This window comes from Stenotrophomonas africana (assembly GCF_013004645.1).
GTDB classification, from domain to species: Bacteria; Pseudomonadota; Gammaproteobacteria; order Xanthomonadales; family Xanthomonadaceae; genus Stenotrophomonas; species Stenotrophomonas africana.
Map to the genome: position 1 here is coordinate 1 of NZ_JABEME010000012.1, position 112,763 is coordinate 112,763.

96 protein-coding genes and 1 pseudogene are annotated in these 112,763 nt (G+C 67.0%); 40 read left to right on the forward strand and 57 right to left on the reverse strand.

Going from position 1 to position 112,763, the window contains the following annotated elements; all coding sequences use genetic code 11:
- Window positions 1–399 precede the first annotated feature (399 nt).
- The 5 genes from HLA98_RS17645 to HLA98_RS17665 all read right to left on the reverse strand — a co-directional run bounded on the left by HLA98_RS17645 (window position 400) and on the right by HLA98_RS17665 (window position 5,228).
- Complete coding sequence (locus tag HLA98_RS17645) at window positions 400–2,004, reverse strand: OpgD/OpgG family glucan biosynthesis protein (protein ID WP_057499507.1); 1,605 nt, start codon at window positions 2,002–2,004, stop codon at window positions 400–402.
- Between the two features lie 105 nt (window positions 2,005–2,109).
- A complete protein-coding gene (gene mutM, locus HLA98_RS17650) occupies window positions 2,110–2,922 on the reverse strand; it encodes a bifunctional DNA-formamidopyrimidine glycosylase/DNA-(apurinic or apyrimidinic site) lyase (RefSeq protein WP_057499508.1) in 813 nt (270 codons plus the stop codon).
- 54 nt (window positions 2,923–2,976) lie between these two features.
- The gene (locus HLA98_RS17655) at window positions 2,977–3,627 is read right to left on the reverse strand and encodes a hypothetical protein (protein ID WP_049444564.1); all 651 of its coding nucleotides are present in this window, start codon (window positions 3,625–3,627) and stop codon (window positions 2,977–2,979) included.
- Window positions 3,628–3,696: 69 nt separating this feature from the next.
- On the reverse strand, window positions 3,697–4,029 hold the full coding sequence (locus HLA98_RS17660) for an EF-hand domain-containing protein (RefSeq protein ID WP_057499509.1): 333 nt from the start codon (window positions 4,027–4,029) through the stop codon (window positions 3,697–3,699).
- Window positions 4,026–5,228 (reverse strand): DesA family fatty acid desaturase, encoded by a 1,203-nt coding sequence (locus HLA98_RS17665; protein WP_049431845.1) that lies wholly within the window; start codon window positions 5,226–5,228, stop codon window positions 4,026–4,028. Before HLA98_RS17665 ends, HLA98_RS17660 begins: the two co-directional genes overlap by 4 nt.
- A gap of 151 nt (window positions 5,229–5,379) precedes the next feature.
- Between HLA98_RS17665 and HLA98_RS17670 the strand changes: the two genes are divergently transcribed.
- Window positions 5,380–6,201, forward strand: a complete 822-nt coding sequence (locus HLA98_RS17670; RefSeq protein WP_057499510.1) for an ABC transporter ATP-binding protein — start codon at window positions 5,380–5,382, stop codon at window positions 6,199–6,201.
- 128 nt (window positions 6,202–6,329) lie between these two features.
- Here the strand turns inward: HLA98_RS17670 and HLA98_RS17675 are convergent, their stop codons facing one another.
- Both HLA98_RS17675 and HLA98_RS17680 read right to left on the reverse strand, forming a co-directional pair.
- Window positions 6,330–7,532 carry a DUF4785 domain-containing protein gene (locus HLA98_RS17675; protein WP_057499511.1) on the reverse strand — a complete coding sequence of 401 codons (1,203 nt, stop codon included), beginning with the start codon at window positions 7,530–7,532 and terminating at the stop codon, window positions 6,330–6,332.
- An 11-nt stretch (window positions 7,533–7,543) separates the two neighbouring features.
- Window positions 7,544–8,422 carry a hypothetical protein gene (locus HLA98_RS17680; protein WP_057499512.1) on the reverse strand — a complete coding sequence of 293 codons (879 nt, stop codon included), beginning with the start codon at window positions 8,420–8,422 and terminating at the stop codon, window positions 7,544–7,546.
- A 262-nt stretch (window positions 8,423–8,684) separates the two neighbouring features.
- On the opposite strand from HLA98_RS17680, the gene HLA98_RS17685 reads away from it, so the two are divergent.
- Window positions 8,685–9,524: an acid phosphatase gene (locus HLA98_RS17685; protein WP_129550605.1), complete on the forward strand. Its 840-nt coding sequence runs from the start codon at window positions 8,685–8,687 to the stop codon at window positions 9,522–9,524.
- Window positions 9,525–9,655: 131 nt separating this feature from the next.
- Here the strand turns inward: HLA98_RS17685 and HLA98_RS17690 are convergent, their stop codons facing one another.
- Window positions 9,656–11,926, reverse strand: a complete 2,271-nt coding sequence (locus HLA98_RS17690) for a TonB-dependent receptor (protein WP_049444578.1) — start codon at window positions 11,924–11,926, stop codon at window positions 9,656–9,658.
- Window positions 11,927–12,084: 158 nt separating this feature from the next.
- On the opposite strand from HLA98_RS17690, the gene HLA98_RS17695 reads away from it, so the two are divergent.
- Together HLA98_RS17695 and HLA98_RS17700 are read left to right on the forward strand one after the other, a co-directional pair.
- Window positions 12,085–13,107 (forward strand): TIGR00266 family protein, encoded by a 1,023-nt coding sequence (locus HLA98_RS17695; protein ID WP_057501597.1) that lies wholly within the window; start codon window positions 12,085–12,087, stop codon window positions 13,105–13,107.
- Between the two features lie 288 nt (window positions 13,108–13,395).
- Entirely contained in the window at window positions 13,396–14,388 is a 993-nt protein-coding gene (locus HLA98_RS17700) for a patatin-like phospholipase family protein (RefSeq protein WP_019337382.1), read from the forward strand.
- A 39-nt stretch (window positions 14,389–14,427) separates the two neighbouring features.
- Here the strand turns inward: HLA98_RS17700 and HLA98_RS17705 are convergent, their stop codons facing one another.
- Together HLA98_RS17705 and HLA98_RS17710 are read right to left on the reverse strand one after the other, a co-directional pair.
- Window positions 14,428–16,428 (reverse strand): hypothetical protein, encoded by a 2,001-nt coding sequence (locus tag HLA98_RS17705; protein ID WP_057501596.1) that lies wholly within the window; start codon window positions 16,426–16,428, stop codon window positions 14,428–14,430.
- Between the two features lie 88 nt (window positions 16,429–16,516).
- The gene (locus HLA98_RS17710) at window positions 16,517–16,999 is read right to left on the reverse strand and encodes an Lrp/AsnC family transcriptional regulator (protein ID WP_004153377.1); all 483 of its coding nucleotides are present in this window, start codon (window positions 16,997–16,999) and stop codon (window positions 16,517–16,519) included.
- Between the two features lie 125 nt (window positions 17,000–17,124).
- Here HLA98_RS17710 and phhA point away from each other — a divergent pair, with 125 nt between their 5' ends.
- Window positions 17,125–18,018, forward strand: coding sequence for a phenylalanine 4-monooxygenase (gene phhA, locus HLA98_RS17715; RefSeq protein WP_057501595.1), 894 nt, complete (start codon window positions 17,125–17,127; stop codon window positions 18,016–18,018).
- Between the two features lie 108 nt (window positions 18,019–18,126).
- Here phhA and HLA98_RS17720 read toward each other — a convergent pair whose 3' ends face one another.
- Complete coding sequence (locus HLA98_RS17720; RefSeq protein ID WP_057501594.1) at window positions 18,127–19,182, reverse strand: LacI family DNA-binding transcriptional regulator; 1,056 nt, start codon at window positions 19,180–19,182, stop codon at window positions 18,127–18,129.
- 238 nt (window positions 19,183–19,420) lie between these two features.
- Between HLA98_RS17720 and HLA98_RS17725 the strand changes: the two genes are divergently transcribed.
- The 4 genes from HLA98_RS17725 to HLA98_RS17740 all read left to right on the forward strand — a co-directional run bounded on the left by HLA98_RS17725 (window position 19,421) and on the right by HLA98_RS17740 (window position 22,411).
- A complete protein-coding gene (locus HLA98_RS17725; RefSeq protein WP_057501593.1) occupies window positions 19,421–20,011 on the forward strand; it encodes a cysteine dioxygenase family protein in 591 nt (196 codons plus the stop codon).
- 116 nt (window positions 20,012–20,127) lie between these two features.
- On the forward strand, window positions 20,128–20,766 hold the full coding sequence (gene eda, locus HLA98_RS17730) for a bifunctional 4-hydroxy-2-oxoglutarate aldolase/2-dehydro-3-deoxy-phosphogluconate aldolase (protein WP_057501592.1): 639 nt from the start codon (window positions 20,128–20,130) through the stop codon (window positions 20,764–20,766).
- A 96-nt stretch (window positions 20,767–20,862) separates the two neighbouring features.
- A complete protein-coding gene (gene adhP / locus HLA98_RS17735; RefSeq protein ID WP_057501591.1) occupies window positions 20,863–21,891 on the forward strand; it encodes an alcohol dehydrogenase AdhP in 1,029 nt (342 codons plus the stop codon).
- 127 nt (window positions 21,892–22,018) lie between these two features.
- Entirely contained in the window at window positions 22,019–22,411 is a 393-nt protein-coding gene (locus HLA98_RS17740; protein WP_049445714.1) for a hypothetical protein, read from the forward strand.
- A 75-nt stretch (window positions 22,412–22,486) separates the two neighbouring features.
- Here HLA98_RS17740 and ligD read toward each other — a convergent pair.
- From ligD to HLA98_RS17755, 3 genes and pseudogenes are all read right to left on the reverse strand, one after another.
- Window positions 22,487–24,972 (reverse strand): annotated as a pseudogene (ligD, locus tag HLA98_RS17745) (DNA ligase D).
- A gap of 3 nt (window positions 24,973–24,975) precedes the next feature.
- Window positions 24,976–25,896 carry a non-homologous end joining protein Ku gene (ku, locus tag HLA98_RS17750; RefSeq protein WP_057501590.1) on the reverse strand — a complete coding sequence of 307 codons (921 nt, stop codon included), beginning with the start codon at window positions 25,894–25,896 and terminating at the stop codon, window positions 24,976–24,978.
- 139 nt (window positions 25,897–26,035) lie between these two features.
- The gene (locus tag HLA98_RS17755) at window positions 26,036–26,302 is read right to left on the reverse strand and encodes a hypothetical protein (RefSeq protein WP_185805993.1); all 267 of its coding nucleotides are present in this window, start codon (window positions 26,300–26,302) and stop codon (window positions 26,036–26,038) included.
- Window positions 26,303–26,580: 278 nt separating this feature from the next.
- On the opposite strand from HLA98_RS17755, the gene HLA98_RS17760 reads away from it, so the two are divergent.
- The gene (locus HLA98_RS17760) at window positions 26,581–26,919 is read left to right on the forward strand and encodes a hypothetical protein (RefSeq protein WP_005411772.1); all 339 of its coding nucleotides are present in this window, start codon (window positions 26,581–26,583) and stop codon (window positions 26,917–26,919) included.
- A gap of 35 nt (window positions 26,920–26,954) precedes the next feature.
- On the opposite strand, the gene HLA98_RS17765 is transcribed toward HLA98_RS17760, so the two are convergent.
- Complete coding sequence (locus HLA98_RS17765; protein ID WP_057501589.1) at window positions 26,955–29,048, reverse strand: TonB-dependent receptor family protein; 2,094 nt, start codon at window positions 29,046–29,048, stop codon at window positions 26,955–26,957.
- A 171-nt stretch (window positions 29,049–29,219) separates the two neighbouring features.
- Here HLA98_RS17765 and HLA98_RS17770 point away from each other — a divergent pair, with 171 nt between their 5' ends.
- From HLA98_RS17770 to HLA98_RS17780, 3 genes are all read left to right on the forward strand, one after another.
- Entirely contained in the window at window positions 29,220–30,422 is a 1,203-nt protein-coding gene (locus tag HLA98_RS17770; protein ID WP_057501588.1) for an amino acid aminotransferase, read from the forward strand.
- Between the two features lie 321 nt (window positions 30,423–30,743).
- On the forward strand, window positions 30,744–31,760 hold the full coding sequence (locus HLA98_RS17775) for a class 1 fructose-bisphosphatase (RefSeq protein WP_057501587.1): 1,017 nt from the start codon (window positions 30,744–30,746) through the stop codon (window positions 31,758–31,760).
- 108 nt (window positions 31,761–31,868) lie between these two features.
- Window positions 31,869–32,579, forward strand: coding sequence for a 2OG-Fe(II) oxygenase (locus HLA98_RS17780; RefSeq protein ID WP_057501586.1), 711 nt, complete (start codon window positions 31,869–31,871; stop codon window positions 32,577–32,579).
- An 84-nt stretch (window positions 32,580–32,663) separates the two neighbouring features.
- Here the strand turns inward: HLA98_RS17780 and HLA98_RS17785 are convergent, their stop codons facing one another.
- Together HLA98_RS17785 and HLA98_RS17790 are read right to left on the reverse strand one after the other, a co-directional pair.
- Complete coding sequence (locus HLA98_RS17785) at window positions 32,664–32,846, reverse strand: hypothetical protein (protein WP_232015486.1); 183 nt, start codon at window positions 32,844–32,846, stop codon at window positions 32,664–32,666.
- 352 nt (window positions 32,847–33,198) lie between these two features.
- The gene (locus HLA98_RS17790) at window positions 33,199–33,792 is read right to left on the reverse strand and encodes a hypothetical protein (protein WP_057501599.1); all 594 of its coding nucleotides are present in this window, start codon (window positions 33,790–33,792) and stop codon (window positions 33,199–33,201) included.
- 318 nt (window positions 33,793–34,110) lie between these two features.
- Between HLA98_RS17790 and HLA98_RS17795 the strand changes: the two genes are divergently transcribed.
- A complete protein-coding gene (locus HLA98_RS17795) occupies window positions 34,111–34,416 on the forward strand; it encodes a hypothetical protein (RefSeq protein WP_129550606.1) in 306 nt (101 codons plus the stop codon).
- 148 nt (window positions 34,417–34,564) lie between these two features.
- Here HLA98_RS17795 and HLA98_RS17800 read toward each other — a convergent pair whose 3' ends face one another.
- The 15 genes from HLA98_RS17800 to dnaA all read right to left on the reverse strand — a co-directional run bounded on the left by HLA98_RS17800 (window position 34,565) and on the right by dnaA (window position 51,476).
- Window positions 34,565–35,656, reverse strand: coding sequence for a PA0069 family radical SAM protein (locus HLA98_RS17800; protein WP_057501585.1), 1,092 nt, complete (start codon window positions 35,654–35,656; stop codon window positions 34,565–34,567).
- Window positions 35,657–35,798: 142 nt separating this feature from the next.
- Window positions 35,799–36,542, reverse strand: coding sequence for a pyridoxine 5'-phosphate synthase (locus HLA98_RS17805; RefSeq protein ID WP_057501584.1), 744 nt, complete (start codon window positions 36,540–36,542; stop codon window positions 35,799–35,801).
- Window positions 36,543–36,551: 9 nt separating this feature from the next.
- A complete protein-coding gene (locus HLA98_RS17810; protein WP_049447425.1) occupies window positions 36,552–36,821 on the reverse strand; it encodes a hypothetical protein in 270 nt (89 codons plus the stop codon).
- Between the two features lie 40 nt (window positions 36,822–36,861).
- The gene (gene cls, locus HLA98_RS17815; RefSeq protein WP_057501598.1) at window positions 36,862–38,322 is read right to left on the reverse strand and encodes a cardiolipin synthase; all 1,461 of its coding nucleotides are present in this window, start codon (window positions 38,320–38,322) and stop codon (window positions 36,862–36,864) included.
- A 102-nt stretch (window positions 38,323–38,424) separates the two neighbouring features.
- The gene (locus tag HLA98_RS17820; RefSeq protein WP_005411740.1) at window positions 38,425–38,838 is read right to left on the reverse strand and encodes an ExbD/TolR family protein; all 414 of its coding nucleotides are present in this window, start codon (window positions 38,836–38,838) and stop codon (window positions 38,425–38,427) included.
- Window positions 38,839–38,841: 3 nt separating this feature from the next.
- Window positions 38,842–39,267, reverse strand: a complete 426-nt coding sequence (locus HLA98_RS17825; protein ID WP_005411739.1) for an ExbD/TolR family protein — start codon at window positions 39,265–39,267, stop codon at window positions 38,842–38,844.
- Window positions 39,268–39,329: 62 nt separating this feature from the next.
- Window positions 39,330–40,091: a TonB-system energizer ExbB gene (gene exbB, locus HLA98_RS17830; RefSeq protein ID WP_005411738.1), complete on the reverse strand. Its 762-nt coding sequence runs from the start codon at window positions 40,089–40,091 to the stop codon at window positions 39,330–39,332.
- Window positions 40,092–40,185: 94 nt separating this feature from the next.
- A complete protein-coding gene (locus HLA98_RS17835; protein WP_049429181.1) occupies window positions 40,186–40,854 on the reverse strand; it encodes an energy transducer TonB in 669 nt (222 codons plus the stop codon).
- Between the two features lie 143 nt (window positions 40,855–40,997).
- Window positions 40,998–42,185, reverse strand: coding sequence for a tetratricopeptide repeat protein (locus HLA98_RS17840; protein WP_049447424.1), 1,188 nt, complete (start codon window positions 42,183–42,185; stop codon window positions 40,998–41,000).
- 132 nt (window positions 42,186–42,317) lie between these two features.
- Entirely contained in the window at window positions 42,318–43,124 is an 807-nt protein-coding gene (locus HLA98_RS17845) for a M48 family metallopeptidase (protein WP_006479406.1), read from the reverse strand.
- Window positions 43,125–43,195: 71 nt separating this feature from the next.
- Entirely contained in the window at window positions 43,196–44,041 is an 846-nt protein-coding gene (locus HLA98_RS17850) for a CPBP family intramembrane glutamic endopeptidase (protein WP_049447423.1), read from the reverse strand.
- Between the two features lie 67 nt (window positions 44,042–44,108).
- On the reverse strand, window positions 44,109–46,568 hold the full coding sequence (gyrB, locus tag HLA98_RS17855) for a DNA topoisomerase (ATP-hydrolyzing) subunit B (RefSeq protein WP_057501582.1): 2,460 nt from the start codon (window positions 46,566–46,568) through the stop codon (window positions 44,109–44,111).
- A 112-nt stretch (window positions 46,569–46,680) separates the two neighbouring features.
- Window positions 46,681–47,775, reverse strand: coding sequence for a DNA replication/repair protein RecF (gene recF / locus HLA98_RS17860; RefSeq protein ID WP_057501581.1), 1,095 nt, complete (start codon window positions 47,773–47,775; stop codon window positions 46,681–46,683).
- Window positions 47,776–48,768: 993 nt separating this feature from the next.
- Complete coding sequence (gene dnaN, locus HLA98_RS17865) at window positions 48,769–49,869, reverse strand: DNA polymerase III subunit beta (protein ID WP_005411731.1); 1,101 nt, start codon at window positions 49,867–49,869, stop codon at window positions 48,769–48,771.
- A 275-nt stretch (window positions 49,870–50,144) separates the two neighbouring features.
- Window positions 50,145–51,476 (reverse strand): chromosomal replication initiator protein DnaA, encoded by a 1,332-nt coding sequence (dnaA, locus tag HLA98_RS17870; RefSeq protein WP_057501580.1) that lies wholly within the window; start codon window positions 51,474–51,476, stop codon window positions 50,145–50,147.
- Window positions 51,477–51,731: 255 nt separating this feature from the next.
- Here dnaA and rpmH point away from each other — a divergent pair, with 255 nt between their 5' ends.
- The 6 genes from rpmH to HLA98_RS17900 all read left to right on the forward strand — a co-directional run bounded on the left by rpmH (window position 51,732) and on the right by HLA98_RS17900 (window position 59,498).
- Window positions 51,732–51,872 (forward strand): 50S ribosomal protein L34, encoded by a 141-nt coding sequence (gene rpmH, locus HLA98_RS17875; protein ID WP_005411729.1) that lies wholly within the window; start codon window positions 51,732–51,734, stop codon window positions 51,870–51,872.
- A 5-nt stretch (window positions 51,873–51,877) separates the two neighbouring features.
- Window positions 51,878–52,372: a ribonuclease P protein component gene (rnpA, locus tag HLA98_RS17880; protein WP_005411728.1), complete on the forward strand. Its 495-nt coding sequence runs from the start codon at window positions 51,878–51,880 to the stop codon at window positions 52,370–52,372.
- A complete protein-coding gene (gene yidC / locus HLA98_RS17885) occupies window positions 52,372–54,087 on the forward strand; it encodes a membrane protein insertase YidC (RefSeq protein WP_049447419.1) in 1,716 nt (571 codons plus the stop codon). The genes rnpA and yidC overlap by 1 nt, the downstream gene beginning before the upstream one ends.
- 132 nt (window positions 54,088–54,219) lie before the next feature.
- A complete protein-coding gene (locus HLA98_RS17890) occupies window positions 54,220–56,892 on the forward strand; it encodes a polysaccharide deacetylase family protein (RefSeq protein ID WP_057501579.1) in 2,673 nt (890 codons plus the stop codon).
- A gap of 3 nt (window positions 56,893–56,895) precedes the next feature.
- Window positions 56,896–58,245, forward strand: a complete 1,350-nt coding sequence (gene mnmE, locus HLA98_RS17895; protein WP_129550607.1) for a tRNA uridine-5-carboxymethylaminomethyl(34) synthesis GTPase MnmE — start codon at window positions 56,896–56,898, stop codon at window positions 58,243–58,245.
- A 137-nt stretch (window positions 58,246–58,382) separates the two neighbouring features.
- Complete coding sequence (locus HLA98_RS17900; RefSeq protein ID WP_057501601.1) at window positions 58,383–59,498, forward strand: glycerophosphodiester phosphodiesterase; 1,116 nt, start codon at window positions 58,383–58,385, stop codon at window positions 59,496–59,498.
- Between the two features lie 109 nt (window positions 59,499–59,607).
- On the opposite strand, the gene HLA98_RS17905 is transcribed toward HLA98_RS17900, so the two are convergent.
- Together HLA98_RS17905 and HLA98_RS17910 are read right to left on the reverse strand one after the other, a co-directional pair.
- Window positions 59,608–60,378 carry a rhomboid family intramembrane serine protease gene (locus HLA98_RS17905; RefSeq protein ID WP_049447415.1) on the reverse strand — a complete coding sequence of 257 codons (771 nt, stop codon included), beginning with the start codon at window positions 60,376–60,378 and terminating at the stop codon, window positions 59,608–59,610.
- A gap of 93 nt (window positions 60,379–60,471) precedes the next feature.
- Complete coding sequence (locus tag HLA98_RS17910) at window positions 60,472–61,434, reverse strand: TerC family protein (protein WP_057501602.1); 963 nt, start codon at window positions 61,432–61,434, stop codon at window positions 60,472–60,474.
- Between the two features lie 349 nt (window positions 61,435–61,783).
- Between HLA98_RS17910 and HLA98_RS17915 the strand changes: the two genes are divergently transcribed.
- Window positions 61,784–62,953 carry a class I SAM-dependent rRNA methyltransferase gene (locus HLA98_RS17915; protein ID WP_057501603.1) on the forward strand — a complete coding sequence of 390 codons (1,170 nt, stop codon included), beginning with the start codon at window positions 61,784–61,786 and terminating at the stop codon, window positions 62,951–62,953.
- A 165-nt stretch (window positions 62,954–63,118) separates the two neighbouring features.
- Here HLA98_RS17915 and HLA98_RS17920 read toward each other — a convergent pair whose 3' ends face one another.
- Together HLA98_RS17920 and HLA98_RS17925 are read right to left on the reverse strand one after the other, a co-directional pair.
- The gene (locus HLA98_RS17920) at window positions 63,119–63,997 is read right to left on the reverse strand and encodes a hypothetical protein (protein ID WP_057501604.1); all 879 of its coding nucleotides are present in this window, start codon (window positions 63,995–63,997) and stop codon (window positions 63,119–63,121) included.
- Window positions 63,994–64,785, reverse strand: a complete 792-nt coding sequence (locus HLA98_RS17925; protein WP_057501605.1) for a protein klaA — start codon at window positions 64,783–64,785, stop codon at window positions 63,994–63,996. Before HLA98_RS17925 ends, HLA98_RS17920 begins: the two co-directional genes overlap by 4 nt.
- A gap of 155 nt (window positions 64,786–64,940) precedes the next feature.
- Here HLA98_RS17925 and HLA98_RS17930 point away from each other — a divergent pair, with 155 nt between their 5' ends.
- Entirely contained in the window at window positions 64,941–66,182 is a 1,242-nt protein-coding gene (locus tag HLA98_RS17930) for a dipeptidase (RefSeq protein WP_057501606.1), read from the forward strand.
- A gap of 93 nt (window positions 66,183–66,275) precedes the next feature.
- Here the strand turns inward: HLA98_RS17930 and HLA98_RS17935 are convergent, their stop codons facing one another.
- The gene (locus HLA98_RS17935) at window positions 66,276–67,703 is read right to left on the reverse strand and encodes an amino acid permease (RefSeq protein ID WP_049447410.1); all 1,428 of its coding nucleotides are present in this window, start codon (window positions 67,701–67,703) and stop codon (window positions 66,276–66,278) included.
- A 175-nt stretch (window positions 67,704–67,878) separates the two neighbouring features.
- Window positions 67,879–68,874 carry an aldo/keto reductase gene (locus HLA98_RS17940; protein ID WP_057501607.1) on the reverse strand — a complete coding sequence of 332 codons (996 nt, stop codon included), beginning with the start codon at window positions 68,872–68,874 and terminating at the stop codon, window positions 67,879–67,881.
- A gap of 121 nt (window positions 68,875–68,995) precedes the next feature.
- Between HLA98_RS17940 and HLA98_RS17945 the strand changes: the two genes are divergently transcribed.
- Window positions 68,996–69,898: a LysR family transcriptional regulator gene (locus tag HLA98_RS17945; RefSeq protein WP_057501608.1), complete on the forward strand. Its 903-nt coding sequence runs from the start codon at window positions 68,996–68,998 to the stop codon at window positions 69,896–69,898.
- Between the two features lie 23 nt (window positions 69,899–69,921).
- On the opposite strand, the gene HLA98_RS17950 is transcribed toward HLA98_RS17945, so the two are convergent.
- Genes HLA98_RS17950 through HLA98_RS17960 form a run of 3 tightly spaced genes read right to left on the reverse strand, consistent with a single transcriptional unit; the run spans window position 69,922 to window position 71,968 of the window.
- Window positions 69,922–70,356, reverse strand: a complete 435-nt coding sequence (locus HLA98_RS17950; protein WP_057501609.1) for a hypothetical protein — start codon at window positions 70,354–70,356, stop codon at window positions 69,922–69,924.
- Complete coding sequence (leuE, locus tag HLA98_RS17955; RefSeq protein ID WP_010487461.1) at window positions 70,353–70,982, reverse strand: leucine efflux protein LeuE; 630 nt, start codon at window positions 70,980–70,982, stop codon at window positions 70,353–70,355. Before leuE ends, HLA98_RS17950 begins: the two co-directional genes overlap by 4 nt.
- Before the next feature lie 14 nt (window positions 70,983–70,996).
- Window positions 70,997–71,968, reverse strand: coding sequence for a LysR family transcriptional regulator (locus tag HLA98_RS17960; RefSeq protein WP_057501610.1), 972 nt, complete (start codon window positions 71,966–71,968; stop codon window positions 70,997–70,999).
- A 91-nt stretch (window positions 71,969–72,059) separates the two neighbouring features.
- Here HLA98_RS17960 and HLA98_RS17965 point away from each other — a divergent pair, with 91 nt between their 5' ends.
- Window positions 72,060–73,067, forward strand: coding sequence for a zinc-binding alcohol dehydrogenase family protein (locus HLA98_RS17965; protein ID WP_129550608.1), 1,008 nt, complete (start codon window positions 72,060–72,062; stop codon window positions 73,065–73,067).
- A 161-nt stretch (window positions 73,068–73,228) separates the two neighbouring features.
- Here the strand turns inward: HLA98_RS17965 and HLA98_RS17970 are convergent, their stop codons facing one another.
- Window positions 73,229–73,834 carry a glutathione S-transferase family protein gene (locus HLA98_RS17970; RefSeq protein ID WP_049447404.1) on the reverse strand — a complete coding sequence of 202 codons (606 nt, stop codon included), beginning with the start codon at window positions 73,832–73,834 and terminating at the stop codon, window positions 73,229–73,231.
- A 45-nt stretch (window positions 73,835–73,879) separates the two neighbouring features.
- Here HLA98_RS17970 and HLA98_RS17975 point away from each other — a divergent pair, with 45 nt between their 5' ends.
- The 3 genes from HLA98_RS17975 (at window position 73,880) to HLA98_RS17985 (ending at window position 76,547) form a co-directional block, all read left to right on the forward strand.
- Window positions 73,880–75,436 (forward strand): DNA recombination protein RmuC, encoded by a 1,557-nt coding sequence (locus HLA98_RS17975; protein ID WP_088480465.1) that lies wholly within the window; start codon window positions 73,880–73,882, stop codon window positions 75,434–75,436.
- A gap of 71 nt (window positions 75,437–75,507) precedes the next feature.
- Window positions 75,508–75,906, forward strand: coding sequence for a hypothetical protein (locus HLA98_RS17980; protein ID WP_129550609.1), 399 nt, complete (start codon window positions 75,508–75,510; stop codon window positions 75,904–75,906).
- A 95-nt stretch (window positions 75,907–76,001) separates the two neighbouring features.
- Window positions 76,002–76,547: a glutathione peroxidase gene (locus HLA98_RS17985; protein WP_049447401.1), complete on the forward strand. Its 546-nt coding sequence runs from the start codon at window positions 76,002–76,004 to the stop codon at window positions 76,545–76,547.
- An 84-nt stretch (window positions 76,548–76,631) separates the two neighbouring features.
- Here HLA98_RS17985 and HLA98_RS17990 read toward each other — a convergent pair whose 3' ends face one another.
- The 6 genes from HLA98_RS17990 to HLA98_RS18015 are packed head-to-tail and all read right to left on the reverse strand — an operon-like array spanning window position 76,632 to window position 80,728.
- On the reverse strand, window positions 76,632–77,645 hold the full coding sequence (locus HLA98_RS17990; protein WP_129550610.1) for an MlaA family lipoprotein: 1,014 nt from the start codon (window positions 77,643–77,645) through the stop codon (window positions 76,632–76,634).
- A gap of 1 nt (window position 77,646) precedes the next feature.
- Complete coding sequence (locus HLA98_RS17995) at window positions 77,647–77,958, reverse strand: STAS domain-containing protein (protein WP_049447399.1); 312 nt, start codon at window positions 77,956–77,958, stop codon at window positions 77,647–77,649.
- Window positions 77,948–78,610 (reverse strand): MlaC/ttg2D family ABC transporter substrate-binding protein, encoded by a 663-nt coding sequence (locus tag HLA98_RS18000; RefSeq protein WP_088028135.1) that lies wholly within the window; start codon window positions 78,608–78,610, stop codon window positions 77,948–77,950. Before HLA98_RS18000 ends, HLA98_RS17995 begins: the two co-directional genes overlap by 11 nt.
- Window positions 78,607–79,131: an outer membrane lipid asymmetry maintenance protein MlaD gene (mlaD, locus tag HLA98_RS18005; RefSeq protein ID WP_010487482.1), complete on the reverse strand. Its 525-nt coding sequence runs from the start codon at window positions 79,129–79,131 to the stop codon at window positions 78,607–78,609. The genes HLA98_RS18000 and mlaD overlap by 4 nt, the downstream gene beginning before the upstream one ends.
- Before the next feature lie 59 nt (window positions 79,132–79,190).
- Complete coding sequence (locus HLA98_RS18010) at window positions 79,191–79,940, reverse strand: MlaE family lipid ABC transporter permease subunit (RefSeq protein ID WP_005414955.1); 750 nt, start codon at window positions 79,938–79,940, stop codon at window positions 79,191–79,193.
- Window positions 79,940–80,728: an ABC transporter ATP-binding protein gene (locus HLA98_RS18015; RefSeq protein ID WP_057500772.1), complete on the reverse strand. Its 789-nt coding sequence runs from the start codon at window positions 80,726–80,728 to the stop codon at window positions 79,940–79,942. The genes HLA98_RS18010 and HLA98_RS18015 overlap by 1 nt, the downstream gene beginning before the upstream one ends.
- 189 nt (window positions 80,729–80,917) lie before the next feature.
- On the opposite strand from HLA98_RS18015, the gene recC reads away from it, so the two are divergent.
- From recC to recD, 3 genes are read left to right on the forward strand one after another with little or no spacing between them, the layout of a single operon-like run.
- On the forward strand, window positions 80,918–84,265 hold the full coding sequence (recC, locus tag HLA98_RS18020; protein ID WP_057500765.1) for an exodeoxyribonuclease V subunit gamma: 3,348 nt from the start codon (window positions 80,918–80,920) through the stop codon (window positions 84,263–84,265).
- Window positions 84,262–87,942 (forward strand): exodeoxyribonuclease V subunit beta, encoded by a 3,681-nt coding sequence (recB, locus tag HLA98_RS18025; RefSeq protein ID WP_057500766.1) that lies wholly within the window; start codon window positions 84,262–84,264, stop codon window positions 87,940–87,942. Before recC ends, recB begins: the two co-directional genes overlap by 4 nt.
- Window positions 87,939–89,819 carry an exodeoxyribonuclease V subunit alpha gene (gene recD, locus HLA98_RS18030; RefSeq protein ID WP_057500767.1) on the forward strand — a complete coding sequence of 627 codons (1,881 nt, stop codon included), beginning with the start codon at window positions 87,939–87,941 and terminating at the stop codon, window positions 89,817–89,819. Before recB ends, recD begins: the two co-directional genes overlap by 4 nt.
- 469 nt (window positions 89,820–90,288) lie before the next feature.
- Here the strand turns inward: recD and HLA98_RS18035 are convergent, their stop codons facing one another.
- From HLA98_RS18035 to HLA98_RS18060, 6 genes are all read right to left on the reverse strand, one after another.
- Complete coding sequence (locus HLA98_RS18035; protein WP_057500768.1) at window positions 90,289–90,687, reverse strand: hypothetical protein; 399 nt, start codon at window positions 90,685–90,687, stop codon at window positions 90,289–90,291.
- A gap of 61 nt (window positions 90,688–90,748) precedes the next feature.
- Complete coding sequence (locus HLA98_RS18040) at window positions 90,749–92,788, reverse strand: FUSC family protein (RefSeq protein WP_057500769.1); 2,040 nt, start codon at window positions 92,786–92,788, stop codon at window positions 90,749–90,751.
- A 3-nt stretch (window positions 92,789–92,791) separates the two neighbouring features.
- A complete protein-coding gene (locus HLA98_RS18045; RefSeq protein ID WP_057500770.1) occupies window positions 92,792–94,252 on the reverse strand; it encodes an efflux transporter outer membrane subunit in 1,461 nt (486 codons plus the stop codon).
- Window positions 94,249–95,166: an efflux RND transporter periplasmic adaptor subunit gene (locus HLA98_RS18050; protein ID WP_057500771.1), complete on the reverse strand. Its 918-nt coding sequence runs from the start codon at window positions 95,164–95,166 to the stop codon at window positions 94,249–94,251. Before HLA98_RS18050 ends, HLA98_RS18045 begins: the two co-directional genes overlap by 4 nt.
- The gene (locus tag HLA98_RS18055; RefSeq protein ID WP_010487502.1) at window positions 95,163–95,372 is read right to left on the reverse strand and encodes a DUF1656 domain-containing protein; all 210 of its coding nucleotides are present in this window, start codon (window positions 95,370–95,372) and stop codon (window positions 95,163–95,165) included. Before HLA98_RS18055 ends, HLA98_RS18050 begins: the two co-directional genes overlap by 4 nt.
- 108 nt (window positions 95,373–95,480) lie before the next feature.
- A complete protein-coding gene (locus HLA98_RS18060) occupies window positions 95,481–95,936 on the reverse strand; it encodes a MarR family winged helix-turn-helix transcriptional regulator (RefSeq protein WP_012481667.1) in 456 nt (151 codons plus the stop codon).
- A 614-nt stretch (window positions 95,937–96,550) separates the two neighbouring features.
- Here HLA98_RS18060 and folE point away from each other — a divergent pair.
- The 4 genes from folE to HLA98_RS18080 all read left to right on the forward strand — a co-directional run bounded on the left by folE (window position 96,551) and on the right by HLA98_RS18080 (window position 102,829).
- Window positions 96,551–97,162, forward strand: a complete 612-nt coding sequence (gene folE, locus HLA98_RS18065) for a GTP cyclohydrolase I FolE (protein WP_004141296.1) — start codon at window positions 96,551–96,553, stop codon at window positions 97,160–97,162.
- A gap of 112 nt (window positions 97,163–97,274) precedes the next feature.
- Complete coding sequence (locus tag HLA98_RS18070; protein ID WP_049447085.1) at window positions 97,275–98,744, forward strand: DUF3375 domain-containing protein; 1,470 nt, start codon at window positions 97,275–97,277, stop codon at window positions 98,742–98,744.
- Window positions 98,731–99,432, forward strand: a complete 702-nt coding sequence (locus tag HLA98_RS18075; protein WP_005421303.1) for a DUF4194 domain-containing protein — start codon at window positions 98,731–98,733, stop codon at window positions 99,430–99,432. Before HLA98_RS18070 ends, HLA98_RS18075 begins: the two co-directional genes overlap by 14 nt.
- A gap of 16 nt (window positions 99,433–99,448) precedes the next feature.
- Entirely contained in the window at window positions 99,449–102,829 is a 3,381-nt protein-coding gene (locus HLA98_RS18080) for an ATP-binding protein (protein ID WP_049447083.1), read from the forward strand.
- Window positions 102,830–102,935: 106 nt separating this feature from the next.
- Here the strand turns inward: HLA98_RS18080 and HLA98_RS18085 are convergent, their stop codons facing one another.
- Window positions 102,936–103,715 (reverse strand): sulfite exporter TauE/SafE family protein, encoded by a 780-nt coding sequence (locus HLA98_RS18085; protein ID WP_057499386.1) that lies wholly within the window; start codon window positions 103,713–103,715, stop codon window positions 102,936–102,938.
- A 101-nt stretch (window positions 103,716–103,816) separates the two neighbouring features.
- On the opposite strand from HLA98_RS18085, the gene HLA98_RS18090 reads away from it, so the two are divergent.
- Window positions 103,817–104,209 carry a YchJ family protein gene (locus tag HLA98_RS18090; RefSeq protein ID WP_057499378.1) on the forward strand — a complete coding sequence of 131 codons (393 nt, stop codon included), beginning with the start codon at window positions 103,817–103,819 and terminating at the stop codon, window positions 104,207–104,209.
- Window positions 104,210–104,212: 3 nt separating this feature from the next.
- Here the strand turns inward: HLA98_RS18090 and HLA98_RS18095 are convergent, their stop codons facing one another.
- Window positions 104,213–105,493, reverse strand: a complete 1,281-nt coding sequence (locus HLA98_RS18095) for a GGDEF domain-containing protein (RefSeq protein WP_057499379.1) — start codon at window positions 105,491–105,493, stop codon at window positions 104,213–104,215.
- A gap of 150 nt (window positions 105,494–105,643) precedes the next feature.
- Between HLA98_RS18095 and egtB the strand changes: the two genes are divergently transcribed.
- The 5 genes from egtB (at window position 105,644) to HLA98_RS18120 (ending at window position 110,970) form a co-directional block, all read left to right on the forward strand.
- The gene (gene egtB, locus HLA98_RS18100) at window positions 105,644–106,915 is read left to right on the forward strand and encodes an ergothioneine biosynthesis protein EgtB (protein WP_057499380.1); all 1,272 of its coding nucleotides are present in this window, start codon (window positions 105,644–105,646) and stop codon (window positions 106,913–106,915) included.
- On the forward strand, window positions 106,912–107,886 hold the full coding sequence (gene egtD, locus HLA98_RS18105) for an L-histidine N(alpha)-methyltransferase (protein ID WP_057499381.1): 975 nt from the start codon (window positions 106,912–106,914) through the stop codon (window positions 107,884–107,886). The genes egtB and egtD overlap by 4 nt, the downstream gene beginning before the upstream one ends.
- 84 nt (window positions 107,887–107,970) lie before the next feature.
- Complete coding sequence (locus HLA98_RS18110; RefSeq protein WP_057499382.1) at window positions 107,971–109,239, forward strand: lytic murein transglycosylase; 1,269 nt, start codon at window positions 107,971–107,973, stop codon at window positions 109,237–109,239.
- Window positions 109,240–109,279: 40 nt separating this feature from the next.
- Window positions 109,280–110,146, forward strand: coding sequence for a D-hexose-6-phosphate mutarotase (locus HLA98_RS18115; RefSeq protein WP_057499383.1), 867 nt, complete (start codon window positions 109,280–109,282; stop codon window positions 110,144–110,146).
- 50 nt (window positions 110,147–110,196) lie between these two features.
- Window positions 110,197–110,970, forward strand: coding sequence for a DUF2628 domain-containing protein (locus tag HLA98_RS18120; protein ID WP_057499384.1), 774 nt, complete (start codon window positions 110,197–110,199; stop codon window positions 110,968–110,970).
- A gap of 6 nt (window positions 110,971–110,976) precedes the next feature.
- Here HLA98_RS18120 and HLA98_RS18125 read toward each other — a convergent pair whose 3' ends face one another.
- Window positions 110,977–112,164, reverse strand: a complete 1,188-nt coding sequence (locus HLA98_RS18125) for a benzoate/H(+) symporter BenE family transporter (RefSeq protein WP_057499385.1) — start codon at window positions 112,162–112,164, stop codon at window positions 110,977–110,979.
- Window positions 112,165–112,763: the final 599 nt, after the last annotated feature.

Consider the following 112,763-nt stretch of genomic DNA (forward strand, 5'->3'; position numbering starts at 1 on the left):
TAAACCCGTCCCTGGGGGCTCGATGGCGCCATCCATGGCGCCAACGGTCCTGCCCACCCACACCGCCCCACCTCTGACAGTTTCACGCGGCTGTTGGTGGGTGCCGACCGTTGGTCGGCACATCTGTCAGATATCGAAATTCATCTGGGGTCAGAGCCCGTAGCGCAGCAACGGGATCCGACCCCGTGCTCCGACAGATCGCGGAGATCTGTCGAAGGCGGGGTGGGTCCGGTTGAGGGGGCGTGAGCGCCATGGATGGCGCGACCGAGGCTACATGGACGTATTTACGCCGTCCCCCTCAACCGGACCCACCCCGCCATCCCACGGAATGCCCGCTTTTGGCGTTGACGTTGACGTCAGCAGGTGCAGGGCTGCAAGCCCTGCAAACCCGCCCCCCTCTTAGTACAGCGTGCGCTCCGGCGCACCCGCCGGCGGCGGGGTGTACTGGTACAGCCAGGTCTCGGTGAGGGTCTTGCCACCACTGCGCAGGAACAGGCGGATGTCGATCTGCTCGGTACTGCCTTCCGGCGGCACCAGGTCGAACATCGCGCGGTAGCCGTTGATCTCGCGCAGCGGACGCGCCGACACGATCTCGACCCGGCCGCGGCTGGCTTCCACCACCGCCTCGACCTCGCCCTTGTCGATCAGCCTGGCCAGTTCGCCGCCTTCGAAGTCCACCGCGAAGCGCCAGCTGAAGTACTCGCGCTTCTTGCCGACCACGCCGCCCAGGCCGGTGCGGCTGGCCACGCAGTGCGCCAGCGGCGGACGTGCCGGCGGCTCGGCACCCCAGTACAGACGGTAGCCGACCAGCAGCTCCTGGCCCTGTTGCGGCTTTTCCTTCGGGTTCCAGAACGCCACGATGTTGTCGAAGGTCTCGTCCACGGTGGGAATCTCCACCAGCTGCACCGAACCCTCGCCCCACTCGCCCTTCGGCTCCACCCACAGGCACGGGCGCTTCTCGTAGAACACGCCGTCGTCCTGGTAGTGGTCGAAGTTGCGGTCGCGCTGCAGCAGGCCGAAACCACGCGGGTTGCGGTCCACGAACATGTTGAAACGCAGGTTGCGCGGGTTCAGCAGCGGCCGCCAGATCCACTCGCCGGCACCGGTCCACAGCGACAGGCCGTCGGTATCGTGGATCTCCGGGCGCCAGTCCCAGGCCATGCGGCGATCGTTCTCGCCCACCTGGTACATGCTGGTGCAGGGCGCGATGCCCAACCGCTCAATCGCCTTGCGCGGGTACAGCGCGCTGTCGATGTCCATCAGCAGCACGTCGCCATTGGTGATCGCGAAGCGATAGGCGCCGGCCACGCTGGGCGAATCCAGCAGGCCATAGACCACGATCGTCTCTGAATCGGCCGACGGCTGTTCCAGGTAATAGGCGATGAAGTCGGGGAATTCCTCCGGCTTGCCCATGCCGGTGTCGATCGCCAGGCCACGCGCGGACTGGCCGTACTGGCCTTCCTTGCCGACCGCGCGGAAGTAGCTGGCGCCGAGGAAGGCGGCGAAGTCGCGGTCGGTGTCCTTGCGGGTGTTCAGGCGGAAACCGGCGAAGCCGAGGTCGGCCGGCAGCTCGCCGTCCTTGATGCCGCTCTTGCCGTAGTTGAAGGCTGCGCCGTCATAAGCCAGCTCCTGCGCCTTGCCGTCGACCACGTCGAACATGCGTACCGGCGAATGAAAGTACAGGCCGAGGTGGAAGAACTTGGCCTGGAACTTGCCGGGCTGATCGGCCCACAGCGCATGGTCCTGGCGGTAGCCGATCGACTGGTATTGGTCCCAGTCCAGGCCTTCAAGGCGGCCCGGCAGCACCCGCTTGTGGCTCTTGTAGGGCGCCTGTGCCAGTGCCCGCGCCTGGCCCTTCAGGGTGGCGAAATCGAACGGCTGCGGCTGGCCGAGGCGGCGCAGGCCCATCTGGCCGCTCTTGCTGGCCGCGCACGCGGGCAGGGACGGCAGGCCGAATGCAGCTAGGGCGAGGGAGGCATTGCGGATGAAGTCGCGTCGTTGCATGCAGGCGCGTCAGGCACAGTGGGAAGGTCGGCCATCATAGGCAGACAAACGTTAACGGGCAGCGGAGACGCGCCCTGCCCGTTCAGCTGCCGCTGGCTGCGTGCCTCAGCGCTGGCAGTGGCTGCACCAGACGCTGGCGCGCTGGCCGATGGTGGCGTGCTTCAGCGCGCGGCCACAGTTCGGGCAGGGCAGCCCGTCACGGCCGTACACCAGCAGTTCCTGCTCGAAGTAGCCCGGCGCGCCGTCAGGGCTGATGAAATCGCGCAGCGTGGTGCCGCCACGGGTGATGGCGTAGCCCAGGATCTCCTTCACTGCATCGGCCAGACGCTGGTAGCGTTCGCGTGAGATCTTTCCTGCCTCGCGCAGCGGGCTGATGCCGGCCTTGAAGAGGCTCTCGGCCGCGTAGATGTTGCCCACGCCCACCACCACCGCCTGGTCCATCAGGAAGGTCTTCACCGGCGCACTACGGCCACGGCTGCGCGCGAACAGGTAGTCGCCGTCGAACGCGTCGTCCAGCGGTTCCGGGCCCAGCCCCTGCAGCAGCGGGTGGACTTCGCCGGTCGGCTGCCAGAGCAGGCTGCCGAAGCGGCGCGGGTCGTTGAAGCGCAGCAGACGGCCGTTGTCCAGGCTGATGTCGACGTGGTCGTGCGCGCGCAGCGGGGTATCACCGGGCAGCACGCGCAGGCTGCCGGACATGCCCAGGTGCAGCACTGCGCTGCCAATGGCGGTATCCAGCAACAGGTACTTGGCGCGACGACGGATGTCCTCGATGCGCTGCCCCGGCAGCAGCTCGGCCACTTCCGGCGGAATCGGCCAGCGCAGGTCGGCGCGGCGCAGGATCACGCCATGCACGCGGCGGCCCTGCAGGTGCGGCGCCAGTCCGCGGCGGGTGGTTTCGACTTCGGGTAGTTCGGGCATGGGGTGATTCTACGCGGGGCCATGCAAAGCCGCTGGGCATGGCCTCGCACCGCCCTATGAATCCAGACCCGCCGCTTCCACCAGGAACGCGCCGTCGACCAGTGCGCCGCGTCCGCCCAGGCGCCAGAACGCCAGATAAGGCGCGAAATCGACGGCTGCCGGGGACAACGGCTGGGCGATATACCAGCCCAGGTACAGGTCCGAAGCGATGTGGTACAGCGCCTCGTCCAGTGCGGCCATCTGAGGGGTATCCAGCGTGCGGGCCTCGCGCACCACATCGCAGACGACGTCGTGCAGATAGGCGCTGGGCCCCGATTCGCGCCATGCGGCCTGCAGCTGCTCTGCGGGCGCTGCCACCACCGGCACGTCGCGCAGTGTGGCCTGCAGCGCGGACTCACCCGCCATACCTGCCACCCTCGCCAGTTCGTCCAGCCAGGTGCGCGCGGCGGCCGCCACTGCCTGCACGTCGCCAGCGATGGCCGGCTGCAGGTACAGATGCCCGTCCCAGCGCCCTGCGCCAAGCACGTCCAGCGCGCGCGACCGCAGCGCATCGGCATGCGGGAAGCCTGCGAATACCGCCGCCAGCGTATCCGGGTCGGTCACGCCCTGCAGCAGGCCGGAGAAATACCAGTCCTCGCGCTCGCTGCGGCCAGCGCAGAATTCAAGCCATTCGGCGAACAGTTCCTCGTCGATCCGGTCATCCATGGGGGAACTCCTTGGGGAACATAGGCCCGCGATGATCGCCCGGCAGCGGGTACGCAGGCCAGCATGCGCTCAGCGCGGAGGCGCCGCCAGTTCGCGCACGTCCAGGAAACCATCACCGTTGGCATCCTGCTTATGAAAGCGCTGCACGATCACCTGCCGCTGCTGCTCGCGACTGATCGCCCTGCCCTTGCCGCCGGGCAGCTCGTCGGCGCTCAGCACGCCGTCACCGTTGCGGTCCATGTGGTCGAAGGCATACAGCATCCACTGCACGTACTCGGATTCACTCACCCGGCCGTCGCCATCACTGTCCATCCGCTGCAGGTAGCTGGTGGTATCGGTGACCTGGGCCAGCGCCACACCCGGCAGCAGCACCACCAGCAGAAACCCGTACCCTGGCCTCACGCGCCCACCAGGCTGTAGCCCTTCAGCCGTGCGGCGTAGGCCTGCAACGCCGCGATACCGCTTTCCTCGGCCTCGCGGCACCAGGCCTGCAGCTGGTGCAGGCGCTCGGCCGCATCGTGGCCACGCGCTTCCAGCAGCGCTGCCAGCCGCGCGCGGTACTCGACCAGGGTGCGGATGCGCGGGCGCTGTGCCACCCATGCGCTGAGCTGGGCACGGCTGTCCGGCTTCAGCCAGCGGCCATCGTTGACCAGGCCACGGCGCAGCCTGCGCGGCAGCAGGCGGCGCAACTTGGCGCCGGCCTGCGCGGCTTCCTCGCGCAGGGCTGGCATGAACACATTGCGCTGGTAGTCGGTCATCGCCTGGAAGCGGTGCGACAGCAGCGCCTTCAGGGTTTCGGCATCGGGCACGGCAATGTTCGGACGCACGTCCATGGCCGGTGCCACCCGCAGCACCTTGGCCAGCCGCAGCGCCTGCAGCAGGCGGATCGCACTCCAGCCGATATCCAATTCCCAGCGCCGCATCGCAAAGCGCGCCGAACTGGGGAAGGCATGGTGGTTGTTGTGCAGCTCCTCACCACCGATCCAGAACCCCCACGGCGTGAGATTGGTGGAGGTATCGGCGGACTCATAGTTGCGGTAGCCCCACCAGTGGCCCAGGCCATTGACCACACCGGCCGCCCAGAACGGGATCCATGCCATCTGGATCGCCCACAGGGCCACGCCAGGCAGGCCAAACAACACGGTATTGATCGCGAACAGCAGCACCGGCCCCAGCGTGGCATGCGGGGTATACAGGCGGCGCTCGATCGCATCATCCGGGGTGCCGCGCCCGTACTGCTCGATGTCCGCGCGCTGGCCGCGGGCTTCGCGGTACAGCTCCACGCCGTGCCAGAACACCGTACCGATGCCGCGGGTGACCGGACTGTGCGGATCGTCCTCGGTCTCCACCTTGGCGTGGTGCTTGCGGTGGATGGCCACCCACTCGCGGGTGATCATCGAGGTGGTCAGCCAGAGCCAGAAACGGAACACGTGGGCCAGCGCCGGGTGGAAATCGACCCCGCGATGGGCCTGGCTCCGGTGCAGGTACAGGGTCACCGAGAAGATGGTGATCTGGGTGAAGACCAGCAGCACCGCCAGCATGGCCCACCAGCCCAGGCCGAGCACACCACCGGTCAACAGGGACATCAGGGCATCAGGCATGACGGCTCTCCGGATCGACGCGGCGGTGGCAGACATGATGGGCGCTTGCGTTGCAAACTGCATCCCTGCGGCGGTGATTGCCACCGCCTTCCGTGGCACCGTTCACAGTTGGGGACCTGAGTTGTCGAGCCTTGATCCACGCGCCAGCACCATGACCGCCGCCCCGCCCTTGGCGGAGCTGCCCCCGTTGATCGAACTGGACCGCGCCACGGTGGTGCGCGGCCAGGTGAAGGTGCTGCACGGGCTCAGCCTGCGCATTGCGCAGGGCCAGCACACCGCCCTGCTCGGCCCCAACGGCTGCGGCAAGTCGACCTTCATCAAACTGATCACCCGCGAGCTGTACCCGCTGGCCCAGGGCGACGGCTCCGTAGCGGTGAAGGTGCTGGGCCAGAACCGCTGGCAGGTGGACCGGCTGCGCTCGCAGCTGGGCATCGTCACCGGCGACCTCAGCAGCAACCTGGCCGACATGCCGGGGCTGACCGTGGAACAGGCGGTGCTGTCCGGCTTCTTTGCCAGCTACGTGGTGCCGGCCTTCCGCGAGGTGACCGGCGACATGCGTGCACGCGTCGGCGAAACGCTGGCGATGACCGGCGCCCTGTCCCTGCGCGAGCGTGCCTACGCCGAGCTGTCGGCCGGCGAGACCCGCCGCGTGCTGATCGCCCGCGCGCTGGTCAACCGGCCGCAGGCACTGCTGCTGGACGAACCCTCCACCGGGCTCGACCTGGTCGCCCGCGAACAACTGGTGGCGACCATGCGGGTGCTGGCCCAGCAGGGCATCACCCTGGTGCTGGTGACCCACCACATCGAAGAGATCATTCCCGAGATCGAGCGGGTGGTGCTGCTGCGCGACGGCCGCGTACTGGCCGATGGCACCCGCGCCGAACTGCTGCGCAACGAACCGCTGTCGGCGGTGTTCGGCGGCGCGATCACGGTGGTCGAGCAGGAGGGCCGGCTGACCGCGTACGCGGGGTAATCGAGATGCCATTGTAGAGCCGAGCCCACGCTCGGCTGCTCGTGATCACGGCAAACGGCAGCCGAGCATGGGCTCGGCTCTACAGGATCCAATGCAGCGGGCCGGAACCCGTCCCGCTGCACGCAACCTCAGAACCGCAACGCCTGCGCGCGTGACTCGATCGGTGCCATCCGGCTCTGGTCCTGCAGCTGCAGGTCGCGCAACTCATACGGCGCACCGAAACCGGCTGGCAACGCAGCCTGGTCGAACGGCAGGACCAGCTGGCCCGCGCCAGGACCGGCGAACCACGCGGCCGCATGTGCCTGCGCGACCGGCTTCAGCTGGCCATCGCGGCCGGTGGCATACAACGTGCCACGCGCCTCGTAACGACCGGCGGCGGCCACCTGCAGCGGCAGCGCCACCTGGCGGCTGGCCGGATCCGGTGCCGCCTGGCCGCTGAAGCGCGCGGTCGGCCGTGCCACCGCGAAGGCCACCTTGCCATCACGCAGCACGCCATCGGCCTGGGCGAACACCTGCAGTTCCCACAACCCCTGCGCAGTGCCGACATCGGCCGGAATCCGCACCTGCGCACGCAGGGCACCATCGGTGGTGCGCAGCAGGCGCTGCGGCCAGCTGCGTCCGTCCGGTGCAACCAGCAGGGCTTCGCCGCCCAGGCCGCTACGCCGCGATGCCAGCTGCGCGGTGGTGGCGCCATCTTCCAGCAGGCGTGCCTGCAGCTGCACGTTGCCACCGGCCAGCACCTGTGCCTGGTTGGCCTGCACTTCCAGCCGCAGCGGGCTATTCGGCTCGAGCACCTGCACCACGTAGCGGCCCTGTGCCTGTGCGCTCTGCAGCGTGTACGCACCGACTGCACTGGTCGCGCCGGTGCGCAGCATGCTGCTGCCATCCTTCACCGGCATGCCGGCCTCCTGCAGCGCGCGTGCATCGACACTGCGCGCCACGCTGCTGCGGCCGGCCGGGTCACGCACCTGCAGCGAGTTGGCCGGCACCGCACGCGCGCCTTCGGCCGGGCTCAGCTGGATCACCGCGTCGGCAGCGGTCAGTGGCAGGTCCAGGCCGCGTTGCAGCTGCGTGCCATCGACCTGCTGCCAGTAGCTGCGGCTGACCGAGGCATACGGCGTGGCCGCCTGCAGCGGTTGCGTCGGGTCCAGCGCCCAGGCAAACGACAGCGGCGCGTGCTCGCTTTCATCGGCGGGCAGTGGCGCGGCCACCAGGGTGGCAGGCACCTGATCGCCTGCGCGGGCGGCCTGCAGCGGCTGCGCGGCCTGCGCGGCGGAAAGGGACAGCACTGCCAGCACGGCACTGGCCAGCAGGGTGGAATGGATCGTCATGGTCGTCTCCCTCACTGGCTCAGGTCGTTGCGCAGGATCGTGCCGAGGCCGAAGCACTCGCGGCGGCTCTGGTTGTGGCTGAGCGGCTCTGCTCCCTGGGTGCGCTGCTTGTCGGTGAACCAGGTGGTGCCGGCGGCCTTCTGGCTGCTGCACTCCAGGAAACCATCGGAGCAGGACGACAGCCAGTTCTGGGTGAACTCCAGGCCGACATTGGCCGCATAGCCACCGCAGTAGCTGTTGCTGTCCCACACCGCCGATTCCACATCGCTGCCGACCACGGCACGGAACGGTTTGGGCAGCGCAGGACGACCGGCGGTGCCGTACAGGTTCTGCGCGTTGTAGGTAGCCATGCTCGCCACCTGCTGCTGGCGCACCGCATCGTTCTTGTAGCCCAGCAGCCAACCCAGCGAGGTTTCAAAGGTATTGCCGTTGAGCACCGCATCGGCCAACGGCGTGCCGGCCGAGGACGGTGCCAGCGCGTTGACCTTGCGCACCGTACGGATGATCTTCGGATAGCGGCTGTCGTAGGTCGGGTTGGACAGGATCCAGCGCATCACGTTGCCGCCGTTGGAGTGGGTGATCACCACCAGCTGGGTGATGCCGCGGCTGTCGATGAAGCTCGTCAGCTGGTTGGCCAGGCAGCCGGCCGCTTCCGGTTTCCACATGTACTGGGTGAAGTCGCAGTTGATGACCACGTAGTTGCTGCTGTTCGGCAGGCCCTGGCGCACGGTGTCGATGATCGCCGGCTGCCAGTAGTCCTGGGTGGCATTGGTCTGCGCGCCGGTGCCGTGCACGAAGGCCACGCCGACCACCTCGGCGGCCTGCGCCGGGGCGGTTGCCAGCCCGAGGAGCAGGGCCAGGACGGTACTTCCTGTTGCGGTGCTGCGCATCGCTTCTCTCCCTCTGTCTTCGGATCCCCCCGACCCGGCTGGAACTGGACGGCCCTGGCGCTTGCCGTTGTGCCGATGCTCGCGGGGCAGCGGCGTGAAAGTCCGTGCGCTGCGCCCGGATTCAGGAGACTGACGTCAAACGATGACGCTTTTCATATCGCGACAATGACCATGCCGGGTCTGGCCGTATGACCGGTGGCCACTGCGTTGTCGTATTCGGGCTGCGATCATGGCGCGTTGTTTTCTCTTCCGGAGCCCGTCCATGTCGCTGATTTCCCACCCTGCCCGCCCGCTGCTCGGCCTTGCCGTCGTCGCGGCCCTGGCGGGTTGTGCCGCCACTGCCGCCAAGCCGACTGCCGTCGAAGCCAACATCACCACCAAGGCGGTGGGCTATCTGGACAAGAACGCGGTACCGGCCAGTCTCGAGCTGGTGCCGGCACCTCCGGTGGCCGGTTCGGCCGCCCTCGCACTGGACGAGCAGGTCAGCCGTGAAGCCCGGGCGCTGCGTGGCAGCCCGCGCTTCGCCCAGGCCGGTGTGGATGCGGAACTCGGCTTTCCCGAAGGCGCCAACCACTTCTCCTGCGCCGCTGACATCGACGTCGATGCAGTGAAGACCCCGGCGCTGTACCGACTGCTGGAGCGCAGCCGGATCGACGCCAGCGCCGCCACCAAGGCCGCCAAGAACCACTACCAGCGCCCCCGCCCGTTCATGGTCAATGGTGAACCGACCTGCTCGCCGAAGGACGAGCAAGGCCTGCGCGAGAATGGTTCCTACCCCTCCGGCCACACCTCGATCGGCTGGGCCTGGGCCCTGATCCTGTCGGAGATCGCACCGGATCGCGCCGATGCCATCCAGGCCCGCGGCCGCAACTACGGCGAGAGCCGCCTGGTGTGCAACGTGCACTGGCAGAGCGACATCCTCGAGGGCCGCTTCATGGGTGCCGCCGCCGTGGCCCGCCTGCACGACAACGCCGCGTTCAACAAGGACCTGCTGGCCGCACGCAAGGAGATCGCTGCCGCGCGCAAGGCCGGCCTGCACTCCAGCCGCGACTGCACCACCGAGAACGCGGTACTGAAGGTGCGCCCGCAGAGCGCGCTGTAAGCCATGCCTCTGTAGAGCCGAGCCATGCTCGGCTCATGGCAGTCGAGCATGGCTCGACTCTACAGAAAGCAGGAAACAAAAGGGCCGGCATTACGCCGGCCCTTCTTCATTGCATTACCGCAGCCACCGCATCAGAACTTCGCAGTGAACTCCACGCCCCAGGTGCGCGGCTCGTTGAGGAAGCCGGTCAGGTTGTTGAAGTCGATCGCGCCGACCACGCGGGTCTGGTTGGTCAGGTTGCGGCCGAACACGGCCACGTCGTACTGGCCGTAATCCCAGTTGTAGCCCAGGCGCAGGCCGCCTTCCAGCGAACTACGGCCGCGGAATTCCGGCGACTCGTAGATGAAGAAGTTCACCGCGCTGCGGTAGGCCCAGTCGGTGTAGGCATACAGCTCGCTGCCATCGCTGAGCGGGAAGCCGACGCGCAGGGTCGCGTTGTGGATCCACTTCGGCGCCTGCGGCAGCGGGTTGCCGTTCACCAGCGCATAAGTCTGGCCGTTGATCACCGTGGTCGGGTCGGTGATGGTGCAGCCGCCGCCACAGATCGCCACCGCCAGGTTCTTGTCCTTGATCTCGGTGTCGTTGTAGCTGCTGCCGAAGGTCAGCAGGACGTTGTCGGCCAGGTAGGCCTCCAGGTCCAGTTCCACGCCCTGGCCAATGGTCTTGTCGGCGTTGAGCAGGGTGGCGGTGTTGTTGCTGCCACCCACCGCGATCAGCTGCTGGCCGTCGACGTTGTAGCGGAACACGCTCAGGCCCAGGCGTGCGCGACGTTCGAACAGGTCGGCCTTGATGCCGGCTTCGTACGAGATCACCTTCTCCGAATCGGCCTGCGACAGCCCCGGCGCGAAGGCCAGGCGGCCCTGGATCGACGGCGCGCGGAAGCCCTTGGCCACGCGGGCGTAAGCGTTGATGTCGTCGGTCAGCTTGTACACGCCGCTCAGGTCCCAGCTGACGTCGTTGACGTCGGTGTTGGCCAGGTATGGGCCACTGACCGGGGTGCCGAACGGAACGGCCTGCAGCACGCTGGCGCTGAAGTCCTTCTTGTCCTGGGTGTAGCGCACGCCGGCGCGCAGCTTGAAGCGGTCGGTGACATCGAAGTCACCCGAAGCGAACACCGCCCACGCCTTGTTGCGCTGGTTCTGCACCACGTGGCCGGTCTGCGGATTGCCCGGGGTCAGCGAGTCGTAGTTGAAGTTGTTGATGGTCACGTCTTCATCGAAGTAGAAGACGCCGGCCTGCCAATCGAAGCGGCCCCACTCGTTGGACTCGATGCGCACTTCCTGCGTCCACTGGCGGTGATGCGGCAGGCCGTCAGCCGACTCCGACGAGAACGGAATCAGGCCCGGGCCGTAGTTGCCGGCACCCAGGAAGGCCGCACCGTAGCCACCGTCGATATCGCCACGGTTGAGCGATTCGGCGGTTTCGTAGCCGGTGATCGAGTGCAGCGTCACCGAGCCGAGGTTCCACTGCAGGCGCGCGCTGCCGCCCCAGGTCTCCAGGTCGGAGAAGTTGACGCCATCGTTGGCCACCTTGTCGCGATCGAAGTTCTCGACCAGCGAATTGCCGCCCTTCTGGATGATGTTGGCACGGAACAGGCGGGCGGTACCGTTGAGCTTGCGCTTGTGCAGGTTGAACAGCGCTTCGAAGTCGTCGCCTTCGTACAGGAACTGCACGCGGCCGGCGGCTTCGTCATAGCCTTCGAAACCGCTGTTGGGGGCACCGACGCGGGTGTTGTCGACCCAGTCGTCGCGGCGCTGGTAGATGGCCGAGACACGTGCCGACCAGCGGTCGGTGAGCGGACCGCCGTAAGCGCCCTGTACATTCCAGCTGTTGTAGCTGCCGTAGCCGACGCGGATGTAGCCATCGGCATCCTGCGACGGACGCGCCGAATCGAACTTGACCACGCCGGCGGGGGTGTTGCGGCCGAACAGCGTGCCCTGCGGGCCACGCAGCACTTCCACGTTGGCCAGGTCGAACAGCGGGAAGCCCTTCAGCAGCGGGCTTTCCTGCACCACGTCGTCATACACCAGCGACACGGGCTGCGACGCATTGAGGTCGAAGTCGGTGTTGCCCAGGCCGCGGATGTAGAAGCGCGGGAAGGCACGGCCGTAGGACGACTCGATGTTGAGGCTGGGCACGCGTGCGGCCAGGAAGCGGATGTCATCGCCGGCCGAGCCGAGCACATCCAGCTTCTCGCCCTGGATCGCGCTCAACGCGACCGGTACGTCCTTGGCGTTCTCGACGCGGCGCTGCGCGGTCACCTGCAGGGCATCGAGGGCAACCGGGTCCTTGGCAGCGGGGGTTTCCTGGGCGGCTGCTACCAGCGGCAGCAGGGCGGAAAGAGCGGCAACGAGAGGGCGCGCGACCGGAAGGCGGCCACGGGAAGTACGGGTCGGGGACATGGCGGTAGGCTGTGTTTGGAGGGGTGGTAAAACGGCGCTACCAGATAATTGTTGCAATACAGCACCTGCCCCGCAAATGCCCGCCGTTCATGGCCACGTCGCCCCGGAGCCGGGTCGCTCGCTAGACTGGTGTTTTCCAGCCTCGCGAAGCCGCCGCAATGACCCAGTGGTACTTCCATGCCTCCGCCCAGGCCGAACGCGTCGGCCCGCTCGATGACGAAGCCGCGCGCCGCTATGCGCAGGCCAACCCGCGCGCGCTGGCCTGGTGCCAGGGCATGAGCGGGTGGACGCCGATCGCCGAGGTGGCCGAGCTGCAGGCGCCGGCCCCGGGCATGCCCAATATCCCGCCGCCGGTCCCGGTCTCCGCCGCCGCCAACGGCCGCGCCGACGACATCGAATTCCGCATCGTCGGCCATGAAATGCAGTTCGTGGAGATCGAGCTCGACCCCGGCGAGAGCGCCATTGCCGAGGCCGGCGCATTGATGTTCAAGGACGCCACCGTGCAGATGGACACGGTGTTCGGCGCCGCCAACGGCGACCAGGGCGGCGGCTTCATGGGCAAGGTGATGGCCGCCGGCAAGCGCGTGCTGACCGGCGAGAGCCTGTTCGCCACCGTCTATACCCAGAGCGGCCACGGCAAGGGCAAGGTCGCCTTCGCCGCGCCCTACCCCGGCACCGTACTGGCAATGAAGCTGGACCAGCACGGCGGCCGCCTGGTCTGCCAGAAGGACAGTTTCCTGGCCGGCGCGCGCGGCGTGCAGATCGGCGTGCAGTTCCAGCGCAAGATCATGACCGGCCTGTTCGGCGGCGAGGGCTTCATCATGCAGAAGCTGGAGGGCGACGGCTGGGTGTTCATCCACGCCGGCGGCTGCGTGGTCGAGCGCGAACTGGCCGTGGGTGAGCGGCTGGACGTGGATACCGGCTGCGTGGTGGCCTATCACCCGACCGTGGACATGGACGTGCGCCGGGTCACCGGCATCAAGAGCATGCTGTTCGGCGGCGAGGGCGTGTTCCTGGCCACGCTGACCGGTCCGGGCAAGGTCTGGCTGCAGTCGCTGCCGTTCTCGCGCCTGGCCGGCCGCATGTGGATGGCCGCACCGCAGGGCGGTGGCCAGAACCGTGGCGAGGGTTCGGTGCTGGGCGGCCTGGGCCGGATGCTGGACGGCGACAACCGGTTCTGACCCACTCATTTGGTAGGTGCCGACCTTGGTCGGCACCTACCATGGTCGTTTTCTGCTGAATAGGGAGGTTCTCGGCGGCCGCCTGGACCTGCCTTGGGTGGGTGCCAACCTTGGTTGGCACATTCCTTCAGAGCGCGACCAGGCATTTGTGCGGACCGAGGTCCGCACCCACCAGAAGCGATTCACGTTTTTTTGCTGAATAGGGGGCTGCCCCCACCCTGCCCGCCCCGCCACGGCTTCGGTATGCTGGCGCCCTTTCCTGAATCCGGCGCCGCGAGCGCACTGCCGATGAGCCTGTTCCGCCCCCGCATGCTGCTGTCCGTCGCCCTGATCGGCCTGCTGGCCGGCTGCGGTGGCGATCCGGTCCGCCCCACGCCGCCGCCTGCGCCGACCGTGGTGCCGCAGGCCAAGCCGGTGAAGATCGGCATCGCCCTCGGTGGTGGCGCAGCCAAGGGCTTCGCCCACATCGGCGTGATCAAGATGCTGGAGGCGAACGGCTTCGAGCCGGCCGTGGTGTCCGGCACCAGCGCCGGCAGCGTGGTTGGTGCGCTGTATGCCAGTGGCATGGACGCGTTCCAGATGCAGAGCAAGGCGGTCGCGCTGGACGAAGCCAGCATCCGCGACGTGCGCCTGTTCTCCGGTGGCCTGGTGCAGGGCCAGAAGCTGCAGGACTACGTCAACGAGCAGGTTGCCAACCGCCCTGCCGAGCGCCTGAAGAAGCCGTTCGCCGCCGTCGCCACCCAGCTGGAAACCGGCGAGCGTGCGATCTTCGTGCGCGGCAACGTCGGCCAGGCGGTGCGCGCGTCGAGCAGCATCCCCGGCGTGTTCGAACCGGTGAAGATCGGCGGCCGCAACTACATCGACGGCGGCGTGGTCAGCCCGGTGCCGGTCGATGCCGCACGCCAGCTCGGCGCCGACTTCGTGATCGCCGTGGACATCTCCAGCAAGGCCAGCGGCAAGGCGCCGACCGACATGCTGGGCATCGTCAACCAGTCCATCTCGATCATGGGCCAGCGCCTGGGCGAACAGGAACTGGCACGCGCCGACATCGTCATCCGCCCGAAGGTGCTGGACATCGGTGCCGCCGACTTCAGCCAGCGGGGCACCGCGATCCTGGAAGGCGAAAAGGCCGCCATGGCGGCGATGCCGCAGATCCGCGCCAAGATCCAGCAGCTGCAGCGTGCGCGCGCCGCCGCAGCGGCACCGGCCCCGGTGGCCGCGCCGAAGTGCGAGGAAGCCTCGCGCCTGGGCAAGCTGATGGGCCGCAAGGACAAGTGCTGACCTGAGCCAGCGTGGCGCTGCCAGACAGCGACGCGCGTTCTAGCGCGCAGGCCGGTAACCGCTGGCCTGCTGCCGTTCGCGCCTGCGCCTCTGGCGCGCCTGCTCCTGCAGTGTCGCCGTGTGCTGCAGCTGTTCCATGCCATCGGCCGGCACATGCAGCTGGCGTCGCGCACGGGTGAGTGCCAGATAGACTGCACGCACCGGGTTGTGCCAGATGCGCCCGCCCTGCCCCGCACTGAAGCAACCGGGTGACAGCGAGACCACGTCGAACTGCAGGTTCTTCGCGTGCTCGGCCAGGCACAGCGCCACACGCCCTTCTGCGGGCGTGTCCTGATCGTCGAGCGCCTGCAGCAGTGACTGCACCCGATCGGCAGACGCGAACAGTTCGACCAGCACGCCCTGCCCGTCGTCGGCCTGCGTGGCGAGGAAGCGCTCCCACGCCGGGTCCGATGCGCTGTCGTGGCGCCGGCGCCACGCATCCAGCGGCCGCTGCAGCACGCTGCGCAGCGCGCGCAGCGATGCCGGATGCAGGTAGGGCCGCAGCCCGAGCGCCTGCAGCTGTGCCGCATCCAAAGCCAGATCGGCGACGTTGCCATGGATGCGCAGGCCCTCGCTCGGCACCTGCGCCCAGTCGCGGTAATGCAGCACACCGGTGGCGCGGTCGGCGGCACCGACGAACGGCGCGCTGTCCTGGCCCAGCCCATCCAGCGCCAGGGTCTGATTGACCAGGCCCTCGACCTGGTTGCCCTGGCGCACCGACTGGTGCATTTCCAGCACCTTCGACGCGGTCCAGCGCGGCACCGTACCCGTCAGGCACTGGTGCGGATCACCCAGGCTGACCACGCCAGGCGCATGGCCGGCCAGCAACTGCTTCCACGACGGGCTCAGGTCATGCGCCTCGTCCACCAGCAGCATGCCCATGTCCTGTGGCGGGGTGACGCCGCGCAGTGCCAACCACTTGCCGATGTGCGCCGGGCTCAGGCTCAGCAGCGTGCCCCGCTGCAGTTCGGCGTCGAACATGCAGCGCCAGACGTGCTCGGCGGCCGCCATGTACGGCGACACGTCGAGCATCGCGGCGGGCACCGAGCGGTCGAAATGCTGGAACGCCATGCCCGGTGCCGACGACGCGCACCAACGGTTGATGGCCTCGAACGCGGTCAGCAGCACCTGCTCCGGGCTGCGTCCACCGATGCCCTGCAGGCCGATGCGGCCGGCAATCTCGCGCGGCGTACGGGTGCTGCGCCGATAGCTGGCAACGAAGCCACCGGTCTGGCCGCTGCGCGCGGCGTGCTGCGCCACGCGGTTGGCGAACTCGATCTGGGTCAGCAGGCGCACCGCAGTGCTGGCCGGCACGCGGGCGCGGAAGGCTTCCACCTGCCCACGCGAGGGCGCCACGTAGGTGTAGCGGCCGGGCCGCGCCTCCATCAGCGCCAGCACCAGGTGGCCCTTGCCGGTGCCGGCATAACCATCGAGGTCGATCAGTTCATCGGGGTTGGCGGCGATGGCGCGCAGCACGCGGGCCTGCTCGGACGTGTACAGGCCATGGTGCTCGACCGACCGCGCATCCGCGGCGGCGACGTCATCCTGCGGGGCCTCGTCATCGTCACTGGAAAAAGTGGCGGGAAACCGGATCTCATGTTCGACCAGGGTTTCCTGGCAGGCCTGCTGCAGGGCCAGGCCCGGGTATTCCCGTGGCGACTGCGCGATGACGTCCTGCAGGATCTCCGCCGGCGCCAGCAGTACGCCGTGGGCGGCCAATGCGCTCAGCCAGGCATCCAGTTCCGGCTGGCCACCGCCACCGGGCCCGGCCAGCTGTGCAGCCGCGCCTTCGTTGCCGGCAAACAACGCGCAGGCATCATGCAGCAGGCGCTCGATCTCGGCCGCTGGGTGCAGGCGCGTCCGGCACAGCTGCGCGGCCATCAGCCCGGCCTGCTCCAAGGCCGTCTGCGGTGGCGTGCCATGGGCGATGTAGCGCGCCAGCGACTTGCGCTGCAGCGGCAGGAAAGTGGTTGTGGGCAGCGGGTGCTGGAGTTCGGGCATGCGTGGAACCGGAAAAGGAACGCTGCGGCGCGCGCAGGGCGGTGATGCTCGGCTACCCGCCCGGTGCCGTCAAATCGTGGCAGCGCGCTTATTCCAGCTGCGACAGCGGCAATGCCTGGAAGCCCTTCACCGTGCGCAGCACGAAGCTGGAATTGGCATCGGCCACGCCGCCGGCATTGAGCAGCCGGTCCAGCAGGAAGTGCGAGAAATGCTCCAGGTCACGCACGTAGACGTGCAGCAGGTAGTCCATGTCGCCGGTCAGTGCATGGCAGGCCACCACTTCATCCCAGCCCTGCACGCTGTCCACGAAGTGCCCGATCGCGGCCTGGTCGTGCTTTTCCAGCTGCACGCGCACGAAGGCCTGCAGGCCCAGGCGCAGCTGGCGCGGCTCCAGCCGCGCGCCATAGCCGACGATCACGCCCTCGCTTTCCAGCCGCTGCAGGCGCCGCAGGCAGGCCGAGGGCGAAAGGTTCACCCGTGTCGCCAGCTCGGCGTTGGTGGCGCGCCCATCCCGCTGGATTTCAGCCAGCAGGCGTATATCCGTGCGATCGAACTGGACTTCTCCGGCCATTGTTGCCCCGCAACATGGTGAGTACGCAAGGATATTGCGCCAACAAGGCCAATCGACGCAACTTTTGCAACCCTGTTGCGCGCGCCCTGCCCTAGCATCGTGGGTATCCCGTCAAGGAGTGCCCCATGGACCCCGCCCAGCCCCGCCGCGTCGAACACCAGCAGACCGACAAGGGCTACGTGCCGGTGTATACCACCGCGCTCGTCGAGCAGCCGTGGGACACCTACAGCGCCGACGACCACGCCACCTGGAGCACCCTGTACCAGCGCCAGCGCGAGCTGCTGGTCGGCCGCGCCTGCCAGGAATTCCTGGATGCACAGGACGAGATGGGCATGAGCGCGCACATGATTCCGCGCTTCGACCAGCTCAACGAAGTACTGGGCGCGGCCACCGGCTGGACCCTGGTCGGCGTCGAAGGCCTGCTGCCGGAACTGGATTTCTTCGACCATCTGGCCAATCGCCGATTCCCCGTGACCTGGTGGATCCGTCGCCCGGACCAGATTGATTACATCGCCGAACCGGACCTGTTCCACGATCTGTTCGGCCACGTGCCGCTGCTGATGAACCCGGTGTTCGCCGACTACATGGAGGCGTACGGCCGTGGCGGCGTCAAGGCCCACGCGATCGGCCCGGATGCACTGCAGAACCTGACCCGCCTGTACTGGTACACGGTGGAATTCGGCCTGATCGATACGCCCGAGGGCCTGCGCATCTACGGCGCCGGCATCGTTTCTTCGAAGGGTGAGTCGCTGTACTCGCTGGAATCGGCCGCGCCCAACCGCATCGGTTTCGACCTGCAGCGGATCATGCGCACGAAGTACCGCATCGACACCTTCCAGAAGACCTACTTCGTCATCGACAGCTTCGAACAGCTGATGCAGGCGACGTCGCCGGACTTCACCCCGATCTACGCGGCACTGGCCAGCCAGGCGCATCTGCCGGCCGGTGAAGTGCAGGGCGATGACCGCGTGTTCCAGAAGGGCACCGGTGAAGGCTGGGCCGACGGCGGCGACGTGTAAGCGCACGGCGCACACCGCTTCGCACTGAAAACGGCGCACCTGGATGCGCCGTTTTCATTGATGCCTGGTGCCTGCACCGTCACGGCGGTGCAGGCGAGGGCAGGGCAGTCAGGCGTCCACGGCCCGGCAGGAACCGCGCACCATCAATTGCGGGTGCACGCTGGTTGCGGTCGGTGCATCCGGCACGTCGGCCTGCACCAGCATCGATGCGGCCACGCGGCCGATATCGGACACATGGCGACGCACCGAGGTCAGCGGCGGCCACAGCCGCGACGCCAGCGGGCTGTCGTCGTAGCTGACGATCGACAACTGCTGTGGCACCGCAATGCCGGCACGCAACGCCACCTGGTACACGCCGGCAGCCATTTCATCGTTGCCGGCAAAGATCGCACTGGGGCGCTGTCCGCCCATCAGCAGACGCTCTGCGGCATGCACGCCGGACTCGAAGGTATCGCTCGCTTCCAGCACACGCTCACCCGGCAGGGTCAGGCCCACCTGGGCCAACCGGTCGAGGAAGCCATGGGTACGCTCGCGTGCGGTGCGGCGATTGCCCGGTCCGGCAATCACCGCGATGTCGCGGTGGCCGAGCGAGAGCAGGTAGCCCGCTGCCGCGGCTGCACCGTCGCGATCGTGGGTGACCACCGCCTGTGCCGCGTCATCCGACACATGCGCGTTGATGCGGACATAGCGGCATTCGATGCCGTCGAGCATCTCCGTCAATACAGCCGACTCGGAGGCTCGCGGGCCCAGGATCACGCCGTGCAGCTTCTGCTGCTGCACGAAGCGCCGCACGCCGTGCGCGCAGTCCGGAGACTGGCTGTCGCAGGGATGCACGACCAGCTCATAGCCGGTGCCGCGCAGCGCTTCCAGCGCGCCGTGCTGCAGGTCGACGATGCATTGGGCGCCCGGGTCGTCATACACCAGGCCGATCAGGAAGGAGCGGCGGAACGCGAGGCCGCGCGCCAGGGGGTCGGGCACGTAACCGACCTCGCGCATCAACGCCTCGACCTTGTCGCGGGTGTCTTTGCGCACCAGCGGCGAGTTGTTGATGATTCTTGAAACCGTTTTCTTGGAAACTCCCGACAGTCGTGCGATGTCGTTGATCGTGGCAGCCTTGCCCTTCGATGCCGGCAACGCGGCATCGCTAATATTTCGCACTGACATGTATAGAACCAGGTAAGTCGGAGAATTCTAGCCTTGCGCCCGTCGGGCGCGAAGTTGCGGAATGTCGCAGCTGGAGCGGCACACGTCGTGTTCGACACGTTTTGCCGCGTGAGGTTCCATTGTGATCGGTCTGCTCCATTTGCATCTGAACCGTTTTTCACGCGCGCTTGCTCTGAATACGGGTGCGACGCGCGCGAACGCCAACATTCCCTTAACCATGCTCCGCTACATTCGGGGCATGGACCTGCAGACTTCTCCGTTTCCGCCATTCCGTGGCCGCGACCGGTTGATCGCCGCGGTCGACGCGGCGATGACCTCCGGTGACCCCGAGCGCATCACCGCCGACCTGCAGCTGGCGCTGCAGGAAGCCATCGCGGACAGCCGCATCGAATTGCCCGAATGTGTGCATCGGCCGGTCAGTGATCATTACGCGCGCCGCCCGCTGTACCACAGCCGCGAACACGGCTACAGCGTGATCGCCATGAGCTGGGGCCCAGGTCAGGGCACGCCGCTGCACGACCACGATGCCATGTGGTGTGTGGAAGGAGTGTGGTCGGGCGAGCTGGAGATCACCCGTTACGAGCTGCTGGAGCGCACAGGAGAACGCTGCCGCTTCCGCCGCCACGCCGCGCTGCGCGGAGGCTGCGGCAGTGCCGGAAGCCTGATCCCGCCGCACGAGTACCACACCCTGCGCAACGCCAGCGATGACGCACTGGCGATCTCGGTGCACGTGTACGAGGCGCAGATGGAGCGCTCGGCCGTGTTCGATCCGCTCGGTGGTGACTGGTACCAGCGTCGCATCCAGGCGTTGCAGGCCGACCCGGCCTGAACCGGGGGCAGGGCGGGGCGCCGCCAGCACCTTGGTGAGCCACGTGGCATCATGCGCCGCTGCGCTGCCGGACCCGGCGGCGATCCGCGATGCCCTGTCGGGCAAGGAGCAAGACCATGTCCAGCGCTGATCCGCGCCTGCGCGCGCTGTTGAAGCTGGCACCGGTGATTCCGGTGTACACCCCCGAAGATGTGAATGAAGCGGTCGAAGTAGCCCAGGCGCTGTTCCGCGGCGGCTTGCCGGTGATCGAAGTGACGCTGCGCACGCCGCAGGCACTGGATGCCATCAAGGCCATGGTCGAGGCCGTGCCCGATGCGGTGATCGGCGCCGGCACCGTGCTCAACGCCGCACAGATGCAGGCGGCAAAGCAGGCCGGTGCGCGTTTTGCCGTTTCCCCCGGTGCCACGCCGGCGCTGTATGCCGCCGCGCGAGATGCCGACCTGCCGTACCTGCCCGGTGCCGCCACTGCCTCGGACCTGATCCTGGGCCTGGAGCACGGCCACGACACCTTCAAGTTCTTCCCGGCGGTACAGGCCGGAGGTGCTGCATTGCTGGCGGCCTGGCACGGTCCGTTCGCCGATGTGCGCTTCTGCCCGACCGGCGGCATCAGCGCGCAGACTGCGCCGCAGTTCCTGCACCTGCCCAACGTGCTGTGCGTGGGCGGGTCGTGGCTGACCACTCCGGCGCTGCTGCAGACGCGTGATTGGGACGCCATCGAGCGCCTCGCCCGCGAGGCATCGGTACTGGCCAGCTGAACCGGCTGCACGAATCTTCAAAGGTTTGATCGTGATCAAAGCGCCGGCCTCGCGCCGGCGTCATTCTGTGGGCAAGCGCACTACGGAGATCCGAACATGAATTCGACCATGAAGGCCGCTGTCGTGCGTGAGTTCGGCAAGCCACTGGTGATCGAGGAAGTCTCTGTACCACGCCCGGGGGCGGGCGAGGTGCTGGTCAAGATCGAGGCCTGTGGCGTCTGCCACACCGACCTGCACGCCGCCGAGGGCGACTGGCCGGTGAAACCGAACCCGCCATTCATCCCCGGTCACGAGGGCGTGGGGCACATCGTGGCCGTGGGAGGCGGGGTAGGGCACGTCAAGGAAGGCGACAGGGTCGGCATCCCCTGGTTGTACTCGGCGTGTGGCCATTGCGAACACTGCCTGGGTGGCTGGGAAACGCTGTGCGAGACACAGCGCAACACCGGTTACTCAGTCAACGGCGGCTTCGCCGAGTACGCACTGGCCGATGCCAACTATGTCGGCCTGCTTCCGAAGGAAGTGGGCTTCGTCGAGATCGCGCCGGTGCTGTGCGCCGGCGTGACCGTCTACAAGGGCCTGAAGGTGACCGACACCAAGCCCGGGGACTGGGTGGCGGTTTCCGGCATCGGTGGCCTGGGCCACATGGCCGTGCAGTACGCCCGCGCGATGGGCCTGAACGTGGCTGCGGTGGATGTGGACGACAACAAGCTGGCATTGGCCCGGCAGCTCGGCGCGCAGATCACCGTCAACGCGCGCACCACCGACCCCGCCGCCTTCCTGAAGAAGGAGATCGGCGGTGCGCACGGCGCCCTGGTCACGGCGGTGTCGCCGAAGGCGTTCGAGCAGGCACTGGGCATGGTGCGTCGAGGCGGTACGGTCTCGCTGAACGGCCTGCCGCCCGGCAACTTCCCGCTGGACATCTTCGGCATGGTGCTCAACGGCATCACCGTGCGCGGCTCGATCGTCGGCACCCGGCTGGACCTGCAGGAGTCGTTGCAGTTCGCCGCCGAAGGCAAGGTCGCGGCCACGGTCAGCACCGACTGCCTGGAAAACATCAACGACGTGTTCGCGCGCATGCACGCGGGCACCATTGAGGGCCGCGTGGTACTCGACTTCGCCGCCTGACCGCCTGTGCATGGCCGTCGTCGCTCCGTCCCCCTCTCCCACGGACGCGGCGGCCATGCCGATCCATCGGTAGTGCCGGCCGCTGGCCGGCAACCCGGGCACTCCGTGGCAGCCGTACAATGCGCGCATGCCTGGCCTGCTCAAGACCCTGTTCCTGTCCCTCGTTGCCCTGATCGGCGGCGTGCTGTCACTCGCGCTGGTCAGCAGCGTCGCCAGCTGGCTGCCGCCGTTGCTGGGCATGACGCCGAACAACAACAGCATGCAGCTGGGCTGGGATCTCGCCTTCAGCGTGCTCGGTGGCATCGCGGGCATTTCCTTCGCCACCTATTACGCGCCGTGCTGGCCGCGTTCACACGGCTTCTCGATCTGGTCGCTGATCGCGCTGGGCTGTGGCTACGCGATGTGGACGGCGGGTGCGGACTTCCCGTTCTGGTTCGTCATTTCGCTGCTGGCATCGCTGCCGTTGCAACTGCTGGTCGGTTGGTGGTTCGGACGCCGCCCCTCGCGCGACGCAGGGTAACGCCGCCCCTGTAGAGCCGAGGCCATGCTCGGCTTTCATGCACACCGACGCAGGCAGCCGAGCATCGGCTCGGCTCTACAGATCCATGCGCGGCAGCGTCTGCTTCAACTGCGCGATGCCCTGCCATGGGTCACTCTTCAGCCGCTGCGCCCTCGCCAGCGCCTTGGCCATGGGAAAGGCGTCGGCAGCACTGATACGCGCCAGTTCCTCCCAGCGCAGCGGCACCGCTACGCCGGCGCCATCGCGCGCGCGCAGCGACCACGAGCACACGCTGGTGGCCCCTCGGGTGTTGCGCAACCAGTCGATGAAGATCACGCCACTGCGCTTGGCCTTGCTCATCGTCGCCACGTAGCGATCAGGCTTCTCCAGCGCCATTGCCTGCGCGAACGCCTCGCAGAACGCCTTCGCCTCGTCCCAGCCAGCCTTGGGCTTCAGCGGCACCACCACGTGGACGCCTTTGCCGCCGGACAAGCGCACGAAGCTCTTCAGGCCCACCTGCTGCAGGCGGTCACGCACATCGCGTGCACCGGCTTTCACCTGTGCCCAGCTGACGCCTTCGCCGGGGTCGAGATCGAACACCAGACGATCCGGGTGCTCGGGGTCGGCCACGGTCGCGCCCCAGGGATGCAGTTCCAGGGTATTCATCTGCACCAGTTGCAGCAGGCCCCGCGCATCGTCGATGTAGACGTACTCCTCGCGGCCGCTCTTCTGCTGCAGGGGCACCGCATGTACCGCATCGCCCAGGCCGGGACCATGGTGCTTCTGGAAGAAGCAGGCCTTGCCCACGCCGTCCGGGCAGCGCAGCAGTGACAGCGGTCGTCCAGCAATCTCGGGCAGGATCCAGCGTGCCATCTTCCGGTAGTAGTCCGCCACGTCTCCCTTGCTGAGCTTCTGTTTTGGAAACACCACCCGCTCCGGATGCGTGATCTGGACCTCGCCTCCGGTTTCGGCATCTGCGGTGCTCATTCCCAGGTCCTCCTTCTGCTTGTCGCCGCGCAGCCGTTTGAAACTGGCCTGGCGCAGCAGGCCTTCCTTTCCCCAGCCACGGAACGCCACTTCCGCCACCGTCACCGGCTTCACCCAGCGCACGCTGGCAGCGCGAAACGGCACATGCGCCGGCAGCTGCAGCACGGGCGTCTTCACTGCCAGTGGCTGCAGTGCCTTGAGCAGCGCGCGCAGGTTCTCGTCGTCGAAGCCGGTGCCAACGCGGCCCACATAGCGCAATCCGCCCTTGTCCGGCGTCGCCAGCAGCAGCGAGCCGAACCCCACCCGGGAACCCTTCGGCATCGTGTAGCCGACAATCACGAACTCGTCGGTGTCTTCGTGCTTCACCTTCACCCAGCTGCGCGCGCGGGTATTTACATATGGCGCATCCACCTGCTTGCTGACGATGCCTTCAAAGCCGGCCTTGCCACTGGCGTCGAACACCTGCGGGCCATGGTCGATCACGTGCTCGCTGAAGGCCAGGGTGCCGGGCGCTGGCCCGATGAGATCCTTCAGCAATGCCTTGCGCTCCACCAGCGGTGCACGACTGATGTCCACGCCGGCCACACCGGGAAGATCGAACACGATGTAGCGCAGCGGTTGTTTCGAACTGCCGTCGATCACCCGCTGCAGCGCTGCGAAGTCACTGCGTCCATCCGGGTCCAGCACCACCAGCTCGCCATCCAGGCGCGCGTCTCGCACCGGGAGCGCCTGCACGGCCTGTACCACCTCGGGAAAATCATCGGTCCAGTCCAGACCGTTGCGGGAGCGGAGTTTCACCTCGCCATCGTACAGATCGGCCAGCAGACGATAGCCATCCCACTTGATCTCATGCAGCCAGCCCTCTCCATCCGGCGCGCTTTCGCGATGATCGGTCAACTGCGGTGTGAATCCGCGGGGATAGGCCTTGTCACGTGCGTTGTGCAGTTGCAGTGCGCGTGCACGCCAGCGCGCATCGGCCTTACGTGTGGTCGTGCGTGCGACGGGTGCTGCACGCGCCGCCTTCTCTGCGGAACGCTTCTTCGCCACAGGTGCTCGTTTCGGCACCGGTGCCGTCAGCAGGTCATCCGCCTCGGCGTCGCGCGCTTCACCGTCGTCGCGCTTGATCAGCAGCCACTGCACCTGGCGTCCTTTCATCGCGGTGCGCACCAGCTTCCATCCACCGGCCAGGCGTTGTCCGTGCAGTACGAAGTCGATCTTGCCCGCCGCCAGTGCCTGCAGTGGATCGCCTTCACAGGCCCAGGTGCCGTGATCGAAGACTTCCACGTGGCCCGCACCATAGTGGCCTTCAGGAATGTCTCCTTCGAAGCCGGCATAGGACAACGGGTGATCTTCCACTTCCACAGCCAGCCGCTTCTCGCCGACGCGAAGCGAAGGACTTTCGGCACTGCCCAGCTCTTCAGCACGCCGTCCATCTCAAGGCGGAAGTCATAGTGGCGCGAACTGGCGTGGTGCAGCTGGATGACGAAGGTCGGCCGCCGCTTCGGGTCACCGGGGGCACGCGTGTCGTCGGGCTCCGGTGTCTGCCCGGCGCCGCCGCCCAGGCGCCGCTTGCGCCGGTACTGGTGCAGCGACATGGTTCAACCTGCCTTGCGCCGGGGTGCGGTCTTCTTTGCAGCCTTCTTCGCTGTCTTCTTTGCGGCCTTCTTCACCGGCGACTTGGCGGCTGCTTTGCGCGCTGCCGCCTTCTTCGCCGGCGTGCGCTTGTTCGCATCCAGGCTCTTCTGCAGCAGCGCCATGAAGTCGACCACATTGGTACTGGCGTCCTCGCGCGGTGCCGGCTCATCGTCCACCCGCGTGGTGCCGCCCTTGGACTTGATGCGCTTGTTCAACACCTGCTGCAGGCGCTCGCGGAATTCATCGTGGTACTGCGACGGATCCCAGTCGCCGGCCATCGACTCGATCAACTGTTCGGCCATCGCCGTTTCCCTGCTGGTGATGCGGTAGTCGGACAGCTTGCCGGTGGGCAGCTTGTAGTCCTCCGGATCCACCAGTTCCTGCGGATAGCGCAGGATCATCAGCACCAGCGCGTCCTCATGCGGCATCACCGCGCACAGGTATTCGCGCGTGCGCACCACCACCCGCGCGATGCCCACCTTGCCGGTGCTGCGCAGCGTTTCGCGCAGCAACACGTAGCCCTTTTCGGCCTTCTTGCCGGGTACCAGCAGGTAGGGCTTCTCGTAGTAGCGCGGGTCGATCTGCGCCGCATCCACGAACGATTCCACTTCCACCGCTTCGTGGCTCTCCGGTGCGGCCGAGCGGATGTCGCCTTCCTCCAGCACGACATAGCTGCCCTTGTCGTACTCGTAGGCTTTGACGATGTCCTTCCAGGGCACTTCCTCGCCGGTGTCGGCGTTGACCCGTTCGAAACGGATCGGCTTGCGGTCGCGGGAATCGAGCATGCGGAACTGCAGATCGACCTTGCGTTCGCCGGACATCAGCGACACCGGCACGTTGAGCAGGCCAAACGACAACGTACCGGTCCAGATCGGGCGAGCCATGGACGCACCTTTGATGAGGCAGGGTGCCAAGCGTGGGCCGGAGGGCGTAAACCAGCCGTGTCCGTGCCGTGCACATCAGGTGGCGCCGTCGCGTTGATGTAGAGCCGAGCCCACGCTCGGCTGCTTCACCTGCCCATCGTTACTGCAGCAACGGCCTCACTGCCGCCGCCGGAATATGGTCCAGCGCGCGCCAGGCGTCCTCCACCACCGGCCGTGCCTGCGACCAGCCCAACCGTGACTGTCCGCGCATCTGTTCCCAGTGCTCGGCCAGTTCCTCGCAGGTATCGGCGGCATCACCGCGTGGCCAATCCGCGGCATGGGTCGTCAGCGCGAAGGCATACACCGGACACAGATCACGCCAGTTGCGGTGGCTCTGGCCACGCCTCTCCTCATAGTCGCTGAGCATGTACTGCAGGTAATCCTACGCCACCGCCTGCGGGTCTTCCGGGCGGCGCGTGCGTCGCTGCGCGGTGCGCTGGCCGAGCGGATCGAGCAGGGCGTTGAACACGGACGGTGCGGGTCGTTCAAGACGGGGCATGGCCGGCTCCTGCAGCGGGGGCGGGTGGGCAGGAATACGCGCGGTGCCGTTACCGGGGGGTGAGCGAGATGTTCATGACGCCAGGTTCGCGGTGGCTTTACCTGCGGAGCGGTGTAGTGGAATCCCCCAAGGGCAGGTACCAGACCATGAGCCGAGAGACCTCGCGAGACCCGCTGCGGGAAAACCACCCGCCCATTCCCGGCGAGCAGCGCGGCAAGCGCGATGCCGACAACGCCGACTACCGCGGCACCGGTGCACCGTTCTTCGATGCCGAGCACGACCACCTGCCGGTGAAGCATGAGGCTGAACAGGCGGCGCAGGACCGCAAGGATGGCGGTGACCGCCATCGCGGTGGCCAGGAGAGCCCGCTCAAGCGCCGCGAGCGCAAGCAGCGCGCCAGCGACAACCAGGACGAGGCGCTGGAGGAGACCTTCCCGGCCAGCGACCCGACCTCGCCGTTCGTGCCAGCCAAGGCCCCCGACTGACCGGTCGTGCCGGGCCGCCGGCCGGCACGACCCCTTCAGCGCCACGACCATTGCAGGCCGACGTTGGCTCGCCGTCCCGGGCCCGGTTCGTAGAAGCGGCCATTGCCGTCATTGACGATCACCGAGCCGATGTAGGCCTGGTCCAGCACGTTGTCCAGCCGGGCGAAGGCGCGCAGCTCGCCACCCGGCAGGGTCCAGCGACGGCCGGCTTCCAGGTTCAGCAACGCATAGCCCGGCGCGCGCTCGGTGGCCAGGTCGTTGACCACGGTATCGCTGCTGGCAGAAGCCTCCAGCGCCCACTGCCAGTCGGCGGGGCTCCACTGCAGCCGGGCGAAGGCCTGCTGGCGCGGCACACCGGGCAGGCGGCTGCCCGCAGCAACCACGCTGTTCGAGGTCACGTACGGCGAGCGCACCTGCGCCTGCAGCCAGGTCCACGCCAGCTGCAGTTCCAGTTGCTCGGCCAGCGGCTGTCGATACTGCAGTTCCAGACCCTGACGACGGGTTCGGCCGATGTTGCGATAGGTGCTGCGCCCACCAATATTGCTGGCAACGGCCAGCTCATCGTCGGTATCTGCACGGAACAGGCTGATATCGAGCTGGGTGCCATCCTGTGCGTGCCACCTGCTGCCAATCTCCAGGCTGCGGCTGCGCGCCGCCGCCAGATCCAGCGCCAATCCGGCCTGGCCGTCGGCGCGATAACCCAGTTCGTTGAAGGTTGGGGTTTCGAAGCCACGTCCCACCGCCGCGTGCAGCCGCCACTGCGGGCTCGCCTCGAAGCTGATCCCGGCCACCGGCGTGGTCGCCTGGTAACGGCGATGGCCACTGTCATCCGGGTTGCGGGTGGTGATGTAGCGATCGTCCGAGTCGAAGCGCACGGTGCTGTGGCGCAGGCCGGCCAGCAACGACCAGCGCGGGCTCCATTGCCACCAGGCCTGGGCGAACTGGTCCACGTTCTGCACGACGTCGATCTGGTCACGCCGCAGGCGCCCGCGCACGCCCAAGACACTGCCGATGAAGTTCTCGTAGCCGGTGCGGTGCTGGCGCTGGCGGTCGGCGCTGAGCCCGGCCACCAGATCCAGCGGTCGACCCGTCAGATCACCGTGCCAGCCCCAGCGCGCGTCCAGCCCGCCGTAGCCGCCCTCCAGATCGATCACGCCGCCGGCATGCAGCGGGCTGTTGGTCTGGGGTGCCGGCGGAATCGGCAGGTACTGGTGCACCGCGCGCTGGCCGGCATAACCCATCAACTGCCAGCGCTGCGCTCCGGTCTCCCGCGTCCAGCGTAGGCCTGCCTGCTGCTGGCGCACCGATTTTCGCGTGTTGTACTGGTGCGCCACCGCCGTGGCCTGGCGCGGATCCGCCGCCACCTGGGTACGGGTCAGGCCCAGCGGATCCTGGGCATCGGGGGCGTCAAGCGCATTGAGCAGCAGCTCCAGCCGCCCACCGCCCAGCTCGCCACCGATGCGTGCGTTGAGCGATTCACGGCGCGCGCGGCTGTGGTCGCGCCAGCCGTCGGTGCGGAAATGACCAGCGGCGATGTTGTGGTCCAGCCCGTGGCCGGCACCCTTCAGCTGCGCGCCGACACTGAGTGTGTTGTCAGCCCCGGCGTTGAGGCGCAGCCGCCACGGGTCGCCGGCCTGGCCCTGCGCGCTCCAGACCTGCAGCACGCCGCCGGAGGAATTGCCATACAGCGCCGAGAACGGCCCGCGCAGTATCTCGATGCGCTCGGCGCCCAACAGGCTGGCATGCGACAGCTGGCCCTGGCCATCGGGCATGGTCGCGGGGACGCCGTCGATCAGCACCCGCACCCCGCGCACGCCAAAGGTCGAGCGCGCGCCGAAGCCACGGATCGACAGCTGCGTGTCCTGGGCAAAGTTCTGCCGGTCGCGTGCCAGCAGTCCGGGGACCCCAGCCATGGCCTCAGACAGCTGCGCGCCGGTGCCCGCGCGGCTGGCATCGATCCAGACCGTGTCCTGGCTGGCCGGCAGCGCGAACGGATCGATGCCCGGCACCCGGGCGGCCTGCACCTGCACTGCAGGCAGGGCGGTGGGCGCAGGCTCGGCCACCGCCGCCCAGGGCGACAGCAGCAGGGCGGACAGCGGCAGGCAATGGCGTCGTGCGGCGGGATTCATGATTCAGGTTGATGGATCGGGCGGCAACGCACGCCATGGTACGGGGCCGCAGATGACGATGGCGGCGGCCAGCCCCTGCAGGCTTTGTTACGATGGGCTGTTTCCGGCTGAAACGCCGCAGACCGCGTAGCGCACTTCCTCCCCCTTTCCGTCTACCGAACGAGTACCGCCGTGTCCTTCTTTGCAAACGTGGAACTGGTCCCAGGCGACCCGATCCTGGGCCTGACCGAGGCGTACAACGCCGACAGCCGCCCGACCAAGGTCAACCTGGGTGTGGGCATCTACTACGACGAGAGCGGCCGCATTCCGCTGCTGCGCGCCGTCAAGCAGATCGAGCAGCAGCTCGCCGCTGAAGCCAAACCGCGCGGCTACCTGCCGATCGATGGCCTGCCGGCGTACACGCAGGCCACGCGTGAACTGGTGTTCGGCAAGGACTCGCCGCTGCTGGCCGCCGGCCGCGTCACCACCGCACAGACCGTCGGTGGCAGCGGTGCGCTGCGCGTCGGCGCCGACGTGCTGAAGAAGCTGCTGCCGCACGCCACCGTTGCGCTGAGCAACCCGAGCTGGGAAAACCACCGCGCCGTGTTCAGCGCGGCCGGCTTCGAGGTGCTGGATTACACCTACTTCGATCCGACCACCCACGGCGTCAACTTCGACGGCCTGCTGGCCGACCTGGGCAAGCTGGAAGCCGGCACCGTGGTGCTGCTGCATGCCTGCTGTCACAACCCCACCGGTGCCGACCTCACGGTCACCCAGTGGAAGCAGGTGGCACAGCTGCTGAAGGACCGCCAGCTGTTCCCCTTCATCGACATGGCCTACCAGGGCTTCGACAAGGGCATCGAGCAGGACGGCGCCGCCGTGCGCATCATCGCCGAAGCCGGCATCGACAGCTTCATCGTCGCCAACTCGTACTCCAAGTCGTTCTCGCTGTATGGCGAGCGCGTGGGTGCGCTGTCGATGGTGGCGCCGACCGCCGCTGACGCCAAGGCCGTGCAGTCGCAGGTCAAGCGCGTGATCCGCACCATCTATTCCAGCCCGTCCACCCACGGTGCTGCGCTGGTGGCCGGCGTGCTGACCAACCCGGAACTGCGTGCGATGTGGGAGCAGGAGCTGACCGAGATGCGCGAGCGCATCCATGCCCTGCGCCAGGGCCTGGTCGAGAAGCTGGCCGCTGCAGGTGCACCGCAGTTCGGCTTCATCAACGAGCAGGCCGGCATGTTCTCCTACTCCGGCCTGAGCCGTGAGCAGGTCGAGCGCCTGCGCGACGAGTTCGGCATCTACGCCGTCGGCACCGGCCGCATCTGCGTGGCCGCGCTGAACCAGAACAACCTGGAATACGTCGCCAAGGCCGTGGCCACCGTCGCCAAGGGCTGAAGCAACGCTCCAGTAGCTTGAAGACAAAGGCGCCGAAAGGCGCCTTTGTTTTTTGCTTTTGTTCTTGCCATCCCACCGCGCTCGCGGCGAACCCTGAAGCGCGCGGGAGGGGGAGGCGATGCAGGACCGTTGGCGCCATCGAGCTTACATGGACGTACTTGCAGCGTGTCCTGCATCGCCTCCCCCTCCCGTGAGCCTCGACAAAAGGAAGGCGCCACGAGCGCAACGCATCTGGAAACGATTACGCCTTCCCGCGCTCACGCACGGCCCCGCCAGACGGGCGACAATAGGCGTTTTCCCGCTGCCGAGACCTGCCCGCTCATGTCCCGTACTTCGTTGACCCGCTTCCTGATCCAGGAACAGCACGCCGGCCGCATCAACGCCGACCTGCGCCAGCTGATCGCGGTCGTCGCCCGCGCCTGCACCAGCATCTCCATCGCCGTCAGCAAGGGCGCCCTTGGTGGCGTGCTGGGCGATGCCGGTACCGGCAACGTGCAGGGCGAAGCGCAGAAAAAGCTGGACGTGATCAGCAACGAGATCCTGCTTGAAGCCAACGCGTGGGGTGGCCACCTTGCCGCCTGCGCCTCGGAAGAAATGGACCACAGCCAGCCGGTGCCGGACATCTACCCGCGCGGTGATTTCCTGCTGTTGTTCGATCCCCTTGATGGCAGCTCCAACATCGACGTGAACGTCTCCGTCGGCACCATCTTCTCGGTGCTGCGCTGCCCGACCAACGTGGAACTGCCGGGCGATGACGCGTTCCTGCAGCCGGGCAGCAAGCAGATCGCCGCCGGCTACTGCATCTACGGGCCCAGCACCCAGCTGGTGCTGACCGTCGGCCACGGTACCCACGCTTTCACCCTGGACCGCGAGAAGGGCGAGTTCGTGCTGACCACCGAGAACATGCAGATCCCGGCGGCCACCCAGGAATTCGCCATCAACATGTCCAACCAGCGCCACTGGGAAGCACCGATGCAGGCCTACGTGGGCGATCTGCTGGCAGGCAAGGAAGGCGCGCGTGGCAAGAACTTCAACATGCGCTGGATCGCCAGCATGGTGGCCGACGTGCATCGCATCCTGACCCGCGGCGGCATCTTCATCTACCCGTGGGACAAGAAGGATCCGACCAAGGCCGGCAAGCTGCGCCTGATGTACGAGGCCAACCCGATGGGCCTGCTGGTCGAACAGGCCGGCGGCGCTGCCTGGACCGGCCGCGAGCGCATCCTCGACATCCAGCCCGACCAGCTGCACCAGCGCGTACCGGTGTTCCTCGGCTCGCGCGAGGAAGTGGCCGAAGCCGTGCGCTACCACCACGCACACGACGACGCACAGGGCTGACGGCCTATCGCCTGACAGCGGTCATGGCAGAACGATGACATGACCGTGGGGTGACACCGAGGGCGGCAAACGGCACCATCAAGCCGTTGCCGCCTAAGGAATGCACGCATGCACGAGCAGGGCCCGGTCGATTTCATTGAAGTCATCCACAACGCCGTCCCCAGCGAGGTCTGCGCGGCCATCGTTGAACGCCTGCGCGCCACGCGTGGCCTGCAGCCCGGTGCCGTGGGCAGTGGCGTGTTCCCGGAACTCAAGCACAGCAAGGATCTGCGCATCAGTGGCCTGGACGGCTGGCAGGATGTCGACCAGCAGCTGCAGATCGCGGTGTTCAACGGCCTGCTGACTTATCTACGCCGTTATCCACAGGCGTTGATTGCACCACTGATGTTGCAGATCCAGGACAGCAACGGCCAACCGCGACGCCTGTCTGCCGAGGACTTCCCCGACATGCCGCAGCAGCAGCTGGCCGACCTGGCCCGCACCTGCCTGCGGCCGGGTGCGATCAACCTGCAGTGGTATGCGGCCGGCGAGGGCGGCTACCCGTACTGGCACTGCGAGCTGTACCCGAAGGACCCGCAGGCCGAGACCCTGCACCGGCACGTGCTGTGGACGCTGTACCTCAACGACGGATTCGAAGAGGGCGAAACCGAGTTCCTGTTCCAGGGGCGGAAGATCGCGCCGCGCACCGGCAGTCTGTTGATTGCGCCGACGGCGTTTACCCATACCCATCGCGGTAACAGGCCGCAGGGGGGGGACAAGTTCATCGCGACGAGTTGGATCCTGTTCCAGAGCGCGCAGAAGTTGTTTGGGGGCGGGTGACGTCGGATCGGCAGGCCGATATCGCTTGCCTGGTAGAGTCGAGCTTGCTCGACTGAACCTGGAGCGAGGTGGAGCAACTCGACGCTACCGCGGGCGACGGCGATAGAGAATCCCGCCGGCCACAGCGCCGAACACCGCCACACCGAAGCCAATGAGCTCTTCTTCTCCAAGCGCGTCGCCCGACATCAGCTTGCCGCCCGTCAGCAGCAGAACGTTCAACGGAAGCATCCACAGGACCGCGATGCCCAGCCAGTAGATGATCTTCATGTCATGTGCTCACGGGTCCGGATACATCGACTTGAACCAGTAGGCGGATCTGTTCCGCATCCATGAGCTGAATTCTCCCGTCTCCAGTTTCCGCAGCTGGCGCATGTCTATTCCATAGCGCTGGAACAGCGAAATCAACTCTCTCATACCTTCGTCATCCACAGCCGACGGATCAACAGAGACGTTTGATCGTCCTGAGGAACCCTTCGACGGACACCACGCCCGGAATCTGGTTCAACCTGGAGAAGAACGCATCCTCGTCCAGTCGTGAGTAGAACCTCAGGGAGTAAATTTCTATTTTCAGCATTGCCAGTCGTCGCAGAAGTGATTGCATGCAGGCAGTTCCACCCAGCTATCGGGTGGGACCAAAGGATCCCCAGAGATCGTCGTTTCCTCCTTGCCAGGCACTGAGCTTCTCGACAGGGATTTCCTTCAGTTGACAGGTGAACTGGAGATAGAAGGAACGGTCTTCTTTTCGATAGCTGTTCCACCCAACAGCCGTCACTTTGACTTCGATCTGACTATCGCCCTTGTGCGGCTGATGCAGTTCGACGTCCGCTGAATCGGACAGCCAGTAGTCTCCCTTGTGCGCGAAGCCCGCGCCGCCACTTGTCAAGCGCGCATGCACCACCTGCGGCATCCCTTCCGACGAGGGCGCGTATCGCTTCAAGCTGCCTGTGATCTTGATGTACTGCTGGGAATCGATCACGCCTGGCGACTCCGAGAGGAGGCGCAGCAGAAGGAGGGTGTCCGTGCCGTTGCGCACCCTCTGACCTGTATTCGCCACCCACAGTCGCTGTTCGAACTCGTCCAGGCCAGCCGGCATGTTGGTGACGATCGCGGCCTGCGGAACGACGATGCATTCGTGCAGGGCGCGAGCCTCCACCTGTGCGCTCGCAAGGTAGAGAAGGAGACCACTGGCGTGGAAGCAGTGCGTGCGTTTCATCATGTACAGCACGTTCGTGCGGATTCAGTTGCGCGAACGTCTGGAGGGGTGTGCCTGTTCGAAGGGGGATGCCTCCGGATCATGCACTCCCGTCCATGCATCAAGCTGCTCCAGAGACAATGGCTGGGCTCTCAGATGCTCTGACACCGTGGTCGGTGCCTCGCACTCTCCCGGCCATTGCAGTGGGCTTGCAGAGCGAAACGTTGCATCGACCTGGACCTCGATGCCGGAGTCTCCTGCGGAAACCACGGTAATCTGCCCTGCGACCGGCACTGCGTAGCAGCCCGTCTTTCCGGCAAACGCGCTGGACCCTCTGCTATGGAACATCCGTACTCGATCATTTGGGACAGAGAACCGGTCGCCTGCTTTCGCATCAGCGGGGAGCTGGATCGTGAGCTTGCTGAAGGTGGAACGGTCGGTCCTCCACGACGAGCGGAATCGTCTCAGCCCGATCACTCGGCTGTCCCCGGCAACGATCTGGTGACAAGCGAAGAGCCGCTGGCGCGGCTCGACCGTAAGGCAGGCGGGGTCGCGCATGGCAGCGTCTTCAACCACAAACGCACGGGCAGCCTCTGCATCGGTACCACAGAAAAGCAGAAACGCACCACAGCTGGAGGCATGTGAGCGCTTCATGTGCGAACCGATTCGTCGTCAAGCGAACGGCATCGCACTGTAACGGATCCTGGGTCATCCATCTGCCTCCCTCCCTGGCTTGCAGGCCATCCGGCCAAGCGCAGATTGTTGCCGGTAAGCCGGGCAGCGGTCCAGCGTTCTAGAACAGACTTCCCTGCGGCGAATCCTTCTTCGGCGGCAGCGGCTTCAGGAACCGGCTGCAATCCAGCTTCGGCCAATGGCTGTTCTGCGCATTGAACCCGAGACGCTTTCGCGCCAGCTTGAAGCGGTTGTTCAACAGATCGGCATACACGCCCTGGCCACGCATGCGGGTGCCGAACTGGCTGTCGTAGTCCTTGCCGCCGCGCAACTGCTGGATGGTGCTCATCACGTGCGCAGCGCGTTCGGGATGATGCGTATCCAGCCAGTCGCGGAACAGTGGCGCCACTTCCAGTGGCAGGCGCAGCAGCACGTAGCCGGCGGTGCTCGCACCTGCATCGTGCGCGGCCTCCAGCACGGCTTCCAGTTCGCTGTCGTTGATCCACGGGATCACCGGCGCCACCATCACGCCGACCGGAATGCCGGCGTCATGGAGGCGCTTCATCGCGCGCAGCCGTGCATGCGGCGCCGACGCGCGCGGCTCAAGCTTCGCGGAAAGATGCGGGTCCAGCGAGGTCACCGAGAAATGCACGCTGACCAGGTTCTCCGCCGCCAGCGGTGCGAGCAGATCGATGTCACGCTCGACCAGTGCGTTCTTGGTGATCAGCGAGAACGGATGCCTGGTTTCCAGCATCACTTCGATCAGCTGGCGGGTGAGCTTGAACTTGCGTTCGATCGGCTGGTACGCATCGGTGTTGATGCCCAGTGCGATCGGCTGCGGTACGTAGCCCGGCTTCGACAGTTCCTTGCGCAGCAACTGTGGTGCATTGGTCTTGGCGAACAGTTTGGTTTCGAAGTCCAGGCCTGGCGACAGGTTCAGATAGGCGTGCGAGGGGCGCGCGAAGCAGTACGAGCAGCCGTGCTCGCAGCCACGATAGGGATTCACCGATTGACTGAAGCCGACGTCCGGCGAGTTGTTGCGGGTGATGATGCTGCGCGCGGTTTCGGCGCGCACTTCGGTGCGCAGGCGCGGGGCAAGGAACTCATCGCTCTCGTCGACCGCCCAGCCGTCGTCCACCGCCTCGCTGACGGTGCTTTCAAAGCGCCCGGCAAGGTGGGACGTGGAACCTCGGCCCTTGATCGCAATACCCATTGCGGCAGGGTACGCCGTGGCTGTCTCAATGGCTGCGACGGCCGTCTGAAGGGTTCAGGGCGGTGCTGAGCCGAGCATGGGCTCGTCTCTACGGTTGATGCAGAGACCTTGTAGAGCCGAGCCGACGCTCGGCTGCAATGCATCAAAGCAACGCCAGATACCCGCGCACCGTGGCATCCAGTCCGTCATACAGCGCCTCGCCGATCAGCGCGTGGCCGATCGACACCTCCAGCACCTCCGGCACGTGGGCCAGGAAGTCACGCAGGTTGTCCTGCGACAGGTCATGGCCGGCGTTGACCCCCAGTCCCACTGCCTGCGCACGGCGCGCGGCGGTGGCGAACAGCGCCAGCATCGCGTCGGCATCGCCGGCCGCGTGGGCTTCCGCATAGGGGCCGGTATACAGCTCGATGCGATCGGCGCCGACTTCGGCCGCCTGCTCCAGCAGTGGGTTGCCCGCGTCGACAAACAGGCTGACGCGGCAGCCCAGTGCTTTCAGTTCCGCAACCAGCGGGCGCAGTCGCTCGGCATCGCGCTCGAAGTCAAAACCGTGATCGGACGTGATCTGCCCATCGCCATCCGGCACCAGGGTGGCCTGCGCCGGGCGGATCTGTTCGCACAGCGGCAGCAGGCCCGGGTAGCCCTCGCGCGGTGGCGCGAACGGGTTGCCTTCGATGTTGAACTCGACACCCCGCACGCGGGTCAGCATGGACAGCGCCAGCACGTCCTCGGCGGTGATATGGCGGCGGTCCGGCCGCGGGTGCACGGTGATGCCATGCGCACCGGCATCCAGGCAGGCCTGGGCGGCACGCACCACGTCCGGTTCGGCACCGCCGCGCGAATTGCGCAGGACGGCGATCTTGTTGACGTTGACGCTGAGCTGGGTCATGGAACGGAACTACTTGGAAAGAGGGGACGGATCGTGATCGTTGGCGTCTTCGTTGCGGCGGGCCTGGGCCTGCTCGCGCAGGCGGCGCAGCTCCTCGGCATCGACCAGGGTGGCGGGGTCGCGCTGAAGGTCGCCGAAGCGGGCCACATAGCGGCCGCGCACCCAGGCCAGCAGGAAGGCGAGGGCGGCCAGCAGGCACAGGCTCATCAGCCCCGCGCTGGGCGTCTTCAGTGCGAAGGCAAAGCAGCCCAGCGCCAGCAGCAGGTACAACCAGTACATAGTCGGGCTCCCCGGGTGATCGCCGCAGTGTAGCGCTGCGTCAGAGCAGCGGCGAGGCCAGCCGGGCGAAGGCCTCGGGCAGGCGGTGCAGCCACAACGAGCGGCCGGCCTGGTCGTGCACCCGCGTGGAACGGTCGAATTCGCCCTGCAGCAGTTCGGCCAGCGCGGCGACGCGGTCACGGTCGCTGATCATCATCGACAGCTCGAAGTTCAGCCGGAAGCTGCGGTGGTCGAAGTTGGCGCTGCCGACGATGCAGACATCGTCATCGGCGATGAAGGCCTTGGTATGCAGCATGCGCGGGCCGTACTCGTAGATCTTCACCCCCGCGTGCAGCAGCTCGTCGAAATAGGAGCGTGCGGCCTGGGTGACGAACCAGGAGTCGCTCATCTTCGGCACCAGCAGGCGCACGTCCAGGCCGCCCAGCGCGGCCGAAGTCAGGGCCATCCGCGCCGCTTCGCCGGGCACGAAGTAGGGCGTCACCAGCCACACGCGCTCGTGTGCTTCCTGGATGGCTGCCACGTGCAGGCGGTGGATGGTTTCCCAGCCCGAGTCCGGGCCGGATACCAGCACCTGGGCGTTGATCGGGCCGTCGCCGCGCAGCGGCATGTCGGCTGGCCACAGGCGGGCGATGTCCATGCGCGAGGGATCCTGCCCGCTGGCGTAGAGCCAGTCCTCGGCAAATACCAGCTGCAGGCTGCGCACTACATGGCCGCGGATGCGCATGTGCAGGTCGCGGTAGGCGTCCGACTTGCGGCTTTCGTCCTCGTCGTCGGTGATGTTGATGCCACCGGTAAACGCCAGCCGGCCATCGACGATCACCAGCTTGCGGTGGGTGCGCAGGTTCAACCAGGGGCGCTTGAAGGGCTTCAGCAGCTGCCGTGGGTGGAACCAGATCGCTTCACCACCGGCGTCGAGCAGCGGCTGCAGGAAGCGGCGGGGCAGGGCGGAAGAGCCCACGGCATCGAGCAGCAGGCGCACCTGCACGCCGGCCTGTGCGCGCTCGACCAGGGCGTCACGCAGGGCGGTGCCGGCATGGTCCGGGTTGAAGATGTAGTACTCCAGATGCACGTGGTCGCGTGCCTGCGCGACGGCCTCAAGCAGCGCCGCGTAGGTCGCCGCGCCGTCCACCAGCCAGGTCACTTCGGTGGCGCTGCTCGGCGCAAGCCCTGTCGTGGCCTGGGCGATCTTGGCCAGCTCGGTGCAGTCGGCATCGGGCGGGCAGACGTCGCTGTAGTGCTCCATGCCCGACCGCGCGCGGCCACGGCGCAGGCGCTGCCGCTTCACCTTCTGCGGGCCCAGCAGGTAGTAGATGAAGAGACCCAGGTAGGGCAGCAACGCCAGTGACAGGATCCAGCTCAGCGTGGCCACCGGTTCGCGCTTCTGCAGCATGATCCAGCCTGCCAGCGCGAACAGGTACAGCAGGTAGGCCACCGCCAAGATCGTGCCGAGATGGGCGATGCCGTCAAGCCAGTGGCGCAGGGAGTCGAAGAGGGCGAGCATCCGCCGATCATAGCGGCCCCGGCCATCCGGCATGAAAAAAAACGCCCCTGTTTCCAGGGGCGTCTGCAGTCGCGTCATGACTGTTGTGTTGCGGTGTAACGATTACTGCTGCACAAAACCGATCTTCTTCATCTGAGCATTCTTCGCGGCGGCCAGAACCTTGGCCATCACGTCGTACTCGGAATCCGGGCTGGCGTCGATGCGCAGTTCCGGCTGGTTGGTCGGGTCACGCTGGACCTCCTGCTCCATCCGCTGCTGCAGCTCGCTGGTATTGATCGGGCTGTTGTTCCACGAGACCTGGTTGCTGGCGTCGATCTTCAGTTCGATCGGCGGCGGCGGTTCGACCAGCTGCGGCGGTGGATTGAGCACGCGCTGCGGCAGGTCCACGGCGATCGGGTACGTCATGATCGGCGCGGTCACGATGAAGATGATCAGCAGAACCAGCATCACGTCCACGAGGGGCGTGACGTTGATGTCTGCCATGGGGCCCTTGCCACCACCACTACTGAATGCCATGGCTTATTGCCCCTTTTCTTTGGTCGCGACGAAGCCGACGTCCAGCATGCCCTGCTCCTGCGCGACCTTGGTCAGGTCGTTGATGACGCGCATCTTGGTGGTGCGGTCACCACGCAGGTTCAGCGGCGGCTGCGGGGTCTGCTGGGCGGCGGTCGCCAAGCGCGACTCGAGAGTCTGCTTGTTGATTTCTTCGTCGTTCCAGTAGATCGAGCCGTCTTCCTTGACTGCCAGGGTGATCGGTCCGGAACGCTTTTCAGCGTCTTCCGGCTTCTGGATCAGGTTGGCTTCCGGCAGATCCACCTTGACCTTGTGGGACATCAGGGGCGCCGTGATGATGAAGATGATCAGCAGCACCAGCATCACGTCCACGAGGGGCGTAACGTTGATGTCGGCCATGGGGCCGCCGCTGTTACCACTACTGAAAGCCATAACGGGCTCCGTCTAGATCTTGGTGACTACTTACGTTCGTCGCAGGGTGACGCGCGCCGCAATTAGCGGACGCGCGAGCCGGTGGCGAAGAAGTCGTGCAGGTCGTGCGCGAAGGTATCGAACTTGCTGATGGTCGCGCTGTTGATCTTGCTGAAGAAGTTGAAGGCGAACACGGCCGGGATCGCGACGAACAGACCGATCGCGGTCATGATCAGCGCTTCACCCACCGGGCCGGCAACGGCGTCGATCGAAGCGGAGCCGGTGGCACCGATCTTGATCAGCGCGCCGTAGATGCCCCACACGGTACCCAGCAGACCGACGAACGGAGCGGTTGCACCGACGGTGGCCAGCAGGGTCATGCCCGACTGCAGCTTGTTGCTTTCGCGGGTGACGGCCTGACGCAGAGCGCGGTCGACGAACTCCGAACGGCTCAGGTTCTCACCCACGCCGCCGGTGGCGCCGCCTTCAGCGCGCTGGTGGTGGGCAGCAGCCTGGGCAGCGTCCAGGGCGATCTTGGAGAACGGCTCGGAAGCCGGCTGTTCTTCCATCGCACGGATGGCGTCCTGCGCGTTCGGGGTATCCCAGAACAGGCTGACGACGCGATCAGCGGCGCTCTTCAGGCGGGTGGCACGGAAGATGTTGATGACGGTCCAGTACCAGGACATGGCCGACATGGCGATCAGGGTCAGCAGCACGACCCAGGAAACCGCGAAATCACCCGGCTTGGTGGTCATTTCGTGGATCAGGTGCTCGAAGCCCATCTGCGACAGGGCGTTGGACGGATTGCCCCCGGCAGCAGCGGCGATGAAAATTTCCTGCAGCATGACGCTTACCTTTGTTGTGTGTGGTGATAAAGGGTGTAGCTAAGCTAAACAATCGAACCGGGAGCGGGGGTGGCCAGGCGGCCACCCGGACGCATCAGTTCAGCGCAAAGTTGACCGGGACGCGAACGCGACCTGCCGCCTTCTTACCGCCAGATTCAGCGGCGTTGAAGCGCCACTTGCGAGCCGCTTCCATCGCAGCACGGTCCAGGTCGCGGTTACGGCTGGACTTTTCCACCGTGACATTGGTGACGTTGCCGCTGGCATCGACATCAATGATCAGGATCACTTCGCCCTGGATACCAGCGCGGAAGGCTGCCGGCGGGTAGCGCGGCGGATTCATGGCCTTCGACGAGATGTCCACGCTGGCCTCGATCGAGGTCGCAGGTGCCGGCGGCGCGGGCGGCGATGGCGGGGTGACGATATCGCTCGGGCGCGGTTCCGGCACGTCCACGACCGGCGCCTGCGGCGGCGGGGGGACCGGCGACGGCTTCGGCGGCGACAGATTCTTCACCGGCGGCGGCGGAGTATCTGTCGGCGGCGGCGGCGGCGGCGGCGGGGGCGGCGGCGGCGGTGCGTCGACGATGGTCACCATGACGTTACGCTCCTTCTCAGCCACGGCCTTGGGGGCCACAGCGGGGATCAGGAGCATCATGAAGGCGGCCAGATGCAGGGCGATTACAAACGCGATGCCGACGATGCGAGGCCAGCTCAGCCCCTTGTCATCGGGTTGTTCGTACCGGTGAACGACTAGTTGTTCCGTCATGCGCCAAGAGCTCAATAGTGGGGCCGGGATGCCGGGGGCGGAATCCCTGATCAGCGGTGCATGACACCGCAGGAACCTCCAAGCTTATACCAATCCTGAGCGCCTGCGCATCAACTGGGCAGGCATTCAGGCGTTATTCCTACTTACTTCAGGTTGATGATTTTTTTGGCATCAGCCTGGTTCTTCACACCCTTCGCCAGCGCCTGCTGGGCGGCCTGCTTGGCCTCCGGGATGCGACCTTCGGCATGCAGGACGCGTGCCAGGTTCAGGTAGGTCTCACCGTCCTTGGACAGCGGGGCAGCCTTCTGCCACGCATCGATCGCCTGCGGCACCTGGTCGGAGTAGTAGTAGGACTGGGCCAGCGCCAGGTAGACCTGGTAGTCCGGCTTCAGGATGCCCTTCTGCAACCCTTCGTTGATGACCGCGATGACGTCCTTTTCCTTGTGTTCGGTGTTGGCATAGATCGAGTACAGCTGCTTGTACTCGCGCTCTTCGGTGAGCTGGCCGCTGCTGCGCAGCTTGTCCATCACCGCAGCCGCCTTGTCCATCTGGTCGGCCTGCATGTACATGCTGGCCAGGTTCAGCTGGGCCTTCTTGTCATTGGGGTTCTTGGCAGCCAGGGCCTCGGCTTCCTTGACCGCTTCACCGGACTGGCCGGCTTCGGACAGGGCCGCCATCAGCAGCTGGTTCCAGTTGTCCTTCGGTTCGGTCGAGCCAGCGATGGCCTGCTTCAGCACCGGGATCGCTTCCTGGTAGCGCTCCAGCTGGTACAGCGCCTGGCCCTTGGCGATCAGCTCTTCCGGCTTGGTCGACTTGCTCTCGGCGAAGTACTTGTCGAGAGTGGCCAGGCCTTCGGCGGTCTTGTCTTCCTGCAGTTCCAGCTGGCCCAGCATCAGCATCGACTGGAAGTGGCCGTTGTTGTCCAGGCCGTTGAACTGCAGGACCTGCTTCAGGTAGGCGATCGCCGCTGCGGTGTCGTCGGTCTGGTAGGCGGCCTGCGAGGCCAGCTGTGCGGCCAGCGACTTGTCGTACTCGTTCGCGGCGCTGTCAGCCAGGATTGCGTCGGCCTGCGTGCGGGTCTCCGGGAACTTTTCCTTGTTGTAGCTGTCGATCATTTTCTGCAGCTTGCTGCCCAGCTTGGCCGAAGCCTTGACCGTCGGCTCCTGGCGGGTCGCGTTCGGGTACAGCACCTCGGCCTTGGCCTGCTTGCCGCCGCGGTTGCCGCGCTCGGAGGAGCGCGAGGACTGCGCGAAGGCATCGGTGACCACGGCGCCGGTCAGGGCGGTCGCGACGAGGACGGAAAGCACAGCTTTGTGGTTACGGAAAATCATCGTTCACCTCGATCGAACCGCCGGTTAGCGGCAAAGTCGGACTGTCAGAAAAATCTGAGCCGCCAAACGTATCAGAAACAGATGGCGTGAGAAATCGTTTTATGTGCTGCAATACAGCATAAAACTGCGCACTCATCCGCACTTTGGCCGCAGTCCGGCCGCCTGCGCCTGCTGATAGACCGGCGTCAGAGCCGGTGCATCGCGCCGCAGTTCCTGGATCCGGTTGGCCGGGTCAGGGTGCGTGGAGAGCCATTGTGGGCTGCGACCGCCACTGGCGGCCATCATGTTCTGCCACAGATCGACCGCCTGGGCCGGGTTGAAGCCGGCCTGCGCCATCAGTCGCTGGCCGATCACATCGGCCTCGCTCTCCTGGGTGCGCGAGCCGGGCAGCAGGAAGGCGGTCTGCGCGCCCATCCCGCCAAGCTGGTTCACGGTGCTGGCGGCACCCTCGCCGTAGGCGGCCCCGGCGAGCGCGCCGAGCACGGCCAGGCCGGTCTGCGCGCCCATCTGCCGGGTGATGCGCTCTTCGTGGTGGCGAGCGATGACATGGCCGATTTCGTGGCCGATTACGGCAGCCAGCTGGTCCTGGTTCTTGGCGACGGTGAAGATGCCGGTGTTCACGCCCACCTTGCCGCCGGGGAGGGCGAAGGCATTGGGCTCCTTGTCGACGAACACCGCGGTCTCCCACCGTACGCCACGGTACTGGGCAGGCAGCTGCGCGACCAGCGCGTTGACCACACATTGCACGTAGCCGTTCTGGCGGCCGTCGGTGCTGATCTTTTCCTTCTGCTTGGTTTCGGCGAACGCCTGTGCACCCAGCTGGTCCAGCTGCGCCTGTGATACGCCGCCCACCATCTGCCGGCGCCCGGTCGGCGACGTCGTGGTCGCGCAGGCGCTGACCAGGGTGGTGATGACAAGGGCCAGCAGCAGTTGTTTCATGGAAGCTCCCCCGTGTTCATAGGCGCAGTGTGTAGCGTAGCGGCTTAATCTTTCGTCAAGCGGACACGGCGTTACGTTGACCCCAGGAACACCATCGCGGCAAGCGCGACAGCATTGTTCAGCGCATGCGCGGTGATCGCCGCCCACAGCGTACCGGTGCGCTGGTAGAGCCAGCAGAACGCGGCGCCCATGCCGCCATAGACCAGCCACAACTGGGCCATCCCCAGCAGCGAATTCTTGCTCAGGCCGGGCACTTCATGCACCAGCGCGAAGGCCAGGCTGCTGAGGATGATGCCCAGCCAGGGGCGGCCCGCCTGCCACAGGCGCCCGAACAACACGCGGCGGAACAGCAGCTCCTCGTAAGCCGGGGCGAGCACCACGGCAAACAGCACCAGGAACAGCGGGAAACGCGCGATCGCGTTCTGCATCAGTTCCACGTTGGTCGGCACCGGCTCGATGCCGAACTGCCTGGCCAGGAACGCGATGCCGTTGCTGCCGAGCACGATCAGCGTGGCCACCAGCAGTGTCCAGCCCCAGGTCGAGGGCCGCCGCAGTGCCTGGCGGGAGGCGAGGCGTTCGTCCGCATTGGCGGGACGGCGCCAGAAGTACAACAGCAGTGCGGCGCCTCCGGTGGCAATCAACGCCATCAGGATCTGCGCCAGCGCACCCGGCTGGCCAACCGCCGCGCCGATTGCATCAGGCGACAGCACGCCGCCATTGGCCTCCGCGTTGGCACGACTGACCATGATCGCGCGGTAGAACCCCCACAAAAGCCCGGTGATCATGCTCAGGCCGAACAGGGTGACGGCGGCAATGCCCAGGTCAATGAAGAAGCCCGCCAACGGGGAACCGGCACGCGGCGCGACCGAAGCCGGCGGAATCGGGGGCGGGGCGGAAACCGGGGCGGATGCGGACATCAGGTACCTGCGTTCAAGGGTCGAAGGCCGGCGCGCCTCCCCGCGCACCGGCCGTGTCCCGATTGTGTCAGATATCCAGGTTTGCGACCTTCAGCGCGTTGTCTTCGATGAAGTCGCGACGCGGTTCGACGACATCGCCCATCAGGGTGCTGAAGATCTGGTCGGCAGCGACAGCGTCTTCGATGCGTACCTGCAGCAGTCGACGGGTTTCCGGATTCACCGTGGTGTCCCACAGCTGCTCCGGGTTCATTTCACCCAGGCCCTTGAATCGCTGGATCTGGCGGCCGCGCTTGGCCTCCTCGAGCAGCCAGTTCTGCGCCTTGGCGAAGCTGTCGACTTCGATCGACTTGGCGCCGCGGGAAATGGTCGCGCCCTCGCGCACCAGACCGTGCAGCAGCTTCGACGCCTGGTGGATCGCGCGCAGTTCGCCGCTTTCGAAGGCCGACATCGGCAGCACCTGGATGTGCTGTTCGCCCATGTGGCGACGGGTCACCAGCACGGCGGCCGGGCGCTCATCGTTCGGTTCCTGCAGTTCCAGGCTGAAGCGCGGGCTGCCCAGGCTGCCCTGGTTGAGGCGCTTGGCCAAGGCTTCCAGGCCTTCGCCTTCGCCGGCATTGCGCAGGCTGTCCAGATCCATCGGCACGAAATCGACCAGCGCTTCGAGCAGGTTGCGGTCGTAGCGATGCGCGTTGCGCTCGATCGAATCCAGCGCGGCGGCGTAGGTCAGCAGCAGCTTTTCCAGGGCCAGGCCTTCAATGCCCGGCTCGCCGGTGGCCGGTACCAGCGCAGCGTTTTCCACTGCGCTGCTGGCCAGGTAGCTGTCCAGTGCCGGGTCGTCCTTCAGGTACAGCTCCTGCTTGCCCTGCTTGATCTTGTACAGCGGCGGCAGGCCGATGTAGACGTAACCCCGCTCGATCAGCTCCGGCATCTGACGATAGAAGAACGTCAGCAGCAGGGTGCGGATGTGGGCGCCGTCGACGTCGGCGTCGGTCATGATGATGATCTTGTGGTAACGCAGCTTGTCCGGGTTGTACTCGTCACGGCCGATGCCGGTGCCCAGCGCGGTGATCAGCGTACCGACCTGGTCGGAGGACAGCATGCGGTCGAAACGTGCGCGTTCCACGTTGAGAATCTTGCCGCGCAGCGGCAGCACGGCCTGGTTCTTGCGATTGCGGCCCTGCTTGGCCGAGCCACCTGCCGAGTCACCCTCGACGATGAACAGTTCGGACAGCGCCGGATCCTTTTCCTGGCAGTCGGCCAGCTTGCCCGGCAGGCCGGCGATATCCAGCGCGCCCTTGCGGCGGGTCAGGTCGCGGGCCTTGCGCGCCGCTTCACGTGCACGCGCGGCGTCAACGATCTTGCCGGCGATCGCCTTGGCTTCGTTCGGGTTCTCCTGCAGGAACTCTTCCAGGCGCGCACCGAAGGCGTTTTCCACCGCCGGGCGCACGTCGGAGCTGACCAGCTTTTCCTTGGTCTGGCTGGAGAAGCTCGGGTCCGGCACCTTCACCGACAGCACCGCGATCATGCCTTCGCGCATGTCATCGCCGGTCAGGTTGATCTTGGCCTGCTTGGCGATGCCGTTCTGCTCGATGTAGTTGTTGAGCACACGGGTCAGGGCACCGCGGAAACCGGCCAGGTGGGTACCACCGTCCTTCTGCGGAATGTTGTTGGTGAAGCAGTACATCGTCTCCTGGTAGGAGTCGGTCCACTGCAGCGCTACATCCACAACGATGCCGTTGTGCTCGCCGGTGACCGAGATGACGTTCGGGTGCAGCGGGGTCTTCAGCTGGGCCAGATGCTCCACGAAGCTGCGGATGCCGCCTTCGTAGTGGAAATCGTCGCGGCGGCCTTCGCCGCGCTCATCGGCCAGCACGATCTTGACGCCGGAATTGAGGAAGGACAGTTCGCGCAGGCGGCGGGCGAGGATGTCGTAGTGGAATTCCACGTTGTCGTGGAAGGCGACGGTCGACGGCCAGAAGCGCACGGTGGTACCGCGCTTGGTGGTGGTTTCCAGCTTGGCCAGCGCGGTCACTGCGGCGCCGTTGCTGAATTCCTGCTGGTAGTGGAAGCCGTTCTGGAACACGTCCACCAGCAGCTTCTGCGACAGCGCATTGACCACGCTGACGCCTACGCCGTGCAGGCCGCCGGAAACCTTGTAGCTGTTGTCGTCGAACTTGCCGCCTGCGTGCAGGACGGTCATCACCACTTCGGCGGCGGATACTTCGCGACCGAGCTTGGCACTCATCTGCTCGTGCTTGCCGGTCGGGATGCCACGGCCATTGTCGGACACCGAGACCGAGCCATCGGCGTGGATCGTCACGGCTACGTGGTCGGCGTGGCCGGCCAGCGCTTCGTCGATCGAGTTGTCGACGACCTCGAACACCATGTGGTGCAGACCGGTGCCGTCATGCACGTCGCCGATGTACATGCCGGGACGCTTGCGGACAGCCTCCAGGCCTTCCAGGGCGGTAATGCTGTTGGCGTCGTAATTGCCGTTGTTTGCCGGGGTGTTCTGTTCGTCGCTCATTGCGCTTGCCGTAGGCTCCGCAGGTCGGCCACCGCGTGGAGCGATGTGCCGAGAATGAAAGGGTTCCAACCCGAATTATACCAGCCGGGGTCTAAAGGCCCTGATGTGCCCACTATGGCACAGCCGCGATCTGTGCATGTTCCACGTGGAACCGGGCGATGTGGGTCAGGTCCTGCAGCGCCGCCGGAGTTTCAGTGGCAGTGATGAAGATCTGTGCCGGCCCACTGAGCAGGCGCTCCAGTACCCGCGCCTGGTGGGTGCGATCCAGCTCCGAGGCCAGATCGTCCAGAGCGATCACCGGCCATTCGCCTCGCTGTTCGGCATAGTCTTCGGCCTGTGCCAGCAGGCAAGCCAATGCCGTCAGCTTGGCCTGACCGCGGGACAGCGCATCACGCCCCGGAATGCTATGGAAATCCACACTCCAGTCCGCCCGGTGTGGGCCGACCGAGGTGTATCCGGCCTGGCGGTCACGTTCCCGGGCCAAAAGCAGGGCATCGGCCAAGGGAAGCTCATGCCGCCGCCAACCGGGGCTCAGTTCCAGTCCCTGGATGCCGAGTTGCGGAGCCAGGCTGGCGGCCAACGCCACCGTGCGCTGCTGCAGACGCTCCAGATAATGCTGGCGGCGGCTGGTCAACGGCTCTCCGGCCTCGGCCAACTCATGGTCCCAGGTATCGAGCATCCGCGACGGCCCGCCCTGCTTGAGCAGGGCATTGCGCTGCTTCAGCGCACGGGAGTAGCGGCGCCACAGCGATAGAAAATCCGGTTCCACGTGGAACAAGCCCCAATCGAGGAAGCGGCGGCGGGGTTCTCCGCCCCCGCTGACCAGTGCGTGGCTCCCGGGCTCGAACGTCACCACCGCCAGCGCTGCGCAGAGATTACCCAGCTGCGCGACATCTTCGCCATCCAATCGCCCCTTCCAGTCCTGCCCGCTGTGGCGCAGCCCGGCCTTTCGGCGGTGGGGCGGGTGATCGGCACGCTGTTCGTCCCATTCCACGAAGATTTCCAGCGCTTCCTGACCCTGGCGCACCAGACCGTCGCGCACCCGGCCACGGAAGCTGCGCCCGTAGGCCATCAGGTGCAGGGCTTCGAGCACGCTGGTCTTTCCGGCACCGTTGTCGCCGGTCAGCAGGTTCAATCCCGGCTGGGGCGACAGGTCCACCGCACTGAAGCGACGCAGTTGGTGCAAGGCGAGGCGGCGGATAAGCATGGGGCGCGAAAGACCATCCGCACGAGGCGGTAGTGGGGCAGGGAATCCATCAGCTTACTGCATCGGTCAAGCCAGCCGTGCCGCGCCAGACATCGCCACTGTGCTGAAGCCTCCGCCTGGCAGCCCTACGCGTGTTCCACGTGGTGGCGCTCCCTCACCTGTGCTCGCCTGGGTCTGGATATGCCCCGGAATCCTTGAATTCTGAGCGGCGGCGCAGGGTAGAGGCCCTCAGATTTCAGCGATTTCAGCCTCATTCCGCGAGCGTCGCCAGGTGCCCCGACGGTGGATTGCGCGAACACCGCGCAGATTTCTTGAAATCTACGATGCGATGCCGTGGAGGGTTCCACAGATTTCAAAGAATTCAGCCCATTCGTTTCACGCTGTCCACAGCGGGTCTGTATGACTTATACACAAGGTATGGGCAAACTGTGGATAAAAAAGCCCTTTTGCCCGACCTGCGAAACTATCCACAGGTTCCCCCCCAGCCTGAGGGGCCTCTATACAGGGGGTTTCAGCTGCATAAATCTCTTAAAAATCAATTGGATAATGCATTTTTCCACGAAATCTGGGCCTACCATCACCACCATGCTTTAGATTTATACCCAGATTTAGAAGCTAGGCCAGCCCTGATCCGGCCCCAACCAGGCCTGTGGACAGTGACGTCTGCAGATGAAGCAACCACTGCGATAGCGGATGCGATCCGCTTCATCCATCCGACCAGATCGGGTCACCTGCGATCAGGCTGAAGACCCGGAACTGCGTACTTGATCGAAGTTGGCTGGGCAGCGCCCAAGTCAGCAACCTGGATTCCTACCGCGCAGGGCCGATTGCATCGAAGAGGCAACCAAGAACAATCGCCAAGCAGCAATCTCGAGCAAGGCATTCGCCCAGACCTGGAGATTCCGCGATCCCCGATGCTCCACGTGGAACGTGCAAAAAAAACGCCCGGGAAAATCCCGGGCGTCCTTCGGTTCCACGTGGAACAGGCTGCAGTCAGAGACGCAGCGGCATCACCACGTGGCGCGACTTCTCGCTGCTGGATTCACGCACCAGCGCCGAGGAGTTGGAGTCGCGCAGCTGGATGATCACTTCCTCGTCGCGCAGGGCGGAGAGGGCATCCAGCAGGTAGTTCACGTTGAAGCCAATGGCCAGATCGCTGACCGTGGTGTCGGCTTCGATCTCTTCCTGGGCTTCTTCCTGCTCCGGGTTGTGCGCGCTGATCTTCAGGTTGCCCGGCGAGACTTCCACGCGGATACCGCGGTACTTCTCGTTGGACAGGATCGCAGCACGCTGCAGCGAGGCACGCAGTGCTTCACGATCAACCTTCACTTCGCGGTCGGCACCGATCGGGATCACCGCTTCGTAATCCGGGAAACGGCCGTCGATCAGCTTCGAGGTAAAGGTGACATCGTCGCGCTTGACGCGGACATGGCTGCGGCCGACTTCCAGCTCGATCTCGCGATCACCGCTTTCCAGCAGGCGCTGCAGTTCGGTCACGCCCTTGCGCGGCACGATGATCTGGCGCTTGGAACCGCTGGGCTTGGCCAGGTCGGTTTCACAAAGAGCCAGGCGGTGGCCGTCGGTGGCAACGGTACGCAGTGCATCACCGCGCAGGTCGAACAGCAGACCGTTGAGGTAGTAGCGCACGTCCTGCTGGGCCATTGCGAACGCGGTGCGCTCGATCAGCTCCTTCAGGGTCGCTTCGCCGATGGCCACGCGCTCGGTGGCTTCCACTTCGTCAACCGAAGGGAAATCATTGGAGGGCAGGGTGGCCAGGGTGAAACGGCTGCGACCGGCCTGCACGGTGATCTTGTCACCTGTCTGCGAGACGGTGATCCGGCTGCCATCGGGCAGGGCGCGGATGATCTCGAACAGCTTGCGGGCGGGAATGGTGGTTTCGCCGTCCTGGGCATCTTCAACCGCGATCCGCGACACCATCTCCACTTCCAGGTCGGTACCGGTCAGCGACAGCTGGCCGTTCTGCACCTGGACCAGGAAATTGGCCAGAACCGGAAGGGTCTGGCGGCGTTCGACCACGTTGACGACCTGTGCCAACGGCTTGAGAAAGGCTTCGCGCTGCAGTGTGAAACGCATGTGGTTCCGTGCCCCTATGCTTTAAAAAATGTGGAATAAATCAAAAGCTTGGTGGTGCTGGTAGAGACAGAATCGCTGGAAAACAACGCTAAGTCTTTGTAAATAAAAGGATTTCAGACCTCGAAACCCTCTGTATTACCGACCCCCAGAGGGTGGGGAAAGCTGTGGATAAATCCGACGCGATTTCAGACGCCTTTTTTATCCACAACGTGTCCCGCGCTTGCTACCGGATTCTGCACCGTTTTGTGCGATGACGCCTCATCGGCATCCGTGCATCATTCGCTCAGCTTCCGGATCAGCTTGTCCCAGTCCTCGCGGAGCTTGCCGTCGGTTTCCATCAGGGTCCGGATCTGGCGGCAGGCATGCAGCACCGTGGTGTGATCGCGACCGGCAAAGGCGTCGCCGATCTCGGGCAGGCTGTGCTCGGTCAGTTCCTTGGTCAGCGCCATGGCGACCTGGCGGGGGCGGGCCAGCGAGCGGGTCCGACGCTTCGACAGCAGATCCTTGATCTGCAGGCCGTAGTAGTCGGCAACCGTTTTCTGGATGTTGGGAATGCTGATCGCCTGCTGCTGGGCGCGCAGCAGGTCGCGCAGGGTTTCCTGGGCGAATTCGGTGGTGATCGCGCGGCCGGTGAAGTTGGCGCGGGCGGTCAGGGTATTGAGCGCACCCTCGAGGTCGCGCACGTTGGAGCGCATCTTCTTGGCGATCAGGAACGCAACATCATCGGGAATCTCCGCACCACGTTCGCGTGCCTTGGCCAGCACGATCGCGGCGCGGGTCTCGAAGTCCGGCGGTTCGATCGCGACCGACAGGCCCCAGGCAAGACGCGACTTCAGGCGCGCTTCCAGACCTTCGACTTCGCGCGGATAGCGGTCGCAGGTCAGGATGATCTGCTGCTTGCCATCGAACAACGCGTTGAAGGTGTGGAAGAACTCTTCCTGCGTGCGGTCCTTGCCGGCGAAGAACTGGATGTCATCGATCAGCAGCGCGTCCACCTGCTGGAACTGGCGCTTGAACTGATCCATGGTCTTTTCCTGCAGGGCCCGGATCATCGCGCTGAAGAACTGTTCCGAACGCAGGTACAGCACCTTCGCGCCCGGATTGGCCTGGCGCATCGCGTTGCCGGCGGCGAACATCAGGTGGGTCTTGCCCAGGCCGGTGCCTCCGTACAGCAGCAGCGGGTTGTGCGCGCGGTCGCCCGGCTTCTGCGCTGCCTGGAAGGCGGCGGCCAGGCCCAGCTGGTTGCTGCGGCCTTCGACGAAGTTGGCGAACGTGTAGTGGTTGTCCAGGTTGCCGGCGAAGGGCACCTGCGGTTCGCTGGACACCTGCGCCGACGGCGTGGAAACCGGCGCGATCTGCGCCTCCACAGGACGCGGGCGCGAGCCGATTTCAAGAAAAACGTCGCTGAAACCGGCGAAATGAGCAAGCAGTTCGCGGATCCGGGCCAGGTACAGCTCGCGGACCTGGTCGACGATGAAGGCATTCGGTGCATACAGCACCAGGCTGTCCACGCGCAGATCGGCCTGCAGCGGCTTCAACCAGGTATGAACGTCTTCCGGCGGGAACTCCGCTTCGAGGCGCTCGAGACTACGGGACCAAGCATCCATCAGCAATAATCGTCCGGTGGCCGGGGCATGGACGCGACAAGGCGCCCAAACACAGGCCGGAAAGGGGGGAAATGGATGGCTCAGACTACCACCGAGCGCCCGCCTTCGGAATGCTTGTCCCCTACTTATTCACAAAAACATCCACAGCTATTGCACAGCCCAGTGAATTCGCGTAGCTGACAGGGGTTGACTTGGGGCAGGGTACCTCTCTAGAATTTCCGGTTCTTTCCGTCCCATTCATACGAGAGGCCCCCAATGGCCACGAAGCGCACCTACCAGCCCAGCAACCTCAAGCGTAAGCGCGACCACGGCTTCCGTGCCCGTATGAAGACCGCTGACGGCCGCAAGATCCTGTCGCGTCGCCGCGCCAAGGGCCGCAAAGTCCTGAGCGCCTGATTGCCATGCCGCACCCTGCGGCAGACGCAATCCCTTCGACAGTGAATACTGCAGACCCGCGCAAGCGATTCCCTCGCTCTGCGCGGGTTCGCACGCGTGCCGAATACTCAACGGTCTTCAACGGCGCCCGCCGTGTGTCCGATCCGCTGATGACCCTGCACTGGCTGCCGGCTGACCGGCCGGCCAGGCTGGGTCTGGCGGTTTCCCGCAAGGTTGATCCGAACGCCGTTGGGCGTAACCGGATCAAGCGCGTCCTGCGCGACATCCTGCGTCAGACACGTACCGACATCCAGCCAGGCGACTTTGTCGTCGTGGCTCGTAGTGCTGCGCGTTCCGCCAGCAACGACGAGATCCGCCAGGCCTTCCTGCGCCTGCTGCGTCGCCTGCGTGCATTGCCCACGCCGGGCGTGGACGGCACAATGCCGCCGCCTGATGGCATCGCAACTCCTTCTTTGACCGAGCCGGCATCGCGTCCCGGCCCCGCCGAGCCTGTCCGCTGATGAACCAGACCCGCGTATTCCTCATTTTTGCCTGGCTGATGGTGGCCGTGCTGCTGTGGATGGAGTGGAGCCGTGAAAAGGCTGCTCCGACCCCGGCACCGACGACCACGTCGGCCCCGGCCGCCGCACAGAGCGTTCCGGGCGCAACCCCGGGCGCCATCCCCAGCGCCCAGGTTCCGGGTGCCCCCGGCCAGGCCGCCGTGCAGGCCCAGGCCAGTGCCACCCCGGCCAGCCAGCGCGTGACCGTCACCACCGACGTGCTGCGCCTGGTGCTCGATGGCGGCCGTGTGCTCGACGCCGAGCTGCTGCAGTTCCCGCAGACCAAGGACGAAGGCAGCCCGCCGGTCCGCCTGCTGACCGAAGACCCCGCGCACCCGTACAGCGCGATCAGTGGCTGGGCCAGCGAAGACAAGAACACCCCGGTCCCCGGCGCTGACGGCTTCAAGCTGGTCGGTGACACCAGGGACTTCGTGCTGGCCAAGGGCCAGAACGAACTGCAGATCCCGTTCGTGTGGACCGCCGACAACGGCGTGACCATCAAGCGCACCCTGACCGTCTCACGCAACGAGTACGCCGTGCGCTTCAAGGACGAAGTCAGCAACGCCGGCGCTGCGCCGTGGAACGGTTACGTCTACCGCACCCTGGACCGCACCCCGACCATCCTGTCGCGGAGCATGACCAACCCGGATTCCTTCAGCTTCAACGGTGCCACCTGGTACGACAACGACAAGAAGTACCAGCGTCGTGCGTTCAAGGACTACCTGGAAGACGGCACGCTGAACCAGAACATCACCGGCGGCTGGCTGGCGATGCTGCAGCACCACTTCTTCACCGCCTGGATCCCGCAGAAGGACCAGACCGCACACTATGTGCTGTCGCAGGTGGCCGGTCGTGACCTGATCGAAGCGCGTGGCCCTGCCTTCACCGTGGCCCCGGGCCAGTCCACCAGCACCGAAGCCCGCCTGTGGGTCGGCCCGAAGCTGGTCAACCTGATCGCCAAGGAAGACGTACCGGGCCTGGACCGCGTGGTCGACTACAGCCGCTTCTCGATGATGGCGGTGATCGGCCAGGGCCTGTTCTGGGTGCTGAACCAGGTGCACAAGCTGGTCGGCAACTGGGGCTGGGCGATCGTCGGCCTGGTGGTGCTGCTGAAGCTGGTGCTGTACCCGCTGTCGGCGACCCAGTACAAGAGCGGCGCCAAGATGCGTCGCTTCCAGCCGCGCATCGCGCAGCTGAAGGAACGCTATGGCGATGACCGCCAGAAGTTCCAAACCGCGATGATGGAGCTGTACAAGAAGGAAAAGATCAATCCGATGGGCGGCTGCCTGCCGATCCTCATCCAGATGCCGATCTTCTTCGCCCTGTACTGGGTGCTGGTGGAATCGGTCGAACTGCGCCAGGCGCCCTGGTTCGGCTGGATCCAGGACCTGACCGCACGCGACCCGTACTTCATCCTGCCGGTGATCAACGTGGCGGTGATGTGGTTCACCCAGAAGCTGACCCCGGCACCGGGCATGGACCCGATGCAGCAGAAAATGATGCAGTTCATGCCGCTGGTGTTCGGCGTCATGATGGCCTTCATGCCGTCCGGCCTGGTCCTGTACTGGGTGGTCAACGGTGGCCTGGGCCTGCTGCAGCAGTGGTGGATGACCAAGCGCCATGGCGGCGAGCCGGTCCCGGCCACCACCGCGCCGGCCCCGGTCAAAAAGAAATAATCCCGACTGGTAGAGTCGACTGTCAGTCGACTCTACCGCCCCGATCGACGCGAGAAGCCCGCCGCAAGGCGGGCTTTTCGCATGCGGCGTTAGAATCGCCGGCACACCGTTCCTCCCACCTTCGAGTCCACCATGCCGCGTGCGTCGTCGTTCCGCCTGTTCCTGCCCTCGCTGTTGTTGACGCTGGTTGTTGCCGGCTGCGGCGACAAGGATGCGAAGGCGCCGGCGACCACGGTCACCCAGCCGAGTGCGCAGGCCGCGGCCGCCGCCGATCCCGCCGCCGCGCCGTTGCTGGCGGCGCTGCAGAAGCAGCTCGACGGCTACCGCCGGATCATCGTGCTGCTGGCCGACGAGGAACAGCAGTCGGCCGCCGACCGCGGCACCTCCACGCGTGTGGGCCAGCAGCTGTTCCACGATGGTCTGGAACAGCGCACGGCCATTGCCACACAGTTCGACGCGCTGCTGCGCGGCTCCAGTCCGCAGCGCTTCGCCACCCTCGGCACCGTGCTGGACTACATCGAGTCGGCGCCGGAACTGTTCGACGCTGACCGCCTGGCCTTCCGCGAAGTGCTGCGTGATCTGCATGAGCGCATTGGCACGGATTCGTCGCTGTCGGCGGTGAAGCTGCACCAGCGCGTCGGCGGGGATCTGGAGGCGCTCGACGAGATCGAGCGCAACTACAACCAGGAGCTGACCCGCATCTTCAGCCGCTTCGAGCGCACCCGTGCCATCGAGCTGAAGCGTGAGAAATGGGACGACTACATCGCCCACCTGCACAAGGACTACAGCCGCGAAGCGATCCTGCGCGACTATGGCGTGATCGAGCCGTACCCGATGTCGATGAAGGACAGCGACCGCGAGATCTTCGGCCGCGACCTGCCGGCAAAGACCGTGGTGCTGACCTTCGACGATGGCCCGCACAAGGCCTACACCGATGAAGTGGTGGCCATCCTCAAGCGCTATGACGTGCCGGGCGTGTTCTTCGAATTGGGCCGCAACCTGGGCAAGGTCGAGGCCGACGGCAAGGTCAGCCTTGGCCCGATGGCGAAGATCAGCCGCAACCTGATGGAAGAGGGCTATGCGGTCGGCAACCACAGCCTGACCCACGCCCAGCTGTCGCGCACCACAGGGGATGCGCTGCGCCAACAGGTACTCGACACCGACACGCTGCTGAAGGACGTCGACAGCAAGCGCGCGCCGCTGTTCCGCTTCCCGTATGGGGCGCGCAACGCCGAAGGCCTGCAGCTGCTCAACGAAGCCGGGCTGAAGTCGATCATGTGGAACATCGACTCGATGGACTGGGCCGACCCGGTGCCGGAGTCGATCGTGCAGCGCGTGCTCGACCAGGTGAACAAGGAACAGCGCGGCATCATCCTGTTCCACGACATCCACGACCGTGCGGTGAAGGCGCTGCCGCACATCCTCGACCGGCTGATCGCCGATGGCTACCAGTTCGCCGGCTGGAATGGCCGCGAGTTCACCGTTGCCCGCGCGCGCAAGGGCGAGGCCAGTGCCGCCACCGTGACCACCGGCTACGAGAAGTCCTGGGCGATCGTGGTCGGCATCGACACCTACGCCAAATGGCCGAAGCTGGAGTACGCCAGCCACGATGCGCAGGCGGTGGCCGATACCCTGACCGGGCAGTTCGGCTTCCCGTCCTCGCAGGTGATCGTGCTGAAGAACGAGCAGGCCACCCGCAACAACATCCTGGCCGCTTTCCACGACCGCCTGGCCGACGACCGCACCGGCAAGAACGATCGCGTGTTCGTGTTCTTCGCCGGCCACGGCGCGACCCGCCAGCTCGCCTCCGGGCGCGACCTCGGCTACATCATCCCGGTCGATTCGGATCCGAAGGAATTCGCCACCGACGCGATCGCGATGACCGACATCCAGAACATCGCCGAAAGCATGCAGGCCAAGCATGTGATGTTCGTGATGGATGCCTGCTACAGCGGCCTCGGCCTGACCCGTGGCGGCCCGTCGTCGTCGTCGTTCCTGCGCGAGAACGCGCGTCGCAGCGCGCGGCAGATGCTGACCGCCGGCGGTGCCGACCAGCAGGTGGCCGATGCCGGCCCGAACGGCCATTCGGTGTTTACCTGGGTGTTGCTGCAGGCGTTGGCCGGCAAGGGCGACCTCAACGGCGATGGCCTGATCACCGGTACCGAGCTGGCCGCCTACGTGGCGCCGGCGGTATCGGCGGTCTCGCACCAGACCCCGGCCTTCGGCAGCCTGCCCGGTTCCCAGGGGGGCGAGTTCGTGTTCCAGGTGCCGGACAGCCAGGAATTCCTCAACGCTGATACGCGCCAGCTGACTGCCGATGCGATCGCGCTGAACAGCAAGGTGGATGCCGCCAGTGAAGCCAAGGGTGCCCAGGCGCCGGTAACCGTGGCCGATCTGCAGGGCGGCAAGGCCAAGCTGGTGGTGCCCACCGCCGGCCCGGCGTCCGACCGCCAGCGCGCACAGCAGGCCAACGACCGCGGCCTGCAGCTGTACCGCGAGAAGCAGTACGACGAGGCGGCCGCGCAGTTCACCGAGGCGCTGAAGCTGCGCCCGGACTTCGCCCAGGCCGCCAACAACCTCGGTTTCGTCTATTACCGTCAGCAGCGCTACGCCGAAGCGGCACGCTGGCTGGAGAACACGCTGAAGATCGACCCGTCGCGTGCGGTGGCCTATCTCAATCTGGGCGATGCCTACTTCAACGCCGGCGACAAGGCCAAGGCGAAGCAGGCCTACACGACTTACCTGGCGTTGCAGCCGCAGGGCAGTGGTGCCGCGCAGGCACGCGCGCAGCTGGAGAAACTCTAAACCATGAACGACGCGATCCGCACCGACACCATCGTGGCCATCGCCAGCGCACCGGGCGCTGGCGGTGTCGGCCTGCTGCGCCTGTCCGGTCCGCGCGCAGCGGCCATCGCCAACGCGTTGGGTGCGCCTGCACTGCGCCCGCGCCACGCGCACTACGCGCGCCTGCGCGACGCCGATGGCGAAGTCATCGACGATGGCATCGTGCTGTGGTTCCCGGCACCGAACAGCTTCACCGGCGAAGAGGTGGTGGAACTGCAGGGCCATGGCAGCCCCGTGCTGCTGCAGCAACTGGTTGCGCGCTGCATCGCGCTCGGTGCGCGCCAGGCGCGGCCGGGTGAGTTCAGTGAACGGGCATTCCTCAACAGCAAGCTCGACCTGGCCCAGGCCGAGGCCATCGCCGACCTGATCGCCGCGGGCGACAACCGCGCCGCGCGCGCGGCGCGTCGCTCGCTGGATGGCGTGTTCTCGCGCCGCATCGACGCCGTGGTCGAGCAGCTGGTTCTGCTGCGCATCCACGTGGAAGCGGCCATCGACTTCGCCGACGAACCGCTGGATACCCTCGGTGGCGCGCAGGTGCGGCGTGGTCTGGAACAGGCGCGCAGCGACCTTGGCCTGCTCCGCCGCGACGCCGAACGCGGTCGTCGCCTGCGCGATGGCCTGCATGCGGTGCTGATCGGCCCGCCGAACGCCGGCAAGAGCTCACTGCTCAATGCATTGGCCGGTAGTGAACGCGCCATCGTCACCGACATCGCCGGCACCACCCGCGACACTTTGCGCGAGACCATCCGCCTGGATGGCCTGGAGCTGACCCTGGTCGACACCGCTGGCCTTCGCGACGGCGGTGACGCCATCGAACGCGAAGGCATGCGCCGCGCCCACGTGGAAATCGAGCGCACCGACCTGGCGCTGATCGTGCTGGACGCGCGCGATCCGGCGGCTGGTGAAGCGGCGCTGGGAGAGGCCGTGGCGGCGGTGCCGCACAAGGTCTACATCCACAACAAGTCGGACCTGCTGGATGCGTTGCCGGTGCTGGACGATCCGGATCGCGTGTTCGTCTCGGCAGCCACCGGTGCTGGCCTGGAAGACCTGCATGCGCGCCTGCGTTCGATTGCCTCGGCCGGGGCAGGGGAGCAGGTGGATGGCGAGTTCTCCGCGCGTACGCGCCATGTGGATGCGATCGAGCGTGCGCAGGAACACGCGCAGCGTGCCGATGGCGAGCTTGTACACGAGCACCTGGAACTGGCCGCCGAGGAACTGCGGCTGGCGCATGAGGCGCTGGGCGAGATCACCGGGCAGATGAGCGCCGATGACCTGCTGGGAAGGATCTTCTCCAGTTTCTGCATCGGGAAGTAACTGTAGAGCCGAGCCCATGCTCGGCTGTTCTACCCGTCAGCCGAGCATGGGCTCGGCTCTACAGGTGCAGGCTTCCCCCACCTGTCACATTGCCGCCGCATACTGACGCCCATCACATACCGCTTGGGGAAGTCGCAGTGAAGTCGTGGGGTTGTGCGTTGCTGTTGTCGCTGGCCGTGGCACCATCGGTGGCCATGAGTGCCGAATCTTCCACCCCGGCCGGCCACAAGGTGTCGGTCTATGGCCACCGCGGCGCAAGCGCGCTGCTGCCCGAGCACACCCTGGCGGCCTATGCGCAGGCCATTGCCGATGGCGCTGACTACATCGAACCGGACCTGGTGATGACCAGGGACGGGGTGATGGTGGCCCGCCACGAGAACGAGATCGGGGGCACTACCGATGTCGCCTCGCATCCCGAATTCGCCAGCCGCCGCACCAGCAAGGTCATCGATGGGCAGAAGGTCGACGGCTGGTTCACCGAAGACTTCACCCTGGCCGAGCTGAAGACCCTGTACGCGCGCGAGCGCCTGCCGGAACTGCGCGGCACCGCCTATGACGGCCAGTTCCGCATCGCCAGCCTGGACGAGATCCTCGCATTCCTTGTCCAGCAGGCCGGGCGTGCCAACCGCGGCATCGGCCTGGTGCCGGAGATCAAGCATCCGACCTACTTCCAGTCGATCGGCCTGCCGATGGAAGACAAGCTCCTGACCGCGCTGCGTGGCAACGCGTATACCAACGTCGGCCCGGTCACCATCCAGTCGTTCGAGACCGCGAACCTGCGCTACCTGCGCGGCAAGATCCCGCGCGGCAGCAACATCCGCCTGCTGCAGCTGCTGTGGAAGGGCGACACCCAGCCGGCCGACATCGCCAAGGCCGGTGGCACGCTGACCTACGCGCAGATGATGACCCCGGCCGGACTGAAGGACATCGCCAGCTACGCCGACAGCATCGGCCCGGAACTGCGCTCGATCATTCCGCTGGATGCCAAGGGCGCGCTGAGCACTCCGACCACGCTGGTACAGGACGCACATGCAGTGGGCCTGATGGTGATTCCGTACACCTTCCGTCCGGAGAACCACTTCCAGGCCAGCAACCTGCGCAAGGGTGCCGACAGTGCGCGCAATGCCGAGGGATCGATCGCCGAAATGCGTGCCTATCTGGCTACTGGCATCGATGCCTTCTTCACCGATGACCCGGCGCTGGGCCGGCAGGCGGTGGATGGCATGAGCGCGGCGGGGAATGCGGCGAACTGACGGGCTCTGGTAGGTGCCAACCTTGGTTGGCACACAACAACCGTGCCGACCAAGGTCGGCCACTACCGGCTCATGAGGTTGCCGGCCAGCGGCCGGCACTACCGTCATTTCAACTGCGCGGCTCGCCCGGCCGGCGGAACGGGATCACCACGTAGTCCTGGCCTTCGCGCGGCTGCCACAGCACCGGCACGCGCTGCGGTGACGGCGGCTCCAGCTCATCGTCGGCCAGCGGTTCGATGTCTTCTTCCTCGTCTTCCCAGCTGTAGCGCGGGCGCGGCGGCAGCGGGTCGGCATTGCGGAACAGCAGCGCGGCGATGATGCCGGCGAAGGCGCCGCCCATGTGCGACTGCCAGGACACGCCGTCGGCGTGCGGCAGGATGGTCATCAGCATGCCGCCGTAGAACAGCATGCCGATCAGGCCGGTGGCGATCGCCGCGCGATCGCGGCGCAGCAGGCCCAGGCTGGCCAGCAGGAACATCAGGCCGTGGGTTACGCCGCTGGCGCCCAGGTGCACGCTACCCGGATTGCCCAGCATCCACGCGCCGATGCCCGAGCCCAGCCACAGCAGGGGCAGGGCGCGCACGGTGGCTTTCGGGTAGACGCTGCCGGCAAGGGTGCCAAGGATCAGGATGGCGATGCTGTTGGCGGCAATGTGCTCGACCGAGGCATGCAGCATCGGGCCGCCGATCAGGCCAAGCAGGCCCTTGGCTTCCAGCGGTGCGACCGCCCACGGCCGCCAGTCGAAGGTCCCTTGCAGGGCGAACACGGCCACCAGCACCAGCACGGCGGCCAGGCTGACATTGAACGCCCGCAGGATGCGCGAGCGGTCATTGCGGGGGGCCGGCACGTCGCCAGCGGGCAGGGGCGCGTTGTTGTTCATACCTCAGCAATGGCGGTGGTTGGTGCGAAACCAAGGCCACCGCTGCGGGAGAGTGGGTGCGGCCGGCGGGACAATCCCGCCGGCCGGCCGTGATCAGGCGTGGCCGGAGCCTTCCTTCGGCGGGTACTTCAGGCTCAGGACCACGGTGGCGGCGATGATCACCGCAACCACGCCCAGCGACACCGGGGTCGGGATCTTGAACAGGTCGATGATCATCATCTTGATGCCGATGAAGCCCAGCACCAGCGCCAGCCCGTACGGCAACAGGTGGAAGCGGTCGGCCATGCCGGCCAGCAGGAAGAACATCGCACGCAGGCCCAGCACCGCGAACACGTTGGAGGTGAGCACGATGAACGGGTCGGTGGTGATCGCGAAGATCGCCGGGATGCTGTCCACCGCGAAGATCACGTCGGTGACCGCGATCAGGATCAGCACCGCGAACAGCGGGGTGAACCAGCGCACGCCATCGCGCTTCACGCTCAGTGCATTGCCGGCGTAATCCGGCAGCAGGCGCAGGTGCTTGCGCATCCAGCGCAGCGCCGGGTTGGCCTCCAGGTCCGGCTCCTGGCCAGCGGCGAACCACATCTTCCAGCCGGTGAACAGCAGGAAGGCACCGAACACATAGAGCAGCCAATGGAACTGGGTGATCAGCACGCTGCCGGCGAAGATCATGATCGTACGCAGCACGATCGCGCCCAGGATGCCGATGATCAGCACCTTCTGGCGCTGTTCCTCCGGTACCGCGAAGTAGCTCATGATCATCAGGAAGACAAAGATGTTGTCGACCGCCAGCGCCTTTTCGACCAGGTAGCCGGTCAGGAACTCGAGGCCGACCTTGTTGGCCACCACCTGGCCGGCGGTCTCATTCAGGTAGTACCAGAGGCCCGCATTGAACAGCAGGGCCAGCGCGACCCAGCCGATGGACCACCACAGGGCCTCCTTGAAGGTGACCTTGTGCGGTCCACCATGGCGCATCAACACGAGGTCGACCAGCAGGGCGATGACCACCACCGCTGCGAAGCCGCCCCACAACCACACGTTACCGATCGTCTGCATTGGGAATGTCCGTTGGAAAGATGAATGCCAGGCCGGACGGCGAGGATCTGCAACGGAGGATCGGGAGGGGGATCCAGGGACAGAGCTTCGCCAGTACGGCGAAGGTCTCGCTCGCAGTTCCAGTCGGCTGGAACTGCCGTTGCACCGGAGCCTGCGGGCTCGAAATGACGGCGACAACGTCTGGGAGCTACTCCCCTTCTGGCGCCGATTCTGCCGTCTGGCCGGGCCGCCGTCAAATGCCGGAGGGTTGGCGCCGGATCTCTGGTAGTTGCCAACCTTGGTTGGCATACCCGCCGGGGTCAGAGCCGCTGCGGGGATCTGACCGCGATGCCCGGTTTACAATAGGTGGATGAATACCCCCCTTCCGATTGTCCGCCTCAAGAATGCGTGGCGCTCCAGCCACCCGTGGATCTTCCAGAAACTGGTCGAGAAGCCGACCGTCCGGCCCAAGCCCGGCTCCATCGTCGACGTGGTCGGCATTGATGGCGAGTTCATTGGCCGCGGGTTCTACAACGGGCATTCGCGCATTGCCGTGCGCATCCTCGAAACCGATCAGAACGTGCCGGTGGATGCCGGCTGGTTCTCGCGCAAGATCGCCCAGGCGGTGTCGCTGCGCCGTGAGGTGCTCAAGCTCGACGCGGTGTCCGACGCCTGGCGCGTGGTACACAGCGAAGGCGACGGCCTGTCCGGCCTGGTGGTGGATCGCTACGGCGACCTGGTGGTGGTCGAGTTCTTCGCCGCCGGCATGTTCCGCCACCGCGAGTGGATCTACGACGCGCTGCGCGAGCAGTTCCCGGGTTGCCGCTTCCACAGCTTCGCCGACGAACACGTGCAGAAGCAGGAAAGCTTCGATTTCCACGGCAACACCACCACCGAAGCGTCGGTGATCACCGAGTACGGCATCAAGTTCCGCGCCGACCCGGCCGGTGCGCACAAGACCGGTTTCTTCGCCGACCAGCGCGAGAACCGCGAGTGGCTGAGCCAGCAGGTGGAAGGCAAGAGCGTGCTGGACCTGTGCTGCAACACCGGCGGTTTCGCTGTGTACGCAGCAGCGCGCGGCGCATCGGACGTGGTCGGCATCGACATCGATGAGGACGTCATCCAGATCGCCAAGGGCAATTCGCGCCTGAACAACGTGCGCCCGAAGTTCGTCCAGTCCGACATCTTCCCGTGGCTGCGCGACGCCGCCAACCGCGGCGAGCAGTACGACGTGGTGATCCTGGACCCGGCGAAGATGACCCGCGACCGCGACCAGATCATCACCGCGCTGAAGAAGTACCTGGACATGAACAAGCTGGCGCTGGGCGTAGTCAAGCCGGGCGGCCTGTTCGCCACCTTCTCGTGCACCGGCCTGGTGGCCGAGGACCAGTTCCTCGACATGCTGCGCCGCGCGGCCTACTTCTCCGGCCGCACGATCCAGATCCTGAAGGTCGCTGGTGCGGGTCCGGACCATCCGTTCATGGCCCACGTGCAGGAATCGCGTTACCTGAAGGCCGTGTTCTGCCGCGTGGTGGACTGATTCCAACCTGTAGAGTCGAGCCATGCTCGACTCGCGCGGTCCTTGATCAGATCAGTCGAGCATGGCTCGACTCTACAAATCAATGGGCCCCGGGCCTGCAGCGCCAGGGAATGGTCCATGCGCAAGGCCATTGTCCTGCCCGGTTGAGCACCGGCGGCGCGCACCTCAGGAGTGCGCGCCCGCCTGTGCTGGCGGCACCTGCAGCCGCTGCAGCAGGCCGTTGATCACCCGGGCCCGGCCGCGCACGTGGTAGCCCAGCGTGGTCAGGCCGATGCCAGCGATGACCAGCAGCAGCAGCGACCAGGCGATCACCGTGCCGATGAAGTGCAGCGCGCCCATGCGCAGCCAATGGTCATGCAGCCACGCTTGGCTGCGCACCGAATAGGGAACCTTGGCTTTGGCTTCAAAACGCGCACGGATGACGTCGGGCACCGCGATACCGATGTCCTCGCCACGGGCGACGGCCTGGCCGACGTCGTTCAAGGGGATGCTGGGCCTTCCCAGCGAGCGCTGCGCCTGCAGGTAGCCCTGCCATTGCGGGCTGAGCGTCGCGAAACCCGGGCTGTCGATGAGCTTGCCGAGCTGGCTGCTGTCGAGCTTCCTGCCATCGCCTGCGTCAGCCCGGCTGAAGTCGGGACTGACGATTCCGCTGCCGAACAGCAGGCCGACCAGCACCGGACCACCAATCACGAACGAGAAGGTGAAGTGGCGCACGCCGCGGTTGAGCAGCACCCTGCGCAGGCCGAATCCCATCCAGAACAGCAACCCGCCAAAGAGGATCAGGTTGGCCAGCAGCAGCAGGGCAGATGTGCCGGGATCAGTGCCGTAGCCGGCCGGCACGTGTGCCGAGGGTGGACTGCCGGTCAGCCCCTGCAGGAAGATCATGGACAGCAGCGCCGTGGCCGGCAGCACCGCCAGACACGCCAGACCCAGGGTGCGTGCGAACGAACCCCGGCGATACAGCGCGCGCAGTCCGGGAACCGCTTCGACCCGCGGCTGCAGTTCCGCCGGTACCTTCAGTGGGTCGGGCCGGGACGTGATCATGCCGGTTCTCCGGAAGTGCGCAGCAGCTGCTGCAGGGCCTGTTTCAACTGGTCCTGTGCCTGCGAGGCGCGGGAGACCATCTGCGGGCTGGCGTTGTCGCTGTTGTGCAGGGCGAGGACGGTCTGGCGCCAGATCGGCAGCAGGATCTGCACCGTCTCGCTGTAGCGGTCCAGCAGTTCGATGGCGTGGTTGCGTGCCAGCTGCACCTGGATGCGGCTCATCGAATGGCTGGCCAGCAGCGCGGTCAGGTTGGCGATGCGGCGCTGCAGGCGCTCCACAGGGCGATCCAGCACCATCGGGTCATCGCTGGCAGCACTTCCCGGGGGCAGTTCCTGCAGGAACTGCACGCCCGCATCGATGTAGATCTGCAAGTGTGCGCCCTGCACGTCATGCAGCTCCAGCTGAGCGTTCAACCGATCAACGCTGCTGCGTACCGCAACCGCCTGGCGCTCGATCTCGGCCAGCACGTCACCGTTTCCCCCCAGCGCGATGCGTCGACGCAGGCGCTGCTCGATGTCGGCACCAGTGAACCGGTCCCACCAGCCAGCGCGTTCCAGCAGTGCATTGGGGTCATGCTCGGAGAGGCGGCTGACCAGTTCAGCCAGCGCCTTGGCCAACGCGTTGGCGCTGCCGTCCTGCCAGGCCGGTTCCGCGTTGGCGCTGGCCAGTTCGGCCGGGCCATAGCGACCGATGTCGATGCGCCCGGCGAACAGGACCGGCAGCACATCGCGCTTGAGCTGTTCGACGCTCGGCGCGCCGGGAAGCGGTGGAGGAACAGGGGGCGGCATCGGGATTCCGTCTCAGGGGGCGACGCAGCGCGGGGCTGCCAAGGCTGTTAGCGGCTGCCGCCGAGTGTAATGGAGCACGCGCGCTGTCGTCCGGCACTACCCCCGGTCACCCTCACGGCGCTATGGTCGGCGTCTCCCATCATCGGTGGATGCCCATGCCCTCGTTGCGCCGCTTGTCCGTCGTGCTCGCCTTGGTGCTGTGCGCGCCGCTGTCCGCCCACGCCATCGAGTTCAGTGCGCAGGAACTTGCCCGCGCCAAGGTCCTGCAGCAGCGCTTGGTCACTCTGGACAGCCATCTGGATACACCGGCCAATTTTGGCCGCACCGGTTTCGACATCGAACAGCGCCACGACCGCAACGCGCTTTCGCAGGTGGACTACCCGCGCATGGTCGAAGGTGCGCTGGACGGCGGTTTCTGGGCGATCTACACCGACCAGGGCGACCGCACCGCCGCCGCCCATCTGGCCGAGCGCGACCATGGCCTGCAGCGGCTGCTGGAAATCCGCGAGATGCTGGCGGCCAATCCCGAGCGTTTCGCGCTGGCATTGACCGCCGATGACGCGGCGCGGATCAAGGCCGCCGGCAAGCGCGTGGTCTACATCAGCATGGAAAACGCCAGCCCGCTGGTGGAAGACCCCAGCCTGCTCTCGTTCTACCACCGTGCCGGCCTGCGCCTGCTCAGTACCGTGCACTTCGCCAACAACGAGTTCGCCGATTCGGCCACCGACCCCAAGGGGGCGGAGTGGAAAGGCCTGAGCCCGGTCGGCAAAGACCTGGTGCGGCAGGCGGTGAAGCTGGGCATCGTGATCGACCAGTCGCATGCCTCGGACGCGGTGTTCGATGACCTGCTGGCGATGATGCCGGTGCCGTTCGTGCTGTCGCACAGCTCGGCCAAGGCCGTGTATGACCACCCGCGCAATCTGGATGACGCGCGCCTGCGCAAGTTGGCCAAGGCCGGTGGCGTGATCCAGGTGAACGCCTACGGTGGCTACCTGATCGACACGGCGAAGACGCCGGAGCGCAAACAGGCCGAAGAAGCGTTGAGCAAACAGCTCGGTGGCTGGGAAGGAATGAACATCGAGCAGGGCGTGCAGCTGCTGAAGGCCGAGCAGGCGTTGGACCACGAGCACCCGGTGCGCCATGCCAGCCTGGACGACTTCTTCGCCCACTTCGAGCACATCCTCAAGGTGGTCGGCCCCGAGCACGTGGGCATCGGCCTGGACTGGGATGGCGGCGGCGGCCTGAGCGATCTGCCCGATGTCAGCCAGCTGCCGAAGATCACCGCGTGGCTGCTGCGCAAGGGCTATACCGAGCAGCAGATTGCCGGCATCTGGGGCGGCAACCTGTTGCGGGTGATGCGCCAGGCGCAGGATTACGCCGCAAAGCAGGGCGGTTGAAACGACCTGCGGTAGTGCCGGCCGCTGGCCGGCAACCCGCATCCTGTTGATAGGGGCAATGCCGGCCAGCGGCCGGCACTACCGGTGATCCGGTTATTTCGCGATCAGCGCGTGGCGACGGCTGTACAGGAAGTACAGCACCAGGCCGGCCAGGTTCCACAGCAGGAAGTACAGCTGGGTGCTGTGCGGCAGGCTGAGGAACAGGTAGATGCAGCCCAGCGCGGCCAGCGGGCCGACCACAAAGGCCAGCGGGGTGCGGAAGGTACGTTCGCGGTTGGGCTCGCGCAGGCGCAGCACCACCAGGCAGATGCCCACGGCGGTGAACGCGGCCAGGGTACCGGCGTTGGCCAGCGCGGCAATCTCGTCCAGGCGCGCAACGCCGGCCAGCGCCGACACCACCACCGCGGTGAACAGCGTGGTCGCCACCGGCGTGCCGGTACGTGCATTGACCTTGGACAGGCTGCGCGGCAGCAGGCCATCGCGGCTCATCACGAAGAAGATGCGGCTCTGGCCGTACAGGAAGGCCAGCAGCACGGTCGGCAGCGCGATGATCGCGATCACCCCGATCACCATCGCCGCCGTCGGATGGCCCAGCTGGCGCATGATCAGCGCCAGTGGCTCGGCGCTGTGGCCAAACACGGCGTAGCTCATCGCACCCACCGCGGCCAGCGCCACCAGCACGTAGACGATGGTGCAGCCGATCATCGAACCGATGATGCCGATCGAGAGGTCGCGGCCCGGGTTCTTGGTTTCCTCGGCGGCGGTGGAGATCGCATCGAAGCCGTAGAAAGCGAAGAAGATGATCGCCGCCGCCGCCATCACGCCGTGTTCGACGCCATCGGGTCCGATCGACTTGGCGAAGCCGTACGGCATGAACGGCTGCAGGTTGGCGCTGTCGAACGCGGGCAGCGCCACGGCCACGAAGATGGCCAGCGCGATCAGCTTGAACACCACCAGGATGGCGTTGAGGGTGGCGCTTTCCTTGGTGCCGGCCATCAGCATGCCGGCCACCAGCCAGGTGATGATGATCGCCGGCAGGTTGATCATGCCGCCTTCCACGTGCGGGCCGGCCGCCAGCCAGGCCGGCAGGTGCACGTTCCAGCCGAACTGGGTGTGGATCCATTCGAGGAAGCCGACAAAGTAGCCGGACCAGCCCACCGCCACCGTACTCACCACCAGCGAGTACTCCAGGATCAGGCTCCAGCCCACCACCCAGGCAAACACTTCGCCCAGCGCGCTGTAGCTGTAGGTGTAGGCACTGCCGGCGGCCGGCATCATCGTCGACAGCTCGGCGTAGGACAGCGCCGCGCAGGCACAGACCGCACCGGCGATGGCGAAGGAGATCAGCACGGCCGGGCCGGCCAGGTTGGCACCGACGCCGATCAGCGTGTAGATGCCGGTACCGACGATGGCGCCAATACCCAGCGCGATCAGGTGCGGCCAGCTGAGCGTCGGGATCAGACGCCTGCCGGCTTCGTGGACGGTGACGGAATCTAGGGACTTGCGCCGGAACAGGGACATGCAGGCCTCGGAAGGGGTGACTAAGAACGACAAGTTCCCGAGTGTGACCGAACGCAGCGCAGCATTGCCACTGACGGGGGTCATGCAGGGCGGGGCGCGCGCTGCGCCCCAGCCATGCTGCCGGAATCGGCACAATCCGGCGGCAGCCACCGGTGTCCGTTCGTCCCGGCCGCTGCTACGACTCGATGTTGGCCATACCGCTGTCCGAATAGCGGTCACCGGCCGCGGCGTGCAGCGGGAAGGCCGCATCCAGTGCGTCCAGCGTGGCCGCCTCCAGTTCCACCTGCAGCGCACCGAGGTTCTCGTCCAGTCGTGCCTGCCGCGTCGTGCCCGGGATCGGCACGATGTGCTCGCCACGCGACAGCACCCAGGCCAGCGCCAGCTGCGAGGCGGCGATGCCGCGCTCGTCGGCCAGCGCCTGCACGGTATCCACCAGTGCCAGGTTGCGCTGGAAGTTCTCGCCTTCGAAGCGGGGCGAGGTGCGTCGGTAATCGTCGGCGTCGAAGTCATCCGGGCTGCGGATGGCGCCGGTCAGGAAGCCACGGCCCAGCGGCGAATACGGCACGAAGCCGATGCCCAGTTCCGCCGTGGTGGCCAGCACTCCGTTCTGCTCCGGCTCGCGCGACCACAGCGAATACTCGCTCTGCACCGCAGTGATCGGGTGTACCGCATGGGCGCGGCGGAGCGTGGCCGCCGAGGCCTCGGACAGGCCCAGCCAGCGCACCTTGCCCTGTTCCACCAGGCGTGCCATCGCACCCACGGTGTCCTCGATCGGCACGGTCGGGTCGACGCGGTGCTGGTAGTACAGGTCGATGTGGTCCACGCCCAGCCGACGCAGGCTGGCCTCGCAGGCGGCCTGCACATAGTCCGGGTGGCCGTTGATCTGCCGTCCCTGCGGGTCGGAAGGATCCAGGCCGATGCCGAACTTGCTGGCCAGGAACACCTCGTTGCGGCGCCCGGCAATCGCGCGGCCAACCAGCACCTCGTTGGTGTGCGGGCCATACACATCGGCGGTGTCGAGCAGGGTCACGCCACGGTCCAGCGCGTGCCGGATGACGGCAATGCCGTCATCGTCACTGCCGCGGCCGCCGTAGTAGGCGCTCATGCCCATGCAGCCGAGGCCGAGGGCGGACACGGTGGGGCCGGCGGGGCCGAGAGTACGGGTCTTCATGCGGATCTCCTTGGGGAAGGCGCCACGCCTGGAGGGGCAGCGGCGAGGGGCACAGCATCCTCCACGCCATCATGTGGATAAACTGCGTGCCACCGGACTTACCTTGAAGACTGGCTTCACAATGGATGCCTCCGCCCCCCTCACCGCTGTGGTCGCCTTCGTCCACGTGGCCGAGCATGCCAGCTTTACCCGCGCCGCCGATGCCTTGGGCGTGTCCACCTCGGCGCTGTCGCAGAGCGTGCGCGCGCTGGAAGCGCGGATGGGCGTGCGGCTGCTGCAGCGGACCACACGGCGGGTCAGCCTGACCGAACACGGCGCGCGCTTCCTGCAGCGCGTGCGCGGCGGCCTGGACCAGATCGACCAGGCCTTTGCCGAACTGGACAGCGCGCGCTCGGTGCCTGCCGGGCGGCTGCGGGTGACCCTGCCGCGCATCGTCGCCGATCGCATGGTGCTGCCGCGGCTGCCCGATTTCCTTGCGCGCTACCCGCAGGTGCAGGTGGAACTGTGCGTCGACCCGGCGCTGACCGATCTGGTGGCCGAGGGCTTCGACGCCGGCATCCGCCTCGGCGAATCACTCGCACAGGGCATGATCGCGGTGCCGGTCGGGCCACCCGAGCGGCAGGTGGTGGTGGCCACGCCGGCCTATTTCGAACGCCATGGCGTGCCGCAGACCCCGCATGACCTGCAGAGCCACGCCTGCATCGTGCACCGCCTGGCCAACGGACGGCTGATGCCTTGGGAGTTCAGCCGCGAAGGCCACGACCTGGACGTGGAAGTGAACGGGCGGCTGGTGTTCAACGATGCCGGCGTCGCCCATCGCGCCGTGCTGGCGGGGCTGGGCATGGCCCAGGGCTTCGCCTCGTTGATGGCCGACGACATCGCCGCTGGGCGACTGCAGAGCGTGCTGCAGGACTGGCAGCCGCCGTTCCCCGGCTTCCACCTGTACTACCCCGCGCGCGAGCAGATGGCGCCCAAGCTGCGGGTGTTCATCGACCACCTGCGCGCGGAGATGCACGACCGGTAGATGCCAACCTTGGTTGGCATGCTTCAATCGACCACGCGTGCCGCTACGCCTCCCGGCCAATGGCAGCCATCCTCCTGCCACGCCTCGCTGTCATCGTGGAAGGTGGTGCGACGGCCATCACGGGCGCGTTCGTAGCTCAGGTCCAGCACCAGCGCGCCCTGCGTGCTCAGGTGGTAGCGGCCGTTGAGACGCCCGTCGAGGCGTTCTTCCCAGACGCTGTCGAACTGGTACGGGCGGTCTTCGTCCAGCACCGTCGTTTCCTGCGACACCTGTTGCACCTGCAGGCGGCCGCGCTGCCCGGCGTACTGCACGTCGGCGCTGCCATTATCCAACCAGCGCCACAGCAGGTGAATGCCGTCGTTGCGGCCCCCGGTGAGGCAGCGATGGTCCTGGGCGCTGGCCGCTGCGGTGTCGGCCAGAAGCCCGATCAACGCCAGCACCAGCAGCCGCCGGATCATCCGTTCAGCCCCAACCGGATGCCGAACCCCACCAGGAACAGGCCGGCCACCCGACGCAGCGCATCGCTGATGCGCGGATGCTGGATCAACCGGCGACGGGCCAGGTTGCCCACGCCGATCAGCATCGAGCAGTAACCGATGCTGACCACCAGGATGATCCCGGCCAGGGCGGCGAAGGTGGCGATGCCCTGGTGTGCCTTCGGATCGATGAACAACGGCAGGAAGGCCATGTAGAACAGGATCGCCTTCGGGTTGAGCAGGCTCACCAGGATCGCCTGCTGGAAATAGCGGCCCGGCTGCATGCGGATCGGGCCGGCGTCACCACCCTCGTGCTTCGGCGTGCGCAGCAGGCTGATGCCCACCCACACCAGGTAGGCCGCACCCAGGTACTGCACGGCGTGGAACACCAGCGGGTTGGCCTTCAGCAGCGCGGCCACACCGGCCAGCGCCAGCCACATCAGGATCTGATCGCCGACCAGCAGGCCGGCCAGTGCGGTGTAGCCGCCACGCACGCCGCCACGGCCGGTGGCGGTCAGCAGGGTGAAGGTGCCGGGGCCGGGCAGGGCGAGAAACACCAGCACAGCGACCAGAAACGTCCACAGGTCCTGGATGCCCATCCACGGCATGGCGGCGTTCTCTCTTACGGTGGGCCGCCATTGTCGGTCAGCGCCGGGATCGGCGACAGGGGGCCGGTGGACCCATCCGGCATGCCAGACAGCAGCGGTTGCAGGTGCTGGCGCAGCTGTGCATGCAGTTGTCGTACCGCGGGCGAGAACTGCTTGCGGTGCGGGCATACCAGCTGCAACGGAATGCTGCTGCCAACACCGTCCAGCAGCAGCTGCAGGCGTCCGGCCAGCACGTCCTCGCGCAGGTCCAGCCAGGACTTGTAGGTGATGCCTTCGCCGGCCACCGCCCAGCGTCGCACTACATCGGCGTCGTCGCAGACCAGCGGACCACGCACCGGAATCACGCTGCGGCGCCCTTCGACGTCGAATGACCAGCGATCGTAGGCGCGGCCACTGAGCTGGTAGACCAGGCAGTCGTGCTCGCGCAGTTCGTCCAGGCGCGTGGGCGTACCGCGCCGCTGCAGGTAGTCGGGCGAGGCCGCGAGTACGCGCCGATTGCCTTCCAGCAGGGGCAGGGCGACGTAGCTGGCGTCGTCGAAGTGGCCGATGCGGATGGCCACGTCGACCGGGTCGCGGAACACATCAGCCACTTCGTCGGACAAGCGCAGGTGCAGGCGCAGCCGCGGGTGCGCGGCGCGGAAGGCGCTCAGCCAGGGCAGCAGCAGGTTGCGGCCGAAGTCCGAAGGAGCCGAGAGCTGCAGGGTGCCGTGCAGCTCGGTGTCCTCGCCCTGCACGCGCGCCTGACCCTCGCGCAGGGTGGCGAGCACCTCCTGCGCATATGGCAGGTACAGCGCGCCTTCGCCGGTCAGGCGCAGGCTGCGGGTGGTGCGCACGAACAGCCGAAGGTCCAGCTCGCGTTCCAGCCGCGCCACTGCCGCGGCAACCTGCCCCGGCAGCAGGTCGGCCTCGCGGGCCGCCTGCGAGAAGCTGCCCAGCGCGGCAGTGCGGACGAACAGCTGCAGATCGTCGAAGCGGATCATTTTCATTGCCGGAGTGAAAGTGCTGCCCGATTCTGCGCCTTTCTGCGGCAGCGCGCGCGGCGCAACCTGTCGCCTCCTTCCCCACTGGACCGCTGCCATGCGCGCCATTGCCTACACCCAAGCCGGCCTGCCGATCGATGATGCCCGGGCCCTGATCGACATCGAACTGGAGCTGCCGCAGCCCGGGCCGCGTGACCTGCGCGTGGCAGTACGCGCGGTGGCGGTGAACCCGGTCGACACCAAGGTCCGCCGCGGCGTGGCCACCGATGGCCCACGCGTGCTGGGCTGGGATGCAGTCGGCATCGTCGACGCGGTGGGCAGCGAGGTGACCCTGTTCCAGCCTGGCGATGCGGTCTACTACGCCGGCGTCATCGACCGCCCGGGCAGCAATGCCGAGTACCAGCTGGTGGACGAGCGCAGCGTCGGCCGCAAGCCGGCCAGCCTTGATGATGCGGCCGCCGCCGCGTTGCCGCTGACCGCAATCACTGCCTGGGAGCTGCTGTTCGACCGCCTGCGCATTGCCGAGGGCGGCGGCGAAGGCCAGACCCTGCTGGTGATCGGCGCTGCCGGCGGTGTCGGTTCGATCCTGGTGCAGCTGGCGCGGAAGCTGACCAAGCTGACCGTGATCGGCACCGCCTCGCGTCCGGATACCCAGGACTGGGCGTACGCAATGGGCGCACACCACGTGATCGACCACAGCCTGCCGCTGGCCGAAGGCCTGGCGCGGCTGGGCATCAGCGAGGTGCAGCATGTGGCCAGCCTGACCCATTCCGACCAGCACTACACGCAGATCGTCGAGCTGCTGGCGCCGCAGGGCCAGTTCGGCCTGATCGATGATCCCGGCCAGGTCGATGTGATGGCGCTCAAGCGCAAGGCGTTGTCACTGCACTGGGAATCGATGTTCACCCGCCCGCTGTACAAGACCGCGGACATGCAGCGCCAGCATGACCTGTTGAACCGGGTGGCCGAGCTGATCGACGCGGGCGTGCTGCAGACCACCCTGGGCGAGCACTTCGGACGCATCGACGCGGCCAACCTGCGCCGTGCCCATGCGCTGCTGGAGAGCCACCGCGCCAAGGGCAAGATCGTGCTGGAAGGCTGGTAGGAGCAGACGCTGTCTGTAGAGCCGAGCCCACGCTCGGCTGCCGTTCGCGCGTGGGCGTCAGCCGAGCATAGGCCCGGCTCTACAGCGCTTCATCCACGCATGGGGTGAATCTACCGTGTCGACCAAGGTCGACACCTGCCAACAGCTGCGGGAGCCACGGCTCACGCCACGCCGTTGTCGACGTGGTCGGCGAAACCCGGCTGCTGCCGCAGGCGTTCGAACCATGCTGCGAGGTGTGGCAGCGCCGGTTTGCTGCCGGGTGTGCCGCGCCAGCGTTGGGTCGACAGCCCCAGCACGATGTCGGCAAGGGTGAAGGTGCTGCCCGCCACATAGCCATCGGTAGCGGCCAGCTGTTCATCAAGCACACCCATCAGCCGGTTCCACTGCGCCAGGCTGGCCTCGGCGCGGGCATCGTCCAGATAGTCCGGATGCTGGCGTACGCGCGCCATGAACACGTGGCGCCAGGCGCTGTTGAGGTCGCTGGCCTGCCAGTCCATCCATTGCTCCACCTGCGCACGCTCATGCAGCGTGGTGGGTAGCAGATCCTCGCGACCGGCGCGCGCGGCCAGGTAGCGGCAGATGCTGTTGGATTCCCACAGCACGAAGTCGCCATCGCGCAGCACCGGCACCTGCCGGTTGGGGTTCAGCGCGGCCAGCAGCTCCGGTGGGGGTGCCGGTTCGTGGTGCAGCGGCAGATCCAGGCCGGCGCACAGCCACAGCACCTTGCGCACGTTGATGGAGGTGGGCTTTCCGTACAGAGCGAGCATGGTCCTGACGCAGCAGCTGAGACTCGGCCAGCCTACACTTGCCCCATGCAAACCGAATATCTGCTCATTGGCGGCCTTCTATTGGCCGTGCTCATCCTGCAGCTGGTCGCCCTGCTGCGCCGCCCGCCGCATGACCGCCTGGAACAGGCAGTCCGCGAGGAGGCGCGCGCCGGGCGCAGCGAGCTGCGCGAACAGCTCGATGGCTTCGCCCGCGCGCTGACCGATCTGTCCACCCGCACCGACCAGCGCCTGGATCTGCTGCGCGAAGCACTGGGCGAAGATGCCCGCAAGGCACGCGCCGAAGCGGCCGAGAGCCAGCAGCGTGGGGCTGCCTTGATGGGGCAGCGGCTGCAGGAACTGCGCGGCCAGCTGGAGACCTTCGGGCAGCAGCAGGAAGCCCGCATCCATGCGTTTGGCCAGCAGCTGCAGGAGCTCACCGGGCGTACCGATACCCAGCTCGGCGCGCTGCGCCAGACCCTGGTGGACGATGCACGCAAGGGCCGCGAGGAGGGCGCGCAGTCGCAGCAGCGGCTGACCGAAAGCCTTGGCCTGCGCCTGCAGGAACTGACCCAGCGCAACGAGCAGCGCATCGCCGAGATGCGCACGACGCTGGAAGAACAGCTGCGCGCGCTGCAGAGCGACAATGCGCAGAAGCTGGAGCAGATGCGCCACACCGTGGACGAGAAGCTGCAGTCGACGCTGGAAACGCGGCTGGGCAATTCCTTCAAGCTGGTCTCCGAGCGCCTGGAGCAGGTGCAGCGTGGCCTCGGCGAAATGCAGCAGCTGGCCACCGGCGTCGGCGACCTCAAGCGCGTGCTGACCAACGTCAAGAACCGCGGCAGCTGGGGTGAAGTGCAGCTGGAGAACATCCTCGAGCAGACGCTCACCCAGGAGCAGTACGCACGTGCGGTGAAGGTGCGCCCGGAGAGTGGCGAGATGGTCGATATCGCCGTGCGCCTGCCGGGCCGCAGCAACGACGACACGCCGGTGTGGCTGCCGATCGACTCCAAGTTCCCGCGCGAGGACTACGAGCGCCTGCTGGACGCGCAGGAACAGGGTGATGCCGAGGGTGTGCGCCTGCAGGGCATCCAGCTTGAACGCGCGGTACGCGTGCAGGCCAAGTCGATCTGCGACAAGTACATCGTGCCGCCGCACACCACCGATTTCGCGGTGATGTTCCTGCCCACCGAGGGCCTGTATGCCGAGGTGATCCGGCGCCCGGGCCTGGTCGACCTGCTGCAGCGGGAGCACCGCGTGGTGGTGGCCGGCCCGACCACGGTCACCGCGCTGCTCAACAGCCTGCAGATGGGCTTCCGCACGCTGGCCATCGAGCAGCGTTCCAGCGAGGTGTGGAGCCTGCTGGGTGCGGTGAAGAGCGAGTTCGGCAAGTTCGCCGGCATCCTGGAAAAGGCCGAGAAGCAGATCACCACGGTGGGTCGAAGCATCGGCGAGGCCAGCCGCAAGACCCGCACCATCGAACGGCGCCTGCGTGGCGTGGAGTCGCTGGCGTCCGAACAGGCGCAGTCGCTGCTCGGCGATCTGGCTGAGGGTGACGCGGCGGGCGAGGACGAAGGCAGTGAAGGCGACCGGGACGAGACCTGAGCCACGCTGACACGCCGCCTGCATCGCCGATGCGTATGCTGGCGGCCTGTCCGCTTCGATCGGGTATCGTCATGCGCCTGCGCCGCTTCACCAGCCTTGTCCTGACCGCGCTGCTTGCCGCCTGCAGCAGCGCACCACCGGCCGCCGATACGGCGGCGGCACCTGCTGCAGCTACCAGCCCTGAAGCAGCCGAGGCGTACCGCGAAGCGCGTGACGTCGACTGCCAGGCAGCCGGCGGCACCCTGCAGCGGCTTGGCCGGCTGCAGCGCGAGCAGTGCGTGATTCCCTATGCCGACGCCGGCAAGGTCTGCAGTCGCAGGAGTGACTGCAGCGGCCAGTGCCTGGCCACGGGCGAGGTGGCTGCCGGCAGCCCCGCTACAGGTACCTGCCAACGCGATGCCAGCCAGACCTTCGGCTGCCGCCAGCGCATTGATGACGGCAAGGCGCAGGGCACGATCTGCGTTGACTGAAAATGTCCTGTAGAGCCGAGCCCACGCTCGGCGCTACAACAGCGCGCGCGGCGCTATGCTGGTCGGCCATTCCCCGCTGTTGCCGGAGCCCCCGCGTGAGCACCTCGATCCAGGACATTTCCCTCACCACCATCGACGGCCAGCCGTCCTCGCTTGCCGACTACCAGGGCAAGGTGCTGCTGCTGGTCAACGTCGCCTCCAAATGCGGCCTGACCCCGCAGTACGAAGGCCTGCAGGCGCTGTATGCGGAAAAGCACGCGCAGGGCCTGGAAGTGCTGGGCTTCCCCGCCAACAACTTCCTCGGCCAGGAGCCGGGCAGCGAGGCGGAGATCCAGCAGTTCTGCCAGCTCACCTATGACGTCAGCTTCCCGATGTTCTCCAAGATCAGCGTGGCTGGTGAAGACACCCATCCGCTGTACCAGCAGCTGACCGCCGCCCAGCCGCAGTCGATCGGTGAAGGCCCGCTGCGTGAGCGCCTGGCGAGCAAGGAGATCCCGATCCACGCAGCACCGGCGGTGCTGTGGAACTTCGAGAAGTTCCTGGTTGGCCGCGACGGCAAGGTCATCGCGCGCTTTGCCCCGGACGTGGCTGCCGATGACGCGCGCCTGCGCGAAGCCATCGAGGCCGCGCTGGCGGCCTGAGGAAAGCGTGCCAACCCGGGTTGGCACCTACCGGAAAAGAAAAACCCCGCCGAGGCGGGGTTTTTCATGTGTCGCTGAAAGGACTCAGTGCGTCCACTGCGGCATCGGCATCGCATCGACCGGGATCGGCGAATTGGCGTCGTCGTGGCCACGGTCACGCTTGCTGCGCAGATCGTTCTCGATCTGGTAGTTGCGGCGCTGCATCCACGCATCGCGGACCAGCGAGTACTCGTCCACGGCGGTGTCGCGCAGGTCGTCGATCGCCAGCAGCTGTGCGCGGGTATCGACCAGCTGCAGGCCCTGCAGGCCGATGCGGACCTTGTCCTCTTCGATGCGGCGGATCGGCGACAGCGGAATGTCACCGGCCAGGCCGAACACATCGCGCACGGTACGCGGGCCGAAGAACGGCAGTTCCACGTAGCGCGAACGCCGCCAACCCCAGACGCCCAGCGTCTGGCCGAAGTCTTCGTTGCGACGCGGCACCATCGCCTTGCTGGCCGGATCGAACAGGCCGCCAATACCCAGCGTGCTGTTCATCAGGAAGCGGCCCAGGCTGTCCCACGCATCGGCACCACGGCCCTGCAGCAGCTGGTTGGTGATGGTCACCGGGGCGCGCAGGTTGCTGAAGAAGTTGCTGACGCCGGTACGCGCGAAGCGCGGCACAACGTGGGTATAGGCCGTAGCCAGCGGACGGGCGATACCGCGGTCGACCGCGTTGTTGAACGTGTGCACCTTGCGGTTGAACGGTTCCCACGGATCGTAGGCCGCCGCGCTGCCGGTGTTGCCGGCACCGCCATAGAGGGCATCGAAGTCGTCATCACCGCCGGGGGCGGTCGCCGCTGCGGCCCTGGCCGCATCGGTGTCGGCGCTGCGGGCCGGTGCCGATGGCGGCGTGGCCGGCGCAGGTGCGGCAACCACGGCCGCTGCCGGTGCGGTATCGACCGTAGCGGAATCGGCAGTGGGGGCGGAGGCCTCGGCGATGGTACTGGCCGGGACCACGGTGCTGGCTGCCGGCGCATCGCTGCGTGCGGGCTTGCCGGCGCAGGCGGTCAAGGCGGTGGCCAGGACGATCAGGGGGAGAGTGCGTACGACGTTCATGTCAGCTCGCAGCAGAAGTAGCGTTGAAATCCAGGTCGGGCGACAGCCGGTAGGCCGCGCTCAGCTCGTTGTAACCCGCCGGTGCACCAGAGATCGCCAGCGGATGGCCGGCCTTGCCCGCACGTGCGGCCAGCTCGGCCAGCAGGGCCAGGCCGGCGCTGTCCACGCGCTCGACCTCGCCCAGTTCCAGGCGTGCCAGCTGGGCCGGCAGCGACTGCAGCTGTGGCCACAGCGCAATCACCGCAGCACGGTCGAGCACCCCACGCAGGCGCAGGGTGTCGCCTTCCAGCAGCGCCAGTGCGTTACTTGCCATTGCCCGCGGGTCCGGCCTGCATGCTGCCGCTATGCAGCTCGGTGGCCACCTGCTTGATGCCCTTCTGACGCAGCGGGGTGTCGAACTGGTTGCGGAAGGTCTGCACGTAGGAGATGCCTTCGATGTTGACGTCGAAGATCTTCCACTGGCCGTTCACGTTGCGCATCCAGTACTCGACCGGGGTCGGTTCGTTGCCGGCGCGCACCAGCTCGGTGCTCACGCGCACGCCGCGGTTGCCCGGCAGCGGGCTCTCGCCCTTCAGGCGGAAGCTCGGCTTGCCCTGGATGTTGAGCAGGGTCGAGCCGTAGCGCTGCATCAGGCTGTCGGCCATGGCATCGGCGAACAGCTTGATGTCGGCGTCGGAGGCACCGCGGGCGTGCGGGCCCAGCACCAGGCGCGCGGCATAGTCGCGGTCGAAGGTGCGGGTCAGCTCGCTGTCGATGTAGCTGCGCAGGCTGGCCGGGTTGCTGGTGAACTCGCTCTTGCGCTGCTGCAGCGTGGACAGGATGCGGCTGCTGGCATCGATCACCACCTTGCCGGCCTGGCCCTGCGTCGCGGCAGCGGCGGGAGCGGCGGCCTGTGCCTGGGCGAGGAACGGAGTGGCCGCCAGCAGCGCCGAGGCGAGCAGGGCCGGGATCAGTTTCATCTTCATGGTTGCGGTTCCGTTGCAGGCGCCTGCGCGCCATCGTTGGGCTTCTGAGCAGCGCCGCCACCGGCACCGCCACTGAACATGTACTTGCCGACCAGCTGGATCAGATCCACTGCCGGCTGGGTGAAGACGATCTCGTCGCCGGCCTTCAGCACGTCCGGATCACCGCCCGGCTGCAGACCGATATAGCTCTCGCCGAGCAAACCACTGGTGAAGATGCCGGCCGAGGTGTCTGCCGGCAGGTCCTTGACCTTGCTGTCCATGCGCAGGGTCACGATCGATTCGAACTTCACCGGGTCCAGGTCGATGGAGGCGACCTGACCGACGGTGACGCCGCCGATCTTCACCGGCGCCTGCTTGCGCAGCTGGCCGACCTGGGAGAAGCGCGCTTTCAGGTCATAGCCTTCACTGCCCCAGCTCCAGCGCTGGTTGGTCGAGGCCACGGCCAGCACCATCAGCGAGGCCAGGGCCAGCAGCAGGAAAGCGCCGACGGAGAATTCGAGTCTGGGACCGCGGATGGCCATGTGGATTACCTGATCGAGTCGTTGTGGCCGCGCGCGCCTGCGCACCGCCGGTGGAGGGGTTAGGTGAACAACATCGCCGACAGCACGAAGTTGAACATCAGTACCAGCAGCGAGGCGTTGACCACCGCACGGGTGGTCGCCACCGACGTGCCTTCAATGGTCGGCTCGGCATGGAAACCTACGTAGGCGGCGACCAGCGCGGCAGTGCCGCCGAAGATCGCCGACTTCAGCATTGCCACGCCGAAGTCGTCCCAGAAGTCCACACTGTTGCGCAGCGCCGACCAGAACACGCCGTTGTCCAGGCCCAGCACGTGCACGGCTTCGAAATAGCTGGCGCTGATCGCCAGCGAACAGAAGATGCCGGTCAGCAACGGCACGGTCAGCACCGCCGCCCAGAAACGTGGCGCCACCGCCTTGGCCACCGGGTCGATCGCCATCAGCTCCAGCGCCTTGATCTGGTCGGTGGCACGCATCAGGCCCAGTTCGGCGGCGATCGAACTGCCGGCGCGGCCGATGAACAGCAGCGCGGTCAGCACCGGCGCCAGCTCGCGGTACAGCGACAGGCCGAGGAGGGTCGACAGCGCGTCGGCCGCACCGAAGGTGGTCAGCGTGCGGTAGCCCTGCAGGGTCAGCACCAGGCCGACGAAGGCACCGCCGACGGCGATGATCGGCAGCGAGCGCGCGCCGATCTTGTAGATTTCGCGGGTCAGCTCGGCCAGGAAGTCACGCGTGGGCAGCGAACCGCGCAGCACGGTCAGCGAGAACAGGCCGGCGCGGCCAAGCGAGCGGGTGGCTTGGACGAACGGCATCAGGCAACCCTCGCGCGTGGTGCGGCATCGAACGGAATCGGGCCATCGGGCTGGCCGTGCAGGAACTGCCGCAACAGCGGGTCCTGGCTGGACTGCAGTGCCTCGGGCGTGCCCTGGAACACGATGCCGCCATTGGCGATTGCGATCACCTGGTCGCAGATCGGCAGGGTCTCGTGCACGTGGTGGCTGACGATGATGCTGGTCAGGCCCAGGCTGTGGTTGAGGCGCTGGATCAGGCTCATGATCACGCCCGAGGCGATCGGGTCCAGCCCGGTCAGCGGCTCGTCGTAGATCATCAACGGCGGGTCCAGCGCCAGTGCACGGGCCAGCGCCACACGGCGCGCCATGCCACCGGACAGCTCGCGCGGCCAGGCATCGGCGGCGGCCAGCAGGCCCACCGCATGCAGCTTCATCTGCACCAGGCGGCGCAGCACGGCGCTGGGCAGGCGGGTGTGCGTGCGCAGCGGCAGGGCGACGTTCTCGGCCACGGTGAGGTCAGTCAGCAGGCCGTTGCCCTGCAGCAGCACGCCCACGCTCTTGCGCATTTCCAGCAGCGCGCCGCTGTCATGCGGGATCGGCTTGCCGAACAGGGTGACCTCGCCGGCGACCGGGCGCAGTTCGCCGGTCAGCGCCGCCAGCAGGGTCGACTTGCCGCTGCCGGACGGACCGAGCACAGCGGTGATGCTGCCCTTGGGCACCTGCAGCGACACGTCGCGCAGAATCGTGCGCCCGCTCCGGTCGATGCGGACGTTGGATAACTGCACCAGACTGGAGGTGGAAGCCGACATGGGCACCATTAACGTTTTTTAGACATCGAAGGATCGGGCCCGCCGGCTGAACATAAGCAGACTGGACGGTCCAGTATTGTTGCACGGCAAGGCCTCGCGTAGGCCGGGACAATCGGCCGGAAGCCCGGAACAATCCGTACCGGCGATGGGTTGACCATTGAATACTGCCTGCCGTCCTGCACACTGTGCATGATGAGTGACCCAGGCAGCGATTTCCGCCTCTACCATTCCAACTCCCTGGACGTGCTGGCCGCGCTGCTGGCACGCAACGTGCGTGCGCCGGTTTCGGGCCAGCCGCTGCTGGCGCCGGAAGTGGTGCTGATCCCGCAGGTGGCGATGCGGCGCTGGCTGCAAGCGACACTGGCCGCGGAGTTCGGCGTCGCCGCCAACCTCGAATTCCTGACTCCAGGCGAGTTCGTGGCCCGGGCGCTGAAGGCCAACGTCAGCGGTGAGCAGGACGATCTGGACGCGGCCGGCCTGCACTGGAAGCTGTACCAGGCACTGCGCGACCCGCATCTGCTGGCGCAGCCACCGATGCGCGCGCTGCAGTCCTATCTTGCCGGCGATGACGCGTTGAAGCCGTGGGCGCTGGCCGGCGAGTTGGCCTCGGTGTTCGAGAAATACCAGGCCTGGCGGCGCGACTGGCTGCTGCGCTGGGCGGCCGGCGCCGATCCGGCCGACCCGCAGGCGATCCTGTGGCGCACCATCACCCGTGGCCACGACTACCGCGCCCGCCGCATCCAGGAGTACCTGGACCGCTTCGAAGGCGCCGGCCAGCCGCTGCCGCAGGGCTTGCCGCCGCGCATGTCTGCGTTCGCGACGCTCAACATCTCGCCCGACGTGCTGCGGGTGATGGCCACCCAGGCGCGGGTAGGCGAGCTGCATTTCTATATGCCTACCCCGGTGCAGTCGTACTGGGGCGACCTGCAGACGCTGGCCGAGCGCCTGCGCAGCGGCGCGCCCGATCCCTTCGGTGAAGCGGCCGGCGAGAACCGCCTGCTGGAAGCCTGGGGTGCGGCCGGCCGCGATTTCATGGCGGTGCTGGGCAGTTACGAGGTGGTGCACCCGGCCGGCGAGATCGCCGCCTATTCCGATCCGGAGGAGGACACCCGGCCGACGCTGGACGAAGGCGGCCTGTCCGACAGCCTGCTGCATCGCCTGCAGCGTGACCTGTTCCACCGCCGCGCATTGCCCTCGGGTGAGGTGCGCGAGGCTCTGCGCAGCGACGATCCCAGCTTGCAGGTGCATGCCTGCCATACCCGCCTGCGCGAGCTGCAGGTACTGCACGACCAGCTGCGCAGCCTGCTGCAGGACCCACGCTTCGACCCGCCGCTGCAGGCGCGCGAGATCGCGGTGCTGGCGCCGGACATCGATCCCTATGTGCCGTACCTGGAAGCGGTGTTCGGCGGTCGTGGCGGCGAGGAGGAGCACATTCCGTATGCGCTGGCCGACAGCAGTCCACTGGCAGGCGAGCCGTTGGCCGATGTGTTCGTGCATCTGCTGGGCCTGCCAGTCTCGCGCTTTGGCTTGAACGAAGTGCTGGACCTGCTGGCCAGCGCGCCGCTGGCCGAAGCGGCCGGGCTGGAAGCGGTGGATTTCGACCGCCTGCATGGCTGGCTGCAGCAGGCCGGCGCACGCTGGGGCCTGGACGCGAAACACCGCAACCAGCACCAGGCACCGGCCGACGACGCCTACACCTGGCAGTTCGCCCTGGATCGCCTGGTACTCGGTCATGCCACCGGTAGCGAGGCCGACCTGGCCGGCGTGGCGCCGTGGATCGAACTGGAAGGCGGCGCGCTGGACGCGCTGGACCGGCTGCTGCGCCTGCTGCGCGTGCTGGCCATCTACCAGCGCCGCCTGGGCGAACTGCTGACCCCGGCGCAGTGGCGACAGCGCCTGCTGTCACTGCTGGATGCACTGCTACCGAATGCGCCCACCTCGCCCAACAGCCAGCGCGCGCTGGAGCGGCTGCGCAAGCTGCTCAACCAGTTTGCCGACGATGCCGCCAAGGCCGGTTTCGAAGACGGCGTGCCGCCGGAGGTGGTGCGTTCGCACTTCGCCGGCGCGCTGGGCGAGGCCGATACGCGCGCACCGCTGCTGACCGGTGGCATCAGCTTCGGCCGCATGGTGCCGATGCGCCTGCTGCCGTTCCGGGTGATCTGCGTGCTGGGTCTCAATGATGGCGATTTCCCACGCCGTGACCCCGCTGCCGGTCTCAACCAGCTCACCGCCGAGCTGGACACGCCGCGCCGCCGTCCGGGCGACCGCTCCACCCGTGAGGACGACCGCTTCCTGTTCCTGCAGCTGTTCGCCGCCGCGCAGGAGGTGTTCTATCTCAGCTATCTCGGCGCCGATCCGCGCGATGGCAGCGTGCGCGAGCCGTCGGTACTGGTCAGCGAACTGATCGATGCCGCCGCCGCGTATCACCTCGATCCGCCTGCAGCGGCCCGTGACTTCACCGTGCGACATGCCCTGCAGCCGTTCTCACCGGCGGCGTTCGGTGATGGCGATCCACGTCGCTTCAGCTATCGCCGCCAGTGGCATCCGGCCGCCGGTCGTCTCACCGGCCAGCGCGGCGGCCTGCAGCCATGGTTCGATGCTCCATTGCCGCCGCCGCTCGACGATGCGGTGGAAGACGAGGTCGCGCTCGATACCCTGCGCCGCTTCCTGTGCGACCCGGCCGGGCAGTTCCTCGCACAGTCGCTGGGCCTGCGCCTGGCCGACGACGTCGAGGAAGTCGATGACCTGGAACCGCTGGTGCTGTCCTCGCGCGGGCCGGAAAAACGCAGCGTGCAGGCCGCGGTGGTACGTGCCACGCTCAGCGGCGATACCGAGCCGTTGTACCCGCGACTGCGCGCGCGCGGCCTGCTGCCGTCGGGTCCATTGGGCGAGCGTCAGTTCGAGGTGGAACAATTGAAGACCCGCCCGTATGCCAGTGCGTTGCTGGGCTGGATGCAGGGCGAACCGCTGGAAAGCCGTCGCTACGAAGTGGAGATTGATGGCGTGCGCCTGCACGGCCGCGTGGCCGATCGCCATCCCGAAGGGCTGGTGCGCCTGCGTGCGGGCACACTCAATGGCAATGCAGTGATCCGCCACGGCCTGGACTGGCTGCTGGCGAACGCTGCGGGCGATGCGCTGCCGCTTGTGCAGTTCCATGATGGCGGCGACGCCGGTCCCGGCCCGCATGTACTGCCGGCACTGAGCGTTCCCGCTGCACGTGCGGCGCTGCGTGCGCTGCTGCAGCTGCGCCAGCGTGGCCTGCGCGAGCCGCTGCGCTTTGCCCCGTACACCGGCTGGGTGCTGTACAACGCGCCGGCAGAAAAGCAGCGCAGCGAAGGCTGGAAGCAGTGGCACGGCAGCGACCGCAGCTGGGGTGAATCCAGCAGCGACGCCTGGCAGCTGCTGCTGCGGGGTGCCGACCCGTTCGCTACCGATGCCAGCTACGCCGACCTGCTGCGCAACAGCCAGGTGGTCTTCAGCGCGGTGCGCGAAGGCCGCGCTCTCGGCACCGAGGCACGCCAGGAGGGCAGCGCATGAACACCGCCATCACCGAAGACGGCAGCGAATCCCTCAGCCGCGATCCCTATCTGGCGCTGCCGCTGGAGGGCATCCGGCTGATCGAAGCCAGCGCCGGTACCGGCAAGACCTTCACCCTGGCCACGTTGTTCACCCGCCTGGTGGTGGAGCAGGGCCTGCGCATCGGCCAGATTCTGGCGGTGACCTTCACCGATGCCGCCACCCAGGAACTGCGCAAGCGCATCCGCGAGCGCCTGGCGCTGGCCGCGCGCCTGGTCGATCTGGAACCGGCCGAGGGTGAAGCACCGGACGTGCGATTGACCCGCGACGTGCTGCAGCGCCATCTACATGGCGGCACCGAGAGCGCCGCCGCACTGAAGCGCCGCCTGCAGGTGGCCGCAGACGAGATCGACCTGGCGTCCATCTTCACCATCCACGGCTTCTGCACCCGCGTGCTGCGCGAGCATGCGCTGGAAAGCGGCCACACCTTTGATCCGCCGGAACTGCTGGCCAGCGATCGTGAACTGCTGGAGGAGCTAGCGGCCGATCTGTGGCGCGTGCATGCCAACGACGCGGCCACGCTGGAGCCGCTGACCTGGCTGTGGTCCAACCCCGACGCGCTGGCCGCCGATCTGCGCGCGCTGCTGGGTACGCCGCCGCTGCATCCGCTGCCACAGCCGGTGGCGCTGGCCGATCCACACCCGGCATTGCAGCGCGCGGCGGAAGCACTGTCCGCAAGCGTGCGCGAGCATGGCGAGCAGTTCTTCATCGACCTCTGCGATGCCGTCGACAACAAGTGGATCAACGGCGTGTCCTACAAGCTGGGCTGGCTGCACCCGCTGGGCCGGCAGCTGCTGGCCTGGGCCGGACGCGCCGACCCGCGCGAGCTGCTGGCCAGCGAGCGCCTGCCGGCACTGCTGCCGGAGGTGCTGGCCGACAAGACCAACAAGAAGTTCGCTGATCGCACGCCGTCGTCGCCGTTGCAGGCGCCGTTGGCGCGCTATGTCGCGCTGCTGGCCGAACGCGATGCCTGGTTGCGTGCCACCGCGCTGAATTTCCTGCACGCGCTTCGCGCCGAAGCCATGCAGCGCCTGCAGGCGCTGAAGCGCACGCGCCGGGTGCAGACCTACGACGATCTGATTGATGGCGTAGCGCTCGCCCTGGAAGGCCCGCAGCGACTGACGCTGGTCAGGCAGCTGCGCGCGCAGTACCGCATCGCGCTGGTCGATGAGTTCCAGGATACCGACGACCGCCAGTGGGGCATCTTCCACACCGTGTTCGGTGATTCGCCGGAGGTGCGCGAGCTGGGCCTGGCGCCGGCGCTGTTCCTGATCGGCGACCCCAAGCAGGCGATCTACGGTTTCCGCGGCGGTGATATCCACACCTACCTGAAGGCCAAGCAGGTGGCGCAGCAGGCGCCGGTGCTGGACCAGAACTTCCGCTCGCGACCGTCTGTGTTGCGCGCGTTGCAGGCGCTGTACGACAACGGTGGCGAAGACGCCTTCCTCGAACGCGACATCCAGTTCGAGCCGGTGCGGCCCGGTGGCGTGCGCAGCGATGCGGACTACCTGCGCGACGGCCAGGCCGCCAAGGCACTCACCCTGCGCGTGCTGCGCAGTGGCGGCGACAAGGCGATGAGCGCCGATGCCTCGCGCGATGCAGCGACCCAGGCCTGCGTGGCCGCGATTCACCAGATCCTGGTCGAGGCGCGTGCGGGCAATGCCGTGTTGCGTGGGCGCCCGGTGCAGCCCGGTGATATCGCGGTGCTGGTGCGCTCGCATCGCGAGGCCACCCTGGTACAGCGCGCGCTGGCCGCAGTCGGTATTCCGGCGGTGGCGGCCGGCAAGCAGAGCCTGTTTTCCACCCCCGAAGCGCGTGATCTGCGTGCGCTGCTGTTGGCACTGTTGCAACCGGCCGACGAAGGCCGCCTGCGTGCAGCGCTGGCCACGGTATTGCTCGGCCAGCGGGCCAGTGCGATCGCGGCGATGGAGCGCGAGGGTGACCTGCAACGCGGGTTCCAGGCGCAGCTGCTGCACTGGCGCGAGCGCTGGCAGCGCGGTGGACCGTTCGCGGTGATCGCCGATGTCTGTGCCGTCCAGGGTGAACGCCTGCTGGCGCTGATCGACGGCGAGCGCCGCCTGACCAATTACCTGCAGCTGGGTGAACTGCTGCAGGAAGCTTCGGCGCAGGCGTTGGGCATGCATGGCCTGCTGGACTGGCTGCAGGGGCAGATGGCCAGCGCCGACCAGGATGACGAGCAGCAGCTGCTGCGCCTGGAATCGGATGCGCGCCGCGTGCAGATCATCACCCTGCACAAGAGCAAGGGCCTGGAGTATCCGCTGGTGTTCCTGCCGTTCGTCGGCATCGACGGCGGCGCACCGAACACCGCCTCGCACTGCACCGTGCACTTTGGCGGCCAGCGCCAGCTGCACTGGAAGCTGGACAAGGACGAGGCCTGGGAAGCGGCCAGCACGCAGCGTGAGCGCGAGCAGCGCGCCGAGGATGCGCGCCTGCTGTATGTGGGGCTGACCCGCGCCGAGCATGCACTGTGGATCGCCGTGGGTGATCTGGCCGGGCTCGGCAGGACACGTCTGGCGCCGCTGCTGGGTGACCTGCAGGCGCTGCGCGCACACGCCGATATGCACATCGATGACAGTGAGACACCGGCCGCACTGCCGCAGCTGGCGGCCGAAGTGGAGGGTGACCTGCCGGCGGTGCGTGCACTGACCCGGCGCGTGCCGCACGACTGGTGGGTCTACAGCTTCACCCAGCTGGCCCACGCAGACGCCGGTGCTGGCAACGACATCGAAGCGGCCGCCACCGAGCTGCCAGCACCGGCCGCCGACGAACCGGCCGGCCCGGAGCTGCCGCTGGAACCGGCGCTGCCCGAACCCGCCGCTGTCGTCGAAGACAGCGCGCCGATCGACCCGCGCTTCATGGGCAGCCGCTTCGGCAATGTGCTGCACGAGGCAATGGAGAACGTCGACTTCGCCGCATGGGGTGACTGGCAGCCGGGCCTGGAAGCCCCTGAGGGCCAGGTCGAGGTACTGCGCAAGGCGCTGCACGATGAAGGCTATGCCGACGTCGACCTGGACGATGGCGTGGCCGTGCTGGTGCCGCTGGTGGGCCACACGCTGACCGTGCCGCTACCCGAAGGCGGTGCGCTGCACAGCCTGGGTGAAGGCGAGCGCCGCGCAGAAATCGACTTCCATTTCGCCATCGAACCGACCACGGTGCCGGCGCTGCTGCAGGTCCTTCATGCGCACGGTGTTTCCAGCGCGCGCCGCGGCTTCGGTCAGCGCCGTCGGCTGGAAGGGCTGATGACCGGCATGATCGACCTGACCTACGTGCGCGACGGGCGCTGGTACGTGCTCGACTACAAGTCCAACCGCTTGCCGGGCTACAGCCCGGACCTGCTGGCCATTGCCATGCGCCACAGCGAGTACGACCTGCAGGCGCTGATCTACACCGTGGCCCTGCACCGCTGGCTGCGCTTCCGCCTGGGCGCGGCCTACGATTACGAGCGCGACATGGGCGGCATCCGCTACCTGTTCTGCCGCGGGCTGGATGGCGCCGGCAACGGCGTACATGTGGACCGCTTCCCGCTGGCGCTGGTGGATGCACTGGACGCGCTGTTCGCCGGTGGCGAACAGGCCCAGGCCGAACTGGTGGCGCGTGTGCATGGAGCCAGCGCATGAGCCTGTTGAAGGAACTGCACCAGAAGGGCCAGCTGCGCACCCTCGACCATGCGTTGGCGACCAGCCTGATGCGGCTGCGCGACGATACGCCGGAAAGCGTGGCGCTGGCGGCCGCGCTGGCTTCGCTGGCGGTGTCGCAGGGCCACGCCGGGTTTGATCCGGCACAGCCGCAGCGGTTGCTGGACGGCGTGCCCGAGTGGCCTGCCGCGCAGGACTGGCTGGCGCAGCTGTGCGCATCTCCCTGGGTGGCGACGCCGGAGCAGGCCGACGCCATCGCCGAGGATGCGCCGCTGGTGCTGGAAAACGGCCTGCTCTACCTGCGCCGCTACCGTGAGTACGAGCGGCAGTTGGCGGCCGGGCTGCAGCGCATCGGCCGGCATCCGCTGCCGGCACCGGACATGGCCGCGCTGGCACCGTTGTTCGCGCAGCTGTTCCCACAGGCGTTGGACAGCGAAGATCACCAGGCCCGTGCCGCCGGCGTGACCCTGCGCCATCCGTTGGCGCTGGTCACCGGCGGCCCCGGCACCGGCAAGACCACCACCATCGCCCGCCTGCTGCTGCTATTGGCAGCGCAGGCCCGTCACGCTGGCCAGCCGTTGCCCGAAGTGGCGCTGGCCGCGCCGACCGGGCGTGCCGCCGAGCGCATGGCCGAGAGCCTGCGCCTTGCCGTGCAGAGGCTGCAGGAGAACGGCGTGGACCCGGCGCTGTGCGCGGCATTGCCCAGTACCGGCACCACCCTGCATCGCCTGCTCGGCGTGATCCCGGATTCGCCGCGCTTCCGCCACCACGCCGACAACCCGTTGCCGGTGGACGTGGTGGTGGTCGACGAAGCTTCGATGATCGATCTGCCGATGATGGCCAAGCTGGTCGACGCGATCGCCAGCGGCACCCGGTTGATCCTGCTTGGCGACCCCGATCAGTTGCCCTCGGTCGAAGCCGGCGACGTGCTCAGCGCGATTCTGCGTGCCAGCGGCGATGGCATCGGCACCCGTGCCGACGACGCGCAGGCGCTGCAGGGCCTGCTGGCGCCGGCTACCTTGCAGCCACAGGCCGCACCGCGCGCCTTCGCTGGCCGCCGGGTGCAGTTGCAGCGAGGGTACCGGCAGAGCGATGCGCTGGACCTGGCACCGCTGGCCCATGCCGTGCGCGCGGGCGACAGCGGTACCGCGCTGCAGCTCCTGCGCAGTGGTGAACTGGCCGGCGTGCATTTCCACGAAGGCGAAGCCGATCCACTGCGCGGCCAGCGCGAGCACCTGCTGGGCCACTGGCGCGCGTTGGCCGACGCGGCCGATCCAGTGCTTGCCCTGCAGCAGGCCGGGCGCCTGCGCGTGCTGACCGCGCTGCGCGAGGGCCCGCAAGGTGCGCGCGGCCTCAACAGCCGCATCGAACAATTGCTGGCCGGCAACACCCCGGGCTACTTCCAGGGGCGCCTGCTGCTGGTCACCGAGAACAGCTACCGCCACCGCCTGTTCAACGGCGATATCGGCATCTGCCTGCGCGATGGCAGCGGCGCGATGGTGGCCTGGTTCCCCGGCGACATCGTTGAACAACCACGTGCCTTTCACCCGGCCGCACTGCCCGCGCACGAAAGCGCCTTCGCGATGACCGTGCACAAGGCACAGGGCTCGGAGTTCGATGAAGTGTGGCTGCAGCTGCCACGCCAGGACAGCCGTGTGCTGTCGCGCGAGCTGGTCTACACCGGCCTGACCCGCGCCCGCCAGGTACTGCATGTGGCCGGCAGCGCAGAGGTGCTGCAGGCCGCATTGAAACGCCACGCCAGCCGGCTGGGTGGTCTGGCCTGGCGGCTGGGTGCGGAAGACGTGCCCGAAGCACCGGCACGCATCGAACAGCCCACGGTGCAGGGCAGCTTGTTCTGAACGGGGGTCGGATCCCGTTCCCATCGGGAACGGGTTCTGACCCCTTCACCTGATCGCCAGGCGGAAGCAGTCGAGCATGGCTCGACTCTACAAAAGCGTACTTCGATCATTCCGACGTTCATCCACGCATGGCGTGGATCTACCGTGTCGACCAAGGTCGACACCCACCAGAGCAGAACGCCGTGCCGACAGATCGCAGGAAACTGTCGAAGGTGGGGTGGGTCCGGTTGAGGGGGCGTGAGCCGCATGGGCCCGAGGCATGCCTCGGGCGGGTTGGGCAGGACGCCCAACCCCGGTCTTGCCGTGTGCGCAGGACAGCGCACACGAGCAAGCCGCGACCAAGCCCCCATGGATGGGTTTACGGCGTCCCCCTCAACCGGACCTACCCCGCCATCCCGCGGAATGCCAGCCTTTGACGTTGCTGTTGAAGTTGATTCGGCAGGTGCAGGGCGCAGCCCTGCCGCCCCCGTCATTCAGCGATCAATACCAGACCATCAGGGAACACGATCGCCGCTTCATCAGCACTCACATCGAAGAAGCCCACGCCGTGCTTCTCGGCCAGATCCTGCACGCGCCCGTGCGCGCGCTCGGCCACCGAGTACGCGAAGGCGCCATAGATCACCTGCTGACCGATGCTGTACTCGGTCACTTCGGCACGATCGTCATCGTCGTTGCTCAATGGGCCGTTCAACGGCGGGAAGTCCTGCGCCATCTCCGCGAACCACGCCCGCAGCGCGGGGCTGCTGACCGCCGGATCGTCGTACTCGTGGCGTTCGTTCCACTGCGTCTGCTTTTCGAACCAGGCGATGAATGCCGTTGCCTCACGTGGGGCGGCACTGGCCTCGAACACCATCATGTCGTAACTCATTGAACCATCCTGCTGCCGTGGCGAAAGGCTGCCGGGCATCGCCCGGCGCCACCGATCATTATCAGGCTGATGCAGCGTCGGCGTCCGCCCACCCCGGCGCCAGCGCCTTCGCCTCCGGGAACAGCGCGAAGCGCAGGCCGATCAGGCCCATCAGCGCCTCGTCGCGGGCCTTGCAGGCGGCCACGCTGCCGACCCGTCCCAGCGAGGTATCCAGCCGCTCGCGCAGCGCCTCGGCCGCCACGATCGGCTTGCGCGCAGCGATCTGCCGGCGGTAGTGCACGGCGACCTCTTCCAGGATGTGCTCGACCGCCTCGCGGCTGCGCTCGGGCAGTTCCAGCCGGGCGCGGCGCAGCTGCAGGATGTTCAGGCCGATGCGCGCTTCATTGAGCATGTCCACCGAGGCGATGTCGCTGCCCTCCGGCGTTGCTGCCAGGCGCGGCGCGAGCAGGCCCAGCAGGTCCAGCATGCGTGCGGCGAAGCGCTGGCGGTCCTGCTGGCCGCGCCCTTCGGCGGCCTCGGCCAGCGTAGTCCAGCCCTGCCGCACCAGCCGGCGCGCGGTCCACTCGGCACCCACCGAACGGAACAGGCGGGTCATCACCACCGCAAAGCCAATGCCGATGAACATCGCGATCGACGAGTTGAGGAAGGTCTGGATGTTGGCGCTGTAGGTGTTCTGCAGGCTCAGCAGCGCGGCCAGGTTCACCGTCAGCGGCAGTGCGAACAGCGCGCTCTTGGGGTGGTGCAGCATCAGCCCCAGCGGCAGGAACGCCACCGCCAACACCAGCGCCAGCAGGCCGAAGTCGTGCACGGCCGGGAACACGCCGAACAGATACACGCCGGCCACCACCGAGGCGACCATCGCCCATACCAGGAACGACACCATGCTCGGTGCCGGATCGTCCTGCGCGGCGAAGAACGCGGCGGTTACCGCGGCCATCATCGCGCCGTTGCCACCGCCCTCCCAACCGAGCGCGATCCACAGCACGCAGTAGCTCATCAGTGCCACGCCGGCACTGAGCGCGGAGAACAGCGCCATGCCATAGTCGACGTGCTTGTCGGCGGCCACGCGTTCGGTGCGGATGCGGTAGTGCGCGCGGTCCAACGGCGCGGTGCCCTGGTCGATCGCGTGCTGCAGGGTGCGGCAGTCCTGCCACAGGTCCACCAGTTCTTCCAGGCGCAGCAGCAGGCTGGCCAGCTGCAGGTGCTGCAGGTCGCGGTCCACCTGCGGCTTCAGCGCACTGATGCGCGCGCGCAGGCGGGCGTACTCACTGGCGTTGGTGGGCCCGTCCAGCCAGTCATGGATGTGGTCGATCAGCTCCGGCAGGCCTTCCGGCAGGGCCTGGCCATGGCTGCGCAGTGCGCTCAGGCGGTCGGCGATCGAGGACAGCACCGGCAACAGCAGCAGCATGCGCTCGCGCAGCCGCTCCATCGACACCGCCGATCCGGCGTGGCGCGGGTCGTCGCGGCGCAGGAACTCGATCAGCGCCTCGAACTGCACCAGGTCGGCGGCCAGCCGGTTGCGTGGCGCATGCGCGCGGCCACGTTCAAGGATCTGCCGGCACCACTGCGCGGCGTCCTCCATCCAGTTGCCGATGCGGGCGCGCAGCATCGGGCGTACCGAAGCCGGGAACAGCAGCGAAGCAAACAGCACCGCCACTACCGTGCCGAGGATGATCTCCTCGCTGCGTGCCACCACGGTGTCGAAGATGGTTTCCGGCGAGGTCACCGCCGGAAAGCCGATGAAGGCGGTGGTGTAGCCGGCCAGCAGGAACGCGTAACCGCGCGGCCCCCGGTTGAGCAGGGCCATGAACAGGCAGCCGGCCAGCCAGATCGACATCGCCGCGCTCAGCACCAGCGGTGTTTCCACCAGCGCCGGCAGCACCAGCAGGGTGGCCAGGCCAGCCACCAGGGTGCCGACGATGCGGTACACGCCCTTGGCACGTGTCGGGCCCAGCAGTGGTTGGCTGACGATGTACACCGTGCCCATCGCCCAGTACGGGCGCGACAGGTTGCCGGCCATGGCGATGTACAGCGCGGCCACCGCGGCCAGGTAGGTCTTGATCGAGAACAGCCAGGCCTGGCGGTCGGTCAGCGCGTTCATGGCTTACTTCGCTGCGGTCGAGGCGTGGGGCGCGGCAGCGCTGGCCTGCCAGCCGCCACCCAGCACCAGGAACAGGTGGATCTGGTCGCGCGAGACCTGCGCTTCGGCGGCGGCCAGGGTGGCATCGCTGGTGGCCAGGCTGCGGTCGGCATCCAGGCTGGACAGGTACGGCGTACGGCCACCCTGGTACAGCCGGCGGTTCTGCTCGGCGGCCAGCGCGGCCTGCTCCTGCGCGATGCGCAGCGACTGCAACCGGCGCAGATCCTGCGCATAGCGGTCCAGCGCGGTCTGTGTCTCGCGCAGTGCCTGCAGCACGGTGTGGTCGAACTCGGCCAGGGCCGCATCGGCCCCGGCTTCGGCGGCGTGGATGCGCGCGTGGGTGCCGGACGACGGCAGCGTCCACGAGATCAGCGGGCCGATCGACCATTGCTGGGTCATCGGCGTGCCGAAGTCCTCCAGCAGGCCGGCGGCACCGAGCGAGGCACCCAGGCGGATGTCGGGGTACAGCTCGGCGGTGGCGACACCAATCCGCGCGGTGGCCGAGGCCAGCTTGCGCTCGGCCTGGCGCACGTCCGGGCGGCGCTGCAGCAGCGCGCGGCCATCACCAACCGGCAACGGCTGCGCCAGGCCGGGGGCGTGCGCACAGTCGATCACGCCGGCCGGCAGCTGGCCCGGGGTCTTCCCGAGCAGGGCGGCCAGCGAATAGGCGGCTGCCGAGCGCTGCGCATGCAGCGGCGGCAGTGCAGCCTCCAGCAGCGCCACCTGGGCGTTGGCGCGGGCCAGTTCCGGCGGCGTGCCACGGCCCGCCGCGATCAGGCGCTCGGTGACCGTGCGGCTGCGCTGCTGCAGCTGCAGCGAATGCTCGGCCACGTACAGTTCGTGGTTGGCGTGGCAGATCTCCAGGTAGCTGTCGGCCACCTGCGCCACCACGCTGACCTGGGCCAGGTCGCGCGCAGCAGCGACCGACTGCTCGTCGGCACGCGCTGCTTCGGCGCCGCGCTTGAGCTTGCCGAACAGGTCGAACTGGTAGCTGACCGCGAACTTGCCATCGGCCAGGTTGATCACCGGCAGCTCGTGCTCCTGCAGGAACGATTCGGCCGACAGCTGCGCGCGGCTGACGCCGGCCTCGGCCTCGTACTCGAAGCCACCGGCGTCCAGCGCCTGTTCGTACACCGCCGCGGCACGACGCAGATGTGCATCGGCGGCCTTGAGCTCGACGTTGTCACGCAGCGCCTGGGTGATCAGGCCGTCCAGCACCGGGTCGTTGTACAGCGACCACCAGCGGTCGGGCAGCGCCTGGTTGGCGGCCACCTGCGGGTTCTGCGTATCGATGAAGGCGGCATTGGCCTCCGGGCGCTTGAAGGCCGAGCCTTCCGGCAGGGCGTAATCCGGGCCGACGGTCCTGCAGGCCGCCAGGCTGGCCAGCGCAACGATCAGGCCGAGACGGGGCAGGGCGGCGTTCACAGGCCCGCCTGTGTCGGCGCAGTGCCGGCCTTGTCGTTGTGCGGATGGCGGCCGGTGTCCACGGTCACCGTGGCGGTACGGCCGGCGATCAGTTCCACGCCCTTGGGTACTTCGTCGATGGCGATGCGCACCGGAATGCGCTGTGCCAGCCGCACCCAGTCGAAGGCCGGGGTCACGTTCGGCAGCAGGGTGCTGCCGTTGCTGCGGTAGCGGTCCTCGATGCCGGCGGCGATGCTCTCGACATGGCCGCGCAGCGGTGCCGATTCGCCCATCAGGCGGATGTCCACACGCTGTCCCGGGGCGACGCCGCGCAGGCGGGTTTCCTCGAAATAGCCATCGACGCGGAACGAGCCGGTATCCAGCAGTGCCAGCACCGGCTTGCCGACCACCACGTAGTCGCCTACGCGCAGGGTGCGGTCGTTGACCCGGCCATCGGCCGGTGCGCGCACCTCGGTACGCCCCAGGTTGAGCTCGGCCAGGTCGACCGCCGCCTGTGCGGTGGCCAGCGCAGCCTGTGCGGCCTGCAGCTTGGCGCGGCGCACTTCGGCGTCCTCGGCGGCGACCAGGTCCTGCAGGCTGCGGTCACGGCCGATCTCGCGGCGCAGCTGCGCCACCGAGGCCTGGCGCTCGGCCAGGCTGGCGCGGGCCTGCTCCAGCGCGATGCGGTAGCGGGCGCGGTCGACCACGAACAGCAGGTCGCCCTTCTTCACCGCCTGGTTGTCGGCCACCTGCACCGTTTCCACCAGCCCGGACACGTCCGGCGCCACCTGCACCACGTCGGCGCCGACATGGGCATCGCGGGTCCACGGCTCATCCATGTAATAGACCCACAGCTGGCGCAGTACCAGCAGGGCGATGATCACGGCTGCGCTGGTGAGCAGCACCGGCAGGGTCTTCTTCACGATCTTGTTCACGATTGCATCCAACGCAGGAGGTGGAACAGCAGGCCAAGCACGATCCCGTACAGGGCCAGGTTGAACAGCGCCGGGTGCCATACGTGGCGATAGGCGCCGGCACGCTGCAGCAGCGCGTGCAGGCCGCTGTTGACCAGGTAGGCCAACAACATCAACCCGAGCAGGGTCGGGACGAACACTCCGTGGAGACTGAATTCACCGGGCATCGGTAGGGGCGGGGGCGAGGTGGGGGAGGGGAGGAACAACGAAACAACAGCAACGGGTAAAAGCCGCTGGCGTGTGCACGGCAGCGGCGGTATTCGGGGGCAGCGGTCTTACGTGATGCGGTCGGCGGCCTCGGCCAGCAGGCGCCATGCCTTCAGCACGGCATGCAGTTCATCCATGGAAAGCTCGCCGAACACGTCCTGGCGCAGGCCGATCAACTGGTCTTCCAGCTCGCTGACCAGCGCATGGCCTGCGTCGGTCAGCCACAGCAGGTTGGCGCGGCGGTCGCTGGCGTCGCTCTCGCGGCGGACCAGGTCGCTGGCACACAGCTTGTCCAGCAGGCGTACCAGGGAGGGACCTTCCATGCCCAGCTGCTGGGCCAGCGCCACCTGACGGATGCCACCGCCGGAGCGGCCGATCATCAGCAGGGGCATGGTGCACGCGGTGGAGATGCCGTAGCTGCCGAGCCGGCTGTCGGCCAGGCGCTGCCACTGCCGCCCTGCGTACAGCAGGCCGGAGCTGAGCTGCATCTGCAGCACGGTGCGCTCGTCGAGGGGTCGGTCCATAAGAGATAGATAGGATACTACTAATTTCATTCCTATCAATGGCTTTTTATGAATGGGCGGGGTGTAGTGAGGAAAGCGTTGCGCCTGCTTGGTGTCGGGTGGGGCAGCGGGGGCCGGACGGTGCAGGACACGCCGTGAACCCATCCATGGGGGCTCGGCCGCGGCATCCCTGCCGCGGACGGTCCTGCCCCGCCCGGCCCCCGCTGCCCGCCCATCACCCCGTGGGCGCGGTGGGTTGGCTCTTTAAAGCGGGAGCAGATGCAGTGCGGACCAAGGTCCGCACCCACCAAAGCAGAAGAGACCACAGCAGCGGCCTGCGCACTTTCCGAAGCCATGACCCCCCCGCTCTTGACCCCGCTTTCGGGCGGTCCGGCCGCGCCCGCAGGAAACCGTCAGGGAGGGGGAGGGGCAGGCCGGGCAGGACCGTCCACGGCATGGATGCCGTGGCCGAGCCTACAGGGACGTACTTGCGGCGTGTCCTGCCTGGCCTGCCCCTCCCCCTCTCGCTCAGCTGCAACGAGGCGCCGGAAGAACCCCCGATGAACCGTCCCAACAGGACGACCCACCCCCCGGTCGGGTACGATGCTCGCCCCCCGTTCGGGACGCTGTACGCAATGAGCAAGAACAACGAAAAGGCCGCCCCGCAGGGCGACGTGACCCAGGACCAGGCCGAGGATGCCGTGCGCACCCTGCTGCGCTGGGCCGGCGAGGACCCGTCCCGTGAAGGCCTGCTGGATACCCCCCGCCGTGTCGCCGAAGCCTATGGCGACTGGTTCAGCGGTTACCGCGATGACCCGCGCGCCTACATGGAGCGGACCTTCGAGGAAGTGGCCGGCTACGACGAACTGATCGTCCTGCGCGACATCGAGTACGAAAGCCACTGCGAACACCACATGGCGCCGATCATCGGCCGCGTGCACGTCGGCTACCTGCCGGCCGGCAAGGTGGTGGGCATCAGCAAGCTGGCCCGTGTCGTCGAAGCCTATGCCCGCCGTTTCCAGGTGCAGGAAAAGATGACCGCACAGATCGCCCAGTGCATCCAGGATGTGCTGCAGCCGATCGGTGTCGGCGTGGTCGTCGAAGGCGCCCACGAATGCATGACCACCCGCGGCATCCACAAGCGCGGCGTCAGCATGGTCACCTCGAAGATGCTGGGCAGCTTCCGCGACGACGCGCGTACCCGCGCCGAGTTCCTGCGCTTCATCGAAGTGGGCGGCAAGCGCTGAGCCGCTTGCCCGCGCCCCGCCGGCCCCTGCGGGCCGGCATGCCCACGGCTGCCCGCGCGGCCGCCGTGGGCGGCTGCTCGTCCCCGCCAGCCCTCATGAATCCTTTCGCTGCATGAAGCACCGCGAACGCATCTCACGTTACCGCCATCTGCGCGAACAGCCCCAGTGGAAGCTGCTCGCCGCCGACCACGCTCCGGAAATCATCGGCCTGCTGCAGGGGCTGCTGATGGACGGCGAGCGCACGCTGTCGTCGTCGGTGCTCAACGAGCGCCTGCAGCGTGCGTTGGACCAGCTCAACGGCGACGAACTGTCGCGCGAGCTGCCGCGTACCGCGCAGGCCTACATCGCGCACTGGCTGGCCCAGGGCTGGCTGGAACGCCGCCTGCCCGAAGGCGCCGACCAGGAGCAGTACGAGCTGTCGACCGCGGCACTGCAGGCGATCCGCTTCGCCGATGGCCTGGAGCAGGCCCGCGTGGCCGCCACCGAAAGCCGCCTGGCGCTGGTCATCGAACAGCTCTCGCAGTTGGCCGCGCAGACCGAATCCGATCCGGACGCACGCCTGTCGGCACTGCGCGACGAGCGTGACCGCATCGACGCCGAGATCGCCCGCGTCGGCGCCGGCCGCGTGATCGCGCTGGATGGCAAGCGCGCGCTGGAACGTGCGCGCCAGATCATCGGCCTGGCCGACGAGCTGACCGAGGACTTCCGCCGCGTGCGCGACGACTTCGAGCAGCTCAACCGCGATTTCCGCGAACGCATCATCGACGACGAGGGCGAACGCGGGGACGTGCTGTCGCAGCTGTTCGAAGGCGTGGACGTGATCGGCGAGAGCGATGCCGGCCGCAGCTTCCAGGCGTTCTGGCGCCTGCTCAACGACGCCGAACAGAGCGCCCAGCTCGATGCCGCGCTGGAAGCGGTGCTGGCACGTGGTTTTGCGCGACGCCTGGACCGCAACGAACGCAACTTCCTGCGCGGCTTCACCAGCACCATGCTTGAGCGCGGTGGCCAGGTGCACGACGTGCTGCAGAACTTCGCGCGCAGCCTGCGCGGCTTCGTGCAGAGCCGTGGCTATCTGGAACAGCGCCGCCTCAACCAGCTGCTGAAGCAGGCGCAGTCCGAAGCGCTGGCCCTGCGCGACGAGTTCCCCGCACAGCGTGGCATCGGCCGTGACCTGCAGCTGACCACCAGCCGCCTGCGCTCGTGGTCGCAGTGGAGGCTGCACGATCCGCGCAGCGCCCAGGTCGATGGCAACGTCGAGTACAACGACGCCGCCGCGATCAGCCTGGAAAGCGTCGGCGATCTGGTCGCTTCATCCGAAATCGACTTCCGCACCCTGCGCCGCGACCTGCATGATCTGCTCGATGCACAGCCGCGGCTCAGCATCGCCCAGGCCCTGTCGCAGCGCGAAGCACCGCAGGGTCTTGGCAGCGTCATCGGCTACCTGTCGCTGGGCACGCGCTTCGGCAACGTGATCGCCGGTGAGCAGGAGCTTGCCGAATGGCGTGGTGGCGACGGCCAGGTCCGTCGCGCCCGCATCCCGCTGGTTTGGTTCACCCAGGAGAGACGCCATGAGCTGGCATGAAGATCCCATCGACGCACCGCAGGCCGACGTGGCGGAAGACGCCTACGAAGCCGAACCGGTGGCGGCCGTGGCGCAGCCCCGCCGTGGCAACGACGTGTACTACCTCGGCGATACCGGACGCCTGCCGCTGGACGCACGCCGCGCGCTGTGCCAGCTGCTGATCGGCCCCAGCATCGACCAGCTGCGCCACGCCAAGCTGTGGCCGGCACTGATCCGCAGCGAGGCGGCCATCCGCTCCTCGCTCGCGGACCTGTTCCTGGAACTGGTGCTCGACCGTGACAGCGGCGTGGCCTTCACCCGCCAGGCCGATACCGAAGACGTGGATGCGCCGGTGCTGCTGCGCACCTCGCCGCTGACCTTCATCGATTCGGTGCTGCTGCTGTACCTGCGCCAGCAGCTGGCCGAGGCCGATGCGCGCGGCAACCGCGCGGTGGTCGCCGATGCCGAGATGGCCGAAGCGCTGGCCATCTACGAAAAGAACCTGTCCACCGACCGCGCCGGCTTCAACCGCCGCGTCGCCTCGGCGGTGCAGAAGATGAAGGACAACCACATCCTGACCCGCCTCAGCGGCCAGGAAGACCGCCACGAAGTCTCGCCGGCGCTGAAGCTGCTGTTCTCCGCCGAAGACGTGTCCCAGCTCTCGGCGGTGTACCGCCAGCTGCGCGAAACCCCGGCCGCCGAGGCCTGAGAGACCCGACCATCGCATGGCTATCTCCAAGCACACTCCCGCCCTGTTCAACGAAGGCCTGCCGGACCCGCGCCTGCAGCAGTTCCGCATGCGCCGCCTGCAGGTGCACAACTGGGGCACCTTCAACGGCCTGACCGAAGTGCCGATCGCCGAGCGCGGCTTCCTGTTCGTCGGCCGTTCCGGCTCGGGCAAGTCGACCCTGCTCGATGCCATGTCCGCGCTGCTGACGCCGCCGGCCATCGTCGACTTCAACGCCGCCGCGCGTGAAGCCGAGCGCAGTGGCCGCGACCGCAACCTGGTGTCCTACGTGCGTGGCGCGTGGGCTGACCAGCAGGACAGCGGCACCGGCGAAATCGCCACCCAGTACCTGCGCAAAGGCGCGACCTGGACCGCACTGGTGCTGGAATACCGCGCCGGCGATGGCCGCGTGGTCAGCCTGGTGCGCCTGCTGTGGATCTCCGGCAATGGCACCTCGGCCGGCGACGTGCGCAAGCACTACATGATCGCCGAGCGTCCGTTCGACATCGCCAAGGATCTTGGCGGCTTCGATCTGGACCTGCGCAAGCTCAAGCAGAAGCTGTCCGACCTGCACCACTTCGACACCTTCTCCGGCTACGCCGAGCGCTTCCGTGATCTGCTCGGCATTGATAACGAGATGGCGCTGCGCCTGCTGCACAAGACGCAGTCGGCGAAGAACCTGGGCGACCTGAACGTCTTCCTGCGCGACTTCATGCTCGACACGCCGAAGACCTTCGACGCCGCCGAGCGCCTGGTCAGCGACTTCGCCGAGCTCGATGGCGCGCACCAGGCGGTGGTCACCGCCCGTCGCCAGGTGGAGACCCTGCTGCCGGCACGCGCCTACTACAACGACCTGAAGGAAATGCACCGCCGGCGTGGCGACGACGAAGCCCTCAAGCTCGGCGTCGACAGCTTCCGTGAAAGCCGCCGCCAGGCGCTGATCGAAGCGCGCCTGCGCGAGATGGACGTGCGTGACCGTGGCCTGCTCGGCGAAGAAGCCCAGCGCCGTGCCGCACTGGACAACCACACCGAGCGCCTGGCCGAGCTGGAACTGCAGCGCCGCCAGCAGGGCGGTGAGCGCATCGAGGAACTGGAGCGCGAGCAGGGCCGTGCCGAAGCCGAGCGCGACCGCCGCAAGGCCAAGCGCGAACAGGCAAGCCAGGCCGCCCAGCAGCTGCAGGCCGAACTGCCGGACGACGCCCACGGCTTCGCCGAACTGGTCGAGCGCGCGCAGAACGAACTGCAGGATCGCCAGCGTGCCTCTTCGGCGCTGGACGATGCGATCAGCGATCGCCTGGGTGGCAAGCGCGATGACGAGCGCCGCTTCGGCGAAGTCCGTGCGGAACTCGAAGCGATGCAGCGCACGCCCTCCAACATCCCGGCGCCGATGCAGAAGCTGCGCGCGCGCCTGGCCGAGGAAACCGGCATTGCCGAGGCGGCGCTGCCGTTCGTCGGCGAGCTGATCCAGGTCCGCTCGGAAGAGCAGGGCTGGCAGGGCGCCATCGAGCGTGTGCTGGGCGGCTTCGCGTTGTCGCTGCTGGTCGATGACAAGCATTACAACGACGTCGCCGAGTGGGTGAACCGTACCCACCTGGGCATGCGCTTCACCTATTACCGTGTGCGCCGCAACGACGATGCGTTTGCCCGTGAGCCGTCGGCGAAGTCGCTGCTGCACAAGCTGGAACTGCGCGAGCACGTGTTCGAAAGCTGGCTGCGCCGCGAGCTCGGCAAGCGATTCGACTACGAGTGCGTGGATGCCAAGCAGCTGCGCAACGTCGACCGCGGCATCACCCGCGAAGGCCAGGTCAAGCACCCGGGTGACCGCTTCGAGAAGGATGACCGCAGTGCGGTGGGCGACCGCCGTCGCTGGATCCTCGGCTTCAACAACCACGACAAGGTGGGCGCCTTCGAGCGTGAAGCACAGGAACTGGCCAAGCGTATCGCCAGCTGCGAGACCGACATCGCGCGCCTGCGTGGCCAGCGTGACCGCGACAACGAACGTCGCCTGGCCTGCCACGAGCTGGTCAGCATCAGCTGGAACGAGATCGACATCGCCGCCCCGCAGCAGCGCCTGACCGATATCGAGGCCACCCTGCGCGACCTGCGCGAAGGCAATGCGGACCTGGCCAAGCTGGCCAAGCAGATCGACGCGGTGCGCGCCGACATCGAGCAGGCTCGCCGTACCTATGAAGACGTCCGCGTCGAGCGCGGGCAGCTGGTCAAGGAGCGCGATCGCCTCGACCGCGCGCGACAGCAGAGCCGTGCGCTGGTGTTGCCGAGCCTGGCCCAGGAGCAGGAAGCCGGCCTTGCCGAGCGCCTGCAGGAACAGGGCCCGCTCAGCCTGGAAACGCTGGAAGCGCACATGCGCCAGGTCAGCAACGCGCTGAACGAGCAGCTGTCGTCCTCGCAGCAGGACCTCAACCGCATCGAGAACCAGCTGATCGGTTGCTTCCGCCGCTTCATCCAGCAGTGGCCGGAGGAATCGGGTGACTTCACCGTGTCGGTGGCGTCGGCCGAGGACTTCCTCGCACGCTTGGAACGACTCGAGCGCGATGGCCTGCCGCAGCACGAAGAGCGCTTCTTCGATCTGCTGCAGAACCAGAGCAAGAACAACCTGCTTGCGCTGCAGCGCCATAGTGCCGAAGCCCGCAAGTCGATCGGCCAGCGCCTGGACGAAGTGAACGCCAGCCTGGAGCAGGTGCCGTTCAACCGTGGCACGCTGCTGACCATCGAACTGAGCGACCGTCGCCTGCCGGAAGTCGGCGAGTTCCACCTGCAGCTGCGCGAGGTGCTGTCGCAGCAGCAGACCGAGCAGCGCGAGCTGGCCGAATCGCAGTTCACCGTGCTGCGCCAGCTGGTCAACCGCCTCGGCTCGCAGGAAGGCGAGGACAAGCGCTGGCGCGAGCTGGTGCTGGACGTGCGCATGCATGTGGAGTTCATCGGTGTCGAGCTGGATGCGGAAACGCGCCAGCAGGTCGAGATCTACCGCAGCGGCGCCGGCAAGTCCGGTGGCCAGCGCCAGAAGCTGGCCACCACGTGCCTGGCGGCAGCGCTGCGCTACCAGCTCGGCGGCGCCGACAGCCAGCTGCCCAGCTACGCCGCTGTCGTGCTCGACGAAGCCTTCGACAAGGCCGACAACGAGTTCACCGCGCTGGCGATGAACATCTTCGACAACTTCGGCTTCCAGATGGTGGTCGCCACCCCGCTGAAGTCGGTGATGACGCTGGAACCGTTCATCGGTGGCGCCTGCTTCGTCGAAATCAGCGGCCGCCACGATTCCGGCGTGCTGTTGATCGAGTACGACGAAGAAGGCAAGCGCCTGAAGCTGCCCGAGCGCAGCCGCCAGCAGGCCAACGAACCGGAAGAAGCAGAGGCCTGAGCGCCTCGGTCCATCTACCTGTAGAGCCGAGCCATGCTCGGCTGCTCTTCGCGATGGGAAACCGTGTGCCAACCAAGGTTGGCACCTACCGGGTCATGAGGCGCATTCACGCCCCGCGGAACGTATCCCACGCCATCCGCGCGATCAGTACCACCACCAGCCCCACGAACAGCTTGCGGATGAACGGCGTGCCGCCCTTCAGTGCCAACCGCGTGCCCACGACCGAACCCATGATGTTGGCCGCGGCCATCGGCAGCGCGAACAGCCACAGGATGTTGCCGGTCGGTACGAAGAACGAGATCGCTGCCACGTTGGTCGCCAGGTTCACCACCTTCGATGCCGCCGAGGCGCGCAGGAAATCCAGGCCGAAGAAGCGCACGAACAGGAAGATCAGGAAGCTGCCGGTGCCCGGCCCGAAGAAGCCATCGTAGAAGCCGATCGCCGCACCGATCGCCAGCGCGATCACCAGCTCGCGGCGACCGATCTCCTGCGGCCGGTGCAGCGCGCCGAAGTCCTTCTTCCACAGTGTGTAGGCCAGCATCGCGATCAGCAGCACCAGCACCAGTGGGCGCACCGCGTCCTTGGGCAGCAGGCTTACCGCAGTGGCTCCGGCGAAGGAGAAGATGAAGGCCGTACCGGCCGCGAACAACACCGGCTTCCACGGGAAGCGCACGTTGCGCGCATAGCGCCAGGCAGCCGCACCGGTACCGAACATCGAACTGAACTTGTTGGTACCAAACAACATCGCCGGCGTCTGCTGCGGCAGCACCGTGAACAGGCCTGGCAGCTGCACCAGGCCACCGCCACCCACGGCGGCGTCCACAAGACCGGCGATGAAGGCGATCACCACCAGCCACCACAACTCAGGGGGAATCAGTTCCAGCACGGCGATCAATCAAGGTGGGGGCGCGACAGCATACGCCTGTCCTGTACCGGCGACCCGTGCCGTACGTGGATCGATCCGTGCAACCCGGCGACAATACGGATATGAGCAAAAAACCTGCCGATCCCTGTCCCTGCGGCCTGCCCGCCGACTATGCGGCCTGCTGCGGCCGCTTCCACGCCGGTGAAGCCGCGCCGGATGCCGAGCGCCTGATGCGTTCGCGCTACAGCGCCTATGCACGGGGCCTGGCCGACTACCTGCGCCAGAGCTGGCATCCGGACACGCGTCCGGCCGAGCTGTCGCTGGATGATGCGCCCGGCCAGCGCACGCATTGGCTGGGCCTGACCGTGCACGAGCACACCGTCACCGGCGCCGGCAGCGCCGAGGTCCGGTTCACCGCGCGCTACCGGGTGGGCGGCGGCAGCGCGGTGAAGATGACCGAGCACAGCCGCTTCCTGCGCGTCGACGGCCGCTGGTACTACCTCGACGCGGTCTGAGCCTCAGCCAGCGCGTACTGCCAGCACGTCCTGTTCGGCATACGCGCGCACCTGGTTGCGGCCGCCGTCCTTGGCGACATACAGCGCCTGGTCGGCGGCCTTGACCACGGCCGCCGGGCGCGGACCGACGCGACTGTCGGCCAGACCGATGCTTACGGTTACCTGCACTACCTGTCCGCTGCCGCCGCGCCCGCGCTGCTGGCGCCCGGCGTCATCGTCGCGGCTGCGGGTGCTGCGGTCACGCAGCTGCATGCGGGTGTCCTCGATGCTCTGCCGCAGGGCCTCCACGGCATCGACACAGGCTGTTGCCGGACGGTCCAGGAACACCACCGCGAACTCCTCGCCGCCATAGCGGAACGCACGACCACCATCGCCTACCCGCGCCAGCCGCGAGGCCACCAGGCGCAGCACGTCGTCGCCGGTGTCGTGGCCGTGGGTGTCGTTGAACGATTTGAAATGGTCCACGTCCACCATCGCGATGCTGTAGGTGCCGCGTGCCCGCTGCAGGGTCTCGTTGAACGCGCGGCGCCCGGGCAGGCCGGTCAGCTCATCGCGGAAGGCCATGTGGAAGGACTCCTGCAGCATCGCGCCCAGCATCAGCAGCAGGGCCGCGCTGCTCAGTGCCGGCAGCAGCACCGGCTGCAGGAACACCCTCGGCAGCATCCACCACAGGCACAGCAGGGCCAGCAGCATCGCCGTGTGCAACGGGCGCGGATGCCGCCAGGCCTGCCCGCCCAGCGCGGCGGTTGCCAGCAGGAACAGCAGCGCTGGCAGCTGCGCCAGCGCGTTCCAGTCGACCGGGATCCACGCCCAGTGACGGTTCGACAGCAGATCGTGCATGCCGCGCGGCTGCTGCGTGGCCAGCAGCAGGAAGATCAGCAGTGCCGTGCCGCTGGCGACGGAGCGCAACAGCAGGTCGTGGCGGCGCCGCCCGCGCTCCGGCCACAACGACAGGCCGGCGAACAGCAATGGCAGCCACGCCGAGATGGCATGGAAGCGCAGCGGTGTCAGCGCGCCGACATGGCCGCTGCGCAGGTAGCCGCCGACATCCTGGTGCAGCAGCGCGAACATGACCGCCACCACCAGCAGCAGGCACAGCGAACGTACCTGGTGGTAGAGCAGGGCAAGGCCGGCGCCGAGGCAGGCCAGCAGCCAGGGCAGGATGCGCTGCGCCGGGCTGGCCACATCTGCGGTATCCAATGCGGTCCATACCACCACGGCAACCAGCAGGGCGGGCAGCACGAACAGGTAGTGCGCAGGCTGGCGGAGCGGATGCAGGGGCAAGCAGGAATTCCAGCGCGGTGACGACGCGGCCGCAGCATTGCCGTTAGCGGCGTTCGGGCCGGCTTCTTGAATGCGGCAGGCTCATCCATGTGAACGAAGTGACGCCGAACCATGACATCGCACTCACCGTCCAGCGCCGATGCTGACCCCATGGACAGCGTACCCGCCGCCGTCGCTGCCCCGCAGCACGATCTCGCCCACCAGTTCGCACGCGTGCGCGCGCGCAGCATGCAACTGGCCTCGCCGCTCAGCGCCGAGGACGCCATGTTGCAGAGCATGGCCGACGCCAGCCCGAGCAAATGGCACCTGGCCCACACCACCTGGTTCTTCGAACGCTTCGTGCTGGCGGGCTTCGCTGCTGCATCGGCGCATGACCCGGCCTGGGATTACCTGTTCAACAGCTACTACAAGAGCATCGGGCCGGCGCACGCAAGGCCGCAGCGTGGGCTGCTGTCGCGGCCATCGCTGCAGCAGGTGCGCGACTACCGCCAGCAGGTCGATGCACAGGTGCAATCGCGGCTGGCGGCAGGCGACCTTGATGAGCAGGCGCTGCAGCACCTGCAGCTGGGCCTGCAGCACGAACAGCAGCACCAGGAGCTGCTGCTCACCGACATCAAGCATGCATTCTGGTGCAACCCGTTGCAGCCCGCCTACCGCGAGGACCTGCAGCCGGCCACCAGCGCTGTCAGTGCGCAGGGCTGGATCGAATCACCCGAGCGCATCGTCACCATCGGCGCCGCAGCCTGGCCGCAGCACACCGCCTTCGCCTACGACAACGAATCGCCAGCGCATCGCGTGCTGCTCCCCGCGCACGCACTGGCCGAGCGCCCCGTCAGCAATGCCGAGTACCGTGCCTTCATCGATGCCGGCGGCTACCGCGAGCCGCGCTGGTGGCTCAGTGAAGGCTGGGCAGTGCGTGAAGCCGAGGACTGGCGGCATCCGTTGTACTGGGATGACACCCTGCAGCGCGAGTACACCCTGGGCGGTTGGCGCGAACTGGACCCGCATGCGCCGGTCTGCCACCTCAGCTACTACGAGGCCGATGCCTTCGCCCGCTGGGCCGGCGCGCGCCTGCCCAGCGAATTCGAGTGGGAAGCCGCTGCCGCGTCGCAGCCGCTGCGCGGCCATTTCGCCGATGACGATCGGCTGCACCCGCAGGCAGCGCCGGGCAGTGGAATGCGGCAGCTGTTCGGCGATGTCTGGGAATGGACCCACAGTGCGTATGGCGCCTATCCGGGCTTCCGCCCGTTCGCCGGTAACCTCGGTGAATACAACGGCAAGTTCATGTGCGGGCAATGGGTGTTGCGCGGCGGCAGCTGCGTGACGCCCCGCGGCCATGTGCGCGCCAGCTACCGCAACTTCTTCATGCCTCCGGCGCGCTGGCAGTTCTCCGGGCTGCGCCTGGCCAGGGACCTCGCATGAGTACGGTGCAGGACGCGCTGCAGGCGCTGACCGATCTCACCCCCGGGCGCCAGCAGATACTGGCTGACGTGGTGGCCGGGTTGTCGCGCACGCCCCGGCAGCTGCCGTCCAAATATTTCTACGATGCACGTGGCTCGCGCCTGTTCGAGCAGATCACGCAGACCCCCGAGTACTACCCCACGCGCACCGAACTGGCTCTGCTGGCGCGTGTGCTGCCGGACATCGCCCGCACCGTTGGCCCGCGCCTGCACGTGGTGGAGCTGGGCAGCGGCAGCGGACGCAAGACCGCGCTGCTGCTGGCCGCCCTGCACGATCCGGTGGCCTACACGCCGATTGAAATTTCGCGTGCCGCGCTGCTGTCCAGCATCGATCATCTGGCACCGGCACTGCCCCAGGTGGAGATGCTGCCGGTCTGCGCGGACTTCACCCGTCCCGTGGCCGTACCCATGCCCGAACGCGAACCCGCGCGACGGCTGCTGTTCTTCCCCGGTTCCACGCTGGGCAACTTTGAAGGCGAAGACGCGGTCGCACTGCTGCGGGCGATGCGCCAGACAATGGGCCGCGACGGCCTGGCCCTGGTCGGCATCGACCTGCACAAGGACCCGGCGCTGATCGAGGCGGCGTACAACGATGCGCAGGGCGTCACCGCCGCATTCACTCTCAATCTGCTGGCGCGCCTCAACCGTGAGATCGGCAGCGACTTCGACCTCGACGGCTTCCGCCACCGTGCTCATTACAGCATCGCGCGGCTGCGCATCGAAACCGATCTGGTCAGCCGCTGGGCGCAGGATGTGCATCTGGAGGGACGCACCTTCCACTTTGCCGCCGACGAACCGATTCGCGTGGAGTACAGCCACAAGTACACCGACGACAGCTTCGAGGCCTTGCTGCAGGAGGCAGGACTGCAGGTCACGCAGCGCTGGAATGCCGACAGTCCCGCCTACGGCCTGCGCCTGCTGCGTGCCACCTAGGGCGGACGGCCAGCCGGTGCCCCTTCAGGTTCAGCAGCACCGCTACCCCTAAGATGGCCGTGCAACGGCAACACGGAGGACGCCATGCCCATTCTGACCACGCTCGGCCTGGCGGCCGCTCTCGCCGCGCCCCCCGTGCTGCCTGCAGCATCCGATGCCAGCGTCGATCCGGCCTTCAGCCGCTGCCTGGCGGGCCTGCAGGCCACGGCCGCCAGCCAGGGCATCAGCGCCGACCGCTTCAATGAGATCACCGCCGGCCTCACCCCGGACCCCAGCGTGCTCGGCCTGCTCGATGCGCAGCCGGAATTCACCACGCCGATCTGGGACTACCTGGCCGCGCTGGTCGATCGCCAGCGGGTGGCTGATGGTCGCGGGATGCTGCAGCAGCATCGCGATCTGCTCGATCGGGTGTCGGCGCAGTACGGCGTCGACCCGGCCACCATCGTCGCGGTCTGGGGCGTGGAGAGCGACTACGGTCGCGTGTTCGGCAAGCGCCCACTGCTGCAGTCACTGGCCACGCTGTCCTGCGCCGGCCGTCGCCAACCCTTCTTCCGCGGTGAACTGCTGGCCCTGCTCAAGCTGATCGACCGCGGCGACCTGCAGGCACAGGGGCTCACCGGCTCCTGGGCCGGTGCCTTCGGGCATACGCAGTTCATGCCCAGCACCTATGCACGCATCGCCGTGGACGGTGATGGCGATGGCCGCCGCGATCTGGTCGGCAGCATTCCCGATGCGCTGGCCTCCACCGCCAACTACCTCAAGCGCGCCGGCTGGCGCAGCGGAGAGCCGTGGGGCACGGAAGTCCGCGTTCCTGCGGGCTTCAACGCCAGCCAGGCCGGCCGCACCCAGCGTCGCGCCCTGGCCGACTGGCGTGCGCAGGGTGTGACCGCGCTGGATGGCAGCGCGTTGGCTCCGGCCAACCTGCCGGCGGATGCGCGCGCCGCCCTGCTGCTGCCGGCAGGCAACAAGGGCCCGGCATTGCTGGTGTTCCGCAACTACGACGCGATCTACAGCTACAACGCCGCCGAAAGCTATGCGCTGGCGATCGCGACACTGGCTGACCAATTACGTGGCGGCAACGGGTTGGCCACTGCCTGGCCGACCGACGACCCGGGCCTGGGCCGCGATGAGCGCCGCCAGCTGCAGACCCTGCTGCTGGCCCGTGGCCACGACATCGGTGCCGCCGACGGCATGATCGGTACCGCCACGCGTCGCGCGATCCAGAGCGAGCAGCAGCGTCTGGGCTGGAGCGAGGTGGACGGCCGCGCAGGTCAGCGTATCCTGCGCACGCTGCAGGAAGAGGCGGCCGCCACCGCGCCCGCCGGGCAGAAGGCCTTGCCGGCGGCACGTTGACCGCGACATCATCGCCGCGGTCTTCAAGGAGCGTCATCGCATGCAGTCGAATCCGGACATCAGCGCCGGCCTGTATCACGGCCTGGAGGCCTGGCAGGTGCGAACCGCCAACGCCACGGCGGTCGTCAGTGTGTTTGGTGGCCAGCTGCTGTCGTTCATTCCCGATGGGCAGCCCGATCTGCTGTGGCTTTCGCCCACGCGCGCCGAGCTGCCCACGCCCATCCGCGGTGGCGTGCCAGTGTGCTGGCCGTGGTTCGGCCGCCAGGGCCAGAGTGCCGATGTACCGGCGCATGGCCTGGTACGTACCGCGCGCTGGGAGCTTCTGCAGGCCAGCCAGAGCGATGACGGTGAAGTCGAGCTGCAGTTGGCGCCTGCGCCCTGCGCCGATCCCGGCCTGCGTCTGCAGATGCAGCTGCGCATCGGCCGCCGGCTGCGCCAGCAGCTGGTCACCGAGAACACCGGAACCTCGCCGGTGACCTTCACCCAGGCCCTGCACAGCTATTTCCGGGTGGGCGATGCCAACCAGGTCGAGGCCGAGGGCCTTGATGGCCTGCAGTACCTGGACAAGTACGAGGACTATGCGCAGCTGCGCCTGCAACAGGGACCGTGGTCATTGCGCGATCCGCGTGATCCCGGTCGCAGCGATCGCATCTATACCGGTGCCGGCGGCCATTACGTGCTGCGTGATCCCGTACTGCAGCGGCGGATCGAGATCCGCAGCGAAGGCAGCCAGACGCTGGTGGCCTGGAATCCCGGCGCCGAGGCCGCAGCCAGGATGTCCGATGTCGGCGATGGCTGGCACGATTACGTCTGCCTGGAAGTGGCCAACGCCGGCCCGGAGCAGATTACGCTTGCGCCAGGTGCGCGCCATCAGCTGGTGCAGACCCTGGCCAGCGCCGCGCTGTAGGCGCTGGCAGCGATTTCAGTTTGTCGATGCAGGTAGCAAGGACGGAAAACATGCAGGAAGCACAGTGGTGGTACGCCAATGGCAGGCAGAGCAGTGGGCCGGTGGATCTGGCCGGTCTTCGCCAGCTGCAGCGGGAAGGGACGGTTACGGCGCGCACGCTGCTCTGGTGCGAAGGCATGCCCTCGTGGCGGCCGTTGGCGGAACTGGAGCAGGCGTCCACGCCCATCGAGGTAGCTCCGGTCCCGGATATCGACGCAGCCCCTGCGGTTGAGGGCATTGCGGCGAGTGTCGGCGATCCGTCCGATCCCTATCGTGCGCCGGTCGCTGTACCGGATAGGGCCGTGGCTGCCGGGCTGGAAGGCGAAATGGCCTTGTACGCCAGCGTGGTCGGCGGCAACTTCCCGATCTATCGCCAGCGCTGGCGGCTGGATCAGGGCATTGCCACGGGCAGTGGCACCTGGCACTGGCCGGCCTTCCTGCTCGGCCTGATCTGGATGATGTACCGCAGGATGTACCGCCTGGCGGCGATGTGGGCCGGCCTGCTGCTGCTGATCAGCATGGTGGAGACCCTGCTGGATGTGCCGGATGGCCTGTCGCTGGTCATCACCTTCGCGCTCAGCATCACCACCGGCATCTTTGGCAACAGCTGGTACCTGGCACACTGCCAGCGCCTGATCGCCCAGGCCCGTGCCGTCACCGGCGGCGATGACGCACGGCTGCGCAGCGAGCTGACCGCACGCGGCGGCACCAGCGTGATCGCCACGCTGGTCGCCATCGTCATCGCGGTGGTGCTGAGCATCGTGGGTGCCGCATTGGCAGGGTAGGGCAGGTCAACGGCCCTGATGGGGCCGCAGCACCAGCAGGCACAGCGCACCGGCGACCAGGCCCCAGAACGCCGAGCCGATGCCAGCCAGTGAGACGCCCGAGGCGGTGACCAGGAAGGTGACCAGTGCCGCCTCGCGGTCCCGCTCTACCGCCAGCGCACTGGCCAGGCTGTTGGCGATGGTGCCGAACAGCGCGATACCGGCCACGCACGCCACCAGTTCCTTCGGGAAGGCGGCGAACAGTGCGGCCACGGTGGCACCGAACAGGCCGATGACGATGTAGAAGGCACCTGCCGCCATGGCGGCGGTATAGCGTCGTGCCGGGTTCTCATGCGCATCGCGGCCCATGCAGATCGCCGCGGTGATTGCTGCCAGGTTCAGCGCGTACGCACCGAACGGTGCCAGCAGCGTATTGACCACACCGATCCAGCCGATCAGCGGCGACACCGGGGCGTCGTAGCCGGATGCCCGCATCACCGCCACGCCCGGAATGTTCTGCGAGGCCATGGTGACCACGAACAGGGGCAGGGCGATGCCGGCCACCGCAGTCCAGGACAAGGATGGGGTCACCCATTGCGGTACCGCCAGCTGCAGCTGCACCTGCTGTGCGTGCAGCAGGCCACGGCTGGCCGCGACCGCGATGCCGACCAGCAGGGTGGCGATGACCGCATAGCGCGGGAACAGGCGGCGTCCGGCCAGCCAGGTGGCGAACATTGCCAGCGCCAGTATCAGTTGGGTGTTCATGGCCACGAACACGTCCAGACCGAAGCGCAGCAGCACCCCGGCCAGCATGCCGGCGGCCAGCGCCATCGGCACCCGCTGCATCAACCGGGCGAAGATGCCGGAGAAGCCTGCCAGCATGCCCAGCACCGCGGCGAGCAGGAAGGCACCGGTGGCTTCAGCAAGCGAGGCGCCACCGGCACCGACCACCAGCATCGCCGCGCCCGGTGTCGACCATGCGGTCACCACCGGCACGCGATAGCGCAGCGACAGCCCGATGCAGGTGACACCCATGCCCAGTCCCAGTGCCCACATCCATGAGGCGATCTGTGCCTGGTTGGCACCGACGGCTTGTGCAGCCTGGAACACGATGACGGCCGAACTGGCGAAGCCGACCAGCACAGTAATGAAGCCGGCAACGAGGGCCGGTACTGAAAGGTCGCGCCACCACGCTTGCCGCACCTGCATGTTCATTGCGGTCTCTCCACTGTGCATCCGTGCATTGATAGCCCTTGTGGCGTTGACCGCGCAACGCGCGGGCAACGCCACAGTGATCTTCGAGCGTACGTCATGCGTGAGGTCGCGTTGGTTCTGTCATCACCCTGCAAAAAAATGCTTGACGAAATCTGCAGGATCTCTAGAATTCGCTCCCTTGCTGCAGCGCACCGCTTCTTCGGAAACGGCACGCAAGCAGCAACGCCACCACCGACGAACGAGATGATCGAACGAAGGTGTTGACGGACTCGAAAAGTCCGGCATAATAGGCGGCTCGCAACGACGAAAGACCTTCGGGTCCAACGACGAAGCAGCATCGGCAACAACGTCCACCCCGGTGAGACGGCCTTGAAAAAAGGTGTTGACGAAGCGGAAAAGCCGGCTATAATGGGCGGCTCGCTACGAAGGAAACTTCGCGGCACACGGGAACGGCGCTGAGGCCACTTCCCCGGATCTTTGAAAGTATGCGCAGGTATCTTGTGAAGGCGCCTGCAGGAAGGATGATTGTCCATCTTGCAGACGTTTGATCAAGCAACTATTAATTGTTTTAAAGCAAGCGATACGTTGCCAGAATCAAT

Coding starts and splice junctions, on each gene's coding strand:
- HLA98_RS17645 (WP_057499507.1), bottom strand. CDS start 2,004: ATGCAACGACGCGACTTCATCCGCAATGCCTCCCTCGCCCTAGCTGCA.
- mutM (WP_057499508.1), bottom strand. CDS start 2,922: ATGCCCGAACTACCCGAAGTCGAAACCACCCGCCGCGGACTGGCGCCG.
- HLA98_RS17655 (WP_049444564.1), bottom strand. CDS start 3,627: ATGGATGACCGGATCGACGAGGAACTGTTCGCCGAATGGCTTGAATTC.
- HLA98_RS17665 (WP_049431845.1), bottom strand. CDS start 5,228: ATGCCTGATGCCCTGATGTCCCTGTTGACCGGTGGTGTGCTCGGCCTG.
- HLA98_RS17670 (WP_057499510.1), top strand. CDS start 5,380: ATGACCGCCGCCCCGCCCTTGGCGGAGCTGCCCCCGTTGATCGAACTG.
- HLA98_RS17675 (WP_057499511.1), bottom strand. CDS start 7,532: ATGACGATCCATTCCACCCTGCTGGCCAGTGCCGTGCTGGCAGTGCTG.
- HLA98_RS17680 (WP_057499512.1), bottom strand. CDS start 8,422: ATGCGCAGCACCGCAACAGGAAGTACCGTCCTGGCCCTGCTCCTCGGG.
- HLA98_RS17685 (WP_129550605.1), top strand. CDS start 8,685: ATGTCGCTGATTTCCCACCCTGCCCGCCCGCTGCTCGGCCTTGCCGTC.
- HLA98_RS17690 (WP_049444578.1), bottom strand. CDS start 11,926: ATGTCCCCGACCCGTACTTCCCGTGGCCGCCTTCCGGTCGCGCGCCCT.
- HLA98_RS17695 (WP_057501597.1), top strand. CDS start 12,085: ATGACCCAGTGGTACTTCCATGCCTCCGCCCAGGCCGAACGCGTCGGC.
- HLA98_RS17700 (WP_019337382.1), top strand. CDS start 13,396: ATGAGCCTGTTCCGCCCCCGCATGCTGCTGTCCGTCGCCCTGATCGGC.
- HLA98_RS17705 (WP_057501596.1), bottom strand. CDS start 16,428: ATGCCCGAACTCCAGCACCCGCTGCCCACAACCACTTTCCTGCCGCTG.
- HLA98_RS17710 (WP_004153377.1), bottom strand. CDS start 16,999: ATGGCCGGAGAAGTCCAGTTCGATCGCACGGATATACGCCTGCTGGCT.
- phhA (WP_057501595.1), top strand. CDS start 17,125: ATGGACCCCGCCCAGCCCCGCCGCGTCGAACACCAGCAGACCGACAAG.
- HLA98_RS17720 (WP_057501594.1), bottom strand. CDS start 19,182: ATGTCAGTGCGAAATATTAGCGATGCCGCGTTGCCGGCATCGAAGGGC.
- HLA98_RS17725 (WP_057501593.1), top strand. CDS start 19,421: ATGGACCTGCAGACTTCTCCGTTTCCGCCATTCCGTGGCCGCGACCGG.
- eda (WP_057501592.1), top strand. CDS start 20,128: ATGTCCAGCGCTGATCCGCGCCTGCGCGCGCTGTTGAAGCTGGCACCG.
- adhP (WP_057501591.1), top strand. CDS start 20,863: ATGAATTCGACCATGAAGGCCGCTGTCGTGCGTGAGTTCGGCAAGCCA.
- HLA98_RS17740 (WP_049445714.1), top strand. CDS start 22,019: ATGCCTGGCCTGCTCAAGACCCTGTTCCTGTCCCTCGTTGCCCTGATC.
- ku (WP_057501590.1), bottom strand. CDS start 25,896: ATGGCTCGCCCGATCTGGACCGGTACGTTGTCGTTTGGCCTGCTCAAC.
- HLA98_RS17755 (WP_185805993.1), bottom strand. CDS start 26,302: ATGCTCAGCGACTATGAGGAGAGGCGTGGCCAGAGCCACCGCAACTGG.
- HLA98_RS17760 (WP_005411772.1), top strand. CDS start 26,581: ATGAGCCGAGAGACCTCGCGAGACCCGCTGCGGGAAAACCACCCGCCC.
- HLA98_RS17765 (WP_057501589.1), bottom strand. CDS start 29,048: ATGAATCCCGCCGCACGACGCCATTGCCTGCCGCTGTCCGCCCTGCTG.
- HLA98_RS17775 (WP_057501587.1), top strand. CDS start 30,744: ATGTCCCGTACTTCGTTGACCCGCTTCCTGATCCAGGAACAGCACGCC.
- HLA98_RS17780 (WP_057501586.1), top strand. CDS start 31,869: ATGCACGAGCAGGGCCCGGTCGATTTCATTGAAGTCATCCACAACGCC.
- HLA98_RS17785 (WP_232015486.1), bottom strand. CDS start 32,846: ATGAAGATCATCTACTGGCTGGGCATCGCGGTCCTGTGGATGCTTCCG.
- HLA98_RS17790 (WP_057501599.1), bottom strand. CDS start 33,792: ATGAAACGCACGCACTGCTTCCACGCCAGTGGTCTCCTTCTCTACCTT.
- HLA98_RS17795 (WP_129550606.1), top strand. CDS start 34,111: ATGGAACATCCGTACTCGATCATTTGGGACAGAGAACCGGTCGCCTGC.
- HLA98_RS17800 (WP_057501585.1), bottom strand. CDS start 35,656: ATGGGTATTGCGATCAAGGGCCGAGGTTCCACGTCCCACCTTGCCGGG.
- HLA98_RS17805 (WP_057501584.1), bottom strand. CDS start 36,542: ATGACCCAGCTCAGCGTCAACGTCAACAAGATCGCCGTCCTGCGCAAT.
- HLA98_RS17810 (WP_049447425.1), bottom strand. CDS start 36,821: ATGTACTGGTTGTACCTGCTGCTGGCGCTGGGCTGCTTTGCCTTCGCA.
- cls (WP_057501598.1), bottom strand. CDS start 38,322: ATGCTCGCCCTCTTCGACTCCCTGCGCCACTGGCTTGACGGCATCGCC.
- HLA98_RS17820 (WP_005411740.1), bottom strand. CDS start 38,838: ATGGCATTCAGTAGTGGTGGTGGCAAGGGCCCCATGGCAGACATCAAC.
- HLA98_RS17825 (WP_005411739.1), bottom strand. CDS start 39,267: ATGGCTTTCAGTAGTGGTAACAGCGGCGGCCCCATGGCCGACATCAAC.
- exbB (WP_005411738.1), bottom strand. CDS start 40,091: ATGCTGCAGGAAATTTTCATCGCCGCTGCTGCCGGGGGCAATCCGTCC.
- HLA98_RS17835 (WP_049429181.1), bottom strand. CDS start 40,854: ATGACGGAACAACTAGTCGTTCACCGGTACGAACAACCCGATGACAAG.
- HLA98_RS17840 (WP_049447424.1), bottom strand. CDS start 42,185: ATGATTTTCCGTAACCACAAAGCTGTGCTTTCCGTCCTCGTCGCGACC.
- HLA98_RS17845 (WP_006479406.1), bottom strand. CDS start 43,124: ATGAAACAACTGCTGCTGGCCCTTGTCATCACCACCCTGGTCAGCGCC.
- HLA98_RS17850 (WP_049447423.1), bottom strand. CDS start 44,041: ATGTCCGCATCCGCCCCGGTTTCCGCCCCGCCCCCGATTCCGCCGGCT.
- gyrB (WP_057501582.1), bottom strand. CDS start 46,568: ATGAGCGACGAACAGAACACCCCGGCAAACAACGGCAATTACGACGCC.
- recF (WP_057501581.1), bottom strand. CDS start 47,775: ATGCTTATCCGCCGCCTCGCCTTGCACCAACTGCGTCGCTTCAGTGCG.
- dnaN (WP_005411731.1), bottom strand. CDS start 49,869: ATGCGTTTCACACTGCAGCGCGAAGCCTTTCTCAAGCCGTTGGCACAG.
- dnaA (WP_057501580.1), bottom strand. CDS start 51,476: ATGGATGCTTGGTCCCGTAGTCTCGAGCGCCTCGAAGCGGAGTTCCCG.
- rpmH (WP_005411729.1), top strand. CDS start 51,732: ATGGCCACGAAGCGCACCTACCAGCCCAGCAACCTCAAGCGTAAGCGC.
- rnpA (WP_005411728.1), top strand. CDS start 51,878: ATGCCGCACCCTGCGGCAGACGCAATCCCTTCGACAGTGAATACTGCA.
- yidC (WP_049447419.1), top strand. CDS start 52,372: ATGAACCAGACCCGCGTATTCCTCATTTTTGCCTGGCTGATGGTGGCC.
- HLA98_RS17890 (WP_057501579.1), top strand. CDS start 54,220: ATGCCGCGTGCGTCGTCGTTCCGCCTGTTCCTGCCCTCGCTGTTGTTG.
- mnmE (WP_129550607.1), top strand. CDS start 56,896: ATGAACGACGCGATCCGCACCGACACCATCGTGGCCATCGCCAGCGCA.
- HLA98_RS17905 (WP_049447415.1), bottom strand. CDS start 60,378: ATGAACAACAACGCGCCCCTGCCCGCTGGCGACGTGCCGGCCCCCCGC.
- HLA98_RS17910 (WP_057501602.1), bottom strand. CDS start 61,434: ATGCAGACGATCGGTAACGTGTGGTTGTGGGGCGGCTTCGCAGCGGTG.
- HLA98_RS17915 (WP_057501603.1), top strand. CDS start 61,784: ATGAATACCCCCCTTCCGATTGTCCGCCTCAAGAATGCGTGGCGCTCC.
- HLA98_RS17920 (WP_057501604.1), bottom strand. CDS start 63,997: ATGATCACGTCCCGGCCCGACCCACTGAAGGTACCGGCGGAACTGCAG.
- HLA98_RS17925 (WP_057501605.1), bottom strand. CDS start 64,785: ATGCCGCCCCCTGTTCCTCCACCGCTTCCCGGCGCGCCGAGCGTCGAA.
- HLA98_RS17930 (WP_057501606.1), top strand. CDS start 64,941: ATGCCCTCGTTGCGCCGCTTGTCCGTCGTGCTCGCCTTGGTGCTGTGC.
- HLA98_RS17935 (WP_049447410.1), bottom strand. CDS start 67,703: ATGTCCCTGTTCCGGCGCAAGTCCCTAGATTCCGTCACCGTCCACGAA.
- HLA98_RS17940 (WP_057501607.1), bottom strand. CDS start 68,874: ATGAAGACCCGTACTCTCGGCCCCGCCGGCCCCACCGTGTCCGCCCTC.
- HLA98_RS17945 (WP_057501608.1), top strand. CDS start 68,996: ATGGATGCCTCCGCCCCCCTCACCGCTGTGGTCGCCTTCGTCCACGTG.
- HLA98_RS17950 (WP_057501609.1), bottom strand. CDS start 70,356: ATGATCCGGCGGCTGCTGGTGCTGGCGTTGATCGGGCTTCTGGCCGAC.
- leuE (WP_010487461.1), bottom strand. CDS start 70,982: ATGCCGTGGATGGGCATCCAGGACCTGTGGACGTTTCTGGTCGCTGTG.
- HLA98_RS17960 (WP_057501610.1), bottom strand. CDS start 71,968: ATGAAAATGATCCGCTTCGACGATCTGCAGCTGTTCGTCCGCACTGCC.
- HLA98_RS17965 (WP_129550608.1), top strand. CDS start 72,060: ATGCGCGCCATTGCCTACACCCAAGCCGGCCTGCCGATCGATGATGCC.
- HLA98_RS17970 (WP_049447404.1), bottom strand. CDS start 73,834: ATGCTCGCTCTGTACGGAAAGCCCACCTCCATCAACGTGCGCAAGGTG.
- HLA98_RS17975 (WP_088480465.1), top strand. CDS start 73,880: ATGCAAACCGAATATCTGCTCATTGGCGGCCTTCTATTGGCCGTGCTC.
- HLA98_RS17980 (WP_129550609.1), top strand. CDS start 75,508: ATGCGCCTGCGCCGCTTCACCAGCCTTGTCCTGACCGCGCTGCTTGCC.
- HLA98_RS17990 (WP_129550610.1), bottom strand. CDS start 77,645: ATGAACGTCGTACGCACTCTCCCCCTGATCGTCCTGGCCACCGCCTTG.
- HLA98_RS17995 (WP_049447399.1), bottom strand. CDS start 77,958: ATGGCAAGTAACGCACTGGCGCTGCTGGAAGGCGACACCCTGCGCCTG.
- HLA98_RS18000 (WP_088028135.1), bottom strand. CDS start 78,610: ATGAAGATGAAACTGATCCCGGCCCTGCTCGCCTCGGCGCTGCTGGCG.
- mlaD (WP_010487482.1), bottom strand. CDS start 79,131: ATGGCCATCCGCGGTCCCAGACTCGAATTCTCCGTCGGCGCTTTCCTG.
- HLA98_RS18010 (WP_005414955.1), bottom strand. CDS start 79,940: ATGCCGTTCGTCCAAGCCACCCGCTCGCTTGGCCGCGCCGGCCTGTTC.
- HLA98_RS18015 (WP_057500772.1), bottom strand. CDS start 80,728: ATGTCGGCTTCCACCTCCAGTCTGGTGCAGTTATCCAACGTCCGCATC.
- recC (WP_057500765.1), top strand. CDS start 80,918: ATGATGAGTGACCCAGGCAGCGATTTCCGCCTCTACCATTCCAACTCC.
- recB (WP_057500766.1), top strand. CDS start 84,262: ATGAACACCGCCATCACCGAAGACGGCAGCGAATCCCTCAGCCGCGAT.
- recD (WP_057500767.1), top strand. CDS start 87,939: ATGAGCCTGTTGAAGGAACTGCACCAGAAGGGCCAGCTGCGCACCCTC.
- HLA98_RS18035 (WP_057500768.1), bottom strand. CDS start 90,687: ATGAGTTACGACATGATGGTGTTCGAGGCCAGTGCCGCCCCACGTGAG.
- HLA98_RS18040 (WP_057500769.1), bottom strand. CDS start 92,788: ATGAACGCGCTGACCGACCGCCAGGCCTGGCTGTTCTCGATCAAGACC.
- HLA98_RS18055 (WP_010487502.1), bottom strand. CDS start 95,372: ATGCCCGGTGAATTCAGTCTCCACGGAGTGTTCGTCCCGACCCTGCTC.
- HLA98_RS18060 (WP_012481667.1), bottom strand. CDS start 95,936: ATGGACCGACCCCTCGACGAGCGCACCGTGCTGCAGATGCAGCTCAGC.
- folE (WP_004141296.1), top strand. CDS start 96,551: ATGAGCAAGAACAACGAAAAGGCCGCCCCGCAGGGCGACGTGACCCAG.
- HLA98_RS18070 (WP_049447085.1), top strand. CDS start 97,275: ATGAAGCACCGCGAACGCATCTCACGTTACCGCCATCTGCGCGAACAG.
- HLA98_RS18075 (WP_005421303.1), top strand. CDS start 98,731: ATGAGCTGGCATGAAGATCCCATCGACGCACCGCAGGCCGACGTGGCG.
- HLA98_RS18080 (WP_049447083.1), top strand. CDS start 99,449: ATGGCTATCTCCAAGCACACTCCCGCCCTGTTCAACGAAGGCCTGCCG.
- HLA98_RS18090 (WP_057499378.1), top strand. CDS start 103,817: ATGAGCAAAAAACCTGCCGATCCCTGTCCCTGCGGCCTGCCCGCCGAC.
- egtB (WP_057499380.1), top strand. CDS start 105,644: ATGGACAGCGTACCCGCCGCCGTCGCTGCCCCGCAGCACGATCTCGCC.
- egtD (WP_057499381.1), top strand. CDS start 106,912: ATGAGTACGGTGCAGGACGCGCTGCAGGCGCTGACCGATCTCACCCCC.
- HLA98_RS18110 (WP_057499382.1), top strand. CDS start 107,971: ATGCCCATTCTGACCACGCTCGGCCTGGCGGCCGCTCTCGCCGCGCCC.
- HLA98_RS18115 (WP_057499383.1), top strand. CDS start 109,280: ATGCAGTCGAATCCGGACATCAGCGCCGGCCTGTATCACGGCCTGGAG.
- HLA98_RS18120 (WP_057499384.1), top strand. CDS start 110,197: ATGCAGGAAGCACAGTGGTGGTACGCCAATGGCAGGCAGAGCAGTGGG.
- HLA98_RS18125 (WP_057499385.1), bottom strand. CDS start 112,164: ATGAACATGCAGGTGCGGCAAGCGTGGTGGCGCGACCTTTCAGTACCG.